Below are 115,343 nucleotides of genomic sequence, written 5' to 3'. Positions count from 1 at the left end.
TGATAGACTTGCGTCTGAACATTCTCACGAGGATCCTTCAGGAGATTCCAATTGATAATATCCTCATTCCCTTTGGTGGGATAAACGTACTTCATAATCCCTTCTGGTGCAATTACTACATTTAAGGCAGACGCTCGCGAGCCTGCATACAACGCTTCTATATAGGATTGCACTTCTTGCTCACTTTGGTCTTTCAAATAGCTAGTGCTAACGTACGCTTCAAGACTTACCATGATATTAAAATTACGATTAATGACGGACTGTAGAGCAACCGCTTTGGCAGACAACTGGGCTGCCTCCGTGCTTTGCAGTTCATTCAGCAGCGATGTTTTGTACGTCGTTAGAACCGATTCGGATGAAGTGAACAGAAGGACAAAGATGAGGGATAAGAAGAAGTACTGCGCTTTGTTCATAGGTCTCTCCTCCCAAATTTGACTTAAAACTGAAATATTATTCGACATCTTTCTCTATTATTCCATCTCCTCTCCCCTACTGGCAATACATTTATTTGCTTATGAGCTTGATTGTAACGCACCCTTCCAATCCCTTCCAAAACGTTTCTATTGAATTGACGTTCCCACACTTTCATCCTTGTTATATAATTAGATATACGACCCTGAACGAATGGAGATAGGAAGATGGACATACATAACATTTCAATGCATCTCATTGACGAGGACACGGACCAACCCCGCTACCAATTCGATGAAGAGGCGCTTCAAGAATTAATGAAAAGCATTGGAGAAATTGGCTTACTCTCTCCGATCAAAGTACGCACAACGGACAACAACCGATATAAGATCATCTATGGAAATCGCAGATATAAAGCTACCAAAATGCTCGGGCATCCAACCATTTCATGCATCGTATCAACGGTTACGGATGAGATGGAAATTTATCTGGAGCAGATTGCTGAAAATCTGACACGCGAGGGCTTCTCCCCTATTGAGGAAGCCGAGGCCTTTCATAAACTAATGCATGACGCGAAATTCAGCTCATCGATTAAGTATCTCTCTGGTAAGCTTGGCAAACCTGAAACCTATATCAAAAACAAGTGTGAACTGCTTAAATTTGGGAACTCCGTTAAGAAGCTTATCGTAGGCGGTACAGAGATTCGTAAAGATAAGCTTACGGAGGATCAATTATTGCCTCTGAAGGATCTGCCCATGGAGCATCGTGATCCTCTAGCCTTAATCATGGCACGGGATGAGATGCCTGTCAGTGATTGTAAGAAAATTGCCAAAATGTTTAAGGATAAGGACATCTCTGACAGAATCAAAGGTCAACTGCTTTATAAATCAGGACCTGAATTAATTGAAACCTGGTCAACTTTCCAGAACAATCGGGCTGAACGGGCGAAACCGATCGCAGCCAAGTCATCTGCAAAAGCTGAGAAGATGAAAGCTGAGGTTCAAGAAGTTCAAGCTGCTGAGGTGCCTGCGCAGGCTAAAGATGTTACCAACGTAAGGCCAACCGTTGAAGCGCAGTTCGCTGTGCCGCAAGCTAGTGTAGCTGATTCCCATTCGATGTTACAGACTAGGCTACAGCAGATACTTCAAACCATGCCAACTGCACCTACTTCTAGCGAGCTTCAGCAGGAGCAAGATGGCATGAACGATCAACAACGAGAACAGTTCTCCCAGGATGTTTCGACGTTAGTGGAGCAGTTGGAGAAGCAACTGGAAGCTTGGAGAACGGTTCAAAGCTTAGCCCTCTCGCGTTAAAATTAACCTACACCGCATGTAATTCCTGTTACTCCTATTGCTGGGGAACTTGGGCTGCATGCGGTGTTTTTTCATAGGCAGGTGATCCGAAAAAGCGATCATTCAAACACTTCATTTTTCACTTCCATACTACCATACAAGTATGGTAGTATGAGTTTAGGCATCATTTTACAAAGGAGCTATCTATGGATCACTTCAAAAAACCGCTGATTAGTTCGACACGAGATGCGGTCTACCACACGCTAAAGGCTCAAATTCTGAGTTTAACCTTGCTGCCAGGTACCACCATTTCCGAGAAAGAAATGTCAGTAAGCTTTGGTGTGAGTCGGACACCTGTTCGGGAAAGTTTCGTGCAACTCGCACAGGAAGGCTTGCTGGATATTTATCCACAACGCGGTACAGTAGTTTCTCGCATTGATCTGGAGCTAGTGGATGAAGCACGCTTCATTCGCGAACATCTGGAAAGCGCCGTCATTCGCTTGGCCTGTCACTCTTTTCCAGAAGAGTCCCTGCGCTTGCTTCAAATGAACTTAGCTTCCCAGCAAGTGTGTATGGATGAACAAGATTACAAGAAAATGTTTGAGCTTGATGAGGCGTTTCACCAGACGATATTTGAAGGTTGTAAGAAAATGAACACTTGGGCTGTCATTGGGCAAATTAATGTGCATTTGAATCGAACCCGTATGCTTCGCTTGGCGACTGATCATCACTGGGAAGAGCTATACGCGCAGCATCGGCAGATTGTAGACGCCATCAAGGAGCGCCAACCCGATCAAGCCGACCAAATCATTCATGCGCATCTTCAAGTTGGCATTGCTGATCAAGTTCTATTAAAAGAGAAGTTTCCTACGTATTTCAAATAAGTTGATGATTTGGGAGGCGAGTGTGGATCTATGAAAATGGTATTTCGTTGGTTTGGAGAAGGCAACGATACGGTTACACTGAAGCAAATTAAACAAATTCCCGGTGTTGAAGGTATCGTTTGGGCACTGCATGATGTTCCTGCTGGTGAAGAATGGCCGATGGAGAAGATTCAGAAGATCAAAGCTGAGGCTGACCGTGCAGGGCTGCATATGCAGGTTGTTGAGAGCGTCAACATTCATGAGGACATTAAACTAGGACTACCGAGCCGCGATGTGTACATCGCGAATTATAAGAAAACGATTGCGACCTTAGCGCAAGTTGGGGTCAAAGTCATTTGCTACAACTTCATGCCTGTCTTCGATTGGGTACGAACGGATTTACATAAAGAACTGGAGGACGGCTCGACAGCTTTATTCTATGAACAAAGTAAAATAGCCAACCTCGACCTTACTGAGCATGTCGGCCGAATTAATGCCAACCGGGATTTCAGCATGCCAGGCTGGGAGCCAGAGCGCCTTGCTCATCTGACAGAACTTTTTGATGCCTATAAGAATGTCAATGAAGAGCAACTCTGGGCTAACCTCAAGTATTTCTTGGATGAGGTCATCCCCGTTGCCGCTGAGCACGGTATCCGCATGGCCATTCACCCGGATGACCCACCTTGGTCTGTCTTTGGCTTGCCTAGATTGATGACGAGCCAAGCGAATATTCGTCGCTTTCTAGCTTTGCATGACAGCCCCTATAACGGGCTTACGATGTGCAGCGGCTCACTCGGTGCGAACCCGAGTAATGATATCGTCTCGATCGTGCATGAATTCGCCGATCGAATCCCTTTTGCCCATCTAAGGAATGTTCGCGTGTATGAGAATGGTGATTTCATCGAGACCTCACATCGCACGCAGGATGGCACGGTGGATATATCAGGCATTGTTCAGGCGCTGCATGCGAACAAGTATGAAGGATTTTGCCGGCCAGATCATGGCCGACATATTTGGGATGAGCGTTGCAGGCCCGGATACGGGCTATACGATCGGGCATTAGGAATTATGTATTTATGGGGACTTTGGGACATGTTGTGTCGCCAAGGTGCTACTTTACAAGAAGGAGCTGTCGCTGCCTATGAGCGGATTAACTAATTTCCCCTCCCTGCAAGGGAAGGTCGTTGTAATAACTGGAGGCGCTGGCGTTCTGTGCCGCGTCATGGCTGTGGAGCTTGCTAGACAAGGCGCGCGCGTGGCTATTCTGAACCGTACGCATGAGAAAGGCTTAGCTGTAGTGCGCGAGATTGAGGCCGCGGGTGGCGAGGCGATTGCCGTTGCCTGCGATGTCACTGTAGCGGAAAGTGTAGAGCAGGCTGCGGTCTCCGTCACGGAACAGTTGGGCACTTGCGATATTCTCATTAATGGCGCGGGAGGCAATCATGCCAGCGCGAATACGACGAATGAGATTTTCACAATGGCGGACATGACGAACCCGGATGTTCAATCCTTCTATGACCTAAGCATCTCTGGATTCCGCAACGTGCTGGATCTTAACTTCGTGGGCACATTAATTCCTACACAAGTGTTTACTAAGCAGATGCATGGCAAAACAGGTGCAACCGTGATCAATATCTCTTCCATGAGCGCGCCTTCGCCAATGACGAAAGTTCCTGCCTACAGCGCAGCCAAAGCCGCAATTGATAACTTTACGAAATGGTTAGCCGTTCATTTGGCGGAAAGCGGCATTCGTGTGAATGCCATTGCACCTGGGTTCTTTTTGACAGAGCAGAATGCCAAATTACTAATGAAAGAGGATGGCAGTCTGACAGACCGCTCTCATAAAATCATTGCCCATACCCCGATGCGCCGATTCGGCAAACCGGAAGATTTATTGGGCACCTTACTGTGGCTTGCCGATTCCGACATGTCCCGCTTCGTTACGGGTACGACCATCCCTGTGGATGGCGGATTCATGGCATATTCAGGCGTTTAATTAAAGTCAGTCTGGCATACGCCGTTCCCCCACATAACGCTCATTGAGCGCTATGTGGGGGAACGGTTGTGTCATCGATGGAGACACCGCTTACACTTCATCTGGGATACAAACGATAATACGTTCAATTTCTGCAGCGATCTCGGCAATCTGGCTCTCATAATTCTCATTCTGAACAATTGTGGATTGAAGTTTCACAGCTCCCGCATGCAGCGCGTCAGCCGATAGACTGCCCGCTACACCGATCAGCGTATGGGCAGCTCGTTTGGCTGCAACCCAATCGCCTTCACGGTGATGAACCCAGAGTTGAGCTGCGAAATCACTGTAATTTTTCTTGAATAGCTGCAGCATGACGAGCAGAATACTCTCTTTCCCCTCCACTCGGGCCAAAGCTCCCTTCCAGTCTATCGCGGCGATGCCTTGATAATATGGAAGCTCTTCTCCGTCAACTGGTACAGGTTCCTTGAAGCCCCGCTCCTTCCTCTTCCCAGGTTCCATCCATTTATCAATGATCCTATACAGCAACTTCACATCCAGCGGTTTGCTTATCACATCATTCATGCCCATCCGAACGTAGGCTTCTTGGTCTTGTTTAACTACATTTGCTGTAAGCCCGATAATCGGTACTTCACGGAATCTTGGATTCAGGCGCAGAAGTCTTGTAGCCTCAACCCCGTCCATGACTGGCATATGGATATCCATGAGAACCAGTGCAAAATCACCGTGTTCCATGGTATTCAGCGCTTGTTGCCCATTCGTTGCTAATGTAACTCTGTAACCCCGTTCCTCAAGCAGCCCCATGGCCACTTGTTGATTAATTTCATTGTCTTCAACGAGTAGAATGTGTCCCCATTCTTCCACTATTTCAGAAGGATTGGGCATCATTCCTTGCTCAGTTACCCGTGACTCATGCTTAGGATGAAACAAATAGTCCAAAGTCTGATACAGCTCTAGTCGACTAACCGGTTTGACAAGCACCGCATCCGGCCTAATCTCCTCGGGGAGTGTACGCAGCTCTTCCTTCCCCAGTGAAGATGTCAGACAAATTAAGCGCGTTCGATCTCTGCGAATTGTAGAGAGGAGCGCATCCCAGGTTTCCAGACCGTACATGTCATCACATTCCATATCCAAGATCAAACAATGAAAGTCATCTTGCCCGTATTCTTGTCTATCTAATCGGCGAAACAGCGTCTCCCAAGAGGGAACCGTCGTTACGATGAGTGCATAAGATTCTAATGTTTCCTGCAAGCTATTTCGCATGAGAGGATGATCTTCAACAACCAACACACGATACGGCTCATTCCCCACGCTTATATCCCACTCATCAGGATCAGCCTGCTCTATGATTTGAAAAGGTAACGCAAATGTGAAACGGCTCCCGCTTCCCATACGACTCTCCGCTTGGAGGACACCGCCCATCAAGGTAATCAAATGTTGGCTGATCGGCAGGCCCAAGCCAGTTCCTCCATACTCACGGCTCGTTGATCCATCTGCCTGAGAGAACGGTTCGAAAATATAAGAAAGGCGATCTGCCGAAATGCCAATTCCCGAGTCTTCGACGCTAAATTGCAGCATGATTTCCTCAGCGGGTGTCTGCGGTCCCAACTCTATATGAAGCATCACATAACCTGCACTTGTAAATTTAATTGCATTGCTGCAGAGGTTAAGTAACACTTGCTTTAACCGAAGGGGATCTCCGAGAAGTCGTCTAGGCAATTCGGCAGGCGTGCTGAAAATTAACTCAATTGGCTGGCTCTTCGAAAGTACACTGCAAATACTGGAAAGTTCCTTCAAGAGCTCGTCCAGATAGAAGCTCGTTCGTTCAACCTCTAATTTACCCGCTTCCACTTTGGAGAAATCCAGCACATCATTAATAATGCCTAACAACGTATGCGAAGATGATGTAATATTCGTCAAATAATCCTTCTGGTGCTCGGAGAGCGGTGTCTTCCCTAACAGTTGAGATAGCCCGATAATCCCATTCAGAGGCGTTCGAATTTCATGACTCATTTTGGCAATAAAATGACTCTTCGCTTGGTTCGCTTGATCGGCTGCATGGCGCATGGAGGCTTCGGTAAAATCGTGAAGGGTACCTACAATCCCTTTCACTTCTCCAGTGGCATGATGATAGGCTGAAAGGGTAACACGATAGTCCCTTCTGGCCCCGTCTCTCGAAGGAATTGCGAGTTCAAACCTCACATTATCTTCATTAGATAGCACTTCTTGAAAGTGCTGCTCCCATATAACCTGCTCGGATGGGGGAATAAAAGCGGTCATTGTAAGACCCAGCATATCCTCAGCTCTGGTTTGTGCCAATTGACTCCCCGCTTGATTCACCGACGTAATTACGCCTTCCGTTGTGAAGCCCACAATGCCCTCTTGCGAGTTCTCGACAAGAATCCGATTCCGTTCTTCACTCTCTTGGATACGACGCTCAGCTAGACTCTGCTCTGTAACATCCGTCACCGAGCCAATGACTTCAACAACTTCTTGGCCATCAAACACAGGCTGTAACGTCGTGAAAATAACTTTCCCATGTACTTCTAACGTGTAAGCGACTTGATTCCCTCTATAGGCCTCTTCATACTTGGTCTGCAAGAATTGTGCAACTTCCTTGGAAGAATACGGAGCTGTCTCAACACTTCTATGGATATAGTCATCTGGTTTAAGCCCAAGCTGATGTAATAATTGCCCCTCAATGACTGTGTACACCAAAGAATTCTGTACTCTTTTTAGTTTAAACGTAAGACCTGGCTGGAAACGAAGAATATCAGAAAGTTCCTGCTGTATGTGCCTTACTTGCCTCTTAAGTTCTTCGGAACGCAAGAAATAGCGAAAAAGTCCTGCCACAAACATGCCCGCCCCTATATGCAAAATTAAATTAGGGATAACAAGCTCCATCGCAGGCAGCCTATAAACAAGCACCATATCAACGAATAATACGCTGACAGGACATAATACGAGCAACATCCATTTCTTCCAATAGTCTTGGATGTAGATATGAACTAGCAAACAACCCGCATAAATAAGGAAGCCTAGTAGCGATACGCGAAACAAAACCGTTGGATCCATCATCGTACGGCCAATAATGATGATAACCGTCGTAATAAAACCAGATACACCACCACCAATGAACGTTGCCATCAGAATTGCAATCGCTTTCAAATCTAGGATGTGCCGTCCATCCACATGAACCCCCGTATAAGCAAGCATAACCCCGAAAAATCCGTGCGCTATGCCTGCTCCGATACGGAATTTCCATTGGGCTGCCTTTTGTAATTTGGGATAGTAAAAAATTTGAATAGATATAAAAACAAATACAGCTACAAGGGAGAAATTGTTTAGCAGGTCTTTCAACATCGTGCTCACCCCATCAAATTACGTTCTCGACCAATTACCTCTAGTATAAATGTGAAATTGTGTAAGGTCTATACGGTTTCATAATCGACTTGTCTAATCGCAGAGAAGACTAAATCGATCATCTCGGCACGAGCATGATGAATAAAGCCTAATGAAGTTTGCTGTAAATTTTCAATGGAAATACATGAAGTCAGCATGATTTTGCTTGCGAATACATACATGGACAGCTCGTAGGCCGAAGTTACATGTTTGATAACCTCGCTAATATTCGTTCTTTTGTACGACTCGGGAAGCTCCATCACATACATCAAACAAAGCGATTCCTGTCTCGTTTGTGTGATTTGAAACATTTCTTTATACGCCGAACCCACATGAGAACGCCATAGAAACCCAAACTTATAATCCGAATCTTCCTCCCATACTTTCTCAAACTGGGCTGTTAACTCGATAAACTGTTGACGATAATAGTGGATTAAATTCATGAATAGCCCTCACAATTCCATTTAGAAATCTTACAATACTTAGATGATACCAACTAAGTGTTGTAAAACTTCTATCTAGAATTTTAGGGAACCATGTTTTTTCTTCATACTTCACTAATGAATCTGGGAGGGATTATCGTTTCTGTAAAGCTACCCACATCGACTTATTGCGGAATTCTTCTTCCGAGCCCAACTCTATACCGAACCAAGCCGGTGGTTCAAACTGCTGCGCAGCTTGCAAATTAGGAAACTCTACTTCAACAACAAGCAGGTCAATTTGTTTGTACTCATCGATTTCATACGTAACCCCATTCGCTTCAAGGGTCGTGCGGATCTTCTCTAATGGAATTAAACCTGTGCGCTCTAGCAGTTGTTGATAGATAGGCTCCGTGATGTTGTATTCGATTTCTTCGCGAACCATCCCATGTCCTGACTTGAACGTATGTGTAAAAGAGGATGCTCCTGAGCTGTCTACTAGCTGGCGCACGCGAATTTCTTGGTCGTCAGAGAAGGCCAGATAGGTTTGGTAGATATATTGCTTGGATACTTGAGTCAGCTCGTTATTGGCTAATTCAGCCTCGGGAAATGCGGGCAATCTATACTTTCTTTCAATTTCGGCACCCATAATTCGGTTAGCCCCTCTCTATTTGTTCAGTGTTCGAAAACGAACGGGTGATATCTCGTTCCATACTCGAAACATTTTACCAAAATGAAACTCATCTGCAAATCCACAAGCGTCCGCAATCGCCTTCATAGGCTCATCAGTTAGTAACAACATCGTCTTCGCCTGCTCATTTCGAACCTGATTTAAATACGCTTTGGGCGAAATGCCCACGTGCTTCATAAACATCTTACGTAATTGCGACACAGAGATATGGTAGGATTTCGCCAGTTCTTCCAACCGAATTGGTTGATCGTAGCAGGTTTCCAACCACAGCTTGGCTTGCTGGAAAGCTATCATATAGGGATCACTAGAGGTATCCGTATCCTTCATAAAATGGATTAATCGTGATAGCACATATTGGAATTCCGATTGTCGTTCATGCGGATCCGTTCCTTTCAATGACCATAAGCGAGTAAACTGTGCTTCTAACCAATCGGACTGCTCTACTGTGTGCGGTTTATAAAAAGGAATCCGCAGTTCCTCCACAGGAACTGGCTTCAGCCAATTGAGATGCTCATAGGGGATATCAAAAGCATCAAAAAGGAGCATCCTAATACATAACGGATTGTCCGTAGATGACGTCATGTTCAGTTTAAACCCGGGCTTCAAATAAAACAAACTCCCGGCTTGTACACGCAGCGGAACTTCATTCATCTCATGGTGAAATTCCCCTTCGCCACTCCGAATCCAATACAGGGAATGAACATCGGTTGTATTTCGAATATCTTTCCAACCCGGTTCGGGTGGCTTCTCATACGAGAGCCGATGATGATAAATACGGTGGTTATTCAATGGTTATGTTCACCAACCCTGTAGCGATTTTGACAAATAGTGATGAGGTTTATCCATTCAAATGGACTCTTCTTCTATGATACGCTTTACGAAACATACATGAAAGGGGCTTAATGCTCGTGATACGTACTTTTCAGCAGCATAAATTACGACCTACTCGAATTTTGGATGGATTATGGGATTTCGTTACGGATCCTGACAATAAAGGTGTTTCTGAGGGATGGGCATCCCATTTCCCTGCCAATTCCAAAAAGTCCGTCGTCCCATCTTGTTGGAACAACGAATTAGGTACTTACGATTATATTGGCGGGGCTTGGTATCGCACGTATTTTGATACGCTACAAGAAGCAAACATTCGACTGGTATTTGAAGGCATTCTTCACCATGCGGATGTGTACGTGGATGGCCAGCATATCGGCTACCATTTTGGCGGGTTTACACAATTCTCGCTGATTCTCCCTCACTTAACTGCGGGCCAACATGAACTCGTCATTCGTGTTGATAATACTGTGGACTGGCAAACTTTACCCACCGATATTGCGGATTGGCACTCCTACGGAGGCATCATTCGTTCCGTCGAACTTCAAGAGCTGCCGGATGTCTACATTGACTCCATGAAAATTGATTATCAATTGAAAGACGATAATGCCGATATTCAGCTGCACATTCAAGTCAGTTCCTTAAGCCAAGAAGACTGTCAGATTGAGGTAAGTGCTGGTACGGAAGGACTTTCTCTTGCGGCTGATCAGGTGATCGTTGCTGCGGGTCAAACGACTAGTCTCACGCTTAATGGGAGTCTAGCTTATATTAAACGCTGGGATGTTGGACAACCTGCACTATATACCTTCACAGTAACAACGGGTGAAGATGATCTTATTGATCGGACAGGCTTCCGTACGGTTGAGGTTCAGGGCAGCGATATTCTGTTGAATGGCAAAAAGCTCTACCTCCAAGGCGTGAATCGCCATGAAGAGCATCCGGAATGGGGATTTGCTTTCCCGCCGAAGCTGATGCTGAAGGATTTGGACATTTTGACCGACATGGGCTGCAACATCGTGCGTGGCTCACACTATCCGCAAAGCCAGTTCTGGATCGACCTGCTTGATGAGCACGGGATGCTGCTCTGGAGCGAGATTCCGATGTGGGGTTGTTTCATGAGTGTAGAAACGTTGGCAAGCCCGATCTTCCGAGAGCGCGGCGTTCACATGCTTGGCGAAATGATTAGCCGCGATTACCATCATCCGTCCATCATTTTCTGGGGAGCGCACAACGAAATCGATACACGTACCCAGGAAGCGCTTGAGCTCACGAAAGCTTTCGTGAGCAAAATCCGCAGCATGGACGCGAGCCGACTCGTCACGTATGCCACGATGCAGCCTACTGAAGATATCGTACTCTCTTACTTTGATGTCATCGGGATCAACAAATATTATGGCTGGTATGAAGGCAGCGTAGATGGATTTAGTACCATGCTGCAGGATTACTTCGTAAATGCGGAGAAGCATGGCGCTGCTGGCAAGCCTGTGATCATGAGTGAGTTCGGCGCAGCAGGGATATTTGGCGATGCAGGCTGGGAACCACGCCTGTTCAGTGAAGACTATCAAGCGGACGTCGTCACGCGCGCTTTGAAAATCTTCCGCGACGACCCTCGGATCGTCGGGACGCTCATCTGGCACTTCGCCGACATCCGCGTCGATGTGCGGAGTGACCGACCTTACTTCCGCGATCGCGCGCGGAGCTTCAATAATAAAGGCTTGCTGAGCGAGTATCGCAAGCCGAAATTGGCCTATCGCTTAGTGAAGGAGATTTATCGCTCGGAACGGTAAGGGAAAGGCTGGGAGAGTTGCAAATCGTCACTTATTTTCGCTGAAAACGGCCCAGCGGAGGTAAATAAGTGCAAAAAGGCAACCTTTTGGACTGGACGTTACCCAGTAAATGGGGAATTGGCGAAAATAGTTGCACTTTCGCACTTATTTCAACTAGCGAGGTTCATTTAGAAGTAAAAGGATGCCATTATGCATCTTTCACAGCCATATCGACGAATCGAACCTTCCCCAAGTCGATTAACTCATAAAAAAGAGGATTCTCAACCACTTCATTGGTGGATGGGGACCCTCTTTTTTTAACTTATTTATGTAAAATATCGTCCTTCAACGTTAACACCTTCGCCAATACTTGATTGATTTCATCTGCTCCTACACCAAAATGAGCTAGCGCATCATGAAGATGCGTCGCAATCGCCTTGAAATGCTCTTCCTGCAGATTCATCCCTGCATGTGCCTTAGCCATGGATGCCCCGGTGTACTGATTCGGTCCCCCTAATGCAAAACTAAAAAATTTCGCCTGATGCTTACGTTGCTTTTCCATATCCGTATTGTTAAAAAACTGATTGACGGTCTCATCCGCCAAAACTAGTTGATAGAAGTAATCCACTACGGCCGTAATGGCATCTTCTCCACCTAACTTTTCGTATAGCGTTGTTCCACTCACCCTGTATCCTCCTCCAACTATATGCATTCAGATTATCGTATCCAACTTGCAGAGAATTTATCAATTGTTCCGATTTCCGCCCTTGTCCCGCACACAGTCAATCTAGCATGCATTCTATATATAGTTACAGATGCTAACTAGAAACGAGGTGATTGGAATGGCTTGTGTAAAAGTAAAAGCTGTTCGTCAACCTGATTTAGTTCTGATCCGTTGGTCTAGAAATCCTCTGATTGCCGGCTCCCCGCGAAGGATTACGGCTGCACGGGTAATTGGCAGTTCACAACCTTGTCGATTCACATTAGTAACAAATGGATTACTTAGCACGGCATTGAGTTGTTTACTGGACGATTTCAGAATCGTTTATCAAAAAAGGACGACTAGTACAAGCGGATATTTGTTGTTGCAACGGTTTCGTGTGCAATCATAAGAAAAAAAGGGACCTAGCCAACGGGGCTGGGTCCAAAGTTTATATTAAAAAAGGGGGGTCTTGTTTATTATAATACCCTTTCTATGTTAGAGGACTGTAACAGAAATATTCCAATTGTGTTACAAATATTGTATTCCAACCGGACAGCCGCATTCGCTATTAGACTCACTTCAGCAGCTTGCGAAGCCCAACCCCCGGTGCCTCCAACGGGAAATACTCTAGCCCCATGTACCCCTCAAAACCGGTCTCATCAATAGCTTTGAAGATTTGATCATAATTCAGTTCACCATTGTCGAGCTCATGTCTACCTGGATTGCCGGCAGCATGAAAATGGCCGATCCATGCGATATTCTCACGAATATTAGCGATTACATGTCCTTCGGTAATTTGTTGATGGTAGATATCGAACAAGACCTTCACATACGGACTGTCTATTTGTTTAATGATATGGAAAGCCTCTTCCGAAGAAGCCAAGAAATATCCTTGATGATTAACGCGTGTATTCAGTGGTTCAATGAGCAGCGTTATGCCCTCTTTTTCCAAAATAGGCACACACGCCTGCAGCCCCTCCATCAGTGATTGTGTCTGTTCTTCTCTTGACACGCCTTCGCGTTCTTGTCCGACTTGGGTAATGAGCTTGGTGCAATTCAAACGCTTCGCAACAGCTATCGATTCGATGAGTCCCTCAAGATAGACACTACGCTGAGATGGATCTACTAGGCTCGCGAACTTCGTGCAAAACGTCGAAATCGAAACCCCTGCTTCAGCTACGGCGTCCGCGACGACGTCAATATCCTTTTGCCACCAGGACCAGAACTCAATTGTATCGTAACCAATCTCTTTCAGTTCATTCACACTTTCCCTAAAATCACGCCCCCTATAGAGCGCATCCATACAAACGGAGAGCTTCATCCCAATCCCTCTTTCCATTCTAATCTTTCTCCATTGTATGGTAAAATGAAGCAAATGCCTATGATAAAATGATCTGCTAGGAGCCCTATATGATACGAACGCTTGCCGTTACAACCGATTATGCTGTTATTCACGATCTTCCTCTTGAGGAATTATCAGACCCAACGATTCGGTGGTACTGGGTTGATTTCTATAATCCTGATGAACAAGAAGCCTCCAACCTGAGGGATCATTTCCACTTTCACCCCCTCACCATCGAGGATTGTTTTCATTTCTTGCAACGACCGAAAATCGATCATTATCACAATGTTCATTTCTTCGTCATGCACGCCCTTAATGCGAAAACGTTGGATGCGGAAGAGGTCGATATGTACCTTGGGAGCAACTATATTGTAACTTTCCATTTGCATCAGTCCAGAGAAATTGAAGATGCTTGGACCCGCGTGTCCCAGCAAGAAAGTTTGCGAAATCAAGGGCAGATCTATGCCGCGTACTTAATTCTAGACAATCTTGTCGATCAGTATTTCCCTAGTGTCTATCAAATTGAGGACCTGCTGGATGATATGGAGAACAAAATGAATGCCGAAAGCATTGATGTGTTGATGACTCAAGTTTTTGAAATTCGTTCCCAGCTGTTGCAATTACGACGTACCATCGTTCCGATGCGTGATCTGCTGTATCGAATCATTAGTTCAGATCGTATTGAACAGGTGCGTGAGCATCTCGTTTTCTTCACGGATATTCATGATCATCTACTCAAGCTCTCTGAAATGGTAGACTCGAACCGTGAGATTACAGCAGATATTCGAGATAGCTTTATCTCGCTCAACGCCAATCGAATGAATAATATTATGAAAACATTGACGGTCATTACGACGATTTTCATGCCTTTGACGTTTATTGCTGGGCTGTATGGGATGAATTTTACTTACATGCCTGAATTAGAATGGCATTGGGGATATTTCGCCATACTCGCGATTATGATTGGGATCGGCATAGGCATGTTCGCCTGGTTCCAGAAGAAGGGCTGGTTTAAATAAGGATGGGCAATGAACCGGTAAGCTTTGCTATCGATGATTATACGAATCATTTTCTGGCTACCTATCCCGTTCACTGTGAATTTCGGACAATCCCGCTCGAGCAGCAACTACTGCATTCTCATAACGGATACGAGATCTATCTGGTTTTGCAGGGAACTGGCACCTATCTCGTAGGTGATCGCATTTACCCACTACACGCGGGCAGCCTTACCATTATTCATCCGAATGTCATTCATCGATCGTACCATGGACATTGCACAGAATTTCATCGTTATGTCTTTTCTATTGATGAGTCATATTTAGAACAATTGCATACCATTTGCAAAATGTCGGACCTTTCGATCACTCGACTGCTTGCTGAGCGTCATCCGGATTCCAACCACTTTTTCCTGAATACCCAGCAGCTTGATCGTGTTCAGACGTTGTTCGCGGAGCTGACTCAGTCCCTCGTGGGGCAAGAAGTGGGCTATGAGCTGGCAGTGCTGAGATCCATTGCCGATCTATTCCTGATCGTAATTGGCCTGCAAGACGAACATACCCTGAAACATACTGGTGATCAGCACCTCATTAGCGATGTGCTTTCTTACTTAATTGGTCATCATCAAGAACCCTTGTTAATTGAAGATCTTGTGTCACGATTCCCAGTCTCGCGGTCGCAGCTTTTCACCTTATTTAAAGAGACCACTGGCACTACCATTAAACAGTTCCTCATCGAGTATCGGTTGAATAAAGCGAAGCGGCTGCTGATGGAGAGCGATCTCGCCATCTCAGAGATTTCATCTACTGTTGGGTTTGGCGACATGTCGCATTTCTTCCACGTGTTCAAAAAGGAAACTGGCTTGACGCCAAAGCAGTACCGGGTTGAAGCTTTTAAACGACTTGTGAAGCCTGACTAACTATACTCCCCTCACCCCTTGCACAAAACGCTCTGCACAGCGCTTATAGTTGCCGCTTCTCCCCCATAATGGGGAGCACATCGATACAGGAACGAATGTTCGTGCAAATGTTTTGTTTTCTAACATAATCCGCCTAGCATAACGTGATCCCTGCTACAATACACTCTTCCCGCCGCTACGTACTCCCAGCTACAATACTGCACTCTTCCAACACCACTACTCGCTCCCCATTACAATACTGCATCTTCCACTACTAATACTCGCACTCGGTACAATACTGCACTCTTCTCCCACCAACGCGCTGCCTCGGCCAAATAACTGGATTTTATGTAGCTAATTTCATCTAAATCCACTAGGATTGGAAAATAACTGGATTTCCTGTAGCTATTTCTGACCAAATGCTCCAGTATCGCCAAAATCGGCTAGATTACCTGCATAAAATCCATCTATTATAGATTTGAACCCGATTTGGAAGAAATTAACTTCATATTTTCCAGTTAAAATTTGTGATCGGCAAAAAGAGGAGCAGAAAAATCCTGCACCTCTTAACCAGCACTACTTATCGTAGGTGTTCCATCAAATTTCGCGGCAGCCCCACCCGATTGTTACGATAGAAATCCAACGTTTTCCCCGGTGCTGTCGGCACCGTAATTGACATCTGCTTCTCACGATCACCTATTGTAGTTGTCACAGAATTTGCCTCCAGCTGAATATTAACCTCCGGAAACGGCCCCTCATCAAGGGTCAACGTGAAGATCCATACAGCTTTCTGGATGGCATGGAAATCAAAAGCCTTCTCCTCACCCGCATAGATGACAAAATCCAAATGAAGCTCATCATCACGACGCTCCACTGCCACCTCAAGTGCGCCGTAATCCGACTCCTCCAGCACAGCTTCTATCCGAAGCGGCGTATCTCCGAGCATCATTGTCAGACATTTACCTTCCTCAGCAGAAGGCAGATCGAGCTCATCGATATCACCGCCAATCAGCAGGCGAATCCGCAAATCCTCCGCTTGGAACTTGCCGTTGATGACATCTAACTCCTGATGCCACGCCCCATTATCTGTCGCCAAATTGAAAGCAAACAGCACCTGCTTATGTGACTGCACACCCGTATAAATCGCGGAACAGAAGTCCTTCCCATCCTTCAGAAATTGCAGCTGTATGAATGCTCTCTTCCCGCCAAGGTCCACGAAGCCTAGCAAGTTGCGGCGTTGATTCCACATGCTGCCGATCGTGTAGCTTCCGAGCGAAAGTTTCTCATTTTGATACGTCGTCGCGTAGTTCTGAAAGCCGGTTTCTGCTGCCATCATCGTTGGCTCAATGAAATACCTTTCTTCATTTGAGCTAAAATAAGCGTGGTACTTCTCAGGGCAACGTATGTCAGACGAGTCTCCCCGAAGCGCATTTCCCAGGAAATGCTTCTCTCGATCCGTCATCAATGTGTAATACGTCCGACTGAATGGACCTCCCCATTCCCCAGTCGCGGGGTGGAAATGCTTCGCGATCATCCCCCAAGCAATGTCTAACAATTGCTCAGCAAGCGTTACGGCAGCACTTGTCGTCGATTCTTGATATATGCTATCCAATTCTTCAATCGCAATTGGCGAATAACAAGGACTGTTATACTCACTAAATGTGCCGATCCCTGACGTAAATGCATGGAATCGCTTCAGACGCTGTTCGCCGTAGCTGCGAATCTCAGGATCGCCCAGCACTTCGCCGCCGACCAGCGTTACAAAAGCGCCCATAAGCGCAATGTTCGTATAATGCGGCCCCACATCTCGCCGGATAATCGCTTGGCAGGCGTGATAAATCGCTTCCCGAATCTGTCCAAGTAATGCCTCAGAAAGAGAATCCCGGTAATTTTTCAAAATAAGCACTAATTTCTTCCCGTGAAAATCTGCCATGTTCCAGTCTGGACGATCCATGGCTTCCAATGATTCTTCGAAAAAGTAAGGCCAAATCCCATACGATTCACTACTTGCATCTTTATCCTGTTGAGCTATGACAACCTCTAGAATCTCTGCGGCTCTTTGCGTAAAGGCTTCTCCACCATAACAAAGCAAATCATACGCATAACAAGTGGAAGGATACAGCGCGTATACATAAGGGTGCGTCTGAGGCTTAAGCGCTGTATGATAGGTCGATGTGAGCGGTGTTCGAATTAATTTGACATCTCCATGATACTGCTTCTCACTTGTTTGAATAGCTCGCAATCGTTCATCTCTGTTCATGATTCATCTTCTCCACCTGACCTACTTTGGCCAAAAGCATCAACACTAAACCTTGTCCATATAATGTTGGATACGTTGGAATATCATCTTGATAAGCCTGAATAGTTGGCATCACAGGCGTCCCGCCAGATACCCCCTTCACAATCCCCTCCTCCGTCATATAAGGGACAATCGCGCGAAATACTAGCTCCACTGCGGCAAATGTTTCATCCTTAGAAGGAATTAATCCCATCTCCATACCTTGCAACAGACCATAAGCAATCCCCGCACTTCCCGACACTTCCCGATAAAAATGGGGTTGATCCATCACCGTGCTCCAGAGTCCGTCCTCTTGTTGATAGGCAAGCAGCCCTGCCATTAAGCGTCCGTATCGTTCCTTAAGCTCTTCCGGAATAGCAACAAGCTGATCAATTTCCTTCACGATCATTGGAATACCTGCAGCGATCCAGGCATTCGCTCTCGTCCAGCGTGCCGCTGACATATGATCACCGGACCCGCAATTCCAACCGTGGAATAGGACATTCGTCTCCTCATCCTGCAACAGACGAAGATGGATTAGCACTTGTTCCAACGCTTCCTCCGCATACACGGTACTGCCCACTAACGACGCTGTGCGTGCTAGGCACAACACCGCCATATAAATCGTATCTGCCCACACCTGCTCAGGGAAAGCCACATTTTCCGTGACTGTATGCTCAAAGGCATTCTCTCGCGTTCGCGGCGTGTCCTTAATCAGCCACTCAGCTATCCGAACGGCTTCGTCTCGGAACCAAGTGTCATTCGTTATTTGATATAAAGCTGGAAAAATGGCATAAGGAGCGATCGCATTGATCACCTTCGTTCCTTTCGCTTTCTCGCAGTTCTGCCCCACCCATTCCTGTAAATAGGCTAATATTTCAGGATTACGAGTGGCTTCGTAGTACTCAAGCATGGCAATTACGCCAACACCAGGCACCCAGTCCCAGTGATGGATGTCCATTCCCCATTCGCCCGAATGATCCTTTATCATTGCTTGCCATATCTGATGTGCGTGATTTGCATATGTCGAATTCATTGTGTGTAGGCAGCTCCTTTTTATAGAAAGATTACCTACAGCGTAGCATCAATTGCACCTATGTTGCTTGGGCTCCCGTCCCAAAAATATGGGGAATCGTCCAGAAAAGCAGATGCGGTTACCACAGAACTTTCCCAGCCGCTCATTAACCGTTATACTATATGGATACAAATGGAAAATGGAGGTATTTGAGGATGGCTTGGTCTGAATTGCATATGGTGCCTAATGAATACAATGATGAAATGAAGAAGATTGATGAATCACTTCTGCAACTGCTAGCAGAGCGCAAATCCCTTTCAAAAGGTAGACGATTTTACCCACAAAAGGAAGTCCTCCAAGAATGGTCAACGCGATTCGGTATTGAGATTCCACAAATTAACTGGCTGCTTAATAGTCTGAATGAGAATTATCCTGTCAGGCCGAATGAACCAGGTGATCTAGAGCATGTCATGCCCATCATGAAGAAAACCATCGTCGGTGACTTTGCATATACATTGACACATGCCATGCAGCACCAACATAGTAGCATTGTCTATTGTGAAATCAAGCTCATTCAACTCGACGGGCATTTTGGCAACTTCCGGCCGCAACTCCAGCTTGATGTCAGAGGAACTGAGCTCTATCGTGTCATGAGAAATGGCGCTAGTGGCGGCGGAGGTCAAACCCAAATCACCTTCCTTATTTCACCGCGTTTACCTGACAACTTAGAGGGCTTGCATTTTGCCCTAATTCCGTATGCCAGCCCTCTTGAGTCTCCGCCTAAAGAGATTATTTTGGATCAGGAAGTTCGATTTGATTGAAATGAGGTAAACTTCACATAAGTAACTGTATACAACCAATTTTCCCCATTGCATGAACGCGCTGATAGCAAAAAAAGCCCATTATTGGGCTTTTTTTATTTCAAACAAAATGAATTCAAAACTACTTTGCTTCTTCTATGTTGCTAATCGCTACAGTTATCGTCAGTGCTGCAAGGTATAGAGCCAGAGGTGAACGTCTGCGCTTTGCGAGTTTTTTACTCAAACTTCATCCCTCCTAGAAATGATCTTTATAAGAAGAATTAACCAAACTAGGGAGGGGTGAATCACATTCATAGCTTTAAATTGTGCCTACCAACGGAGATTGCTGCACAATTTAGCCTTAATGGAAGCTTCTGCTTTCATACCGCTTTTCTTAAACAAATCTTTAATTTTCTTCTGCAAATCGGCTTCTTTGCCCTTCACAGCCGACTTCTTGGGCTTAAGTAAATCTACACGGAAAGGTCCCGCTTCCGCCCTTAGAATAGGTCCATCCGTTCGACACTTCGTATCTAAATCCTGACCTAATTTATAACCAGCCTGTAAGTTTCCAATCCCAGCCGTAAGTTTGGCCATTGCCTCCAAGGAGAGTTCATTCTTGGCAATGTCCTCGAATGGGGAGATCTCAAGCCCAAGCCCTACGCCAAACCCGGTGTCCCCGCAGGCAGATACGCCTTCTTCCGTGACGCATACTTTACCACCGATCCCGACAACAGCATACACAGATGCCCCCACACAGAATTGTCCGCAAGGGTCCCGGAACATGATCGGGTTGTTATTGACATAGGTATACATATTCGTTTGACCGCTTTCGAGAAGTATGGGATCACGTGCTGTCCATCTGCCTGAAAGGGCATCATAGTCACGGAATCCAAAGCGCACAAGTCCCGTATCCCGATCCTCCAAACCTCCGGCATAACCAATTAGCAGTTCAAATGCCGAATCTGAATCGGAAAGCAACACACCATAGCTGTCATAACGTAGTTCCTTCACCACTGCACTGTGCTCATCCATCACCAATTGCGGAGTGCCTACAGCGTCAGTCGCCACGTAGTAGCGCTTCCCGCCACGTTCTATCGCAATCAGCAGCCCCATCTCATTGTAGAAATAGAGTGTTGGCTGTCCATTTGGATCTATGGATGCCGTCATTAATTGCAGGGATTGGGGATTGCCATATACAAATTGTGTCTTGCGTCCCATACTGTCTTCCTTCGCCACTCTACGGCCGAGGCCGTCATACGTGTACGTATACGTGCCATTCGTCATAGCGTTCAGATAAGTAGCGCTCGTCACAGTTGCTTCCAGCAACTCGCCTCGTACACCGTAGGTGAACGCATCCGAGCCCCGTTGTGTAAGAAAACCGTCTACATCGAAGTTGTAGGCAAGTGCTCCCACACGCTCCAACACATCGTGCTCTCCATAAGCACTAACCACTTGTACATCTCCATTTACCTGACTTGTGATCCGATTTTTATTGGCATCATAACTATACGCTTCCGTTACCGTTATGCCTCCCGGGTCTGTTTGAGTCATACCGATCAGCTGTCCATCCAGATCGTAGTCATAATGCGTGTTCTCTCTGCCTTTCGCGGAATCGACGATGATGTCGGTCACGAAACCTCTCTTATCATACGTGTAGCCTGCCTTATATACTTGGATTCCCTTTAATACATAAGTGACACTGTCGATTTTGCCATACCTGTCGTAAGCGACTTGAATGTCCATCTTGCCATCTGCTATCGAGCTGACTGCCTTCAACGGACCTCCACGATTGAATTGGAAAGCGCCAAATTTCGTGAGATTATCTTCGTTGTCGTATTGGAACGGAGTGTTATACACGACGCCGCCGACCGTCATGGCCATATTCGTCATGTTGAAGAAATCATCATAGGCATAACTAAACGAAGCGTTGGTTTTGCCTGTCAGTACCATCGACTTGATGTACTCACCTGTATAATCATAGGCAATCTTTTGTTGTCTCGCACCGTCCGAAGGCATTGCACTTTCAATGGTTTGGGCCAAATCCGACTGACCCACGTAAGTAAACGTTCGCTGGATATCCCCATCGTTGATTCCAACAGGCCGCTTGCCTCCGTTCGATTCTAACACGTGGTCAATGACTCGACCGCTGCCCATCGTCGTATTCACCAGATTACGACCGTTATCATACTGAGGATTGTACCACAGCCCAGAATCTTCAGGACCGAAGCCATCGAACTGACCCAGCTTATTATATTGCTGTTCATACTTTGAACCATCCGGCAACGTGATTCCTGTTAAATTCCCAAGATCATCGTATCCTTTGCGATACACTTTATTGCCTGGCGTTGTGACAGAGACGATCCGCCCTGCAGCGTCATATTCGTAGGCCTTCACGCTACCGAAGGCGTCGGTCTCCTTCTCAATTAAATTTTGTGCATTATAGGTGTAACTAACCCATTTCTCACCTTGTTGGACCCGCTCCATCCGACCTACAGCATCGTAGAAGGACTCAATTGGAAAGAGGTCTGTCCCCGGCCATGCCACTTTAATAATCCTGTCTTTTTCATCCAAATAGGTTTCCGTTTTCGTGCCTTCTGCTGTTGTTTCCGTGAATTTATGATTGGCACCATCATATTGAATCGTGAACACATCACCGTTCAATGTATGCTTGACTGTATACGATACTAACGCGTTGTTAGTATTTGTTACTGCAGATCGTTCTTCCTTAAGTGTAGTTACTTTACCGTCGGGTGACGTGTAAGTCAGTTCCGAAACGAATGGCGTATTTTTGCCAAACCTTGAATCCGTCCCGAACTTCTTACTGATCTTAGTACCGTCCGGTAGTACTGCCATTTCACTCTGCTCATCAATCTTCTCTGTGATCGTTATGGCCCCGTTCGAATCTGTCAACGTATACCGTGTTTTACCGTCCGCCACCACGGTCTCATACGTCGTAGTACGATTGCTTGGATCCGTAAAGATAACACGAGAACCCTTGACGATGATCGATTTGTGCAGTGTCTTGACGCCGCCCTCTGGATTGGTCGCCATCACCAACAGCCCGCTGTCATCGTAGTCGTACTGACTCACGCCTTTCACTGGATCCGTATACTCGGTGAGCAGTCCTCCTTCATATTGCATCCGATAAGTCTCGCCTGCCGGGTTCGTGATGGAACTAAGTTCCCCGTTACTATCAACATCCAAGATCGTTCGTTGCCCACCTGGCGCGACAATCGCTGTTGGCTTCCCTTGCGTATCACGCTCTATGCGTGTCAGATTTCCACTGCGATCCGAGATCGACAGGAGGCGTCCGTCATTATCATAGGAGAATACTTGTAATTTAGCTCCGGACAAAGCACTTTCATTATGCAGAATCTTTCCGGTTGTTAAATCAAAAACATTAACCGACAAGCCATCCTCCTCCGGAATATCTGCTTGCTGGAGCTTAGAACTGTCGACCCTGTAGATGTTGCCATAATCCGTATACATATAACTGCCGTTATAGTCTATCGCAGCTAATGAAAGATAAGCTTTAGACGTTGCTCTAGCATGCTCGAGGCTAACTTCCTCTATAAGGCCATCCTTCACCTTGTATAGCTTTTCTTGTTCCCAGCTGTTTTTCAATGCGGTGAACATCATGTTACCTTCTCCATCCAAGTACATCTTCAGCATATAAAATAACGCCTTATTAGCAGCCAAACCGTGATTAATCTCATAACTACCCGTATACGTATTTGGTGATTTCCCTGCTATCTTGGATATTACGCCATCCGCATTAATTTTTCTTATTCTTGAAGCATACTGCATGTGATTAAAGTTATCATAAATGCGATCATGAATATAAACAGAACCATCCGGTCCTGCCAGGACCGATACCGCTTCGCCAATTGTTTTCTTATTGGCCTTTCCACTGTCTACCCCTTCACCGCTGCCCATGAGCTGAATGCGGCCGTCAGCGCCAATCCGATAGAAGATATTTTGACGAGAAATAGGGTTGTTTCCTGACACATATAAGGTTCCATCGGACGCTGCAGCCATGCTATAGATCGTATATAAATTCGATTCGACCGCTTTATCCCCATCGATCATATCGCTGTTGACAGCATTGCCTGTTCCCGCAAAAACCGACCAATTCGTCTCGTCGGCTTTTTTGAGGTAGATCTGCTTCTTCGTTGGTGAGAACCGATACACATTTCCCAGAGAGTCTGAACTTACCAACATGTAATTTTCGGCCGGAAACTCATCACTCTTTTGAAAACTTCCATCGTGATTTAAACGCGCGACGATTTGAGGATACCAGCCATTCTTAAGGCCTCCGGTTGCTGTAAAATATATGGAATTTCCAGGTCCAGGCGTAATGATTTGACCATCGGGACGGTAGACATCTCCAAGACCAGATAGATCCAACTTATTCAAGCTTGTATGAGACACCGTTTTCTTGTTACGGTCTCCTTCATACATCGTATTCTCTTCAAAACTGAGCATATGATGAGCGTCCAAACTCCACCCAGCGATTCCCACCTGCTCAAACGGATTGTTTGGACTTTCCAAAGAGCCGTACCAGACGCGCGAAATGGGTATTGTTGTTGTCTCTCTCACCCCTCCGATTATGACTCCTGAGCCGCTAAGCCGCCCAAAGCTTTGCTGGAAATCGCTCGAAGATGCATAATATTGAAGGTTGTAGTTATTAGATACGGTAATCTTATAAGGATGTGATCCGATCAGCTTTCGCGCGTAAGCATCTACGCCATCCCACTGGAACGTATGGGTGACATTAGGAGCCGGCTTAAAGGTTTTCCTGAACGATTTACCGCCGATTTCGACGGTGACCGTCATGGAACGCAGCGAACTAGGAACGGATTCTCCGCTGACTGGTATCGTAAGCTTCGACCTACTCTTGTATCCCGGGGTTCTCGTACTGCTATAATTCAGGTTCATTCCTGTGCCTTCAATCGGAATCGCTTGCCCTAAACTTTGATTCTGGCAGCCAATAATGGATCCCGCTTGTTCACAAGGGTCTAACTCCTCATCCTCACTGTTCGGGTCTTTGTCAACAGGAGGCTCTGCATCAGGAGGTGGACCATATGGCCAGTTGCAATCCCAAGGGGTGAAGTGTTCAATTGGCACGCGCCACAAGCTTTGACCAGCTGTGTACATCCCAGCTAATTGCTTTCTTTCCTTCTCCGTAAAGCCAAGGGCTGCTAGCTTATCTGCACTGTCCATCGCTCCATCCCCATCTGAATCGATGGCGGCAATTCCCTCGTCAACACTTAGGATGCGGATGACCTTTCCGTTGTCCGACGCAACCCATCGTCCAGCTTCGCGGTTGTAATAGCCCATGGGAACAGTCTCACCAACTGGGAATTTCAGGTAATTTTCTACATAATAAAATAAGGGTTGATTAAAACGAACCTCGGTCGCTCCAGCTTGCACAGCCTCATCAGCAGACAGTTCAACCGCATGGGTGTAGCCCACAAAATCAGGAAGATCACCTGGCATCGCGTTCATCCCATTCTCCCCGACCGTGTATTCCGTTGCACGAAGGTGGATTTCAGTCAAAGGCATGCTCGATCCATCCGGCAACGTCATAGTGGCAGACGTCCCCTCTGGAAAAATAACCGTAGGCTGTCTAATACCATCTGCATCCGTTACTTGGGATCCTTGGGCCGCTTGAACATGCCCAGCCGTATTCAAGTCAACAACAGTTACCTTCGTGTCGTATTGATTCAGCACCACATCCGGCAGCGTCTCATACCTCCCGGCAATTACGGTTACTTTACGCTGAACAGGCATATATCCTTCTTTGGTTAATTCAATCGTCAGGACACCGCCTCCATTGACCGCCAGATCGAACATCCCGTCGGCACGGCTCCTCGTTACGCCCAACTCATTATGGTCGAGAATGCTAATTAGTACGCCTGCCAATGGCTGGCGGGCTGTATCCATTACCTGGCCACGCACAACAGATACGAGACTAGCTTCTATAGCTCCTTCAGCGACCCCCGTCTGCACCGGTTCACTTCCCGCATATAAAAACTCAACTGTGGAATGGAAGGTTGGCAGCGCGGTCGTCGGTATTTGCGTAGCGACCTCAACAGGATCTGGCGTACCACTCGACTCTTTTGGCGTAAGCGTGATCGGGACGGAACGGTCCGATCGTTGGCCAACTGAATCCATTGCTGTCACGGTGAAGCTATATGCCATGCCATTCGTCAAACCTGTAACGGAAGCTTCCGTCACTTTGCCCAATTGAGGGCCGTTCATCCAGGAGGCGCCGTTGTCTGAGGAATAGTGAACCTCATAACCCGCTAGGTTAGCCTCGCTGTTCGCCAACCATTGTAACGTAACCAGCGTATTGCCAGCCTTCCCTGTTAGGCCTGAAGGTGGGGCAGGCTTCGATCCTACTGGAGGAGCTTGCGGTGTCGCGCTTACTACGTCAGACTTCACAGACTCGTTGCCTGATGTATCCACCGCTGTGATCGCGAATAGATACGTCACCGCGTTCGTGAGTCCGCTCACAGAATACGTTGTCACGCTTCCTCCAGCTACGTTGGCCCTTGAAGTCCAAGTTGCACCATTGTCGGTCGACGCATATACCTTATACCCCATCAGATCGCTCTCGGTATTCGCCGCCCAGCTTAAACTCACCACACTATCGCCAGACGTACTTGTCAAAGTGACAGGAGCGCTCGGCGGAGTCGTATCACGATTCCCATTGTTAGTTCCCGAGCCTGTTCCTCCGCCTCCGCCACCCCCACTGCCTCCTCCTGCGCTAACAGGCCGTGCGCCATCAATGGAAACTTGACCTATCGTTAACGATTGTCCTGCACCTAATGATGTAAACGTCTGGAGGGCGTCATATTTATGACAGCTGCAGTCTGTTAACTGAGATTGCTCCGAATCCAGCAGCGACAAACCAGGAAACGTTGAAGGGCTCGCTCCGTAAATAGCCGCAGTTCCTCCGCCTTCTCCGGCGGTTCGCGACAAGTTCGCATCCTCAACAAGTGTCAACCGATACGTCTTATCTGGCGGCACATTGGCGCGGAACGTACCATCCAAACCCGTGACTGCATAGAACGTTGGGTTCGTCGTGAACGTTAAGAAAGCGCCAACCGCCGGCTTGCCATCCACACCCAGAACAGTTCCTTCGATTTGCGAGGCTGGCTGAGCCGTTAGTGCCAGATCGGTTCGTCCTTTCTCATAGTGGACAGACTGATAACCTGCATATCCTTCTTTCACGACATGTACATCGTAATCTCCATAAGGAATCGAAGCTGCCCAAGCGCCTTGATCATTCGTGCGTCCCCAAGCCTTGTACATCCGCTTCCCTTTCTCGTGGATGAACACATCCGCACCTTGCAATAACGATCCATCCGTTTGGCTGACCTTAATCGTAAGCGGTGCAGCTGCTACATCACCACCTACGCTCGCAAGTTGCTTAGCCCGATGAAGAATAACAGCCACTTCCGCCCTCGTGATATTTCGCTGCCCCTGGAAGGTGTTATCCTCATAGCCCTGCATGACGCTTGCTTCAGCCAAGGCAGCAACCGCTGTTTGGGCCCACACGGGAATCAAACTTTTATCATTAAATGTCAACGATCCGGTCGCTGGCTGTTGCACCACTCGGTTCAGCATCACCGCCGACTCTTGGCGGGTAACTTCAGCTTCTGGTCTGAATTGGCCTGCTTCATTACCTTGAACAATACCTAGACGTGATGCCCGGCGAATCTCCTCCGCAAACCACTCTTGCCCAACGTCTTGGAAAACCGGCGCTTGCACATCCGGCAGTTTCATAGAAGTTGACTGCACGTAACGAAGCAGCATGACGGCGATTTCCGCCCGTGTGACCGTACGTTCCGCTCGAAATGCGCCATCCTCATATCCTTGGATAACACCAAGCTTAGTCATCTCGGTGACCGACTCTTTCGCCCACTCGGATATATGTTCCTCCGGCTTTTGTATACTTAAACCGACATCGCTGGCCATGACACGCTCAACTCTATACGGAGGAAATACCTGAAGGCCTATGGACAAGGTAAGCAGCATGGCACCCAGCTTCTTCGTCAATCGTTTATTCTTCAAACTCATTGTAAACACCACCTCACTAGCATCATTCTTGGCTTATTTCATATAACGAATTGCATTAATAAACAATAGTATGGCTCCAACCACAACGAAAGTGCCCCCCAGGGACGTTGCGATGATGAATCCTGGGTTTTCCGTATAGAGTAATCCGGCGAGTCCGGCCATCATGAGCGGAATACCGCTCATATGCAGCCAATAATGCGTTTCACCTAACAAGGAATTTCCTGCAGCAGGAAACAGTTGATACAGAATACCGCCAATCGCCATGGATACCCAACCCAATAAATTAATGTGCGCATGCACGGGGGAAAACGTGTAAACTTTGGATATCGACATAGCCATGCCCATAACCACGCCAATAACAAAATATAAAGCAGACCAAACTATCATTCTCCTTGCCATATTCATCCACCCTTTTTTGGTTGTTATCTCTTCTCCGACTTACCCCATTTTGATGCCACCGTTCACACTCGTACATGTCCCTGTAAGGAATCGACTTTCCTCACTAGCTAAGAAAGCAATCACACCTGCCACATCATCAGGAACAGCTACCCTCTGGAGCGGTGTCATAGCAGCAAGCTGCTGCTTGACTGATTCAGGCGTAACACTTGAAGCATCCGTTTGGACGAGTCCAGGCGAGACCACATTGGCCGTTATTCCATAAGGCGCATTCTCCAAAGCTACGTATTTGGCAAACGCATTTAATGCTGATTTGGCCGTACCATGTGCCCCCATATAAGGCAACGGTCCATCCGCTGCATCACTTGAAATATAAATAATTCTTCCATATTTTCTAGCCGCCATGCCAGGTACAATTGCTTGCGTTAATGTAAAATTCGCCTTCATCTCATCATTGAGCTTCTGGGCAAACTCCTCCCATAGCATCCCGATCAGCGGTTTCATGACGAAACTCATATGAGCATTGCTAACCAGAATATCAATGTCACCAAGCGTTGATTGAATGCGAGTTACAACCTCTTTCACTTGTTCCGCATCGCGCACATCAGCCCTAGCCAACATGGCTTCCCCGCCAGCGTTGCGAATCTGATCTACGATTGCCTGCGCAGCCGCCTCTTGCTGAATATAATTTACAGCGACCTTAGCCCCCTGCTTAGCTAGCCTTAGAGCTGCAGCCGCTCCGATTCCTCGAGCCCCTCCTGATACGAAAGCTACTTTTCCAATTAAATTCGTCATACATATTTCCTCCTCGTTCACATTGGTTTAACGATCATTAGAATAATTAGTACAATGCCCAAGATAGATGCCGTGTTGTAAAGCTTATTGGCCTTGGAAAGCAGAACTCCCTTGTTTGCAACTGTATCTGGGGCAAGTGATTTACTTTGTTCCTCGCTCAGCCATAGATTCAATTGGTTCATAACAGGTGTCAGCATCCCAACCACAACAACCTGAATAATCACATACAGCACGAGTGAAATCAGTATCCATACATCTGAAAATTTCCACCCTGTCAAGGCGACGAGCGCTAGACCTGTAACAACAGCAAGGGTACCGCCAATTTTGGGAAAATAGTTGAGTAACTGGAAAAGTGCCAGGGATTGTCGAAGCTGCTCATTGTTCTGGCTCTTTCTCAGTAAAATATGACCAAAGTACGTCGGTCCAATGCCAAGAATTGCTGACACGATATGAATTAAAACAAGCCATTTCATGTGTAATCCTCCATTTTTCTTCCTATTCGCTTAACATTTAGAGCTTCTGGTCGGTTGCAAGCCATCCCGCAATTCCCCCTTTCATTCAACCACCTTAGACAATCAGCTCACTTACCAAGTAATTTATCATGGCTATTCTGATTTCTAAATTATACGAACGTATAATATCCGACTTATACCAGGAGAATCGATCCCCAGTAGAACGCAAAAAAACCCTCAGGGAAGTTGATCCTGATGGCCTTATTAACTGGAAAATATACAGCTATTTATGAGTAATTTCCTCATAAACTCGATTTAACTGTAAAACATGTAGTTAATGCTAGCATTTTTATTTAAATTGGTAAAAATGGTTTAAATTAGATGTAAAATTTCCATTTATTCTGCATTTAGTCGGCAAAACTGAAAATTTAACTGTAGAGAATCCAGTTATTCACCGCAAGCACGCTTTGTAGCTCATGTCCGTAACGCAGCAAAAACCACACCTGATGCATGCTCTTCTGAGTCAAAGGGATAGTGCGAATAGGCGGGCAAATATGGCTTTAGCGGCTTTCAGGAGTTTAAAAATTCCTATCCCAAAAAGCCCACGCCGCAAACGGGTGTGAGCTTGATGAATTGCGTATAAATGACTAGAAACGGTCTTCTTTCGTCCGTGTGCTAACAGAGGATTCGGCAGTCAGCTTATTAGCTTATTAACGGATTACTCGCTAGCAGTTTGATCAATTGGGTCCTACCCTTTACAGAGAGCTTGCTGTAGATAGAGCTAACGTGCTTCTTAACTGTAATTTCACTGACATACAGCACCCTGGCAATTTCCAAATTGGTCAGCCCATCGAGAACAAGCGCAACAACCTCCCGTTCCCGCTTCGTCAGCTGCAAATCCTGTCCACTGGATACTACTTGCAGCTCATCCGGGAACCCGCCTCTTTTTAATAAAAATCGTAGAAATGCCTCCAGCTTATCTCCGCGGGTATCCAGCACGAAGGTCGGAGTTGGTGTCTTGTCATCGTAGTTCTGATGGATAATTCCTGGTGCCAATTGAAATCCGAGATTCAAATGCCCTTCATAAAAAAATCCCAGAGGAGGCGGGGACGTAATGAATATACCGCCTGAACACATGTACGAAAACATCAAATACATTGTCTCAATGACCATATCTGAATTTTGCCAATCTCCATAATCAATTGTCCGTATAAACCATCCAGCCTTGTCAGGAGGTTCAACCTCCAGAAGTGTGATATCATCTTGCGACAGGGAGGATAAATAGGGTTTCGCGAACGGATCATCCATCAGAACAGGCAACGTCGACTTTTCTATAGGAACGATTACTGCGAGACCTGCCACTCTTCCATCTGCGGAACGAAGGAGCATGGCCGCTTGTTGATCAAGCTGGACCCACTTGCGTAAATCCAAATGCTTGATTGTAAGCGTCATATCCTCCTTCCCGACGAACTCATCGTAGGACTCATCCGTTTCTGGATCCATACCCGCCAGTGTTAGCGGAGTCGCTTCATCCAGCCTTAACCGCATATAAGCTTCGCCTTCGTGCAGATTAGTTAGCGTTAGTGGCTCCCATGTATATTGACCTCTGGCATAAGATTGAATGAGTGCACGAATGACCGGGATGCCCGTATAGTAAAAAAGCTCGCCTACCTCCCAATCAGTTCTTCGGTAAGGAGCAGAATGACGAATCCGTGCCGCATAATATTGCGCCGCTCGTCCCCTCAGCCGTTCAAAATAAACCGGAGTTCGCTCCTCCAGTTGCTTGCGCATCGCGAGCCGCATTAAGTCGTGGAGCATCCAGCCTCGTTCTGTCTTACGTACAAAAGAAAAGGAAATCAGATTACTGAATGTTTCGTCATCCACTTCTTGGTCCATAATCACCTGCAATACCTCGCGATTAATACGAAGCAGAACGCCAGCCGCCTCTACTACTTTGCGCAGATGGGCGTCAGGTACCTCGCGCAACCACGCCTTGGCTAGGTGATCAAACCATCCTGTATCTTCTGTTGACGTGTGCATCCAATCCACATTGGGATTAACATCCGCCGCTAGTGAAAGCGCTAACGGATGACCGCCTGTTTTAAACCAGATCCGTTCGATTTGTTGAACTTCCTTAATACCACTTTGTTGCAGATATACCGCACTTTCCGCATGAGTTAAATTCCCGAGCGGCATGAAAAGTAAGCGCTCCCGAATAGCGGGGGAAACGACCCATGTCCCCTTCAGCTTATATCGGCCTGCAATCAGCAGCAGCATATTGTCTGGCAGCCATTTAATAAAGTGATCCCGCAGCCAGCCGTCTAGCTCACCCATTTCTTCATAGGTGTCTAACGCCAGAACGATTTTCACTTCCGCCGCTAACTGGTTAAGCTTGGCCAAGCAGGCTTCCATCGGATTCCGGTGCAATATCCGCTCCCCAGGAGACAGCTGCATAAGCAGCTCGCGGCACAACGAATCACCCTTATGATTAAAGTCACGGCTATCCAGGTACAGCATAATAACCCCTGCCCGCTGCGCCTGTCTGCGAAACGAATCAAGAAGAAAACTTTTCCCAACACCTGCCGTGCCGTATACATTCCAGATAGTCTTGCCATCTACGGCACCCTCCGTGATACTCCGACCAAAAAGTTCAAGCTGCTCACTCCGACCACCAATAAACTGATCCTGGCGTTCATCGATCATACTCATTGTTGTTAAGTGAGGGCTTGAAATCGGTGCTTCCTTTTCATTTGCCATGATCACCATTCCCACTTATCGGCATTGAATTCATAACAAATTTTAACACATTTTCTAGGAACGATCCTAGGTTATTTATGTGAGAGAATGAAAAAAGGACCAAAAGGTCCCCTTTATTTAATGCCTGAATGCATGAAACTTTCTACAAACTGACGTTGAAAGACGAAGAAAGCGGAGAGCAGCGGGAGGATAACCAACACAGTAGCCGCCGTTACCGTTCCCCATTGTGCGCCAGTCTCAAACGATTGGGCAAAAATCGCAATTCCGACCGTGAGCGGTCTCGTCTCAATAGAGTTCGTGATGATCAGCGGCCACATGAAATCGTTCCAGTGCGCACTGACGGAGATTAATCCAAACGCGATATAGGTCGATCTAGCTGATGGCAGATATACATGCCAGAGCGTCTGCCACCACCGGCAGCCATCCATCCTCGCAGCTTCATCCAAATCAATGGGAATTTGTTTAAAGGTTTGTCGCAACAAGAATACACTGAACGAAGATGCCCAATAAGGCAGCATGATCGCTAATTTCGTGTCAACCAGGCCCAATTCTTTCATAATCGTGTAATTTGGAAAAATGAGAATGTCAGGCGGTATCATGATTTGGATAAGAAAGAGCATGAACATAACGCCTCGACCTATGAAATGTAATCTAGCAAATGCATAAGCTGCAAGTGTTGCCGTAATCAGTTGTGCAGCTAGCACGCCAAGGACAATGATAACCGTATTCGAATAGTATTGAACAAAAGGTATCGTTTGCCAAGCGGCCATATAATTATGAAAGGTAGGATGCTGAACCGCAAAAGGATTCACTCGGGTAATGACTTCACTGGACGGCGTAAACGAAGTAAAAACAGCCCACACGAGCGGTACAGCAAAAGCAATCGCCAGCAACGCGATGACCAAACGATTCGTGACTTTTACGACCATGATGCTGACTCCTCTCTAGTAATGGATGCGTTTATCCAGGTAGGCATAATTAAAGATAGAAATACTAAGCAAGATAACGAGCAGCACCACGGTCAGGACCGATGCTTTGCCCATATCCCAGAAGCTGAAAGCCGTCTCATAAATATGATATAACAGCACATTACTTGCGTTATTCGGACCACCTTTTGTCATAATGTACAGGTGATCTACCAATTTAAACGAATTCGTCGTGGCAATTACCATTACGAACAGTGTTGTCGGCATTAGGAGAGGGAACGTCAGGTTACGGAAAGTTTGGAGAGGACGTGCTCCCTCCATTTCTGCAGCTTCGTATACTTCTTTCGGTAGATTCTGCAAGCCAGCCAGATAAAAAATCATAAAAAATCCAGCTTCTTTCCAGATCACCATGACCATCATTGAGAAGAGAACCCAATGCGGATCACCTAACCAATGTTGGGTCGGTATGCCGAACACGCCTAAAAACTTATCGAGCAAACCATAACTCGGTGTATAAATAAACAGCCATATATTGGCGATAGCAATCATTGGAATGACCGTCGGATAGAAAAATAGTGCACGCAATAAGCCTGTGCCTCTGAGCTTGTTATTGACCCAAATGGCTACATACATGGCTAGTAAAATACTTACGGGAACCGTGCCGATAGCAATCAGCACATTATTTCTCAACACTTTCAAGAAAATGTCGTCTTGAAAGACATGCATATAGTTATCCAAGCCGACAAACGTCTTGTCGGTGAAGTCGGAGCTGTACAAGCTCCAGTACATCGATTTTATGATGGGATAGAACGTAAATAAGCCCAAGAATAGCAGGGAAGGCAAAAGCAAGGCATAGGCGAATCCATTTTCTCTCCAGTTGATCTTCCTCTTCGTTCGAAGTGACGGTTGCATCAAGGAATTTCCCTCTTTCTCACAAGTGGTGAAAGCCTGAGGAAGGGAAGCGCAGGCCACTAACATGGAGTTTACCTCCGTTAGCCGAACGCTTCCCTGCCTTTGGTACTTCTACTTGCTGCTATTTTTGAAAGCTTTTTAGAATGTCATCCGCTTGCTGTTGGGATTTGTCCAATGCTTCTTTCGGCGTCATCGTTCCTAGCAAGGCTGCTTGGATGTTATCGTTAAATAGCTTCGTCACTTGACCATTCTGGTAAGTTGAGAGCTCGCTGTCCGCATACTTCAATTGATCTCTGGCTACAGCCGCTTGCGGGAAATCTTTGATATAGTTCTTCAGCTTATCTGTCTCATAAGCAGCTTTCGTCGTACCAACATAACCAGTGTCGATAGACCATTGCGCTACTCGATCTGGCTGTGTCAAGAACTGAATGAATTTAACGGATGCTGCTTTGTGGTCATCGGGAATATTTTTGAATACATACAGATTGCCGCCGCCTGTTGGTGAACCATACTTTTTGTTGGCAGGCAAGAATGCTACGCCGAAGTTGAATTTCGCATCGGTTTTGACTTTGGTCAGATTCCCTGTTGTATGATACATCATGGCCGTTTTCCCGCTAATGAAATCGGATGGAACCGTTGCCCACTCGAGTGTACCTTCTGGCATCACTTTATCCTTACGTCCTAAATCCGTGTAAAATTGCAAGGCTTCTTGCACTTCCGGTTTGTTGAAGAACACTTGCTTGCCGTCGGCTGAAACAATATTAGTACCCGTTTGGAGGGATAAAGCTTGCGTCATCCAATACTGATACCCCGTGCTTGGGATTTCAAGACCCCACTGCGATTTGTCACTGGTCGTGAGCTTAGCTGCATATTCCTTCAGTTCCGTCCAATTCGCAGGTGCCTTCTCTGGATCAAGACCTGCCTTTTTAAACAAATCCTTGTTGTAATAGAGCACGATTGTACTGCGTTGGAAAGGCACGCTCCAGACTGTATCCCCTGACTTGGTGTTCCCCATGAACGCTTCATAGAAGCTGCTGAAATACTCTTTGGAGAAACGAGGGGTCAGATCTTCAATCGCCTTCATAGAAATTAAGCTATATAAATCGGTGGAAAGCAGCACGGCAAGGTCTGGTGAATTGCCCCCTTGTACAGCAGTTGCAACCTTGGTCATCGTATCTTGATAGCTGCCGCCATATACAGGTTTTACCGTAATCGTTGGATTTTCTTTGTGGAAATCATCAGCTAGCTGATCAATTAACTTGGTAATAGGTCCCCCTACCGCTACTGGAAAATAAAATTGCAGTTCAACTGGCTTCGTGTTCGCTGTTGCTTCCGTGCTTGCTGTAGGTGCTGCAGCTGTCTTGGTATCCGTACTGCTCTCACCTTTCGCGCAAGCTGTTGCTACCATAGTTACCATTAGTAAAGATACGAGTGCTTTTTTCATTGTTTTTCCTCCTAAAGGTGATGTAATTTAATTTCACTTAACTCATTCAAAATATAATCAGGTGCAATGCCTGTCCTTGCGATGTCGTTCTTAGTGTCAGCACCAGTAAGCACCAGTGCGGTGTACATATCGTTCGAATTTCCGAATTGAATATCCGTGGACAGCCGATCGCCAACCATTAAGCATTGTGATGGCAGAATATTCAGTTGATCGAAGGCTTTCTGCGCATAGTACGCAGACGGCTTGCCAATCACATGAACCGTCTTCTGAAGGCTGGCCGTTTCCAGTGCTTTGACGAGTGACCATGTATCCGGAATCACCCCATCATCAATCGGACAGAAAGGATCGGGATTAGCAGCGATCAGCTTGGCGCCATTTCGCAGGGCATTCACGCCAGCGGTTAGCTTTTCAAAAGTAAACTGTCTATCTAATCCGACAAGCACATGCGTCGCATGCAGCGGATTATCCGTCGTCGCGACTCCATTACGCGCTAATTCTTGCTCCATGGCCACTTCACCGATCATCAGGACAATGGCATCCGGCTCAAGCTCTTGAAAATATTTCCCTGCCACACATAAAGCGGTGAGAACTTCATCTACTTCGCAAGGCACCCCTAGTTCGTTAAGTCGTTGATGCACGCTTTCCTTGGTACGAATCGTCGTATTCGTAACGAACATTAGCGATTTGTCTTGCTCACGCAGCCAGTTCACGGTGCTCAATACACCTGGTAGAAGCTTACTGCCCGAATAGATGGTACCGTCCAAATCGAATAAATAGCCTTTGAATGTATGCAACGCCTTACTGCTTTTCCTTTCGTGTGTTCGCTGCATATGCTGGATATTCATTTTGTCATCGATCCCACGTTCAGGAAATCTAGTTGTATCTGTCACAGTACTGCCTCGCTTTCAATAAAAATAACCCTTATCCAAAAATGCACGAAAACAAGCCAATTCAGAGGATGACAAGCATGCTCCTGCTTATTTTCACATTTTTCTGGACAAGGGTTTTCTCCTGGTCTCGACCCGATGTTTCAGTTGGTGTGAAATTCATAATTTAACTATAGATGATAAATGTAATCGGAGAATTAGCGGAATATAGTTGTTTTGTAAACTTAACGTCTACTCCACATGCTTGGATCTCCAATGGAAATGTAATCTGCACCACTAGCTAGTGCTTCCGCGATTTCATTCTCGTATCGAATAAGCCCTCCGACGATCAACGGTTGCTTGATTGTGCTCTTCAACTCTTTGATCACTCTCGGCATCAAGCCTGGCATGAGCTCAACTTCGTCCGGCTGTGTGCTGTTGATCATCCGAACTGCCGTTTGTAGCGCAGCCGTATCTATAATAAAAATACGCTGTATGCTCTTGATACCAGCTTGTCTAGCTGCCGCAACGGCATTGGACTTTGTCGTAACGATACCGTCCACTTTGAACTTCCCAGCTAAATACCCGACTGCGTGTGCATCCCGGCCAAGGCCGCCAACCATCTCCAGATGGACATACACTTGCTTGCCTGCCTGATGAAGCTGTTCCATGATGGATTCCAAATTGCCAATATGACCCGTCATTAAATTAACTCGCGTTACATCACTTTCAAGTACCTTCGCGAGCTGATCGTCTTTGGTCACTGAAGCTATAATTGGGTACTTCTTCAACATGCTCCCCACCCCCACTTTAACCTTAACAAACATTTGTTTGCTCAGGATTAACATCCCCTTCGCCATTCTTATCTTGAAGGGGATGTTGACCTAGCTCTTAGTTAGAAAAGTGTAGAGCTTGCAGCATGCGGCTTAGCATCACTGCACTTTCTGCACGAGTGCCCGTACTTAGCGGTGCAAAGGTATTGCTATCTCTGCCATTAATAATCTGCAGTGTGGCAGCTGTTCGGATCGCATTCTTGGCCCACTCGGCAATTTGCGATTCATCGCTGAAGGTGACCGTGCCAGTTGGTTTCAATTCCCCTTTATAACCTGCGAATTGAAGTGCTCGGCTAATCATAACCGCCATTTCCTGTCTAGAAATCGGAGCATCTGGTCGGAAAGTGTGATCTTCATAGCCACTTACGAGTCCCGCATCAACCGCAAGGTTAATTGCAGTCGCATACCAATCCGCAGGTTGAACATCCTTAAAGCTTGTAACCATCGCATTGGATGAGGATAAACCAAACGATCTCACCAATAGAGCGGCAAACTCGGCTCGTGTTACTTGTCGATCAGGTGCAAAGCTCGCAGCCCCTACACCTTGTACGATCATTTTATTCGCCATGGATTCCACGGTCTGTTTGGACCAATGATGCTTCAAATCGCTGAACGTCACTGGGTTAGCTAGTAGAAGATACGTACTGTTCGTGCGGCTGTAAATGAGAACATCATTGCCTTGCTTTACGAATGGAACCGGATTATACACGGTATTGCCTTTCGCATCTTGTTCTACCCGAACAGCAGCCATTGCCTTCATGTCCGTTGCGGCATCCAGCTTGATGGATCTAGCAATAAACTGGTTGAAGGTAGATATTTCTTCACCCTTGCCTTCACCTGTTCCTACCGTAAGCGTAAATTCAACAGCCCTTTTAACATCTTTGCCAGTTGCACTAGCATCTGCTGCAGCTTGTGCATTCAAAGAGATTTGAATAGTCAAGTTCAGCTTATCTTGTGTCGTCCCTAGCTTATTTGCCCAAGCTTGCAGATCTACTTCTGGCAGATTCAGCTCGTATGAGCCAAGTTCTGACTGAATGATGGCTGTACGATGGCCTGTATCTGACAACGCTTGAATGGCAGCAGGTGTCAGGATCGCAACCGCTTGATCCTTCTTCTCATTCAATGGTACGTTAACAATTATCTTATTGTCCGCTCCTGATTGTTGGTTGGCCGATTGAATCATTGCTTCCGTCACTGTTAAAGCAGGATTCTTAGTTCCCGTCCCACTATCAACGCTGCCAACTCCTTGCTCACTGTCGTCTGGTACGATTGGCTCACTCGGTGCATTCAGTGTAATTGGCTGAGTATACAAATCATACTTTTGACCGTCATTCATCGTATAGGTGTATCGTAATAATGCATGTCCTACACCTGAACCCTTACCAGTCGCTGTTACCTCATTACCATTTACTTCAAAGGATGTTTGCCCATCCAACATCACAATCTCAGGAGTGATACTTGCCTTATCTCCTTTGTAAGTTGTCACACTAGCTGGAATCGGAATTGTTTCATCCTTTTTAAGCGTGAACCCCAACTTCTCCGTCGTAATCGCCGCAGCCATGTCTGCAGCCCAGTTGGCATAGTCAGTCGTTAAGCCCCAAGCCCCATTAATGAGAAAACGATTAAACGTTGGCCGATCATTGAGTGTCCACGGTGAAATCAAGATGCCACGATGTTTAGCAGCCTCCATGAAACTTTGCGAGATACCACCGTACCCATTATTGAATGTTGCATTCAAAGGCTGGATGGAGCTAAGTACTGTGCGCAGCATGCCTTTCACGTTGTTCCCGCCAGATAAGCTCGATAGAAGGCCGGAAGGCATCGTCGGCATTAAGCTGTTCATACGCGTGATCTGATTGGCAACGAACGACATGTTGTCGATGTCAGCTTCCGCATTTTTCGATTGAACCAACTGAACGAAAGCGTCAATGGCCGCAGGCGTGGACGTCTTAATCTCGTTCATGATCATTTTGCCCCGCTGCTGAACAAGGTCAATCTGTTCTTCCAATGTTGGTATTTTCACATTCGGATAGTCGGTCGGATGTGGCTTATTGGCATTCAGCGCCTTAATTTCGGCCAATGTATAATTCTCAATGTTGCCTGTGCCATTCGTTGTTCCCTTCAAATCACCATCATGATGAATGACGAGATAACCATCTTTAGAAATATATACATCATTCTCAATGAAATCTGCCCCATTATCTAATGCCAGAATATTACTTTCAATCGTATTCTCTGGCGCAGCCGACGGTAATCCGCGATGCCCAATAATGTACGGTTTGCGAATTAGGGTTGCGTTCTTATCGTACACGCTTAAAGCCGTGAAAGCCGCACTTGGTGTGTCCGTCACAATCCCATTAACCCCAGCTGTGATCAGCGTATGCAAGGCAAGATTTTTCCCAGCAGCTGTCGAAGCACTTTCATTTTTCGCCCAGACCATGATCGTTCGCAATTGCAAATAGTTCGTATTGTCTCTTGTAGCAGCAGCCTGTGGAAGCACCGCAATATGCGCAAGGCTTGCATTGGTAATCTGACGAATCTCTAACAGCTGATCTAGGCTCTCAATCGTTTTACTGGTAAAATCCACAATTCCACGTATGATCGGATACGCTTGTCTAGCCTTTTTAACCAAATCGCCATTACCGGATATTACAAATACATCCTCAAGGCTATTCGCTTTCAAATACGGCACCAAGGCATCTACCGTCTGCTCATCCTTCACATAGAAGGCAGCCATCGTTCGCGTACCAAGCGTACTCAGAATAGCATCCAAATCTCCAATCACCGTTTGGTTGCCTGCTTCTGTCACTTTAAGCTCTTGGTTAATATGCAAAATAGCCGTAGCAGGTATGGCCGTACCTGTCAGTTTGGATACATCGCTTGCAGTCGCAATCTCCGTTACAACCGTGGAAGCCATCGCAATTTTCGTCGTAGGCTCCGTTACACTTACATATTTCTGAGTCGCAGATAGCGGCAGCGCATTCTGTTGCAGCGTAATTCGAATGTTGTCTACTCTCATTTTGCTGCCATTTGCTTGTAAACCGATTCTTCCTTTGGTATACAAACCGGCATTGTCCGTATCCACAACAACCTTGTCGTTAATCATCTCCATCACACGATTGTCAAATGCCTTTACCGTATAATGGTACAATTTGCTAGAGTCGATCGCTTCTGTAAAAGCCCCCGTATCCATGACATTCCAAGCATTCGATGCATCTCTTTCAGCAAATTCTATACCGTTTGCCGCTGTAGCGTCTTTTCTAACCGCCATCTGATAATACGGATAATCATTATTCTGAATCCGATACATGAGAGAATGCCATCTGGCATTATCGTTAGCTTGCAAATGTGTCACATCAGCTTCGATTTTATAATTGCCAAATGCCCCTAGGAAATCTGGTAAAAGAACACGCGACGGATTATCTGGTGATGCTGCTGCATCCAATTCAAATCCACCTGTTTTAACAACAGCTTTGCTCGCTGTCGTTCCTTCTTTGCGTGTCCAGCCAGGAGGAAGTGTTCCTTCCGTTAGCTGATCGAAATTTTCTTCATAAAGCACATATTCGCTATCCGCTGCTTCTTTCGCTACAACATACATTGAAATGGTAACGCCGTCTTTTTGAGCAGATAGGCTGTAAACCCCTTTTTGGAGAACACTCAGACTGCCACCGTTCACAACAGCGGAAGGACTGCTAGATGTCCAGGTCAAATCGCTGCCTATCACGGTTCCTGACGTAAAATTACTAAATTCTGCCTTTAAGGTGACACTAGATAAGGGTAGTGGTTGGTTTACTGTAGCCAAGAAATAACCATTATCGTGCTTGAGAGAAGTTACTTTCGCTGGCACCGTACTCGGTGTTACAGTTACTTCTTGCAAGAACTCCGCCCTATCGTAGACCACCCTGATCATAGCTTTTCCCGCCTTGATTGGGTATATGGCATTATTCGAAATTTTGATAATCGACTCATCCGAGGAGTAATATTTGAATGATTTATTGGTCATAGCTTCACTGATACCATCCGAGTAGTACACACTGCCTGTAACACTAATTGGTCCGCTCAACGCTTCCATCGTGGCAGGTACAACGAGATCCAGCCGATCAGCCGTGATTCGCGTTACCTTCAGGTTGTCGAACGAGACCTTGCTTTGATCAACTTGAAGTCCTACCTTGCCACTTTCCATGACGACAGTCGTAGGCAGGGTTGTGTCGGTTACCATGGTATAGCTCGGATCTAACTTTGCCTTCATATATTCCTTGACGTTATTCCCAAAAATCCGTACCTTCATCGTGTAATCGGAATTCATCGTCAACGCTCTCCAAGACCCCGAAATTGGCGTTGGTGAATACCAGCCGCCGTCCGATTTGCGATAGGCAAATTCATAGGTACCATTTTGACGGATAGCCATCTGATTGTAAGGCACTTTCCCCGTCGATGGGACTCTGAACATGAGGGATGCCCATCTTCCTGAATCCAGTACGGATTCGAACCTTACATCTGCTTCAACCGTGTAGTTGTCCCATTGGACCGGAGCGACAATTCGCCCCTGCTTCCCCGAAGCCTTGCCATCAAACGTCATTCGTCCATTGCCGTATGTATCCTGCACGACGGAAAACGATGGGCTTCCCGCGTTCACATCAGAAATCCATCCATAAGGAATCGTGCCCGTCGGATTCGCATCGAAATTTTCTTGCAGTAGCACCGGATTCACCGGATCTGTCACGGGATTGCTATCCATGAGGTTTATCACACCAAAACCTGAGGTATCATTCCAGAATGAGCTCGATTGGTACGCACTCCAGTAACTGTTTCTTTGCTGCGCAGCGTCCGCTCCATAGCGGTCTGTTACCCCAACTTCCAAGCCCAACTTCTTCGTCAGCACAGGATCCATCTTCAACATATCCCATGGTACTGCCGTTTCTAATGACCACCCCGTTGCCGTTTTCTTGATCGCCCGCAAAATCTTATTCGAATCCTTACTGCTTTGACCATTGGTCGCAGCCCCAAAGTGAAACTCAGGAGAAGTCGAATCCGCTCCATACACAAATCCAAGTTGCATATCATCTGTGGCATATGGAGAAGACTGATGCATCGTAGGATCTAGAAAGAAATTAATGTTATCCTGCTCAAACCAATTCCCCGTGCCAGCTGCCATCAGGCTCTCATCATCGGCCTTAACCCCAATGTATAGGTACTTATTGTCCCAGAGCATACCGAACTTACTATCTTTAGACGTTCCATTACCCGTTTGTTTCGTTAAACGTTGGTTAATTGACCAGATGGTCTCATCCAAATCCCCATCGATTACTGGGGCATTAACCGTCTTCCTCACATCGAGCGAATTTCTTGCATCATCCGCGGCGTGTGCCTCTTGGACATTTATTAGACCAAATGGTGCTAAACTAGTGACTAATGTAGCGACTAGAAGACTACTCAAAACCTTTTTATACCGTTTCATAGAATCAACCCTTTCTCGTAAAATGGATGAATGCATCTTTATGTACACATTACTAACAGAAGTAAGCCACTTTCTATCGTCTTGACATCCTCCTATCCCTTTTGGAAAACACAAAAAACCCTTCACGCATACAAATGATCTCGACTAGTTTTCACTAGCCATCATTTGCTGCCATGAAGGGTTTTCTCCGCGTCTCCTACCCTTGCCCTGTTCAGTTGTCCTATTGCTATTCTAGCTATGGAGTGTTATTGAAGTGTTATCCGTGGGATAAGAAATTGTAAAGTATTTTGTGAGGACTGATCATGTAGCACACCTATCATGTAATCAAATTCTCCCATCCATTAATAAGAACTTACCCAATACCAGTTTTTATCAATTCGCTTTACTTCTTTATAATCCCCACCAAAATCCTCATTTTGTGGCTCTTGGTCATAGGAGGAATAAATAAATCCCGAAAAGTTATCAAGAATCCCCCGAAACGTAAAGAAAAACACCTCTTGCCCATTATCCTCAATCAAAATATCTCCTCCACCTTTTGAAAGGTGTTGATACTTTTCCGGCAAGTGAATGATTGAATTGTTATAGGAAACATTGGGAGATATTTTCTCTGATTCAATTAGTTGAAGTACTTCTTGTCTTTCTTCTCTATTAACTGCGAAGTCGAGATTTATCATTAATTGCGTAAATGGGAAAAAGAAATACAAAAGTATGGAAATCATGTGTATTAAGAACGGTTTCCATGACTTTCTTTTTACAAGAAAACCGAGCGAAACAATTAACGTAGTAAGAAAAATACAGAATACGCATAACCAGACAAATGGCATTAAGAAGGGCGTGACGATATCCATTAAACTCCATTGAAATAGACAAGTTAACATTAAAAGAAAACTACTTAGAAGTGATAGAAGTAAAACAATGATTTTCGAATAATTTCTTTTTTCGTCCAATACTATCTCACCTTTTTGATAAAATCGTGCCTTTACTTACTGGCAAGCTTTTCTCGTAGCCTATGTAACCCTTTAGCAAGTTCTTCTCGATTTTTTCTATTCTTTATCCATTCAGGAAGTCTACTTGCTAAGCTCTGATTTCTATTAGGGATTCGTTCTCGCAGTGAGGAAGTAATATAATTATCCAAAAAATCTAGATGTTCTCTGTTATAAGCCCATAGCAGATGACCACAACTGTTAGTTCTTAACCATAAATTTAACCCCATGAAAGTACCACTGCCCCATGAGGCACTAGCTGGATTAGGTAATATTCCACAATTACTGCAAATCAGCTTATATTCATAATTCACACCTATTTTTACACCATTAGAGCATCTATTGCAGTAAGGGCATTCAATAAGAACACCATCTGAACCAAAAAGGAAATCATATAGACTTTCACCTTTGTCTTTAAATCTCGATTCGGTCACAGAAATTAACTCCTTTATTTTAATAAAGAAACAAATTATAACCATTAAATACAATCATTCTGCTATCAGTTTCTTGGTTATTCAAAGGCCATACAATTACTTTCTGCGATCGCTTTAAATAATTTGATATGAAATCTTTTCTTATTAGAAGCAAGTCATCATACTGATCCTCGTATAAATTTAGGCAAACTAGTTCATTCTCAACGTTATTAAATTCAAAAACAGTGTTGCCCATAGACAACTGCAATCCTTGTATTGTCTCTGGGGATAAAATACTAAACTCAATATAATTGCGCATTGCTCCGTCATTTATATCCCATACATACATGACAATCATTTTTTCTTTTAGGAAAGGATGACTGCTATCTTTCCCTCTTTGTTTTTCAAGTAGGTTTCTATATGCTTGTGACCAATAAATTTCCTTTACATATAAGTCTTCAATTGGATGAAAATTCAAATTTATCTCTTGGTTTAGAAAAGACCTCATTTCCTCTAATTCAGTCATTTTCAAAAGGTATGGGTCTGTCGAGCTGTATTTGTTATCGTTCATTTTATATAGAATATGATTCACAGCAATCCAGTCGATGTCGTTTAATTTAATTTCAATTAATGAATTGAAATTATCGAGCAGTTCATGACTAGTTAATAGTCTATCATCTCCAACTATTCTTGTGTCGTATGGGCTGAAGTAATCAATGCTAGGATCTATTTTTCTATGAAAAATGAATTGCCATACTCCCTCGAACTTTATAGTGATATCTTCATTATATCTATCGATAATATAGGGGTTATGGTCTAAATAAATGGACAGAATTTTATTTAGTGCGATCCACTCATACTTCTGTCCGAGACTTTGCGTATGGTCACCTACATCCTTCACACTTAAGTCGAACTCTCCAAATTTGATGTAATTATACCCCATATCAAATATTTCTTTAATCACCATTCTTACGAAGTTAACCCTATATTCCGGTAAAATATAGTCAATAGTATTCGACAGTTCAAAGTGAATATAATCCTCTTTATTAACAGAGATGTTTGTATAACAAGCTTCTAGATTACTTATAATTTTATTTTGACACATATAATGAATATCTATTTCTACACGATTACGGAACGCGTAATATGGATCCAATAGCATTAAATCATCACTCATGGAATCTTTCCTAAGCTTACTAATATCACTTTGGTTTACTTCATAGTAAGTATACCTATTTGTGTAAGGCGGTTTAATATACCTCATATCAATACTCTTACAACGTCCATTAGACAATGCATACTCTATGATTCCTACTAGGTAACTACGAATCATAGCAGAATGAATAACTTCATTTACATCAAAAAACTCTTTGAATACATAATCGGCAAGCTTTTCAACTTCATCCAAACAATTACTATTTAAAACACACCCATATGTAGCACAAAATAACCCTTCTATTATGTATATATCTTTTACAAATCTAAACTTCCTGATGAGATGTAACAAAATATGGATATGATTCTTAAAAAGCTTTACCAATGATTTTATTGAGACATCTCTAACTTGATCATCTGTACTTGCCATAAACCATGTAATATTCATGCCTAACAAATACAATGCCTCTTCGTCAAATCCCAAACTCTCTGTATGATCTTTCCATGCCCACTTCATTATTTGCGTAAAACAATCATTCTTTTTAAAATCCTCACTAACATAAACGGTCCAGAGAGCATTAAAATCATCCAATTGCATATTCATTAAGGATTCATATAAAAAATTTGCATTGTAATAGTGTTTTTTATCAATGGAAAATTTCAAAACTTCATCCCAGAACTTATATAGTTTTCTCGGAGATGAAAAACTTAACACTAATACTTCGTTCAGTATAAAAGAATGGCTTATTCCTGTTATCGCTTCTGGTCTTCTCCACTTGAGACTATTATAGTAGGCCTTCTCCAAATTAACTGAATCATATCTTAATATGTCACGTGGCCAATAGTACATCTCCAATTCGGGAGCTGCTATCTCCGGAAGCTGAACGGCTATTGCTTCAAAAATACCTTGATTAGAGTAATCGTCCATGAGTAAATGATAATACGGATTCATTTCGGAGAAAAAGTTTTTCAAGTTCGTATTGTATTTGTTAATTTCATTTGCTTCAATAATTCTTTTTGCGACAATGAACTCACTAAATAATTCAAAAGTAATATATACGATGTCATCCGTTTTAGAGTTACGCTTGATTGTATTCACGGTTATTACCTGTTCATTTACTAACTCGTCAAAAAAATTCACATTTAGTTTTAAGAATGCCATCTGATTGTTAACTTCTCTAGAAGCGACCTCATAAAGCAAATAGCTATTATTGTATTTTAGTTTAGTATCAATAAAACAGGACAAGGCTAAATTAACTAAATCTCCATGCTTGGGATAGCCTTCTATCCGTAACCTTAAATTATTATTAATCGTTCTGAAGTAGTTATTAAATATACCTTCAATACTATCAGCAGAGTTGTGTTTATCATATGATATGCAATATACCTTTAAAAATAACGGGTTTTTGAATTGATACTTTAGACAGTCATTTAAGGTCAACGGGACTTTATAGTAATTAAAAAACTCTCTAACTGCATGCTCGATATTATCGAACCCATCAAACTCCACTCGCATAACATCATTAATTTCAAAAAAATCTGCAGGAATGACTTCCTTCTCATATGTATCTCTCACGCTCATTACTAGAGCGATGTTACTGTATCTTTTCATACGTTCCACAAAACCACTAATTGAACTTTGCAATATTTTCTTGGAAGTGGCTTCGTTTAGTGCATCAATGAATATAATGACTCGTTCGTTCTGTTCAATCCCATACTCATTGAACACTTCAAAAAAGTCATCCATATCTTCATCAATAGGAATATCTAATTGCTTTTTTATCTGTTGTAGGAATGAGTCCTCGAAATTCACTAATTGGCCCAACAAAAAAATACTAATTTTATTTGTATTTAATCGCCTTAGAGCGTGATTGGTCATGAAATGTGATTTCCCAACTCCCGCACTACCAGTAACAACCACAAAAGGATTTAGAGCAGCTTGAAAAGAGGTATCTTGCAAATATGTATACATCTCTTGAATTTTTTCCAAGAAATAGCTGCTTCTTCTATGAACATTACTTTCATCAATATATCGTTTTAATGAGATAACTACTTCCTCGACTTCACACAAACATTTATTTATCCTATTATTTGAAGAAATCTGCCCCATAATTTGTTGGAGTTTTTTTAAAATATTCGTTATCTCATTATCAGCATGATTATAAAAAAGATTATCTCTTATTAATTCCTCACATTTATCAATCACACTTTTTTTAAATTTATCGTTTAGTTCGATCGCATCAATCAACTCTGAAATCTGCAATTCAACGTTGAGGTTTTCAGAATATCTATTTCCTATATTTCTAATATTTTCTTCCACTCTCCCCCTAAACCATTGCGAACTATACTTATGCTTTTTAAGTACATTTTTATCATTAAATACATCAAGTTTCTGCTCAATTATACCTAACTGCACATTTACACCACTAAATCCCTTAGCTATCGTCGACTCAAGTTCATCAATTTTCAGAACAAGTTCTTGATTCGTATGTTCTTTCAAGTGTTCTTCCGTTTCATTAAGTATTTCTTCCATTAAATCAGTATCTAGACTACGCTCATTAATTTCTGTTTCCGTTGACTTCAAAAAAATCTCTGATAATAATCTATAAAAATATAAATCAACTGATGCATGCTTAGGAATTATTTCACTAAGTAGCTTCATAGCATCTGATTTTAACTTTGTAATAGATGCGTTTGGATTTATATAGTCAAACACCCAATCTATTCGTTTAATGAAGTCTGACATCAATTCATTGTCTGATAATTTCAAATTCAAAACCCTAGAGAGACTTACGATGGATTGATATTCAATTTTTAGTTCATCAATAACCTTTTTCCCTTGCATTTTAGCCGCTGAACTTTTTTTGCTTTCTATTGTGGCAATTTTATTAGTAATATTCTTAAGAAGTGAAGCGCTCACCTCTTCAATATTCGCGCTTAATGTCTTTTGTAGATAAACAACCAATTTAGCGAGTAGTTCCAAATCTTTCTCAGTGACTGGTTGCTTATTTATCCATTCATTAAATAATTCATCTTTTCCCGAAGGTTTTGAATTTGATTCAAAACTAAAATAGCTCTCAGATACATCATGACTAGCAAATAACACAAAAAAATTGTACAAAGTCTTGTGAATATCATCGCTGCCTAGATTAAAAGCAGACGAGTAACACTTAACTTGTGTCCACTTTATGTTTGTTCTTGATTTATTTACTTGTTTAATATCATCCTCAACTTCACAGTAGATAAGGTTCCCAATATTTTCACGGTAATTAGTTAGCCACTGAACTAAAGTCTTTAAATATTGAAACACAAAACCCCTATTAGTTCCGACCGCATCCGTATTTGCCTTAAATATGATTAGCTCCTTCGACATGTCATGTCCCCTTTTATAAAGCTTGTATCTTTACTCCTTTCTTCCAATTATAGTTACTCATAAACTAATCGCCTAGCATTATTTGTCAAAGAATGTTAGATTATCGTTTCCAAAATCATTTCAAACATTCTATTAGTCCCTATTCAAGATATAAGGGTCATTTGCCTAGACATAAAAAAAGGAACCCAGCCAACGGGGCCGGGTTCTAAAAGTTTATATTAAAAAGGGGGTCTTGTTTATTATATTACCAAGTGAACATTATGGAACCATAACAGGAATATTTCATTTCTGTTACAAATTAGAAAACGCTTTATATTCTAATTTGCTGTCTCCAGTCTCCTGTCTACGTTCTCCGCTCCGCCCCTCCCCCACCTCGCCCTCAAATTCCTCCCCAATTCCAGTTGCACGTTTCCCCCAATTGGCATATACTAATTATATACTAATTAGAATAATTCTAAATAAGGAGGAACCCTATGAGCGTCGAGTATGACTATCATCATCTCCACCATGTGAAAGAACAAAGTAAGTCAAGAAAAACCCTGTGGGTCACCCTCATCTTAACGGCATTTTTTACCCTGGTTGAAATTATCGGTGGGGTGCTTTCGAATTCCCTAGCTCTATTATCCGATTCGGCTCATATGATTTCAGATGTCTTTGCGCTTGGCCTGAGCATGGTTGCCATCCAACTTGCTACGCGCCAGCCCAATGCCCGCTTCACTTTTGGATTTCTGCGATTTGAGATTGTCGCTTCCTTTCTCAATGGATTGGCGCTTTGCATCATCGCATTGGGCATTTGCATCGAAGCCATCCAGCGCGTCCTCCACCCCCAACCGATTCAATTGGGACTCATGCTGGGCATTGCCTCGATCGGGTTCGTTGTAAACCTTGTGCTCACGTTGGTTCTTCATAACAGCGTCAAGGAGGAAGACAATCTGAACGTGCAAAGCGCGCTCTGGCACTTTTTCGGAGATTTGCTAAGCTCGGTTGGTGTCATTATTTCGGCGATTGTTATTTATTACTCAGGTCTCCTCTGGTTCGATCCGTTGATTTCAGTTGTGATTGGGGGCATTATTTTTACAGGTGGGGGCAAAATTATTCGAGAATCCTTCATGATCCTGATGGAATCCGTCCCTGAAAAGTTTAATCTAGACGAAATCCGCTCTGTGATCGCGAAGGTTGAAGGCGTAGAAGATGTCCACGAAATGCATCTCTGGGCCGTCTCGACCGACCATTATTCCCTGACAGCGCACGTGTTTATTAGTCCTAATATTCAACCTTTTTGCGTCATACTCGCGATTAATGAGACGCTGAAGTCCAAATATGGCATCGAGCATGCCACGATTCAAATCGAACATGCGGACATTAATCCACACGGCGAGTATGGGAAAGATTTTCTGAGGCAGCAAAAGCAGCTGAAACAACAAAATCAAACAAGCGTCTAAACGACCACTAACGATAACTACCTCCTTTTGCACAGAGAACAGACCCTTCGCGTTGGAAACAAACAAACCGTTAATCACCTCCCTAGGTGACTAACGGTTTATTTCATTCTGCGTAGAGTTACGCACAACCATCTCCATATCAATGAGCAAATCATGCCCATTCCTCTGAGCCAAGTACGCATCCAGCTCCTTCGCGCTTTCCTCGTCGATTTCCTCCCCCATCTGCCGCATCAGAAAGGCCGCCACCAAACGCGTTTGCAGCTCGACTGGCATCTCGAAGCTCGTAATAGAAGGAATGCTCGCCTTCGCAAAATGCTCATTATCCATCCCAATGAACTGTATCTCTTCGGGAACACGGATGCCGCGCGCATGACATTCAGCAATCAACTCCAGCGCCAGCGCATCGTTGAATGTGTAAATACCGATAGGCCGCAACTCACCGCTCACACGCAGTGCCTCGTCCAGTATCCCAGCCACACCCAACTCTCCTGCATCCAAAAGCGCATGCACCACCGTCTCAGCACGGTCACCTAGTCCCGCTAGAAATCCCTCGATGCGCTGCTCGTTCGCGCCCATTCCCTTACGTCTCCCGGCATAGAAAACAGCTCGGCAACCATGCGACAGAAAATACTGAACAGCCTGGCTCGACGCCTTGGCAAAATCCAAATTCACAGCCAGTTTCGTTATCTCATTCGGCCAACCCCAGCCATTAAAAATAACAAGCGGCGTCCCCTCACCCACTAATTGCTGGGTAGAGTGCATGCTGATCGCCAAGCCATGTGAAACTAGTCCGTCTACGCGTCGTTGCAGTAAATGCTCAATATGCCGCGTCTCCACCTCAGGATCCATTCCTGCTGCCGAGAATACAGATAGATGATAACCGTAGCCGTGAAACCTCTGCTCCAGCTTCTCAGCAAATCTGCCATAATACCCGCCAAAATGCGGGAGAATCAATCCTAACTCATTCGAGCGCCGCCGACTTAGATTCGTGGCCATAACGTTACGGCGATAACCTAGTCGCACTACTGCTTCTTCTACTTTACGGATCGTTTCCGGTGACATCGGAACTTTCCTACGGTTTATAACATTCGACACCGTCGCAATGGATACACCAGCCTCAGAGGCAACATCGACGATGGTAGCTTGTTTACTTTTTTTCATCCCATACCCTCATTCTTGAAACGCTTAAACTCATTGTAGCTAGAAGGCGATTGCTCGTCAAATCTCTGTCCTTATGCCGGAAAACTGTTGCTGCTATAGGGTAAAATGAATAACTGGAGAAGACACCGAAATAGCTGGATATTTTCCAGTTATTTCGCCTAACCCATCTATCTCACCAATCCCACCGATTAAACAAGCTGCATCCTTTTGTAAATGCTCCCCAACCATACCGAGCGCAAAAGGCACCACAACAGATTACTCTGCCATGATGCCATGCCTCTGATGCCCCTTCACCTCTCAATCGTCGTGATGCCCAATCAACGAAATGATCTGCTTCTTCAGCTTCACGAAAGCTTCAGAATCCTTCACATCCTCCACATGCCGCAGCCCGCGTGGAATCACAATCTCACTGCGAATCGTGCCAGGATGGGCCTGCATCACATACACTCGCTGCGATAGGAAGATGGCTTCTTCGATGTCGTGCGTGATGAACACAACGGTCGTTTTTTCCTTCTCCCATATACGCAACAGCAGCTCCTGCATGGCGTTCTTGGTTTGCGGATCCAATGCGCCGAATGGTTCATCCATGAGCAGCACATCCGGATTATTCGCCAGTGCTCGCGCGATCGCGACCCGCTGCTTCATCCCGCCCGAAAGCTCCTTCGGCAACGATTTCGCGAACTTATGCAAACCGACTAATTCCATGAAGTGGTCGGATATGGCCCTCTTTTCGAACAGGGGAACACCCTTCAACGTCAATCCGAATTCAATATTCTCTCTCACCGATAGCCATGGGAATAATGTATAGCTCTGGAAGACCATCCCTCTGTCCGCGCCAGGACCTTCAATCTCATGCCCATTGATGCTCAGATCCCCCATCGTCAAAGGCTCTAAGCCAGCAATAATGCGCAGCAAGGAAGATTTCCCGCAGCCGGAAGGCCCGACGAAGCTGACAAACTCGTGCGCATCCACGTGAAAGGACACACGATCTAGGGCTACGAATTGTGACTTTTTGGAACTGTACACCTTCGTAACCTCGGCGGCTTCGATTTTCCGCACACCAGCACCTGCAATTGTCCCCTCAGAAGGCACGTTGCTGTAATCTAGGTTCAATGCTTCCACTCTTAACGCCCTCCTTCCAACCATGGGAAAAACCGTTTATGACAATAAGCAAATGTGCGATCCGTCAATAAGCCCAGCAAACCAATCGCAATAATGCCTACAAATATTTGATCCGTGTTCAAGAACCGCTGCGCCTTCATAATCGAAAATCCTAGACCACTGCTAGCCGCAACCAGTTCGGCTACAACTAGATAAGTCCATGCCCACCCGATGATTAATCGCAATGTGTTCATTAAATCTGGAAGCAGTGCAGGAATCAGCACCTTCTCGATCACTTGCCAGCGTTTCGCACCGAGTGTATACGAGGTTTGCAGTAAATCATTGGACACTGACCGCGTATTGTCTGCAACCATCAACATTAATTGGAAGAAACATCCCAGGAAGATGACAAGGACCTTCGCCCACTCGCCGATCCCCGCCCAGACCATGATTAAGGGAATGAACGCCGTCGCAGGCATATAACGAATAAATTCAGTAGGTGGTACTAGGATAGCTTCAGCAAACCGATACGTACCCGCCAGAATCCCAAGTGGTATCCCGATGAGACAAGCAAGCAAGAATCCACCACCCACTCGAAAAATACTTATCCAAACATTTTGCCAGAACACGGGGTTCTGCAATTGAATCCCAAACTGCCGGAGCACCTGATCCGGTGTGGGTAGGAATGTGCGGTTGACCAAATTACCATAGCTCATCATGCTCCAGAACAGCAACACTACCGCAATGATAAGCACGACACCCGACAAATATGATTTACGGCTAATTTCACCTCGTATGGCAAACATAGTGGACTTGCGTCTTTTTTTTACCAGCGTTTCCATCTGCAGCCCTCCCCTTCAGCCTTTACTTCTTACGTTCTTTCATGACTTCCTCCACAAAATGACCATCTAAGAAGGTTTCCGCTTTGGGAATTGTGCTCAGCATATCTAAGCCTTTCAAGAATTCGGCCGTCTTGCCTGACGTAAACGCGAGCGATTCATAGGAATCCCCTTTGGTGAAGGCTTTGACGTTATCCTCGAGTTGGAAAATCTTCACGCTGTCCACGCCAGCTTTGTATTCATCAATCGGCGTCTCTGCCGCTTTAGCCATAATTTTCAGTGACTCTTCTGGGTTTGCTTTCCAATAATCCAAGGCATCGAACCAAGCGTTAATGATTTTCTTCACATCGTCTGGGCGATTCTTCGTAATTTCTTCTTTAAACACGAGCAAGTCAGGAATCAATCCTGGTGTATCCTTGGATGAGAAGAGCAGTTTCCCTTTCCCCTCTTGGATGGCTTTGCTTAGGAATGGCTCCCAGAGTACGGCTGCATCTAGATTACCCGCAATGAATGCCGGCCCAGCATCGTTAACTGTCATATTCGTATACGTGACATCCTTCTCTGCTAATCCTGCTTTCTCAAGCGCTGTCAGCATCAGAAGATGATCAACCGTTCCAAGCTCCGTTGCCACTTTCTTGCCTTTCAAATCTTTCAAAGAATTAATACTTGGCTTCACGACAACACCATCGCCGCCATTGGAATTATCATTCACAAGCACAGCTTTCAGCTTAATGCCTTTGCTTGCCGGAGCTAATGTATCGCTTAACGTCTGACTGTTCGCATCTACTTTCCCTGAAGCTAACGCAGATAAGGAGTCACTATATACAGGGAACCAGACCAGATCGACATTCACGCCATTTTTCTCAAAAAAGCCCTTCTCCTTCACGAGGTACCACACGAACCAACCCGGCCATGGACTAAGCGCCAACTTGATCGGCTCCTTACTACCTCCTGCTTGCGTACTCGCCTCTTTGCTTCCACACCCGCTGATAACTGTAAAAGTTAATAATACCGCCAACATCAGAAATATTGTCTTTTGTCTCATTCTCCGAACTCCCTCTCTGTCTAAAATGATAAGGAAAAAGCCCGGAATGATATCATATCCTGATATCCTCCCGGGCTTTTATCCCTCCGTGTGCACGATGCGTTAGTCATCGTGTGTCTTCTCTTGGACCTGACCGACAGCCTTCATTCTATCGCGGAACCCTAGAAAACAAGTTTGCTATGCGGTTGTTTCTTCGTTGTCTTACTTTTGTTCTTATCATACTTAGATTAGCTTCATATGTCAATATATATAACACAATTAATTCATTCTTGTTGAAAACCATCTTTTGCGTTATGTTATATGACATAAATTTAGTCCTGATGAGGGGATGCGCGATGTATTTAACTCTTTTCCGCATTCAGATGTCAGATAAACAGCCTGCTCAGCTCGCTGATCTCCAAGCCCTTTTATTCTTGGAGCAAATTCGGCCAAACGAACGTGTCACCATGTTCAAAAAGCCCCTTCGCATAAACTGCGAATGAGGCCTTTGGCTAGTCGAACTAAGGCTGTAACAGCCCCACATGAACTTTAACTACCGCTTTTTTGATTTTCGATGATTGCCCCATGCCAGGTCTATGAATATCGTTAGGGAAAAAGACAGCAAACATGCCTGGTTTGAGATGAAGTAAAATCTCGCCTGCCGATGGATCATATAACGCATAATCATGTTCACTCTCATAGGCTTTAACCGCACGGATTTCTTCCCGATCCGCAAACCAACCGATCGTCTCTTCACCATCGATTAAGTAGTGAATATCAATATACGACTCGTGCTTCTCAGCTAACTGCTCGTCCATCGGCTTAGCATCGAATTCCATAAACGATACGTACATCTGATCACCTTGGATCTCTACTCGACCTTCGGGCGCGTCACCTTTAAGCAGTAGATTAAGTTCCTCTAAAGCTCTTACGATAACTTTATGTTCAAATTTACTTTGTTTTTCCCACAATGACATTGTACCCAAAATCATGGACTATTCCCCCATTGCACATGTGTAATCCTTTATAGCAATTTCACGACCACGGACTCCGCTGTATGTTCCTTGTTCCTAATCGATTCCTCGTAGGATCTTTTGAAATATTCCACATATAAGACATCCAACAAATAGAGCTGCGAAATTTTCGCCGACAAGGAACCCCCTTGCAGAGGTCCTTCATTAGCTCCACATAACAGCGTAAGATCAGAATACGATGTTAATGGCGACTTGACAAAGCGGGTAATCGATATGACGGTAGCCCCGCTTTCCTTCGCCTTTTTGGCCACCTCAATCGTATCCTTGGTTGAGCCCGAATACGAGATGATCACGGCCACATCCCGTTTGGTCATCAACGCCGCCGACATCATCTGAAGATGTGAATCGATCGTGCATTCCGTTTTGTTGGTGATGCGCATGAATTTAATTTTCGCTTCCATAGCTGTCATTAAGGATGAGCCAACACCGAAAAATATGACTTTTTCTGCTCCAAGCAAGTAATTAATAGCTTCATCGATTTTGGAGCTATCAATTAAGTTAAACGTTTCGTTTAAAGCACTTATGTTGGTTGACAGAACCTTGGATGCAACTTGTCCGATGGAATCATTCATCAATACCTTTTCCGTCAGCTGCGGAATTTCATTTTCCACGGTGATACTATGTGCCAGGGCAATTTTGAAATCTTGGTAGCCCTTGTAGCTCAAGGATTTGCAAAACCTGAATATACTAGATTCGCCAACCCCGCAAACATCTGCAAGATCTGTAATTGACATGTAGACAACACTGTCTATGTTCTCCAGAACATAGTCCGCCACTTTTTTTTCGGTCGTTGTTAGGTTGTTATATTTAGAATGAATAGTTGTAAAAATATTGATTGCGCGCACACGATCACCCTCTTAGCCTCAAGATTCAGACATGATGCGCAACAATGATGCGAATGCGCCTCTTTCAGCGTAAGAATAATGAGGCCGCACCCAATAAACCAGCCTTATTTCCCAGAGAAGCCTTAAGAATTTTCACGTCTGCAAAACTATCCATGATCAAATCTTGCGTTTGTGCCTCGACTGCACGAACGAGTTCCTCTTGCTCCATCACACCGCCCCCTACAATAATAGCCGAGGGATTAAAAATATGAATAATTGAAGCTAAGCCAACGGCTACTTCTGCCGCCCAAGCATGCAAGACCTGCTGTAATGGTTCGTTTCCTTCTCTTATTTTACCAAAAAAAACCTTCCCGTCCACACATTCTGGATCTACGTGCCTCGCCATTCGAACTAATGCAGTCGTGGAGGCATAGCTTTCATAATAAGGCTTTCTCTCTCCACCGCGCTTGTCGGGTAAAGGGTGCGTAATGATATGACCGAATTCCGCAGCTACGCCCTTAGCTCCTCGGTAGATCTGGCGATCGATAACGATCGCTCCACCGATACCTGTCCCGAACGTAAGACATAAGAAATCTTGAAACGATTGCGCTGCGCCGAAATAGGCCTCGCCCAAGGCTGCCGCGTTGACATCATTTTCAACTCTAACAGGCTTCTTGAATCGATTTTCAACGATATCTCTGATTTTCATTCCCGTGTAATCTGGAATATTCTCATTTGCATAAACAATATACCCTTCTTCGGAATTAACTTGTCCAGCTGTGCTTATGGCAATCGCATCGTAATCCGCATACACCGCAAGCTGGAGAAGCAATTTCTCTATGACATGAGGGCCACCCTTGAGGCTTTCAGTGGGATATTCCTTATATTGATCGACATTCCCTCGTTCATCGCAAATACCCATCTTGGTATTGGTACCGCCAATATCTGCCGCTAAAATTTTCATAGGCTATTGGATCGCCTTAACGAATCGTTTGGTAATCTCCATCGGTCGTGTGATGATGGATCCTACAACAGCCGAGTAGATACCTAGATCAAATAATCGCTTCAATTCTTCAGGTGTCGAGATGCCACCTTCAGCAATAATGGGAATGGATAATGTCGTCACGAGTTTCTCGGCCAATTCGAAATTTGGCAAAGACTTATCTTTCGTTGCTTCTGTATAACCGCATAATGTTGTACCCACACAGTCAAAACCGAGTTCGACCGCAGTGACCGCCTCTTCATACGTCGAGCAATCCGCCATAAAGAGCTGATTCTTATACTTCTTTTTAATTTGCGGAAATACATCTGAAATCGTGGAGCCATCCGGTCTTATGCGGTCGGTTGCGTCCATTGCTATCATATCTACGCCTTCCTGACAAAGCGCATCGACTTCTTTCATAGTAGGCGTGATGAAAACATCCGATCCATCGTATACTTGCTTGATGATCCCGATAATCGGCAAATCGACACTTTTCTTAATTTCATGAATATCCGCTACGCTGTTTGCTCGAATTCCCGAAGCTCCGCCTAAGTAAGCCGCATAGGACATTCTCCCCATAATAAATGGACTGTGCAACGGTTCTTCAGGTAATGCTTGGCAGGAAACAACCAATTTCCCTTTAATCATTTCCAGAATTGTTTTATTTGTATCCATCCGTTCCCCACTCCACACCTATATTTTTATTCCTTCACTGCGCCAGCCGTCATGCCTTGAGTAAAATAACGTTGGAACAAGACGAATATTAACAGCATTGGAATTGCAGCAACCGTGGCTCCTGCCATCTTATAGGCAAAATTCGGATTAAGGTCCTGCATCAAAGTTGCCGTACCTACCATCAGAGTTTTCATATTTTTCTCTTGTCCAACGACGGACTGCCATAAATAATCGTTCCATACTTGTACAAAGTTTAAAATAAATAGTGCACCAATACCAGGTTTAACAATTGGAAGCATGATTTGCATGAAGGTCTTCCACTCACCAGCTCCGTCAATTCTCGCCGCTTCTCTTAACGCATTTGGCGCTGTATCGAAAAACCCTTTTAACAAAAACACACCAAATGCAGTGGCAACGTTCGGCCAGATCATGCCGTTATAACTGTTCACCATCCCGAATTGCTGCGTGATCCGGAATAGCGGAACGATCATGATTTCTTTCGGAATCATCAGGCTCGCTACAAAAATAATGAAGATGATATTACTGCCTTTGAACCTAATTTTCGAAAAAGCATAAGCGGCCATAGCCCCAACACCGATGACAAGCACCGTGGTGACACCAGAAACGAACACACTATTGAATACCCATCTCAGTGCTGGTTGACTTTGAAATACGTCTACATAGTTAGAGAAAGTAATCGTGGTCGGCCACCAGTCAGGCGGCATTTTCACAACATCCGAACTATTTTTAAGTGAACTTGTAAAGAGCCAATATAAAGGAAACAAGTTAAATATCGCGAAGATGAAAATGATCACATTTGATATGATATCAATCCGCTCCATTTTCTTCTTGCTGTTTGATTTCGACATGCTGAATACCCCCCTTTACTTCTCCTTGACTAAGCTTCTTAATTGAGGCACGGACAACAATAATGTAATCACGAACATGATTACCCCAACAGCTGAAGCCATACCAAGTTGATTATATTTAAATGCGTTATTGTAGAGATAATACATCAGTGTTACGGAAGCATTATTCGGCCCACCACCCGTTAAGAGCTGGATGACTACGAATATTTTCAAAACAGCAATAATGTTAATGATCACAATATAAACCGTTGTGGATTGGACAGAAGGAATCAATATTTTGAAAATGACCTGCGATCTGCTCGCCCCGTCCACTTCCGCCGCTTCAAACAGATCTTTCGATACACCCAGCATCGCGGCGATATAGAGAATGATCGCTTGTCCCACATTTGTTGCGAATGTTACGAATATAATAACCGGCATAACCGTTGTTGTTTTCCCTAATAAATTAACATTACCCAAACCCATTTCCTGAGAGAAATAAGAAATCAACCCATTCGCTGGATTCAGTAAGAAACTCCACACCATACTCATGACAACCATTGAGACCATTACCGGTACATAGTAGCTGCCTCGAATGAATGAAACATACTTGGCATTCTTGTCAAATACAGCGGAAGCTACGAACAGCGCGAAACCGACCGTAAGAATAACGATAAACACGACGAACACAACGGTGTTTATGAGCGCTTTGAAAAATACAGGATCGTTAAACAGCGCCACATAATTATCCAGTCCAACGAACTTTTCTGATTGATAATTGATCCGATACAAGCTAAGTCTTATACCTTCAATAATCGGATATACCAAGAAAACTAAGAAAATCAGCATCTGTGGTGAAATAAACAGGTAACCGGTGATACTATCTTTGAGGGATTGACTGCGTATTCTCATATCGGTTTTCCTTTCTAATTAGCAGCCTTAGGATCACTCGGATCCCAAGGCTATTAATCGGTTATTAATGAGTCATTTACTTCGTTTGATAGATAACTGAGCTCTCTTTATTCGTTTGAATAACCTTGTTGCCTTTGGATTGATAATCCTTCACTGCCTGTTCAGGAGTATTGGCATTTGTGTATAGGGCTTGAAGCTCAGGGTAAAGCACTTCTCTTAATTGACTATAACCTGGAACGTTACCACTGAAGTTAAATAAATACTTAGAGTTTGCGTCGTAAGCAGCAAAGAGCGGGTTCACGTCTTTGAGTTCTTTGGAAACCGAAGTTCTTACTGGGATACCATTCTTCGAAGACTTCACCAATTCAGAATCTGTGGAGAAGAATTTCACAAAATCTTTAGCTACTTCGACTTTCGCTTTGTCTTTATTTTGGAATACGCTCGCGCCAACTACGTACGTAAAGGACAATGGATCTCCGCTTTCGGACGGAATATTAGCTAGGCGTACATCGAACTTCGCGCTCTTGCCGCTAGCCATATCCGCTTTGGTGTTGTTGAACAAGATCGGATTCGTAAAGGAGATCGCTAATTGCTGATTGCGGAACATGCCGTTGGCATCATTGGACGATACCGATTCAGGACCTGGATTCGTATAACCTGCGTCCCTGATTTTCTTCAACCAATTAGCAGCTTTAGCACCGTTCGCATCATCAAGCACGATATTCCCTTTATCGTCAAAGAATTTATTACCGAACATTCTCATATAGGCAAGGTTCCACGTGTCCCCTTGATTATTTACAGCATAAAGTGACATCGGATAAGCATTGGAATACTTATCTTTAGGCAGGTTGTCTTTCAGACCTTTTAGAATTTGCTCATACTCGGCTAATGTCCATGTCTTAATCTCATTAGGTCCGCCAATGAACTTCTCTAGACCGGCTGCTTTGAGCATATCCGCGTTATAGACTAAAGTTCCTGGGTTATGTTGGAACGGATAGAAATAAACATCTTTACCGAAAGTCACCGCATCCCAAAAGTTTTTGGCAATGTCGGTTTTGGATGCATCATCCACAATATCAGTTAACGGCACTAAAGCACCGCGATGAACATAATCGCCCATGGCAAAAACGCTTTCAAAAAATACATCTGGCGCCGTTCCACTGCTTAAGTTGACATTCAGTAATTGGTCGCGTTGATCGCCTGCAATCACTTCTACTTTGATTTTGGCATCATACTTTTTGTATTGCGCAGAGAACTTCTCAGCCGCAGCTTTCAAGAAGCTGTCGTAGTCAGCGCCTGCCTCTGTAGAATCTAGAACACCTTTCCACTGTGGTGTCAGCCAAACTTTAAGCTCTACCTTTTTCCCAGCAGCTTCTCCGGCATTGCTAGTACTAGTGGCTTCTTTATTACCGCTTGTACATCCCGCAACAATTGAAGTCAACATCGTCAGAGCCAAAACAGCTATTGGAAAGCGTTTAATTTTCATCATTAATCTACCCCTTATCTATTCTAGTTGTGACCTGACTCCATATGAATTTCGCCATCTCTCGGTGACCATCCGCATCTAGATGCATATAGTCAATCTCATTCATGGCAACTTCATTCTTGGAATCTGCATAATGAATGCCCGTCCCTCTAAGCAATCTCTCCAAGTGTCCCGCCAGCTCCAACGATTTCTCGCTGCAATGGCTTCCCATCGCTTCGCCTATTGGCGTATCGATGTACTTCTCCCCTATGGGAGGTGGAGCAATCACTAGAACTTCTGGTGTCTGACCGCCAATTCCTGACTCAATCCCTTTAGCTTTTTTCGCCAGTCTGACAATCCCTTGCGCAATATTATAAGAAGTAAGACCGAAGCGTTCTTTCGTGTCGTTAGTCCCTAGCATGATCACTACCCAATCCAAAGGAGAATGCGACATCAGACATGGATAGAGATACGGTAAACCCGACAACCCTTCGAACAACGGATCTTCACAAACACTTGTCCTACCGCTGAGCCCCTCTGCTATAACCGTGTACGAACTCCCTAGATGTGAAGCGAGATGGCTCGTCCATCTCAACTCCTCATCGAATCTTGCACCCGTTTCTGCATTGTAGCCCCATGTGTTGGAGTCTCCAAAACATACGATGGTTTTTTTCATCATTTGCAGAACTCTTGAACCGCTTCATCAATCATCGTCACAATGCTATCTATGCGTCCTAAATCTTCAGTGCTGATACCTTCTAGCGGCCCTCTAACGCCGCCAATGTTCACGCCTCTGCGATTCAGAACTTCTTTGATAACGGCATACATGGATCCATTCTGTGAGCATAGCGCGATAATGATGTCATTAATACAGCTTTGGATGCGTTTCGCTTCTTCAAACTTGCCTTGAAGGAAGAATTCATTTGCTTGTAAGAATAATTCCGGCATCGCCGCGTACGTACCGCCGATTCCACCATCAGCCCCCATAATTCTTCCAGCCACATACTGTTCGTCAGGGCCATTGAATACAACAACATTGTCTCCGCCGACTCTTTTGAATCGTTCGATATCCATCGTTGGCATGGAGGAGTTTTTCACACCGATTACTTTCGGGTTAGCAAGAAGCTTCTCGAATAGCGCCGTAGTTAATGTATAACCTGTCGTTTGAGGAATGTTATATATAATAAATTCCAGTGGAGTTGCTTCGATAATTTCATTCCAATATTTATAAACAGAACTATCTGGCAATTTGAAATAAATAGGCGGGATCGCAGATAGGGCATCATACCCCAACTCTGCTGCATGTTTCGCAAGTGTAATGCTGTCTCTTGTAGAAGGTGCCCCTACATGGGCAATCAACGTCATTTTGCCTTTCAAACGGTTAGCCACATAACTAAGCACCGCTTTGCGTTCGTCAAGGTTTTGGTAAATACATTCACCGGAACTTCCTCCGACGTAGACCCCATTCACTTTTTTCTCATGCAAATAATCACATAATGCGTTGGTTCGGGCTTCTGAGATATCACCTTGATCGTCATAGCATGCATAAAATGCTGGTATGATGCCATGGAATTTTTCTAATCTCAATGAATTCCCCTCCTCGTGTTTATAATGTTTGGCAAGATCAACATTAACATATAAATTTCATTCTGTAAATTAATTTCACCAAATTTTAATTATTAGAAAATATTTTCACCAAAGACTTCCTCCTCTGGATTTGCTAGGTTACGCATCGAATTTGTCATATTTCTCACCTGCAAGTAGTATTTCCCTATTTACTTTCCCAAAACCAAAAAAAAGGCCCAGCACCAGAGGTGCTAGGCCTTTCTATCAGTCAGCGTAACTTATACGCCTAACCATTTCTTGAACAAATGCTTCGTTGTATCCATGTTCAATGCTGCGATTGATGTCGTAAGCGGAATACCCTTCGGACAGGAGCGTACGCAGTTCTGCGAGTTGCCGCAGCCTTCGATACCACCGTCTGTCATCAGCGTATCCAAACGCTCGTCTTTATTCATTTCACCTGTTGGGTGAGCATTGAATAGACGAACTTGAGACAACGCGGATGGTCCGATAAAGGAGTTCTTGTCGTTGACGTTCGGACAAGCTTCCAAACAAACACCGCATGTCATACATTTGGACAGCTCATACGCCCATTGACGCTTCGACTCAGCCATACGCGGTCCAGGACCAAGATCGTAGGTGCCGTCGATTGGAACCCATGCTTTAACCTTCTTCAACGCATTGAACATGCGTCCACGGTCGATAACAAGGTCACGCATAACAGGGAACGTGCTCATTGGCGCTACACGAATCGGCTGCTCCAGCTTATCTACAAGCGCGGAACAAGCTTGGCGCGGCTTCCCGTTGATCACCATCGAACAAGCGCCACAAACTTCCTCCAGACAGTTGGATTCCCAACATACGGGTGTTGTTTTTTCGCCATTCGCATTCTTCGGGTTACGCTGAACTTCCATCAAACCGCTGATTACGTTCATGTTCGCACGGTAAGGAATTTCAAACTCCTCTGTATACGGTTTGGAATCCGGACTCTCTTGACGAGTCACGATAAACTTCACGGTTTTCGTTGCGCTTAGTGTCTCTGCCATGATCAGGATCCCTCCTTTTTCTTCTCCGTAGAGTAGTCACGTTTACGAGGTTTAATCAACGATACATCAATTTCATCGTAGGAAATTTTAGGACCATCAGGCGTCCAATCCGCGATTGTCGTTTTCATGAAGTTGTCATCATCACGCTCAGGGAATTCCGGCTTGTAATGTGCACCACGACTCTCATCACGCATCAAGGCACCAACCGTCATCGCCTCAGCAAGTTCAAACATATTCCAAAGTTGACGTGTAAACGCAACACCCTGGTTGTTCCAACGAGCTGTATCTGTGATGTTAATGTTGTTGTAACGCTCTTTCAAATCTTTGATCTTGCCAATTGTTTCATTCAAACGATCGTTGTAACGAACAACCGTCATGTTCGCATTCATCATGTCGCCAAGCTCTTTATGAAGTACGTACGCATTCTCTGTACCGTTGTTCATTTTGAGCAAGCTCTCATAACGATCTTGATGGCGCTTCTTCTCACGATCATAAATGATCGAGGACGTATCATCTGCATGCTTGGATAAGCCGCGGATATACTCAACCGCTTTAGGACCAGAAACCATGCCGTCATAGATGGCGGATACGAGGGAGTTCGCACCCAAACGGTTTGCACCGTGATGCTGATACTCACACTCACCTGCTGCGAATAGGCCAGGAATGTTCGTCATCATGTTATAGTCAACCCACATGCCGCCCATGGAATAATGAACCGCAGGGAAAATCTTCATTGGAATTTTACGCGGATCGTCGCCCATGAACTTCTCGTAAATTTCCATAATACCGCCAAGCTTAATATCAAGCTCTTTCGGGTCTTTATGAGAAAGATCCAAGTAAACCATGTTCTCGCCGTTAATCCCGAGCTTCTGATCAATACACACGGAGAAAATCTCACGCGTTGCAATATCACGAGGCACAAGGTTACCGTAGGCTGGATATTTTTCTTCAAGGAAATACCAAGGCTTACCGTCTTTGTACGTCCAAATACGTCCGCCCTCACCACGTGCTGATTCGGACATCAAGCGCAGCTTGTCGTCTCCCGGAATCGCCGTTGGATGAATTTGAATCATTTCACCATTCGCATATTTAACACCTTGTTGGTAAACCGCACTTGCTGCTGTCCCCGTGTTAATAACGGAATTCGTTGTTTTCCCGAAAATGATACCAGGACCGCCTGTTGCCAAGATAACCGCATCAGATGGGAATGTTTGAATTTCCATGCTGCGCAAATCTTGTGCTGCGATACCACGGCATACGCCTTCGTCGTCAATAACAGAACCCAGGAATTCCCAGTGTTCGAATTTCGTTACAAGACCCGCTGTTTCCCAGCGACGAACTTGCTCATCCAACGCATACAGGAGTTGTTGGCCTGTCGTTGCCCCAGCAAATGCTGTACGGTGATATTTGGTACCACCGAAACGACGGAAATCAAGCAAACCTTCTGGTGTACGGTTAAACATAACGCCCATACGGTCCATCAAGTGAATAATGCCTGGCGCTGCGTCGCATAATGCTTTAACAGGAGGTTGATTCGCTAAGAAATCTCCCCCGTATACTGTATCGTCAAAGTGCTCCCACGTGGAGTCACCTTCACCCTTCGTATTCACCGCACCGTTAATGCCGCCTTGCGCACATACGGAGTGGGAACGTTTCACAGGAACTAAGGAGAACAATTGTACATGTACCCCAGCCTCTGCTGCTTTAATTGTCGCCATGAGTCCCGCAAGGCCTCCGCCGACGACGATGATTTTTGAATTAGCCACTTCTGTTCACCCTCCCTTATTTCCCCGTATGCGCTTCTACTGGAACTGAAAATTCGGTACCTGTAAACGCAGTTAATGACATAATAAACATCACTGTCATTAGAACGAACAAGCCCATTGTAATAATAGTCGAAAAGCGTTGCGCACGCGGCCCAATTGTAATACCCCAGCTTACTAAGAATGACCACAAGCCATTGCAGAAATGGAACGTTGCCGAAACAATACCTACCAGATACAGAATAAAAATAACAGGATTCGTCGCAATATCATGCATCGTATTGCCAAGAGCTTCATGCGCTACATTGCCTAGGGCAACTTGAACGCGAGTCTCGAATAAATGCCAGGCGATGAACAGAAATGTAAGTACCCCTGTCACACGTTGCAACATAAACATCGTGTTACGGAAATATCCGTAACTGGATACGTTATTACGTGACTGGTACGCTACATAAAGTCCATAAACGGCATGGTAAAGAAGCGGAAGCCAGATTCCCACGATTTCCAATAACAGTCTTAGCGGCAAATCGTTCAACCAATTAATTTGATCCAGGAAGGCTTCAGGTCCTTTGGTAGCTTCATAGTTAGTGAGCAAATGCTCAATAAGGAAGAAGCCCACCGGAATGACACCTAGTAACGAGTGGATCTTTCGAAAGTAATACGAATTACTCATAATGTAACCAATTCCCCCCTCAACAAAATTCAATCCCTGCTACAATCAGACAAGTTTTGACAAAACAAGCCACATACCATTGTACTCTCGCCGCAAACGAGCGTCAACCCATAATCATCCACGCCTATTGTGCCAATTCAGTCAATGATTATACACAAAGGTCCACGAAATATAGCTAATTTGTGACATGTACATCGTACCTCTTTCATGCTTATAATGGAAGTGCCGATTTTTTATATCTACTTATAACTATTTCACATATAGAAGGCAGGTATACTTATGGAGTTATTAGATGTCTTCGCCATCGTAGTCGAACAAGTAAGCCTGAATAAAGCGTCACAATTGTTAAACATTTCACAGCCTGCCCTATCGCGCAAAATTATGAAGCTGGAAGATGAGCTTGGCGTGGAGCTTTTTATCCGGAAGGGGAAAAGACTGGAGTTAACGAAAGCGGGGCAGATTTGTTATGACCATGCGTTAGAGAAGCGCCATCTAGAGCGGAAGTTCAAGCAAGCACTTCATAGTTACAAAGCCGCGGGCAGCTTGTCTTCACTTACTATAGGTGCTTCTCTGACAACACTCCAATCTACACTCCCTGATCTCATCACTGATTATTTGCAAGACTATCCACTTACAGATATCAAGCTTCTTACCGGCAAGACGCATGAGATTGTATCCTTGGTCAAAGACAACAAAGTGGATATCGGCATCGTTGCCTCACAAATCAATGCAACAAGTCTCCACTGTGAGCCTTTGTTCGACGACCATCTCAGCCTGGTGCTCCCGGCTGGACATCCCTTGATCGATCGAACAGAGATTACGATGCAGGATTTGAATGAGTTGCCCATGATCCTCTTCTCCAAAGGTACTTGGTATCGTATTCTGATGGACGAGCTGTTCAACAGGTTCACGATATTCCCCAATGTTCAGATGGAGATCGATTCCTTCGAAGCGATCATACGACTCGTCTCAACATGTAAGACGGCAACTTTATTGCCTAAATCCTATTTACGCCAAGATTTAATTCAGAATAATGAACTAATTCTAAGAGAACTCCAAGAATTGGAACAAACCAAACGAACAACCTCGCTCATCTACTCCGATCATTCGGCAGATAATGCGGAGTCTATGAAATTCGTCTCTCAGGCCATTGCCTATTTTGCCAAGAACCGCTAACCCGCCCACACACTTACATGGGCACAAATTTATAGCCAACACCCCAAACGGTCCGAATCCATTTCGGTTCTTTGGGGTTGTCTTCGATCTTCTTACGAAGGTTAGCGATATGTACATCAATTGCCCTATCGGTGACGAATGAGTCAAATCCGCGCACAGTTTGCAACAAGTCTTCCCGACTGTACACACGGCCTGGGTTGTTAACAAAGCATTTCATAATCTCGAATTCGGAATAGGTTGTCTCAACGGTCTCACCATGCACACTCATGGAACGAGTGTTCGTATTAAGTGTTATCTTGTCCTGCTTATCCATCACAGCCGCAAAAGCAGTTGATTTAGCGGGTTTTACTTCTTCCTTTTCCTCGTCCTGTTGACTCGGCTGCGTTATAGGCAACTGATTCATAGATGGAAATCTCTGCGCGCGACGAATAAGTGCATGGGCTCTTGCAATCAATTCATGCATGCTGAATGGCTTGCACATGAAATCATCTGCGCCCGCCCCTAGGGCGTTAACCCGCTCAACGATTTTGTTTTTCATCGAAACAATCATGATCGGTACACTGGAGGTCTCACGAACTTGACGACAAATCGCTAGCCCGTCCATGTCGGGCAGCACCCAATCGAGCAGAATCAGATCAGGTTGAAATTGCGGTATTGCTGCAATCCCGCTAGTCCCATTCTCCTCTCGGATGACCTGGAAACCCTCTTCCTTCAAATACATCGTGACCATGTCACCAATCATCGCATCATCTTCGATCATGAGTACCTTATACATGCGTTGTCCACCTTCATAAGAAATTCCCTTGCTGCAGGACATGGTATGTGTGCGGATCAGCCGATAACTTGACTTTCAAAATCGTTAATTTGGTTGTTCGTTCCAATGATAACCATAATGTCATTTTCATTCACAACATCACCTGCTTGCGGCGCAATGATAACTCCTGACTGCTTATTGATGGCCACGACACTGCAGCCAAACTTCGCTCGCGGATCCAACTGTTGAATAGTAAACCCACACAACCGCTTCGGCACTGAAAGTTCAACGATCGTGTAGTCTTTGGAAATTTCAATATAATCTAACAAATTAGGGGTGACCAATTGATGCGCTACCCGAATGCCCATGTCCCGCTCCGGATAAACAACGCGATCTACGCCTAATTTCGTCAATACTTTTCCATGAAGCTCGGATAATGCTTTAGCAACAACTTGGGTTACGCCCAAATCTTTCATCACGATGGCTGTCAAAATACTGGATTGAATATCATTACCAATGGCGATGACGGCACAATCAAAATTACGAATACCTAACGATTTCAGTACATCTTCATCCGTTGCGTCCGCGACAACTGAATGTGTTAGTTCATCACTCATGTCATTCACGACTTCTTCGTCCAAATCAATCCCCAAAACTTCATGACCAAGTTTCATAAGTTCCCTTGAAAGGCTTGACCCGAATCTTCCCAAACCTACCACAACGTATTGCTTCTTCTTCATCTTGTTCTACACCTATCCAATCGTAATTTTCCCCTCAGGGTATCTAAATAATTCTTTTTCTTGCTTAGGCTGCAGGGCATAGGCTAGTGTAATTGTACCAAGTCGTCCAGCAAACATCGTGATACAAATAAGCACTTTCCCAAACGTTGTTAATTCTGGTGTCAATCCCATCGAAAGGCCTACTGTTCCAAATGCGGATGTGACTTCAAACAAAATTTTGATAAAAGATGAATCTTGCGTTGTGGATAAAATCATTGTAACGATAATGACTAAGAATAAAGCCATCATGGATAACGTAATTGCTTTGAGAATACGATCCTTCGCTAAGCGATAGCGATAAATGACGATATCTTCTTTTCCACGAACCATGGTGATGATTGCGCTAATCAGAATGGTAAATGTTGTTGTCTTGATCCCACCACCAGTTGAACCTGGAGAAGCTCCGATAAACATAAGAATGATTATCAGAAATTGGGAAGCTTGACGAAGCGCACCAATGTCCACGGTATTGGCTCCTGCCGTTCGAGCTGTTACAGATTGAAAAAAGGATCCTAATACTTTTGCGCCAATATCTAATGAACCTAAGGTTCTGATATTTGTAAATTCGAATATAAAAATACCAACTGCACCTACTAACAAGAGTAAACCACTCATGCTCAGAACGACCTTTGAATGCAAAGAAAGCTTTCTCTTATTACGAAATTCCATTAGATCGGAGATGACAATAAATCCAATTCCTCCAAGAATAATCAGCATCATTGCAACAAAATTAACAACAAAATCACCGACATATCCGGTTAGCGAAACAAAAGGTGCATCCACGGTACCGAACAAATCAAAGCCCGCATTGTTGAACATGGAGACAGCATGCCAGATGCCGCAATAGAGACCTCTAGTAAAGCCAAAATCGAAAGAAAACCGAATTGTAAAGATAACAGCAGCAACAGCTTCAATGGACAAAGAATAGATAATAACTTTACGGATCAAACGGACAATGCCTTCCATACTGCCTTGGTTGAAAGCTTCTTGTAAGACTAGCCTTTCTTTTAAAGTGATTTTTTTACGAAAAGCAAAAGCAACTAATGTCGCCATTGTCATAAATCCTAGCCCGCCAACTTGAATCAAAGATACAATAACGATCTGCCCAAACATCGTATAAGCACTTCCGGTATCCACAACAACAAGCCCTGTAACACAAGTCGCAGAGACTGCCGTAAAAAAGGCATCAATAAAAGGTATTGAATGTCCTGTCGCCGATGAGAGTGGCAACGTTAATAGTCCCGCTCCTATGAAAATGATCACAGCGAAACCCAAAACTAGTATCTGAGGAGGTGTTAGCTGCCAAATATTCAGTTTTTTATTCATCGTGCCTCCTGGAATTGTAAGAAAATAAGCTAACTACCATTTGGCCATACGGATAGAGTTCCCCGTACATTTGTATAAATCCCACCAAGTAGTAATTCAAAGGTATTATATAATTGTTTCTGAATGTTTACCAGTAAATTGGCTTTCTTTTTAAACTATGATAACGTAAAGAAATGATTATGAATCGCGAATTCAGAAGGGAATTAACTATGCATAGGCTGAAATTTAATCGTCTCCTGCTCCTCCTAGCTTGTATTGGATTGTTCCTATATCTAGGCGTTTCGATGTTGTACGGACTGCGCGATGAGGAACCTGCGGCAGCAGACATGCCCTCGATCACCAAGCAGCAGGCAGCCGATAGTGCGGCAACTTTCATTCGTCAGCGTTATGAGCTGCACAATCCACAAACCTATGTCGTCTATCAGTCCAAAAAGGAACGAAGCGGCTACTTTCAAAAAGAACACTTATTAGAAGCTTATACGAAACAATATGGCGAACGTTTCCCCCTTGATTATTATCAAGTTAGTGTCAAAGACGCCACTTCCAAACGTCAATTTGAAGTCGATGTCAATTACACGAATGCAACCATCATCGGCTGGCATGAGAACCTTGCCATGACATCAACGAAGCCATCTTCGCCAATGAGCAAAACCAAAGCAGACACATTAGCCAAATTGGAGCTTCGTCAGATGGGCTTTGATCCGGAGGACTTCAGCCAACTCGACCAGATACAGAATGATTCTCAAGCAGCGCCAATGACGCTTCAATTCGAGAAACGAACGCAACCCATCGGTGAAGCGAAACTGAATGTTCGCGTCAATTTCGATCAAACGAATCTAACCGGTTTCAACGTGAGCTTCGGGCTGCCTGACTCTCACTTAGCATGGCTTAACCAACAAGATGATTCCGCTTCACGCATGACCTGGATTTCCATGGGATTCACTCTCTTGATGACGCTTGCTGCGATCGTCTTTGCCATTATATATAGGAAACTAATTAAATTCAGCAGAGGCTTGCTATTAACTACCCTTTTCTTCCTCATTTATATCATGAACAATGTAAATATGTATCCAGCGTTCCGCGTTATGGGCGGGGATACGAACAGCGAAGAGGCCGTATGGTTCACCATTATATTTATGAGTGCTGTCACTGTCTTACTTGGGATATCGCTCTATCTTTCATTGGTGGCAGGCATTGGGCTTTGGAACTCCATCGGCCAGAATAAATGGACGGCTTGGAAAGAAGACAAGTTCGGTCAAGACGTGTATGAAGGCATGGGGCGAGGCTACTTGCTCGCACTCTTCATCCTTGGCATTCAGCAGGTATTATTCTATACAGGCGAAGTGAAATTCGATGTCTGGTCGGTCAATGACCCTTCCGATTCTGTTCTCAATATGCTCGAGCCTCGATTATTCCCGCTTATGGCGTGGGTTGCGGCGATTTCGGAGGAGGCTACCTTCCGATTCTTGGGCATCATACTTTTCAAAAAATTGTTCCGCAACAATTTCATTGCCATCTTACTCCCGAGTGTGATCTGGGCAGCTAGTCATACGCAATATCCGATTTATCCCGTGTACACACGATTGATCGAGGTTACCATCATCGGTATCATTCTCGGATATGTATTCCTGAAATACGGGCTCATCACAGCGATTTTCGCCCATGCGTGTATGGATAGTATTCTAATGGGATTGTCCCTCTTCTCCTTAGGCCATGTCAGCGATATACTCGCTGGTATTCTGTACCTTCTACTTCCTGGATTGGCTGGACTTGGGATCGCTTGGCTGCATGGAAAAAGGCGAAAGCCCCCTATTCCTGGGGAGCCGCCGCCTCGCCTTGAAGTGCTTTGATAATTTCACTCGCTAATTTCTCACCAATACCTAGAGGCTTGAAGTCCGTGACTTCGGCCTCTTTGATTTTGCGCACGGAGCCAAAATGCTTCAGCAGCGCTTTGCGGCGCTTCTCCCCGATGCCTGGAATGGCATCGAGTTGGGAGACAACCATCGACTTAGCCCGCGTTTCCCGGTGAAACGTGATGGCGAAGCGATGGACTTCGTCTTGGATCCGCTGCAGCAAATAAAACTCCTGACTGTCCCGCGGCAGCGGAACAATTTCGGCAGGATCACCGATCATCAGCTGGGCTGTCTTATGCTTGGCATCCTTCACGAGTCCGCAAATCGGAATATATAAGCCAAGTTCATTCTCCAGAACGTCAATCGCCGCGGAAATTTGCCCTTTCCCCCCATCGACAACAATCAAATCAGGCATGGTGAGACCATCCTTCAGAACTCGCTCATAGCGACGTCTGACGACTTCCCGCATCGTTTCATAATCATCCGGTCCAACGACCGTCTTCACTTTATATTTGCGGTATTCCTTGCGATCCGGTTTCCCATCCACGAAGACAACCATAGCCGATACCGGATTCGTCCCTTGGATGTTGGAGTTATCGAATGCCTCAATACGGCGAATCGTGCCAATGCCAAGCCACTCACCTAGGTTCTCGACAGCCTTCGTTGTACGACGCTCGTCGCGTTCGACCAACTTGAACTTCTCATCCAGAGCATTCACCGCGTTGTCTCTAGCCATATCGACCATTTGCTTCTTCAGCCCGCGCTGCGGCATGTGCACCTTCACCTTGAGCCAACCTTCCAAGGCTTCGCGGATCTCTTTCTCATCACCCTCGGTACGTCTCACACCATCTGCGAGCGCTTCTTGCTGAACTTCCTGCTCCGGCATCGTAGGCAAGAAAATCTCCTTCGGCAATGCCGGATTATCGCTGTACACCTGCGTGACATACGTCATGAAATCGTTGTACTCATCGCCGTAGTAAGGGAAAAGCGACACGTGCCGCTCGATGAGCTTGCCTTGGCGCATGTACTGGATATGTACGGCCATCCAGCCCTTGTCGACGGCATAGCCGAAGACATCGCGGTCCAGCGCGTCGGCCGTCGTGATCTTCTGCTTCTCCATGAGCGCATCGATGCTCATGATATGATCGCGCAGCTCCTTCGCGCGCTCGAAGTTCAGTTCTTCCGCTGCCGCAAGCATCTTGGTCGTCAGCTCTTCTTTAATGACGTCGTGTCCTCCGCTGAGGAAACGACTGATCTCTTGCACCATCCGCTCGTTCGTTTCCGCGGATACTTCCAGTGCGCAGGGCGCAAGACATTGCCCCATATGATAGTATAGGCATACTTTATCGGGCATGGTCTTGCACTTGCGCAGCGGATACAACCGGTCCAGCAGCTTCTTCGTCTGCTGCGCCGCGAAAGCATTCGGATAAGGGCCGAAATACTTCCCCTTATCCTTGTACACCCGCCGCGTGACTTCTAGACGCGGCTGCTCTTCATGTGTAATTTTGATATAGGGAAATGTCTTATCATCCTTGAGAAGCACGTTATACCGAGGATGATGCTGCTTAATCAAATTACACTCGAGGATGAGCGCCTCCATATTGGAGGAGGTAATAATATATTCAAAGTCGCGAATTTCGCTGACCAGCTTCTGCGTCTTAGCGCTGTGACTCCCCGTGAAATAGGAGCGCACGCGATTCTTCAATACTTTGGCTTTACCTACATAAATAATGGTACCTTGGTGGTTCTTCATAATATAACAACCCGGCTTGTCAGGAAGTAGGGATAGCTTGTGCCTAATCGTTTCCAGGCTCTGTTCGCGAACGTTGGCGTCTTCTTGCTCCAAATCAGTCATAACTCCAATCTCCTTTCAGAAAAAATCAGCACATGAGAAAAAGCTCTTTCTCAGCATAGCAGAAAAAGAGCTCTTTCTCACGAACAATTGTTTCTAGTTTGTTAACGAGTACTTCTTATTGATGACGGGAAACAACGTTTTTCAACGCGTCCTTGGATTGGAAACCAACCACTTTATCAACCGGTTGACCATCTTTGAAAACGATCAACGTAGGGATACTCATAACGCCAAAGCGAGCAGCGGATTCTGGGTTGTCATCCACGTTTACTTTTGCGATTTTCAAAGATTCAACTTCTTTATCTAGCTCTTCCAATACAGGAGCGATCATTTTGCAAGGTCCGCACCAAGGTGCCCAGAAGTCCACAAGTACTGTACCTTCTCCTTCAACTTCTGTTTTAAAACTGTTGTCAGAAACATTCACGATTGCCATGATAGTTCCTCCTTCTAAGAATGAATTTGATTTATAAGGTGAAAAGTAAGATTAAGTTGTCACTTAACTTGCTTCGCATCACGTCAACATACAAAGTATACCACACTCATAGGCCTTTTCAACCAAGCCATAAGTTAGCAAACAGGGTATCCTTTGGTCTATATGGAGGGTAATCCAACAGGCAGCCCCTGGCGTCTCTGTTCCTCAATATAGGAAATACGATCCTTGAGATTCGCCTGGAGAAGTTGCAGCATCTCCATCTGTTTCTCAATTTCTTGCAGCTTCTCGGTATACAGCGGCAGCAAATCATCACACTGTGATTCTTGATTCTTCATCACACAGTTCAGGAAGCTTTCGATCTGCTCGGTCGTAAAGCCGAGGCTTAAGTAGAACTGGATGGTCTTCACGCGTTCAACAACCATCTGATTGTAAACCCGATAGCCATTCTCTTCGCGTTGTGTAGCGATCAGCCCTTTGGCTTCGTAGTAGCGCAAGGACCGAATACTTGCTCCGGTAAGCTTGGATAACTCACTAATCCGCATGGACTTCACTTCTTTCTGATTCCCACATACTTGGAGGGGATGTCTTTATTGTAAACCATAACACTAATGTCAGAGTCAAGAAGTATTTTACCCATTCCGCTCTTAATTAGTATTGTTTGCATAATTGTCACTAGGATTAGCTTTACAACTTTCGACGAATTTGGGTATACTAGGCTTACAAATACGAATGTCGGACGTTAGGGGGTAACCACATGAGCAATCAACACCCTGAGCATCACGTGTACGAAGAACCGCGTAATGATTTCATGGATGTAGGCATAGGTTTCGGCGTATTCTTTGGCGCATTGTTCGTCATTGCAGTCATTGCTACCGTCATCCAAGTGATGAAATAAGTAATAGTCATTACAGTTAAGCCGCTTTGCACCTCGTTGTGAAGCGGCTTTTTTCCTGCAATTTTCTAAGTATATATATGTCTAAAGGGGAATCTTATCCATGATTAACGTACAGCCAGAACGTCAGAAACTCATTACCTATATCGGCTTAACGAATGAGGATTTACAACTGTTGAAAAGTAAAGAAGCCTCCTTCAAACTCATCGTAGATCAACTAGTTGAAGATTTGTACGCAGACATCATTACTTGGCCTGAGCTCAAGGCACTGATTGAGAAACACAGCACACTCGAACGGCTGAAAGAAACGCAGCGTTGGTACTTCATGTCCATGACCTCTGGCGTAATTGACGAAGAGTTTATCTCCAAACGTCTCTATATCGGCAATGTTCATTCCCGTATCGGTCTTACAACATCTTGGTATCTCGGCACTTACCTCAAATATACAGACTTAGCCACAGCTCATTTCAAACACATCCTGCCAGATGATTGGGCACAAGTCATTTATTCGCTAAGTAAGTTGTTCAATTTGGACTCACAGCTTGTCCTTGAAGCTTATGAGCATGACGAGAAGCAGAAGATACAAATACTCGCTGACGAGCAACGTCACATGCTGACTACGATCTCCAGCGCCGTTCAAGAACTTGCCTCTATGATGGTTGAACTTGGGGGCAGCTCTCAAACCGTTGCGGACACCGCGATTCAAACGGCAGAATCACAAGATCTCTCCAATTCCCGAATCGATGAATTGAACAATGAGATTAAAGATATTTCCAAAATGGGCTCCGTCATGAAAGAAATCTCCGAACAGACTCACCTTCTGGGATTGAATGCAGCCATTGAGGCTGCTCATTCCGGTGAATATGGACGAGGATTTGAGGTCGTTGCGAACGAAGTGCGCAAGCTAGCTTCCAATTCAAGACAAGCCCTTGATCAAATTCAAGATAAGCTCAAACTCATCACACAAAAGCTGGAATTAGTAAGAAAAGGCTCTGAGGAAACGACTCACTATGCTCGGACACAAGCTGCAAGCGCGCAAGAACTGACCTCGTTCGTACAAATGATCGAGAAAGTTACCGCAGAGCTTGAAAAATTAAAAAAATAAATACGAAAACATTTAAATAATGGATTGAAAAGGAGTTAAGCGGCTTGTAGCTGCTTACTCCTTTGTTTTAATCCGAAATAACCCAACTATTCTCACCGTCCGCATAAACAATCTTCAATTAATCCGAATTCCCTCAACTAAATCTCCCCAAACGACCACCACCCTCGAAAAGCAGGAATTTAGTTCGGCTGAGTCAGACTATTCACACTTTTTCGCATGAAATCCCCGATTTAGTTCGGAAATTTCAAACTAAAGCCACTACAGGCGACTCCTACCTTATACCTCGCCAAAAAGAGAAAAGACCATCTCAAGAAGTCTACGTAGACCTTTGAGACAGCCTCTTTTTTTATGCATTATTGTCCACGTTTGTTCGTACCCGTTACCTCAACCACATCAACGAATGGTCGTATCCGGTCCATAATTCGTTGTCCCTTATACTCCTCATCACCATCTTTGTTCGTGAAGCTGAAATGCTTCTCCAAACCCGATAACGCATAATTGGACGTAAAGAACGTTGGTTTCCGATTCATTCGATGATTCACAATAGCACCGATCACATGATCTCTCAGCCAAGGGTTTAAGTTCTCTGCCCCGATATCGTCGAATACGAGCAAATCCGTTTCCTTGAGCAGGTCAATCGTCTCCTTGAGCTTATAGGGCTCTTGGAACATCCCCTTCAAATCCTCGGCAAAATCAGGCATGTAGACGATAGCCCCCGTCATCCCGACTTTCGCCAACTGATGAAGCATATAGCCCATCAAGAACGTTTTCCCCGTACCGAACGATCCAGATAAGTATAAGCCTCGCGTCTGAAGACCTTCTTCGATGGTTAAGTTCACATAGTCGTTGATTTGCATAACGGCTTTCGCACGATCCAGATCCGTCTCCAAAATATCTCCAAAAGAGAAGCTTCGCGAGATCATCCGCGGGTCCACATGAAACGTTCGAATCCGGCTGGAGATAGCGTCCTGCTGCCCTTTGGCAATAAACTTCTTGCATGCCACTTTCTCTTCATGGATAAAAGCCGCATGGCCTTCCACCGATTGCGCCGAAATGATCGTATAGTGGCCCGTCATATCGTTCGGACATTTGTCCAAGCCAGGACAATTGGAGCAATTTTTATATTCGGAAACATGCTGATACAGCTTATTCATATTTATTTTAATCGCATAGTCATCCACAAAAGGGTACTTCTGACGAAATTTAGCAATCAATGGATCGGCAAGAACGCTTTGGATTTTCTGTTCAGCCTTTCTTCTCCATTCGGTATCCGGCATTGATTTGAGTATATGTGATAAGGAATCCATCATATTCGGCACCTCCTAACAGTTCCATCATGCCATCCGAAGATCAGCCTTACTAATTTTTCCGGTTAAATCGTTCATCCAACTTCTGCGCCATCCGTCTAGCCGCCTCTAGCTCCTCTGCAGACAGCCTAGTAGACGCTGTAGTCCCTGTATCGGGCAATACGATAGGAATATGCGGCTTCTGCGTCTTGCCCTGACGTCCACGCGTAGCAGAGCCTCCGCCTGCTTTGGCAGACTCCACCTTAGAGGCTGCCCTCTGCTTGTAATTGATTTTCTCACGTACATATTCAACAGCTTGCTCATACGTCGTAATTTGCTTCCCTAGCATGTCAGAGGCTACAGCCTCAATCGAGGATTTGGCCCAAGAGCGACGATCAATATGCAAGAAATGAATCAGTACATTTATAATTTCTTCTTTTAATTTATAATTCAGATCGATTTTCTCAAAAATATTAAGTACGCCATCAGGTATCGAACCTTGTGTGAAAAACATTTTCAACACAGCCGTGTATGGCTCATTTCGCATGATGTAATTGTACTGATGATCCGTACATTCGCCGCGCAGTTGCTGAGGTACTTCCAAATAGTAAGCCATCTCCACGGACTGCTCTTCCGAAGCTTGGACTTCATCGTCAGATTTCGATATCGTACGCTCCCGTTCCTCATCCCGCTTCTTGCTCTGTCTATAGAACAGATTCGCATTATATTGCATGAGATCCATGACAAGCTCACCTTCTTCTGTGAACACGCCATCCTCATCGAGCAAGCGACATGTTTCTTGCAGGGAGAGATTGTACTTCTTTGCCACAATATTAATAGCTATCATATGCTCCGGCTTATGCTTCAGCGCTTCGACGAACACGCGATTACTCGCGCCGCGCGGGAACCTCATGATGATATCCGCATACTTGAAGCCTTTGGTCGTCACGTCCATCCGTGCGTCCCCTTGCTTGCTTGCAGAGGCCTCATAGAGCGCTTGTTCCAGCTCGTAATCCACAACCTGTGTATTCAGGCGGAATAACTCATAAAAAGGAACCGACAAGTTCTCCTCGACCGCCTCACGACACTCCTCTGGTTCAGGTGAAAGCAGATCTTCACGCAGCGAAAGCAGCATGAACTTCCCAACCTTATCGCGCAGCAGCAGCGTTAAATGCTGATTCCGGAAAAACTCATTCGGCCCTAAAGGCGCGAATAATGTATAGACGAACACATAATCTTCTTCCTCTGGCACGAACTTGCGCATCGTCTGTAGAAGTCCGATCGCCTCAAGCTTGGAGGATTGTTCAATAATGTACTTGCGACCACGCTCATTCTGTTCCAGATCCAACAGAAGAAACAACTTGCGTTGCTGCTCCATCGGCGAGAAGCCTACTTTCTCTGCACTCATCTGCTGATAGAGCGCTTGATAGAAACTAATCGCCAAGCCGCCTATCATCGGCTGATACATCATCGCTAACATTTTATAATCTAAACTGCTCAAAGAAAACTCACGGTTCACACAAAACCGGTGATTCTCGGTGAAATGCAGCATATTCGTCATTCTCATCCCGTTACAGCCACCATCCTGCCTCAGCTCGACTGAGAGATCGCTCACGACGAGCTATCCGTTTATCTCAGTCTCTCTCTATTAGTCTACCACAAAAATCGACAATCTTGGTATCTACAAGAGAAAAGATAATTTTACCTTTCGGGCAAGAAAAAGATTCCATCGCAATGTTCGCTAGCAATGGAATCTTACAAAAAATCAGTTAGTTCTGCGAATATATCGGGTGTTCCCCATCATTTGGATGGCCGTCTATGTTCCCATACCGCTCAGGATGAAGCTTCTGTGCGATAGTCAGATCAAGCTTCCAGCGTTCATCCTGTTCCTTCTCTTGGAGGCTGTCTACCCACAAATGAATGATGTCGTTCATACGTGCAGCGCTTTGAATCGGTACAGGATGCTTCGCATCCCGGATGAAAAAGAGAGAACTATTCGGCAGCCCTTTATGAAGAATCTGAGCATAAGAATGGAAGACAACGTCCTTCTCCCCATAGATCAATAATACAGGCTGTTTAATCTTCGGAAGACTGCTCGTGCAACTGTAACGCAAGGACTGTTCGAAATAGGATTTCACGTTCTCCGCCATATCCTGCTTAGCATGTTCTTTTAGCTCCTGGTAGGTTGTCTTCGTATCGGCATTGCCATACGTAATCGCCTTTATCAGAAAATTCATAATACGATTAGGATTCGCCAGTTGAACGGCAAGCCAAATCCTAATTCGATTATACGTATCTGTCAATTCTGACATGCCACTGACGATAACCCCTCCCACAAATCGGTGGGAATCCGTTAGCAGTGCCTCCAGCGCAACTGTTCCTCCAGTTGAATATCCACAAAGAAAGGCTTCCTCGATCCCTAAGAAATCAAGAAGCCCTATAATGTCTTGTGAAATAAGTTGGTAACCGAGCGGCTGCTTCGAACTCGCACTTCCTCCATGCCCTCTAATGTCAAAGGTAATCACTCGGAAATGGTCGCCTAGTTGTTCCTTCTGATATCTGAACGCTTCTAGTGTCAGCAGCGGGGGATGAATAAAGACAATAGGTATGCCCCGCTCTGGCCCCGTCATCTCATAATGCAAGGATGTTCCATTCACATTCGCCCAAGGCACCGATCATATCTCCTCCGTAAGTGAAGTTTAATTAACTTCTCTTAGCGTGACCCAATTGCCCCGGTACTATTAGACCACTTTTAGAACATTTTGAAACCGCGAATACGTAGTGCCTTGATGGCAGATCCGCTCAATATCGCGCCTACTAAACCGCCGATTGCTGGAATCACGTCAACAATAGTGAAGCTCTCGTCACTCGACATGAAGGAAGAGTCCCCCATATAGCCATAAATGACAACGCCAATCACCAATGCAATGAACGCATACAGTGGAAACCACGTGGTCTTCATTAGCATATTTAGAATAAAACCGATCCCAAAGAATAACACCATCATTAAGACAGTGGCGATAACCATTTGCAGCACGATAGTTCCCCCTTAAATATGTAGAAGCACTTCCTAACTTTGGCCTCTATAGCTCTTATTATTGTAATCTACGGAAAGGTGCCAGTAAAGTGTACACAAATTGAACAATTAATTGGATATTTCTTATACTTAACCCCTTCATTCATTTGCCCTTTCACCATGAATTGGATACAATGTAGGGGATATTAGCTCTTGAATGGAGGAAAAACAATGAGTGAAGCCGTACAAACGCTGGAAGGCTGGTATGCGCTCCATGATTTCCGTCTGATGGATTGGAATGCATGGCATGCTGCAACCCCACAAGAACGCAAGCATGCAGCGGACGAGCTGCAATCCTTCTTGTCCCAGTGGCAACAAGTTGAGAATGATAAACTAGGCAGCACTGCCGTATATAGCATCGTTGGCCAGAAGGCTGATTTTGTTTTCATGCAGCTGCGTGAAACATTGGAAGAGCTTAACGAGCTTGAAACTGCTTTTAACAAATCAAGCTTTGCTGCTTTTACTATACCCGTATACTCCTATGTCTCTATCGTAGAATTGAGCAGTTACTTGGCGAAGCCAGGCGTCGATCCTGCGCTAGATCCTGAACTTCAAGCACGCTTGAAGCCAATTCTTCCTAAATCCAAGCACATTTGCTTCTACCCGATGAATAAGCGTCGTGAAGGCAATGACAACTGGTACATGGTTCCTGCGGAAGATCGCAAGACGATGATGCGCAGCCACGGTATGATCGGTCGTACATACGCTGGTAAAGTCAAACAAATTATCACAGGATCTGTTGGATTAGATGATTGGGAATGGGGCGTTACGCTATTCTCCGATGATCCGCTTCATTTCAAAAAGCTCGTGTACGAAATGCGCTTCGATGAAGTTAGTGCGCGCTTTGGCGAGTTCGGTGATTTCTACGTTGGTAACGTTATGCTTCCCGAGAAATTCGCGTCATTTATCCAAATATAAAATTACGAAAGAGCAATGGACTACGGTCCTATGCTCTTTTTTTTTGCAACTTCCACGATGAAAAAGAAGCACTGCTCAATGAAGAGCAATGCTTCTATGGGTTAGTTAATCTTCATCCTCGTCGTCACGCAGCGCAGCTGCTAGTTCGGCTTCCAGCTGTGCTTTACGAGCTAGATACGCTTCCGTATCACGGTCACGCTGACGACTCTTTTCCTTCAGACGTTCAATCGCAGGAAGAATGAGAATATCAATTTCCTTTTGAACAACTGCGACATGATCGTAACGTTTCTCGGTCTCTAAGAAGTGACCGACTTCGATCAACGCATTGTAACGATCCAGTTCATCCCGGGTAAGAAGTCCTCTTACTTGGACACTACAGTGTCGCATGGCAATCCCCCTGCTGACGTTCCTTGACTAGAAACGACCTTTACGTATAACTAGTGGAATTCCGCCAATAATGTATAGGTATCTCATATCAACCACTTTTTTCATCATAGCTGCGACATTCCCTTTCAATTTACGGGAACCTACGATACCGATTGCTTGACCTTTACCAAGGGAAGCCACAGTACCTTTATTCGAGTATTTGAAAGTTTTCATTTGCGAACCACGGATTGACGCGATCAAGTTGTGTGCAACAGCTTCACCTTGCTGCATGGCAATTTGTGCGGTTGGTGGGTATGGTCTGCCTTCATCGTTCATAACTATAGAACAGTCACCTACAACATAGATGTTATCAAATCCTGGTGCATGAAGATGCTCATTTACCTTGATTCTGCCGCGCATCGTTTCGAAGCCAGCTTCGTCTAGCATATGGTTACCGCGGATACCGCCAGTCCATACAACGGTTGCTGCTTTGATGAACTCATCGCCAGCGATAAGAACGCCTTCTGGTGTACACTCTTTAATTGCAGTACCAATTTTGAAAGTAATACCTTTGTCTGTCAGAACTTTCATTGCATACTCAACAAGCTCAGGATCGAAACCTGGCAATGCTGTTGGCGCAGCTTCAATATTATAAATCTTCACAAGGGAAGGATCCACATCGAACTCTTTGCATAGTAATGGAATACGATCAGCAAGCTCACCAATGAACTCAATACCCGTAAATCCAGCGCCACCGATAACGAATGTCAGGTAATCTTTGCGATCCGGTTCACGCTTAAACTTCGCGAATTGGTATTCAATGTGCTCACGAATAAAGCGAACACTGTTAATACTGCGAATATTCAGAGCGTTTTCTTTCAGACCAGGAATTCCGAAAGTTTCCGCTTCACCACCAAGTCCGATTACTAGGTAGTCATAGGAAAGGGTTCCGTCTTCCAAAATAACCTTTTTCTCATGTGGACGAATTTGGGTAACTGTCGATTTCACGAAATCAACTTTAAATTCATCAATTAATTTTAGAATGTTCACGCGTGCATTTTCAGGATTATCCGTCCCTGCAGCAGGCATGTGAAGATGTGTAGTAATGTAGTGATAGTCATGCTTGTTAACAAGCGTAACGTCAGCTTCGTTGTAGTTCAATTCCTTCTGCAACCGAATTGCAGCAAGGATCCCGCCGTAACCGGCTCCTAATATAACGATTCTTGGTATTCTACTCATGTCTCTCTCACTTCCATATCCATATTTTGTCCCATGGTCTCTCTATCTTGTGAAAAATTACACAAACAGCTTCAAAAGTAGTATGAGCTACTAGTTTGCACGCTTTCGAAGTGAATTATGATGAAACAGGTGGAAATTCGTCACAACATGGTAAACCGATTCTCATGATATGATATAATTTTCATTAGTAAATATCAAGTGTCATTTTGAACAAAAAATCTTGTATTATAGGCGTTTTAGCCCCTCTCATCCATGTAAGCATTTACTTTTATATCTATAGGTAATTTATGTGAGATAATCCAACTTTTTTATTTCCTTCATTAATAGTGACATTTAGAATGATAATGATTATCGCTTAATCTGATTACTTACACATATTGGACCAAATCGGAGGTTCTCATATGAAAGTGACTGAAACAAAGCAAGAGATCGTGGATATTATTGTAATCGGCGGTGGCCCAGCTGGCATGTTCGCATCCTTCTATGGGGGAATGCGTCAGGCATCTGTGAAACTTATTGAAAGCATGCCCCAACTCGGAGGTCAACTCGCAGCCCTATACCCAGAGAAATATATTTATGACGTTGCCGGATTCCCCAAAGTTACAGCCCAAGAGCTCGTAGATAATCTGTCTACTCAAATGAAACACTTCCCCATCCACATTTGCTTAGAAGAAAAGGTCCATGGGGTTGTTAAGAGGGCAGAACGTCTATTCGAAATTACAACAGACAAAGGTGTTCATCTAAGCCATGCCGTCATTATTGCAGGTGGAGTAGGGGCATTTGAGCCGCGCCGTCTTGAATTACCGGAAGCCGCCCAATTCGAGAAGAAAAATTTACATTACTTTGTAAGTGATTTGCTTGCCTTCGCGGGTCAAAAAGTTATCATCAGCGGCGGCGGGGATTCCGCAGTTGACTGGGCGTTGATGCTTGAGCCGATAGCTGAGCAAGTGACCTTGATTCATCGCAGAGATAAATTCCGTGCGCATGAGCACAGCGTTGCAAAATTAATGAATTCGAAGGTTAACATTGTTACGCAAACCGAAATCACTAAGCTTCACGGAACAGATCGCATCAAGCAAATTACACTTAAAAACATTAAATCAGGCGAAGAAAACATCCACGATGTCGATGCAGTGATTATTAATTTCGGCTTCGTTTCCTCTCTTGGGCCGATTTCTGAATGGGGTCTTGCTATCGAAAGCGGCTCCATCGTAGTAGATTCCCGAATGGAAACGAATATCCCAGGCATCTTCGCTGCTGGCGACATTACGACCTACCCTGGCAAATTGAAATTGATTGCCGTTGGCTTCGGTGAAGCACCTACAGCCATTAACAATGCCAAAGTCTACATTGATCCAAGTGCTAAGCTTTCACCCGGACACAGCTCGAGCTTGAAGTTGTAATGATTAACAATGAAAAGGGGTATTCTAACCTAATCTACGGATTAGGAGGAATACCCCTTTGTCATCTATATGTCCAGTTTGTAATGGGATGCAAGAATTGCAAACCAACTGTCCTGTGTGCTCGCAGCGTATGTGTGACCATGGTAAGCTGAGTGACTTGTTCGGTCCTTATTCGCCTTACGAGATGAACAACATGTCCTTAACCAACCAGGAAGGCGATGAGCAAGAACTCTGCCTTCACCTCTTGAATTGCCCCGACTGCCATTCTAACTATACCCTGCCAATACGTGTTGAGTGAATGTTTAATTAAGTGGTGCCTCGTCCTTAACAATCACAGATAACTTTAACTTGCGTCGCTGAATTTCCGCGAGCAATAGTTCAAGAAAATCGGATTCTAATCTTAAATCTAGTGCCTTGTAATAAGAGTCGATCAATGTCTCATCGCTAATTTGTCTCACTGAAATCACCCATATTCTATAAGTTAAACTAATAGTATCACGGGGTTTTTGATAGAACAAGCGTTCCGTTATCCACAGATAAGTGTGCATATCCTGTGGGTAAATTGTTAATATGTACCATAAAGGCAGACAAAGTATAGGGGGATAATGTGCATAAACTTATACACATCCAAAACTTGTCAAAACCTGATAAAAAAAAATGATCACTAATTTAGGCATTTTTAACATTCATTTAACATAACCTTCATCTTATTCACAAAATTGAAAAGAAATTTTAATCATCCCTTAATATTCATCGCATACAATATTAGTAGAAAGACAAACCCAAAGGAGATAAACGACTATGATCGTATACGATATCGTGTTAAATGGTGAAATTAAAGAAACCATTAAACCTCGTAAGAACCGTTTGAAAGAAATTTATGCCTACATGCAAGAGCAAACGAAGTTGATGCAAGCGAAATACGGTGAAAACGTAAGAATTAAAGGCCGAATGGTTTACTAACCTCATTAATGCCCCTTTCGGCCCCCATGATTTCTTTCACATCCACAATTAGATAAAGCCCTTGCGATGCAACACTGTCAATAAGCGGTAGAAATCATAACTCCCTTTCTCAGGAGTATCAATTAATCCGGCCTTAACAGCTGCATCCACAGCTGACTTCGCCCATGTCGGTACGACCGTCAAAGCGGCCTGTTCTTCGAGCGAGCGAACTCTACTTGTTAATTCTGAAATCTGCGCTTGTAACTGTTCTAACATCCGAATGGCCTCCTCATCGAAGAAAGTTAATCCTTCCATCGCTATAATCGAATTCAATTTACTTGTATAGGCAGGGTCAGTGGCATACCCGCTCTTCTGTAAGGCAGCAGTTTGAGATTGGGGTGTGCTTGCTGACCGAACTGCCGAATAACGTGCAGCTTGAAACAACAAATCTTGATCACGAAATCCATCCTCAGTCGAGTTATATGCACGGAAATCCCCTGGTACATTCGTCACATATTCCCCATTTATGAATTCCCATGTATTTACGGATACACGATCTCCCCGCCAATACGGTGTTTGTACGCCACTCCCAACTTTATAACCAACCAAGTTATGCCATGCGTTTATTTTACCCCCAGTTTCTAGTAAAGCCTGTGCAATCCGAACAGATGGGAAAATTGGCGAACCTTCTAAACGAAGCTTCAAAGCAATCGGCGCAACGAGATCGATGAAATCTTTTCTAGTTGCCATTTGGCTCCCTCCTTTCAAACAACGTCTAGTACTATCTTTATAGTATATTCCACAAATTGGTATTAAGAGACGACTCCTAACTAGCTAATTAATGCGATTTGCAACTTTACTTTTCCCTTACGTTAATGTTTATTTAAGTGGAGAGAAAGGGTGAAGACATGCAAATTAAAGATGTTGCACGCAAATTAAAAATTTCGCCGAGGGCCATACGCTTTTATGAGGATAAAGGACTCATTTCACCGTCCAAGCAAGAAACGAATTCATATAGAACGTTTACAGAAGAAGAAATATGGCGGCTGCAAACGATTATATCTCTGCGGGAATCAGGTATGTCCGTTGCCGATATTCAAAAAGCACTTCAAGAAACGGATGCAGATAACAAAGCGCAGCTTCAATACTATTTGGAAATACAGCGATCTGTTGTTTATGCGCAGTGGCTGGAATTCAAGCACATTATCGAAACGACAGATACAATGATTAACCTACTGAAACAGAACAACTCGGTTCCGATTGATGATATTTTCACACTTGCTGAGGGTTCTAAGCGACTTCGAGAAATCCGCAAGAATTGGAAGGATACATGGAATTTTGATCAACAAGCCTTGACGCACGACGAACGGGTTTTACATAATGATGACGAGTATAAAGGATATGAGGAAATTCTTGATCTTACATGGCAATGGGTCAAGCCGAGGGTCGGAGAAAAAGGGCTGGATCTGGGCACAGGCACAGGTAATTTAGCCCATCGATTTCTACAAAATGGCATTCACATGGCTGGCGTTGACCAATCCAAAGAAATGATGAAGCAATGCCAAAGCAAACATCCGCAAATGGACATCAAACTCGGGAATTTCCTGGCGATTCCTTATATGGATAACCAATTCGATTTTATCGTTACCTCATTTGCTTTTCACCATATTTCTAACGAACAGCAGCCTCTTGCACTTGATGAAATGCGCCGCGTTCTCAAGTCTCACGGTAGAATTTGCATAGCCGATATCATGTTCGAAACGGAATCAGCCCAAGAACAATACATGAATGACTTACTAGCGAGCGGGCGAACAGATCTGCTTACGACCATGCAAGAAAAGCATTATGCCATCTGTCCTGTCCTCTTATCGTGGTTTGAAGAAAATGGGTATATCACCAAGCATGCGAAAATCAACGATTTGCTCTATATCGTATACGCGGTTCCAATTAAACCCTTGTAAATGAACACTTGACCTTCTCCTTACGGTACACATTACGATAATAATGTCTAACATCACCTTAAGGAGGCAATCATCCCATGCCCAATCATGCACACATTTACGCCAATCAAGCAGACATGTACGAACGACTCGTTTCCAAACAACCCAGTTTATACGAGACCATTCAAGCCATCGTTCCGGTTGCAGGTCTAGATATCCTAGACATGGGGGCAGGGGCAGGTAGATTAACCCGTGTTCTCGCTCCTCATGCAAAATCCATAGTAGCTTTAGATGCATCCGAGTCCATGCTGAGAATTACCGCTGATCATCTGGGTCAGGCAGATCTACACAATTGGAGAACACAAGTTGCTGACCATAGGCAATTACCTGCCGAAGATCAGAGTGTAGATCTAATCGTATCCGGATGGAGTATATGCTATCTCGCGAACTCGGATGACGATCATTGGGAAGCCAACCTTCATCAAATTATAGGCGAAATCAAGAGAGTTCTGCGCCCCGGCGGTACGATCATCATCATCGAGAACTTCGGAACAGGCTCGGAAACGCCTAATCCTCCGCACTTCTTGATGAATTATTATAAACTGCTCGAATCTGAGTTTGGATTTTCTCACACATGGATACGGACCGATTATACGTTTGAGAGCGTAGATGAGGCTGAGATGCTTACGCGGTTTTTCTTTGGCGATGAAGTTGCAGACAAGGTTGTTCAGGAGCAATTGATTGTGTTGCCTGAGTGTGCGGGGATTTGGTGGCTGCAGGTGTAAGGTGTCGTTGGGATTGTTTTGAGTAGGATATGTAGAGGCATAAAAAAACCTTCTGAACTAGTGTTGAATTCACACAAATTCAGAAGGTTTAATAGTTATTCCTTAAGCCTCAACCTTATCATCGCAAGGCTCAGGTGTTCCTTCATAATCCGCCGGCTTGAAGGATGATCCACAACCACACGATGCTACCGCATTCGGGTTATTAATCGTAAAACCGCCGCCCATGCCTTTGTCTTCGAAATCGATTTGGACGCCGTATAAATACTTAGCGCTCTCTTCATCCACAACTACTTTCACGCCGTGTATGACAAACTCTTTATCGTCAGACTTTTGATCATCGTCGAAGCCCATTCCATACGAAAAGCCGCTACAACCACCAGCTTTGACGCCAAGGCGTAAGAATAGTTTCGGTGATTCTTCAGATGCCAAAAGTTCTTTAATCTTATCACTAGCTGATTCACTTATGTTAATCATATTGGAAATCCCTCCTTGGTTTCTCCCTATTCAGTAAGGAAAAATGGCATTGGTAAACGAAGTGCTTACTATTTAAGTATACTCCTATTCCATCCGATGCTCAAGGGCAGCATTCACTGTTTAGCACGTCTCGTGGCATAGTACTGCAAGAGCAGCTGATCCAGATCTCGACTGCATTTCTGCACATCAGGATGAAGGAATCCATGCGAGGTACCTAAACTAACCATTTGGCCTCGAAGTTGTTCAATTTCCATATGAAGTCGTTCCTGCGGTTCGGTCACGAATAATGGTAGCACGATTATTATCACCTTTAGCCCTTACGTAATCACATTGCAATAGTATACAGGAATTTGTTAATATTGGGAATAACATTTCGCCAATTTCATCGAAAAAAAATAGGTCTTGGATAAGATTGTCGATTTATCTTCAACGTTCGGATGTTGCCCCTCCCAAGTAGGAGGTTTATAATAAGATGGATGGATAGCTTGTATCGATATAATCTGGTTGTGAATTCCTTAACCGAACGGGTTGACAGGTACGCGAGCAACTCACACCACCTAACGCACCTAGTTCTAACGGCTGGCTGCGTCGTTTCATTATGCGGTTTATTTTATTTTCTTAGGAGGCATGGAGCATGAGTATTACAACAGTAGACCCGATCAAACGGATGGCTGAGATTGCTGACAAGGTTGAGAACGGCGAACGGCTGAGCATGGAAGATGGACTGTTTTTATATGAATCCGACGACCTCTTAACCATTGGTCAATTAGCGAATAAAGTGAATACACGGTTGAATGGGAATAAGGTTTATTTTGTACAAAATATGAGCTTATATTTCACGAATGTGTGTGAGGAACATTGTTCCTTTTGTCATTTCCGCCGCGACGAAGGTCAAGAAGGTGCTTATACCTTAACGCCGGATCAGATGCTGGATTATATTGCCGAGAATTTCAACCCTGAAATTAAAGAATTCCATATTAGTCAGGGTCATAACCCTCACCTGCCTTTCGAGTATTATGTAGATTGTATTCGTCGATTGAAGCAAGCTTACCCGGATGTCACAATTAAAGCTCATACCGCGGCAGAGATCGAATTCTTCTCACGCATTAGCGGCCTTAGCTATCGGGATGTGCTCAAAGCGTTAATGGAGGCTGGACTTTCCACGCTGCCTGGCGGCGGTGCCGAAATTCTTACAGAACGTTACCGTTCGAAAATGAAGGTCGAAAAAGCTTCCACGGAAGAGTGGCTGGACGTTCACCGTCAAGCTCACCTTCTAGGGATGAAGACGCACGCGACCATGCTATACGGTTCAATCGAGACGAAAGAAGAACGGATTCGCCATATGATGCTGCTGCGCGAGTTGCAAGATGAAACAGGCGGTTTCCTAGTCTTCATTCCGAACTCCGTCCAACCAGCAAGTAAAAATGCAAGTCTTAAACGTTTCGTTCCTGCTTGGGATGAACTCAAAACAATGGCGATTAGCCGGTTAATGTTAGACAATTTCCCGCACATTAAAGCATACTTCATTAATATTGGAACGAAGCTTACACAACTTTCTTTTACATTCGGTGCTTCAGATGCACACGGAACGATCGTGAAAGAGAAAATCTCACATGCAGCTGGCGCTCTTTCACCAGAAGGTTTAACGCGGGATGAGATTGTATGGCTCATTCAAGGTGCAGGACGCGTCGCGGTAGAGCGAGACACCTTTTATAATGAAATCAAAGTGTATGAGAGATAATAGATAATAGATCATCGTTCAGAAGGGATATTGGTTCGCTATGAAAAAGTTTGTCATTCTAGGAGGAGGCTATGGCGGTCTCACCATAGCTTTAAATTTGCTCGAAAAGGATTTACCAGACGAAACCGAACTCGTTATGATTGATCGCAGCCCATTCCAAGGCCTCAAGACGGAGTATTACGCCTTAGCTTCCGGGACCATTGCTGAAACGCACATTCGTGTATCGTATCCAGATGATCCGCGCCTTCAGCTTGTTTATGGCGAAGTATCGGATGTTAATCTTGAGACGAAACAAATCAACTTCCACGACAAAGAACCCATCTCCTACGACTGGCTAGTCATTGGACTGGGTTGTGTGGACAGTTATCATGGGATTACAGGTGCGCAGGAGTTTTCATCCAGTATCCAAACCCTAGCTCAAACGCGTGCAACGTACCAGAAAATAAATAACATCAATCCCTACGGGCAAGTTTCCATCATCGGTGGAGGACTTAGCGGTGTAGAGATGGCTTCCGAGCTGCGCGAGAGCCGCCCTGACTTGAATATTCGTTTAATCGATCGTGGTCCAAGTCTGCTCTCTGCTTTCCCTACGAATCTGCAGCAGTACGTGCGCGAATGGATGATCGAACATCATATCGAGTTGCGTACGCAAGTATCGCTTGTTCGATTGGATGGCGGCGACTTGTATAACCAAGATGAAATTATCCGAACGGATGCAACAATTTGGACAGCGGGTATACAACCAACCCCAATCGTCGAAGCTTTAGATGTACCCAAAGATCGTCAAGGACGTATTATATTAAATGAATTCCATCAAATCCCGAACTTCGAGGACGTTTTCGTCGTAGGTGATTGTGCATCGCTGCCGTTCTCACCAAGTGCCCAAGCCGCGCAAGCGCAAGGCAAGCAAATTGCTGAAGTGATTCAAGCGATTTGGAAAGGTGAGGCACCTAAGCTCGGCAAAATCAAACTGCGTGGAACACTCGGTTCGCTTGGCAAGAAGAGCGGCTTCGGCATCATGGGAAAACGTACGCTAATGACTGGGAAAATTGCTCGTATGTTGAAGAGCGGCGTGCTTTGGAAATCCAAACGCCACTTCGGCTAATCGTTCGATCGGCTTATTCACTAAGCAAATCATACATGGCCTCAATCTCTTTGATTTTATCTAAAATGAGAACATAGAGGCTCTCGGCGCTCTCGGCGGAAATGATTTCTCCGTTGACTAACGCATAGGGCTCCATGTAGCATTGGCCACAGTTGCCTAGGCAGCCGTACTCCATGACATCCCATTCCGGATTAAGCTCAAGGTCCTTCATTACTTTATCTGTTCCTGTGTGCATATTGCTGGCACAAAATTCTATAATTGGTCGCATATAAAAATTTCACCCCGTGCTGATAGTTTCAAGCCCTAAACCATTTTCATTTAAAGCGTATTGTACTATAATAGTTAAAGAAAGGAGATGAATCAAATGACAGAAAAAACCAAAGAAGCGATTTACGATGAAGTTCTTGAGGTTTTAGATAAACTTCGTCCTTTCCTACAACGCGATGGCGGTGACGTTGATCTAGTTGATGTGGAAGACGGAATCGTAAAACTTAAACTTATGGGTGCCTGCGGCAGCTGCCCAAGCTCAACAATCACTTTGAAGGCGGGTATCGAGCGCGCATTGGTTGAAGAGGTAGAAGGCATAACAGAAGTCGTACAGGTATTCTAATTACGACTATATCATAAAGAAAGAGCTTACCTCTATGGTAAGCTCTTTTTGCCATCTTGCATTGGCTATTCGGACTTACGTTGTTTAAGTACAGGAATCGGCTGAATAGGATCCAGCGCACCCGAGATATCCATAATGTTCCCTGTGATGAAATCCGAGTTAGGCGAACAGAGGAAATCAATAACACGCGCGACATCTTCACCTGTTCCCGGTCTGCCGACAGGCGTTTCGCCATCCACTTCTAAGCGTGCCTCTTCCATGGTGCGCTCTTTGTTCTTACCGCGAATGTCACCTGGGCATATCATATTCACCGTGATCCCATGTGCGGCTTCTTCTTCGGCTAATGTTTTGGTGAAGGAAACTAACCCTACCTTGGCAGCCGCATAAGCAGCTCTGTGCGTCCATCCTCTTGCTTCTGCCGCTTTGCCAAAGCCAAAATGGATGATGCGCCCCCATCTTCCCTCTCTCATCATAGGCAGCACAAGGTGATCCAACTCCATGACGCCGATCAGATTTCCACGCATTAAATAATCAATTTCGTCCATGTTGTAATCAGCGAAGAACCGCCGTTCACGAACAAAAGGTCCTGCATTATTGACAAGTATATCTATCGGCCCCAACTGCGAGACCGTTTCTTCAACCATGCGAATGATGTCCTCACGCTTGGCTACATCCCCTTGCACGGCGATACTGCGAATGCCCATGTCCGTCAATTGCTGAACGAGTTCTAGGGCTTCCTTCTCGCTTGTTACATAATTCACAGCAACCTGACAGCCCTTCTTGGCTAGAGTCAATGCCGTCATTTTGCCCAAACCCTTGGCACTGCCTGTAACAAGCACTGTTCGACCTCTTAATGGCATGGTCCCCTACCCCTTTGTCACATATGCCGTAATATAAGTAAATGCTATTGTTAAGGTTCGGCATACCATGTCAAATCCCTGCTGCAAATCAGATAAATTCAGCTTCACATCCTCTATGTGAACGCGTTCGCCAAGCATCGGCTCTTTCTGCATCAGATCGTCTAACATCTCAGCATTAATATAATGCATTTCCATATTACGCAGATTACGTAGTCGTTCTAATGGCACTTTATAGGTTATTTTGAGGGTATAAAGTTGCAATTCTAACGAGCCATGGAGGTGCTTATCATGCATATGACGGAGTACGGTAAAATACGAAAATCGTGATTTCACGGTTTCGGTCTTCAAAGCAAAGAGGTCATTCATAAAGGTTCCTAGTTTATCCAAAACTGAAAACAGACGGATGAACGCATTTTTGTAGAAATAGACGAAGCGTTGATAATCATCTGTTTCTTGCGGGGTCATTTCTTCCAAGAATCCTTTAACAATCCGCTCGCCATATCGCTCACTACAATATTTGCTCTGTTCCAGCTCATCTAAGGCATCGATAAAACCTTTGCTCCATATCGCTTGCCGATGAAAGATCGAATGCGTCGTGGAGAGCTGACTCTGTTCCGTTTGGATCTGTTTCATATAGCCTCTCACTGCATCAAAAGCTTCTAGCAAGAGTCCGCTGTCGATACGTTCCGGCTCATTAAATAACACACGAAGCATACGTTCACCCCCTTTTTATCTACAATAATAAGAGATTTAGAATTGGCCTGTTACTTGGTAAACGTCGTGGCCGATGGTGTAGGAGCTCGTTTGATGCTTGCCGCCCGATCACGCTGCACGAAGAACATCGCGGCTAACACACCAACGCCTCCAATATACTGACTTAATGAGATCGATTCACCTAGAAAAATAAAACCACCAAGTGCAGCTGTAACAGGAAGTAGATAACCATAAGCTGATGCTTTGAAAGAACCTAGCTTGGCTAGACTCCAATTGTGTAATGAGAAACCTACGGCTGTAGCCAGCAATGAGGTATAAATTAAGCTAATCCAACCCGTCTGAGAGATCGCGGCGAAGTATGCTCCATCCGCACGCGTGAGCACGAAGGGTAATAGAGCTAAGGCGCCAGCTGTCATTTCAAGTGAAATCAGTATCGGAAGCGGATACTTCACAACTAAGCGGTTCATCCCGATGAGATAAATAGCTCCCATGAAGCTGCGCATCAGCAGCAGAATATCACCGCGAAACGTATCACTACCCAAGTGAAAGCCTTCCGCACCCCCAGAGACAATGAGGATGACACTGCCGAGCGCTAAGGGAATTCCGACTAGGATCCGCCATGTTAGCTTCACCTGCCTGGTTAAGATAGCGATAATCACTGTAATGACAGGCATAAAACCTCGCCCAAGCACGGCACCGTTCGCCGCGTTGGAAAACTGTAAGGCATATTGCAGCAAGGCTTCCATTCCTACGGCATTGAGAATCCCTAATCCACAGATGAGCAGCAGATCACGACTACCAATCTGGAAACGAAGCGACCGAGAACGATAATAAAAGTAAGTATAGACCCACAGAATCGGAATCATACTCGCAAAGCGCAGTCCATTAAAGACGAGACTGTCCCATTCTCTTCCGCCGATTTTGAGAGAAGCCATATTCATGCCCCAAAGCAAGTAGACAAGCACAAAGCCTAAATGCGGATAGATGGCTCGTAAACGTCCCGAGCTGCTCATCGCGCGAAGTATTCCTTCCATCTGCGATCAACGAGTTCTACGATATCTTCCCGCGGAAACAGCTCATCTGGATAGCCAGGCTTCATCCGAGCATCAATGACAATCGGTACTTCATAAGCAATATGATGACGGTTGACACTGGACTGGGCGTACATATCACTTGCCGGGTTGAAACGTGTGAACACGGTCCATAGGAATTTGGTTTGGTCATTGGCGATGTCGCTTGCATCATCGACAAGGATGACGAGCGGCCACTGTGTTAAGCGGCTGGCTGCATTCGCAAGCAGACGCTGTGGCAGTTCTGGCTCCGCTGCATAGGAGGCGCCAGAGACGAGCAGACAACCGCCGCAATGCACAGCGATGTCATGGATCTCGGGCAGTTCGCCCCCTGTGTATGCCCTTGGCAACTCGCGTACAGGGTCACCTGTGCCGAGCAGTACAGCTTTGGAGCCATGGTTGAGCTGGCCACCGGTATAATCCAAGGTATCATGCGATGTTTTATTGAATATAAAGAGATCCCGAGCAGGATCGAAGCGTTCTAAGACGGTTTCTAACAGTTGTGAGAAGTTCGCTAGTGTCGTCGGACGGTCCGTGACGATCAAGAACTTCGTGAGGGATAACTGGCCCTCACCGAGGATCCGGAATGCCGTGCCGAGCGCCTCACGGCTGTAGCTTTCGCGGACGACAGCGGCTGCGAGCGGGTGGAACCCGGTCTCGGCATACGTCCACAAGTCTTTCACCCCTGGCATCGCCATCGGGAACGCTGGCTCCAGCAGTCTTTGCAAGAATTCGCCAAGGAAGTAATCCTCTTGGCGGGGCTTGCCGACGATCGTCGCCGGATAGATCGCGTCTTTGCGATGCCATACATGATTCACGTTGAAAACGGGGAAATCATGGATGAGCGAGTAATACCCGAAGTGGTCGCCGAACGGCCCTTCGGGGCGTCTGAGATGCGGCGGCACGGAGCCGCATATCGCGAACTCCGCCTCGGCTACGAGGCGGTGCCCCCCATGGGGATTCTCCACCATGGGCAGCTTCTGCCCGAGGATGAGCGAAGCGAGCATCAGCTCGGGCAGGTGTTCGGGCACCGGCGCAATCGCCGAGGCGATTAGCGCGGGCGGGCCGCCCAGGAACACGGTGACGGGCAGCGCCTGGTTCCGCTTCTCGGCTTCGTGGTAGTGGAAGCCGCCGCCCTTGTGGATTTGCCAGTGCATGCCGGTCGTGAAGTCATCATACACCTGCATGCGATACATGCCCAAGTTATGATGACCGCCGTCAGGATGCTCGGTGTACACAAGCGGCAGCGTGACGAACGGGCCGCCGTCCTCTTGCCAGCTCGTCAGGACAGGTAGTCCTGCGAGCGGGTTGTCCTTCTTCAAGCCGCCGAGAATCGGCGCTTGATTCTGCTGAATATTCTTCGTTCCGACTTTCATCAGATCGAGGATAAGACCTCTTTCCCCCCAGAGCGCTTTCGGTGTTGGGGGCATTAACGTGCTTGTCGCATTAATAACCGCTTTCATGAATTGCTCCGGCTTCGGACCGAAAGCTAGATCTACTCTTCTTGTTGTGCCGAAGAGGTTCGTCACGACAGGGAATGCACTGCCTTGTACATTCGTGAACAGTAAAGCTGGGCCTTGCTCGTCGATAACGCGACGATGAATTTCGGCAAGCTCAAGATTCGGATCCACGGGCGCCGAGATTTCAATTAATTCATTTTCACGTCGCAACATCTCTATAAACGCTCGAAGATTCGTTGGAACCATGGGAACTTCCACCTTTATTTATGTAATAGTTACTCATTCTTTCGAGATGAAAAAGGAAATGGCCTTCCGTTAGAAGGCCTTGTTGTGCCCGTGCCGCAGGATGCTGCTAGGCTTTGCGATCATATAGCGTAAGAACACACAAATAACATAAGAATCCAAACATACAAGCCACGATAACGGCATGAATCATCCCTGTGAATAAATAGGCGACTTCATTCCCCATTGACCAAGTGACGACCGCACCGCTAATCACCTGTAGCGAAACGGTAATTAGGGCCCACTTGCTTCCGAACCACAGCTTGTCTGTCTTCTGATAATGGCGTCGTGCTTGCAGATATAGAAATAAAATGCAAACAAAGAGCAGCAACGCGGCAATCCGATGTGTAAATACGATTCCTGTTGCACCGTTCAGTTCTGGAATGACCTCGCCATTGCATAACGGCCAACCCGAGCATCCCCCTGAAGAAACGGTATGACGCACGAACGCTCCTAAATAAACGACGATGTAGCTATAAATAGCGGTAAACCAGACGATGACTTTAAAGCTAGTAGGAATCTGCGTGGTGCGTACAAATTGTCCCCACGGGGTGAACACGAGTGCAAGCAGCAGGGAGAAAGCAAAGGCGAGCAAGGATAATCCGAAATGAAGTGCCAGGACTAGGGAGGATTGCGGCCAAACAACGGCCAACGCACCCATTGCTGCTTGAATCAGGGTCATGATCACTGTTGCTGTGATGAAGAATTTGGCATCCTTACGCTTCACATAGCGGAAAACCAAGTAAAACGTAGCAACAAGTATCATAGTAACAATACCCACAACTAAGCGATGACTATACTCGATAAACGAAGAAATGGTGTGTGCTGGAATGAATTTACCGTGACATAACGGCCATTCATCTCCACAGCCACGACCTGCGTCAGCCTTGGTGACTAACGCCCCCATAGCAAGAATAAGAAACATGCCGATGGCTGATAAATTAGCTAATCTTGGGATCCATTTTTGCATGATTGCACCTACTTTTATGTCATATCTACTAAGGATCATGTCGAATACTGTAGTTCCGCTTTCAATTATAGCTGTAATATGTAGGCATTTCCATTCGCAATTGTTACAAAGCTCTGAAACCACCACAATTGTTACAAAGCTCTGAAACCGCAGGGAATCGATTTGTCGGTTTGTCGGCTTTTTCCCTTGCAGCACCCAACACTTGGAAATAACAGTATAGTGTGTGTAGTATGGGGGCATTTATTCGGGATACGAAAAAAGGCATTCCAACCGTAATTGCTATTTAGTCCGATTTCTCCGAATTAAACCGAGGATAACTTATGAATAGTGACCATTAGTCCGATTTTACCGAACTATTTACCTAATTTCTTTGCAAGAAGGTTGTTAGCCGCGATTTAGATCAGTTATTTCGGACTAATGAAGCTGTAATGCGGGGGACCGTCCAAATAGTTAGGTTATTTCAGATTAAAACCGAATAGGCACCAGTCGAGTTGAAGCATGATGGCTGAACGTTATTACATCGCAATTGGCTTGATAGGTGCGATATCACCATAAAAAAACACCGCGGTCGGCAATGATCCGACTACGGTGTCCACGTATGTATACTCCATCTAGAGTTCTTCTGCTGCCAGCTTACTCCATCTGAAAGTACTTCACGCCTTACGTCTTCTTATGGAGCTAAGGCATTCGAAACTTCAATTGCACGGTCAAGAAATTGCTCAATCTCCTCACGGGTCTTACGCAGCTTGCTGACGAAACGAACGACCTCTTGGCCGTTACGGAAGGCAATGAAACTCGGGATGCCTAAGATGTTCAATTGTTCACACAAATCCGGAAATTCATCACGATCTAGTTCGATGAATGTGAGCCGGCCTTCATATGCTTGTTCTACGGCAGGCATGAAAGGGTCAATATAATGGCAATCCTTACACCATGTTGTTTTGAAAATGGCTATGGTCACGCCGGGTTGCAAAATTTGTTCCTGAAATTGTTGCTCAGTCGATACTTTACGCATGGGGCACCTCTTCACTTCTGGCATTTACTCTCTTATAGCATGTGAGAAAATCAGTGTCAAGTAATCGATAACGCCACCGCTGATACGATAAATTTATATAGATAAGCTTGACTAATTTTATGTATACTATTAATAGTATATTTTTGATTGTCAAATAAAGGAGATTACATATGGCCATTTCAATACATCTTAAAAACGATTATACGCCTGGAAGATTAGCGATTCCAACCGTCGGTGGAACGAATGATCATCATAAATCAACCGACAAACACAAGCGGAATGAACATGGGGACAATATCTCGATTAGTCCACTAGCACATAACTTGTTCAGTAAAAATGGTTGGAAGCAACCCATACTTGAACGTTTAATGGAACATAAACAGAATATTATGGATCGACGGAGTGAATACATATCTAACGGCCTAGAAAAAGGAATTAGTCCGGATGAAATGAAAACCGAGCTTAAGCAAATTGACAACCAAATCCAAGATATTACTAAACAAATACAACAATTGCAGCAAGAAGATTTTCGAAAAGCAACTGGTTTAGGTGAAAAGGAACTCAAAGAAAATGAAGGCGCCGGTGACAAAACCATTAAAGGTACCCATTCATCAAACACCCAACCTTCTTCTGTGCAACTTACACCTAACATAATGAAGGCACTAATTTCTACCAATAATGAGATTAAACAAGTCAAAAGCATTAAAATGGCTCAATTAACACTTGAAAGCGAATCATTAAATTGGGCAAGCAACCCCGAACGCTCCGAACAGCTAAAAAATAGAGCTGCTCAATTGGAAGGTAAAATGATTAACACATCCCATGATGCAGTGAGTAATCTGAAACAAGCTGCTGAACAAGAGAACGAAGATACTCAGCAGTTACCATTAATCGATGATAGCCACATGGCTAAGCCAGCCGCTGTGAATCCTATTGAATCGAATATAATCTAAGCTATTTTCTGAAATAGTTGCAACATAAAGTAAATAACCGTATCTCTTGTCGGAAAACGGTTATTTACTTTATGTTTGCGTTCCGCCAGTTATTAAGGCCCCGCTTCTTGGAGTATCAAATCACCCATTTACAACGGCTGCCTAGTTGTGTTAATCTTATTTCTATAGTTTTCGAAATATATTGAAAAAGGCGGTGAGAACCCATGGTCGAGGACAACGAGGAAGTCAAACAAGCAGTGAAAGTCTACAAAGCACTCGGAGAGCCGACCCGGATTAAAATAGCGATGCTTCTTACGGAAGAGATGAATTTATGTTGCTCCGACATCAGTAGCAAGCTCGAGTCCGTTGCCGGTTCCACGCTGTCGCATCACTTGAAACAGCTAACGGAATGCGGGCTGCTCACGCTGCGCAAAGACGGAACCTACATTTATTACAGCGTCAATAAAGATGTCGCGCGAAAATACGCTCCGTATCTACTGGGGTAGCTTTTTTTTACCTATATTTCGATATATTTAGAAATATAAAAATACCAAATAGAGAGAACAACGGATAAGGAGTTGAAACGTTTGTCTTACAATTTGAAAATATATATGCTTGCTCTAGTCAGCTTTCTCGTCGGTACGTCCGAATTTATCATTGCCGGAATTCTGGATAAAGTATCTGACGATATCGGCGTCTCGGTCGCAGCAGCAGGCCAGTTGATCACCGTGTTCTCCCTTGCATACGGGTTTGGGACACCTTTCCTGATGGCGGCCGCCGCCAAAGTCGACCGCAAAAAGCTGATGTTATACGCGCTCTCGGTATTTATCATCGGCAATGTCGCAGCCTACTTGTTCTCTGGCTTCGGCGCCCTCATCGTTTCTCGAGTTATCGTGGCACTCAGCAGCGGCGTATTCGTTGTCACGGCGCTCACGGTCGCTTCGAAACTCGCACCTGTGGAGAAACAGGGCAGTGCCATTGCCACGCTCGTCATGGGCTTCAGTACGGCACTGATCGTCGGCGTACCGCTTGGCCGGCTAGTCGCTTCCGCCTATGACTGGAAGCTGGTTTTCGGTGGCATTGGACTGCTTGGATTACTGGCGTTGCTGCTCATCGCCTCCACGATTCCAAAGACAGACGGCGAGCAGCCGGTACCGCTGCGCGACCAACTGAAACTGCTCAAGAATCCGAAAATCGTCGTCGCGCTCAGCATTACGTTCTTCTGGCTAGGCGGCTATTCCATCACCTACACGTATATTTCCCCCTTCCTGCTCGATATTACGGGCATGAGCGAGAAATTCGTTAGCATCGCTCTACTTGCGTTTGGCATTGCCAGTCTGATCGGCTCCAAGCTTGGCGGGTTCGGCACCGACCGTTGGGGATACAAGCGCACACTGGTGACCGGCATGCTGTTCCACGCAGCCTGGCTGGTCGTGATTTCGTTCGCCGCCCATTCGCCGGGTCTGATGTTCCCTCTGCTCATGCTCTGGTCCTTCTCCGCCTGGTCTTCCGGTCCGACGCAGCAGTACCATCTCATCTCGCTTGCGCCTGAAGCGACCAGCATCATGCTTAGCCTGAACAGCTCCGTCGTCCAGCTAGCTATGGCTGCCGGTGCGGGCATCGGCGGCGTCGTCGTGGAAGCTTCATCGCTGACTGCCGTCACTTGGATCGGCGCCGCCGGCGTCGCCATCGCCGCGCTCATGTCGGCGGCGGCCTTCGGTTACTTCCGCATCGGCGCGGCTTCCCGAGCAGCACACAAGGAAGCTCGCACAGGGAAGATCTCCTCATAAGCATGTCTCTTTCACACAACTGGGCAGCGCCTAACGTGCCATACCCAAGCAAAACGAAAAGAAGCCTGCAGTTCCCGCTTTGGCAAGCAGGCTGTTGGCTTCTTTTCGCTAACATGCTTCAGTCATCATGACCTCGCCGTAGATTCGCGCTTCTCTTCTTCAACTAAGACTTCTTATTATTTCTTTGATAACGACATTTTCAAAAGAACCATTGCTGTCGTAGCTGTGTCTGTGAAAGTCAGCGCTGCACCTTCTCCATGCGGCTTCAACGTATGCATCAGCATAACCGCATCTTTGGGAATCGTGATCGTGACCGCATCTCCTCCGAATCTAACCTCACCTGTTGTGCCTACTGGAAGCGTTAATTTACCATCTGTAGAGGTAACCGTGTTGTTTATTGGAGGTGTTTGTCAAGACGACCCGAATCCGTTGACTCCGGTTGAGCGCGGTTTCCATTGATCGCATACGTATTTATCGTACTGCCATCCCCGTTGTTACCATTTACGTTACGTTCAAAGACCGTTACCGTCATGTCGTGATTAAACTACAGTTCATCGTTAGTTTAAATGACAGGTGCTATTTGAAAACTTTAAAATATTCGCTTTGGAATGATAGTGTAAGAAGTGAATCCCAGTATTGTTGGTATGAAACCAGACTTTATTATTTGAAGGTAACTGAAGGAAACTTTCAATGAGTTTTGTATTAGTTCCTCCATGAGAAACAATGGCAATTCTTTTATATTGCCTGCTATTTTCTTTTATGTGAGAAAAGATTTGTTGAACTCGCTCATAGAATTGCAAGTCGCTTTCATCGACTTTTTGCTCACATAACTTATCATGATATTTCACTTCACAATCAACGAAATTCGCTAAAATATCCGCCGTCTGCTTTGCGCGTTGAAGTGTACTTGACCAAATTAACTCTGGTGGAAATTCTTTCAAAACACGTTGAGACATCTTTTTACTTTGCTCAATTCCTAAGTTTGTTAATGGTTCAAGTGCATTTACTGTCTCATTCTCTGATTCTCCATGTCGAATTACCAATATCTCCATAAGTTTCACCTTTCTGGTGATTTATTCCATCTCATTTTAGCAAATAAATACTATCATGATGAAAAAGCTGTTTCCTCTTGTACTTTAGCCAGTTGGGTAAATCAACTCTGAATGTGCTCGTCACATCGACCGTGACTTCTACTTCATTATACTGGTAACGTCCACGGTTTACAGATCCTTCATCGTTTTTATAGAGACCTTCATTGAGCTAACATTCTGCGTGAGTTAATGACCTGACCTGCACTTTTGAAACGATAACTTGAAGGCGAAATTCTCTGATTCTCATGCTTCAAAATGATACTCCATATCCCCATCCATTGCCGCTGGCGTATCGGCAGTCTTCCGAAAGTCATGTGCGTGCAGAAGTTGAAAATCTCCAAAATCCACTTGTTTATAGAACTCGTAACAAGGGAACCCATCATGACTTCCCTTCACCTGCACGGTACCATCTTTATGCGCATTAATCTCCAGAGAGTAGTCTACAGTCGGTGCATCAGACCGAAGCGGATTGCTTACGCTCGCTCGCATTGTTAATGATACCGTATCCCCGCTCCACACTTCGTTTTCAATTCGAATCCCGTCTGTAGAAGCTTTTCCTTGTTTGTATTCTACTAAGCCGTCAGGGGCTGTCATTTTGAGGACAGTGACACCTGTATCGGAGAAAGAGTTAATTCGTTGCTTTACGAAGTCAATAACGACCTCCTGCTCTACACGGCAACGCCCTGTGTTTACTGCATACGGAGTGAATTCCCTTGCATCCCCCTGATATTCATAAATCATGCCTGAAGAATCTTGAGTTGGTGGTAGATAAAGCATACCGCCGATGAACACACTACCTCTAATTTTGATTAATTCTACCATAAATAGTAACCCCTTACTCCCCTTACTAACATACAATATTTTAAAAATATATTTATAATATTCGTTGGAAATTAATACTCTCCTTTTTTTGTAACTATACTGCCAGTTACTTCAAAGAGGCCGCCGATTAATGCCGGAGCCTCGTTGGTTTCTTATTGAAGCTTTTCATCGCACAAAAACCTTTTCCAAAACTTTCATTAAAGTCAGTTTTTGTACAGCTAGTTACGTAGCAACCTCATGTTGAATGACTTTACTATATTCTAAAAAGTCTAACCGTTCCACTTGATACAAATCATAGATCTGCTGCTCATTATTTATCGATTTATATATTTGATGGTTTATAGTATTTGCTAATTTGGCGTACGATAGTTTTTCTACCGCCTTCTTCGATCGAATATTTTGTTTTCGGACTTTCAAAAATACCGTTTCGATATTACTTTCAAGGAATAGTTCAGTAAAAAAGGATTCCTTCGCTCGTTGGTTATAACCTTTTCCGAAATAGCGAGTTCCAATCCATGTGGCTAAGAAGCCTGTTTTATTAACAATATCATAGAGATCAATGGTACCAATGGGATGACCCATCTCGTTAAGAATGGTTCTAGAAATACAGGTCTCCTGTTCCTCTTCAGCAATCAACTGTTTGGTTATGAATAAATATTGTTCATAAAATTGGCATTTGTGACGAACGTAAGGAAAAACTGCAGGGTCCGTCATTAAGTTATACAGTGAATGACATTCGTGCAAATCACGTTTTTTTAACATTAACTCTACCACCTAGTCCTTATATATCGCTATATCAAACAACTTAAGTATATAAAAGGACTTCGGAGATTTTATTAATTCTATATGGTCATTTTGTAAAATTCATCGTAGAAACTTCATTCCAACACTTTGGTGAACTCAAAAAGAGTAGAGCTTAATGCATGCCCTTTTGAAAGGGTGAAGTGAAGTACCCAATGAGGTGCTTTATCATATATTACTAGTATTTTCTTCCAATACTTAGCATGATACAATCAAGTGAATAGTCCTATCAGGAAGGGGCGTATTAATGCAAACACACCAACAACCGGGCAAGGTTGCCCAGCAGACAACGACGACCGGCACCGCCGAATCGTTGAATATGGTTGAAAATGTAACGGCACAAGGCTTGTCTGGTGCAGCTCTTCAGCGTGCAACGAAGCTCCCGCAGGCTATGAGCCCGGCGCAGATGATGCATCTGCAGCGTACGATCGGCAACCGCTCGGTTGGCGAGCTGTTCAAGCAGCAGTCCGCGGCTAACCCCCCTGCGAGAGCCGTGGAAAAACCTGCGGAGCTGACAGCAGCCGCAGGTACGATTCAAGCCGCTTCGCCATCCCAAAGCGATATTCAGCGTAAGGTGTATATCAAGCGGGCGCTAATTGGCGGCTACAGGAACAAGACCAAAACCGGCCGCGGCAACGAAGGCGCAGGCGAGCGAAACGTAGATAATATGATCGTGGACGGGAAATCACGCTATTTCAACAGTAAGGATGAAATGTCTCAGTACGCGGCGAAGACGACAGAGAAAATCGGATATGTCGAGAAGACGAATACGTGGATTCGCATTCCGGATGAGCTGACGGTAATCGGGGAAATCCATACGGAAACTACGTTGGAAGATGTTGTGAAAGCTGTGGGGACGGATAAGTTCATGCACGAAGCCTACACCGAACGTCCGGCTGAAGCTGCCGATAATCCTGAGCTGGAAGCGGCTATAGCGAAGCGAGAGGTTGAGCGCAATGCCAAGTTCGGTGGCATCAGCACGGGTCCGGGGGCTAAATCGCACTATGCGGAAAGTTTTTATCCGAAAGTCATTCGAGGCTTGCAAGGGATTAATGTGATTTACGATTATCGGGTCATGGCGTCGGAGGCAGAGAAGAGATTGTTCGGCATGGCGATTCGATTTGCGGCAGGTGCAGATGAAGAATCCGTACTCTATCAGACCTATGCGGCTCAGGAAGATCTGTGGCAGCGAACCGCTGCCAGCCTTGAAGGCGATGACCAATCGGCGGAGCCTTTAACGGAGGCCATGAAAGCTGCAAAGAGCAAGGATCTGTTTACTACGTTCGTTCGTGAAGTAACGGCTTACGCCACTACGAAGCTTCAAGAGGAGCAGGCACAGGCATCGGCTGTGGATAAGAAGGCTTTTGCCGACAATTGGCATGTGGCCAAGTCGGATTATGGTGCAGCGGATACCGAGATTATGAAAGCGGAGAAAGCCCGTGATTTCTCGATGTTCCAGCATATTAAGAAAGCGAAGAGCGAGGGGTATCTGTTGTACGGACTTGGCGATTTGCATCTTAAGCGGCTTAAGGAGCTGCTCACTGCCGAGGGCATCAAGTCGGTGAACATGAACAAGTTCATGGATGATCAGAAGACGACTCATCCGCAAACGTGAGGTGGTCTTCAAGGCTGCATCGTAATAAAATGGCTCAATCATGTCGTTTTCGGTTCACCGCGCTGTCTTTAACGGCAAGTTTTCCGATCATCCTTTTGTTTGCCTTGATGGCGGAAGAAAGAGAGGCGAACCGCCAACCTATTGGCCGTTGTCCGTTCGTCCTCCCTTTCCCAGAACCATCTACCGCAATATTCAATTAAACCCGCCGTTTACGCGAATCGTCTGTCCCGTTATCCAACGGGCCTTGTCACTGACGAGCAACTCGAGCGCATTCGCGATGTCCTCCGGTTCGCCAAGCCGTCCGAATGCGTTCATTCGACGGAACGAATCGACCAACTCCGGCGATTTGCCGTTCAGGAACAAATCGGTTGCCACTTGCCCGGGCGCGATGCAATTGATGACGATGTCCTTGGGACCAAATTCCTTGGCCAATTGACGTGTCAACTGCTCAACCGCCCCTTTCGTTGCGGCATATACGCTGTACGTTGGGAGCATGGTGCCCGAGACGGACGTTGAGAAGTTAATGATGGTTCCGCCTTGCGCCATATACTTCATCGCTTGTTGGCAAGCAAAATAAGTCCCTTTCACGTTGAGCGCGAAATGCCGATCGAAATTCTCCTCCGACACGTCCGCGATCGCATGGTTTTCCATGAAGCCAGCATTATTGACCAGGATGTCCACACGCCCGAATCGCTCTAGTGTTTCAAAGAACAATGCTTCAACTTCGTTCACCTTGCTCACGTCGGCTTGGATGGCCACCGCCTGACCGCCAAATTGCTCAATCGTTCCTACAACCTCATCCGCTTTGCCCCGGCTCGAGGAATAATTGACCCCCACCTTTGCTCCGGATCGTGCTAATTGGATGGCCACTTGCCGACCAATGCCACGCGATGCCCCAGTGACGATCGCGACTTTTCCATTCAAGCTCATTTCCTTTCCTCTCCTTTATCATGTAGTGGATCTAACGATCATTCACCAGACCTTGCAAATTCATTATAGTAAGTAATCGTATCGCCCTGTTAGACCATTCCTGTTCAATCCTTGCCTAATTCTCTTTCGTCTCGTTTGAATAATTGCAATAACTGCAGCAGCTCTAATAAATAAACTTATAAAATGATTACGAGAGCACTCGAATAATATGAAGAAAGAACATGCTGACAAAACTAAAGATAAAAATGGACCAAATGCATGAATAAAACATTTATAGTATTTGCCTAATTTCTCGATAAAATAGACATTATTATAAATAAATAATCCATTAAATCTCCAAGCACTAATATATTTTCAATAACACCCTTCCAGACAAGCCATAATCTTTCCCCCGTTAAATATTATTTCATAATTGTTCCAATTCCACTTACAAAATTCCTCTATATTCTCTATACAAGTCGAAATCAGGAGTAAGCCCAAAAATTTTAAAACGCTACTGACATACTGTTGTCAGTAGCGTTTTTTTATAATCGGAGTAAGTAACCATAAAGGAGTGGGAGATAAATGTGAAGCATTTTGGCACAAAATTATATGTTACGGTTTAATATCATTTATTATAGGAAGGATGGTATCTCATGAATTTTGCTTCTGTACGCATCATTACCGACGACGTGGATCGTCTCGTCAAGTTCTATGAGAAAGTCATGGGTGTTTCGGCGGAACGCCTCGCGCCCGTCTTTGCCGAACTCGTTGTGCCATCGTGCACCCTTGCGATCGGCCACTCCCAGACGGTGCAACTGTTCGGCGCTGGTTCCGCAGTGGCGGCCAACAATCACTCTGTCATCATCGAGTTCCGTGTCCACGATGTCGATGCCGAGTACGAGCGCTTGAAGCCGTTTGTCGACGAGTGGGTAAAGGAACCAACCACGATGCCTTGGGGGAACCGTGCTGTGCTGTTTCGGGATCCCGACGGCAACCTGGTTAACCTATTCGCGCCAGTGACCGAGGAAGCAATCAAACGGTACAGCGGTAGGCGTTGACGGACAGTTGAAGTGACTGAGGCGAATTTCGTAATTAGTAATTTTACTGACCACTTTATAGTAAGAGACCATAGCAAAGTGCTATGGTCTCTTCATTTTATCTAGGTTCTTCATTATTTATTGAGATTCCGAAACCCCCGCTGATGCTGGCAGCCTATTTGTAATTGTGCTATCCTTCTTGCGTTAGGTTAAGAGAAATGCTTTTTTAGAGTGGCTAACTTTGCAAACCTTCTATACGTAGCTTGATCGCTCCAGGAGGTTATCTAACCAAAATAAAGCTCTTCCCCATTTTCAATTAGAGTTGTGACTTCTCTAATGATTATTAAACTAGGTGGTGGATTCAAAGCATCATCCTACGACATATCTGAAGTAGAAAGTAAAAATTAAATGAATTAATGAATGGAGGCATAAAATGAAAAAATGGAAGCGTATTATTACAATAATTGCTCTCTCTACAAGTGTAATTGTCGGATCTACTGTAGGAGTAATTTATAACGATTCAAAAAATACACATAGTGATAACAGTGAAAGTGTAATTCCCATTACCTTGAGCTTAGAAGAAGAGTTGTGGAACGTTGATTTAGTAGTTAAAGGAACAGTTGTAAGTCAAGAGGACTCTTATTCAAAAGATGCAGGAGTGCCATCAAAGCGAAGTTTTAATATAGACATAACACCATCAACTATTAAAGTAGATAAGGTATTGTATGGAAGTACTGATTCATCTACGATTACTTATCTGCAACATGGATTATCAACAGACAAAGAGGCAAGTAAAAGGTTTGTGAAACAAGGTGAAGAAGTTGTTTTAATTTTATCTAAAACAGAAGATGGTAAATATTGGTCTTATAATTTTGGCGATGGTCAATGGACAATTAAGGATGGTAAAGTTATTTCTGATGCTACTTCAAATAGATTATTGAAGTATAAGAATTATCCATCAGATATGTTTGTTAATGAAATCGCAGAGATAGCTAAAAATAAAAGGAAAAATAAAGAGTATCAGCAATAACTTATCCACAGTGCACCCGATTCTACAATATGTATAGACTGGTAGGAAAATAGCTGCTTCTCCTTACAATAGCTGCTGGTACAAGTTTCCCAGCTTATCTGAAACAGGAATGTTCAGCTCTTTCCGGTACAATTCAGCTATTCGCTCATAATGCTTACGAATAGACCGTTTATCATTCATCTGGGCATAAATTTGCAGCATCAGAGCATGCGCTTCTTCGTCAAGCTCATTACGGTCTATTAGTTTTCTTGCGATTACAATCGCCTGAGCGCTCTGTCTGCTGGCCAATAGCCAGTGGATCAGTCGCTTAGCAAACTGACTGTACATTTCTGCAAGCCGTGCCTGTTCTGCTGCCGCCCATATGTAAAGCTTATTGTCGAACAAATCACCGGCATATGTCGCTTCCCACTCGAGCGCCGCTTTAATATTGGAGGAATCAATGTATTCCAAACCGGTCACATAACTCTCAAACGCAACAAAATCAACGTCAAATTGTTCAAACTTAAGCCGATATTGCTCATTCGCATAGACGATTTCGGCTTTCAGCCCCTGCTGCTGCAGAACGCTTCGCAGCTGATACATCGCTGTATTTAAATAGTCTTTGGCACTCTTTAACGTACGATCCGGAAACAGGTCTTCAATGATCCGGCTCTGTGACACATTTCGTTCCCGGTGAACGAGTAAATAGGCGAGCAGTTCCAGACTTTTTCTAGTTCTCCATTTCACACTTCCCGTTGTTTCGCTGCTAACATCCAGCCCCCCTAGGCCATAAACCTTCAATTTATAACCGTTCCCCGCTATCGCTGCAGGGAGCGGCTCGATCAAACGATGAGCCGCTCTTCGCGATTCTGCTCTGGCAATCGTCTGCCCCAGCCGCTTCGCGGACACAGGCTTAACCATATAATCAAGCGGATAGGCATCAAACGACTCGTAGGCGTAATCGCTATGCGACGTCACGAATACAATTTCCAATTTGCTCTGGACCGCACGCATACGCCGAGCCAGTTCAAGTCCGCTGTCGCCAGCAATTCTAATATCTACAAATGCAATATCAACTTCCTCCCGCTTAACCAGCTCGAGCGCATCTTCAGCATTTTGGAATTGTCCGGCGATTTCGATTCCATCTATTTTTCCCAGCAAACGTCTCATTACCTTCAGCATCGCTTGCTCATCATCTACAATTAGCACTCTCATCGCTTCATCCCATCCATCAGTGAAAAATAAAAGGTGCTTCCTTCGCCTAGCTTGCTTTCCACCCATATATCTCCGCCACTCATTCGTACGAACTGCCGACTTACATGCAGACCCAAACCTGTCCCTCGCTCTCCATCTGTACCTATGGAGGAGTCAAAACGCGAATCATCGAACAAATCCTTCACCTGCTCCTCGCTCATGCCAACGCCATGGTCCCGAATTGCGATAATGATTCGACCGTAGGAGGCCTCTGCCGTAACATGAATCAATCCGCCACGATTCGAAAACTTGATCGCATTGGACAACAAATTACGGAAAACCATCATAATTGCTTCACGATCTGCATATATCCGGGTACCGTCCTCCACATCAATATGTAAATTTACAAACTTAGCCTCGCTTCTGATCATCAGCATTCGATAAGCTTCCCAGATTAAATCCGGCAAATCCTGTGATTCCGGGTGCAGGACAACGCCTTCCTTCTGACCACGAAACCATCCCAATATATTTAAGACAAGCACATACGTGTTCCTGATCTGTCCACTCAACATTCCAATCGTTTCATAGTGCTCATCACTGAACGCATCCTTATCTTCCTCCAGCAATTCAATCAGATTAATCTGAACAGCAAGCGGATCACGAATATCATGAGAAACAACTGTGAATAGCTGGTCCTTCATTCGATTAAGCTGCGCCAATTGTTCCAGCCGTTGCTGCTTCTCAGTAATATCGAACAGGATGGAGACCGTTCCCAGCTTCCTGTCTCGTTCGTTCCCAAGTGTATATACCTTTACCATGAGCACCTTTGTTTCATCCTCGTAGTTCCCGTTAATTTCAAAGCTGCCCTCCTCCATACGCTGGCAAGCTTCGAGCCATTGCGGCCATTCCCTCAGCAATTCCCCTACGTTCCGGCCAGCAACGATAATATGTCCCTGATGCTCAAACAGTGGATTCAGATACGCATTGCTTTCGATAACCTTCCCTCTATCATTCACAATAAGGATGCCCTCCTGCATCGTCTCCACAATCACATTTCTCGCCATCGGTACAATCGAAAATAGCTTGTTTCTAAAAATAACCCATAGCATTAATAATCCGAATATCCCACAGAATACTGTGATAGGAAGCAACCAGCTTGATAATTTCGGGTTCGCTAGTTTAACCATTTCCATGATGAGAGTCATACAGCCAAAAACAATGACCCAGACCCACGGCTTACGCATCTCAATCCTCACATTGCGAACATAAAGGACTAAGAAGAACACGCAAATCCCCAGAATCATATAACAAAATAGGTTGAAGCCGATAGAAAATGGAGATTTTGTCAGCTCCAATTGCCCATCAACGAGCATGATGGATCTATTAATGAAACCTGTATACGGATCGGTCCAGATTAGCAGATTCCAACCGACAGGAATGCTAAAAATCAACATTTTCCTGCGCAGCGTCAGCCCTTCATCTTTCCCAAACAAATCAAGGACGCAAAGCACCATAAAGGGGACGATAAACGTAAGCGCCGTTTGCTCCATATGACGAAAAAAAAGCTTGGTAGACAAACTCTCGCTGTTTAGCTCAATAATGACACTCACCGCATAAACGACACGGCATGCCATCGTCCATGCAAAGTAACGAACGCCTCTTTCCTCTCTGTACAAAAGCGCATAGGCGAGCAGCATGCACATCATGACCACGGAGACAACCATAGCCAAATCCGTAGTTATTTCCTTCATCTCTATAATTCTCCTTCAACTATATCCATACGAATATCACTAGTTTACCATAAATCGACATAAGTTTAGGACTGCTGCTTCATAAGTAGGATTCTGTTTTGATGTAGTTTCCCCCCATCTTGAGATTAGTCAGTTGTATCGACAACCAGAGTTATATTCGTTCAGTAGTTGTTCATTGCGATACATTAGAATTAGAACAAGAGGAGATCAGGAATGTTATCTCTAGTAATCATACTTCAAAGGGGGCGGCATCCTTGGCTTGAGTTCTACAATTAGGCGGCTACTTTATGGAGAATTCATTTATTTTGCTCGTCAGTTAAAGGAGAAGAACATGAAAAAATCGACTTTCTTGGCTAAAAAAACACTTATTCTGTTGTTAACGTTTATATTCGTTGCCGGCCCTTTATTTATAGCAGATCAGGCTCATGCCGCCAGCACGAGGTTCACTTCCATTTCATCACAGCAGAATAGCTCCCTTGCACTTGATAGCAACCAGGAAATCTGGGCATGGGGAACTAACGATTCAGGACAATTTGGTAATGGAACCACCAATGCCTCTTCTACCCCAATCAAAGTTGAAGTATTGGACGGCGGTACGCCTGTTAAGTTTTTGCAAGTTAGCAGGGGATGGACTCATTCCCTTGCACTTGATATAAACGGACAGCTGTGGTCAACCGGCAGAGATGGATCAGGGGAATTGGGCAATGGAACGCTCGGGGATAGTCTCTCTTGGAATAAATTAACGATCATGGATGGTGCTGCAATTGCCAGTTTTACCAAAATAGCAGCCCTACGCTATACTTCGTATGCTTTGGACAGGAACGGCGCAATATGGAGCTGGGGATCACGCACAGATACAGCAGATCCCCAAGTGCCGGTGAAAAAAAGTATTACGAACAATGCTGTTCCTGTTATCTTCAAAGAACTTGCAGCGGATAATTCATCAGTGCTCGCAATTGATTCATTTGATCACTTATGGAATATATTCTTAGCAGGTGTTACAGAAGAAAAGCTTAACCCAATGGATGGAGGAGTTGAAGCTGAATTTCAATCATTAGCCGTCGGGTATGGTGCTGGAGTTGGTTCTATTCATCAAAATCTCGCACTAGACAAAAATGGGGATATCTGGACATGGGGTGGCGATGATACAGGGCAGCTTGGAGATGGGCCGACCATTACACCTGAACGGTGGATACCTGAGAAGCTTACGGTTATGGATTCGGGTAATCGAGTAAGGTTCTCTCAGGTTTCTGCAGGGGCGAAGCAGGTTCTAGCGTTGGATGAATCCGGAAATATGTGGGCGTGGGGTAATAATAACACTGGACAGTTAGGAAATAATTCCACTACTAATTTATCAGTTCCTACAAAAGTCACGCTACTAGACGACAACGGTAATCCCTTTCATCTCTCATCAGTAGAGGCGGGATATGGACAATCATTTGGTCTGGACTCCAATGGGCAAATATGGGCCTGGGGGTACCAACTGCAATCTGTACCAACCAAATTAAAGTTTGCACCTTCTGTTTTATTATCACCATCTAAATCATCCTTGGCATATGGAGAATCAGTTACATTGACAGCTTCCGTTACAGGAGATTTGGCTGTTCCTTCAGGAAGCGTGAGCTTTAAGGACGGCAGCACTTCGTTAAGCAGCGTACCGCTTTCGGCTGGAACGGCACAACTGCTCGTTCCTTCGTTGAGTGCTGGATCTCATCAACTGACCGCAAGCTTCGAGGGAAATGTTGAGTACGTAGATCAAACCTCAAATCAAATAACTGTAACGGTGGCGGCTAACCCTACTAAAGCCATTACTGCTTTCAGCTTCGCGAGTCCATCAGCTACGGGCACCGTCAACGAAACGAACAAAACCATTGCGGTTACCGTTCCGCATGGTACCAACGTAACGGCGCTTGTGCCGACCATCGCCCACTCGGGAGCCAGTATTTCTCCCGCTAGCGGTACGGCACAGAACTTTACGAATCCGGTAACGTACACCGTGACCGCGGCGGACGGCTCGACGCAGGTGTACACCGTTACTGTAACGGTGGCGGCTAACCCGGCTAAAGCGATTACGGCTTTCAGCTTCGCTAGTCCATCAGCTACGGGCACCGTCAACGAAACGAACAAAACCGTTGCCGTTACCGTTCCGTATGGTACCAACGTAACGGCGCTTGTGCCGACCATCGCCCACTCGGGAGCCAGTATTTCTCCCGCTAGCGGTACGGCACAGAACTTTACGAATCCGGTGACGTACACCGTGACTGCTGCGAACGGCTCGACGCAGGTGTACACCGTCACTGTAACGGTGGCGGCTAACCCAGCTAAAGCCATTACTGCTTTCAGCTTCGCGAGTCCATCAGCTACGGGCACCGTCAACGAAACGAACAAAACCGTTGCCGTTACCGTTCCGTATGGTACCAACGTAACGGCGCTTGTGCCGACCATCGCCCACTCGGGAGCAAGTATTTCTCCCGCTAGCGGCGCGGCGCAGAACTTTACAAGTCCGGTGACGTACACCGTGACCGCGGCGGACGGATCGACGCAGGCTTACACCGTTACTGTAACGGTGGCGGCTAACCCAGCTAAAGCCATTACTGCTTTCAGCTTCGCGAGTCCATCAGCTACGGGCACCGTCAACGAAACGAACAAAACCGTTGCCGTTACCGTTCCGTATGGTACCAACGTAACGGCGCTTGTGCCGACCATCGCCCACTCGGGAGCAAGTATTTCTCCCGCTAGCGGCGCGGCGCAGAACTTTACAAGTCCGGTGACGTACACCGTGACCGCGGCGGACGGATCGACGCAGGCTTACACCGTTACTGTAACGGTGGCGGCTAACCCAGCTAAAGCCATTACTGCTTTCAGCTTCGCGAGTCCATCAGCTACGGGCACCGTCAACGAAACGAACAAAACCGTTGCCGTTACCGTTCCGTATGGTACCAACGTAACGGCGCTTGTGCCGACCATCGCCCACTCGGGAGCAAGTATTTCTCCCGCTAGCGGCGCGGCGCAGAACTTTACAAGTCCGGTGACGTACACCGTGACCGCGGCGGACGGATCGACGCAGGCTTACACCGTTACTGTAACGGTGGCGGCTAACCCAGCTAAAGCCATTACTGCTTTCAGCTTCGCGAGTCCATCAGCTACGGGCACCGTCAACGAAACGAACAAAACCGTTGCCGTTACCGTTCCGCATGGTACCAACGTAACGGCGCTTGTGCCGACCATCGCCCACTCGGGAGCCAGTATTTCTCCCGCTAGCGGCGCGGCGCAGAACTTTACGAATCCGGTGACGTACACCGTGACTGCTGCGAACGGCACGACTCAGGTGTACACCGTTACCGTAACGGTGGCGGCTAACCCGGCTAAAGCCATTACTGCTTTTAGCTTTGCTAGTCCATCAGCTACAGGTACCGTTAGCGAAACGAACAAAACCATTGCCGTTACCGTTCCGCATGGTACCAACGTTACGGCGCTTGTGCCGACCATCGCCCACTCGGGAGCCAGTATTTCTCCCACTAGCGGTACGGCGCAGAACTTTACGAATCCGGTGACGTACACCGTGACCGCGGCGGACGGATCGACGCAGGTGTACACCGTTACTGTAACGGTGGCGGCTAACCCGGCTAAAGCGATTACTGCTTTTAGCTTTGCGAGCCCCGCAGCTACGGGCACCGTCAACGAAACGAACAAAACCATTGCCGTTACCGTTCCGCATGGTACCAATGTGACGGTACTTGAGCCGACGATCACCCATTCGGGAGCTAGCATCTCGCCTGTTAGCGGTACTGCGCAGAACTTTACGAATCCGGTGACGTACACCGTGACTGCTGCGAACGGCTCGACGCAGGTGTACACCGTTACCGTAACGGTGGCGGCTAGCCCGGCTAAAGCCATTACTGCTTTCAGCTTCGCTAATCCATCAGCTACAGGTACCGTCAACGAGTCGAACAAAACCATTGCCGTTACTGTTCCGCATGGCACCAACGTAACGGCGCTTGTGCCGACCATCGCCCACTCGGGAGCCAGTATTTCTCCCACTAGCGGTACGGCGCAGAACTTT

General features: G+C 45.1%; 98 protein-coding genes and 1 riboswitch (1 of these 99 running past the window's edge). Of the genes, 29 read left to right on the top strand and 69 right to left on the bottom strand.

Annotated elements, in window-relative coordinates; all coding sequences use genetic code 11:
* Nucleotides 1-413: the 5' end (the start) of a bifunctional diguanylate cyclase/phosphodiesterase gene (locus A8708_RS14450; RefSeq protein ID WP_068664530.1), read on the bottom strand. It extends 1,903 nt beyond the left edge of the window; the window shows 413 of its 2,316 coding nt (coding positions 1-413); the start codon lies at nt 411-413; its stop codon lies off the left edge, out of view.
* 225 nt (nt 414-638) lie between these two features.
* On the opposite strand from A8708_RS14450, the gene A8708_RS14445 reads away from it, so the two are divergent.
* The 4 genes from A8708_RS14445 to A8708_RS14430 all read left to right on the top strand — a co-directional run bounded on the left by A8708_RS14445 (nt 639) and on the right by A8708_RS14430 (nt 4,562).
* On the top strand, nt 639-1,724 hold the full coding sequence (locus A8708_RS14445) for a ParB/RepB/Spo0J family partition protein (protein WP_068664528.1): 1,086 nt from the start codon (nt 639-641) through the stop codon (nt 1,722-1,724).
* Between the two features lie 185 nt (nt 1,725-1,909).
* The gene (locus A8708_RS14440) at nt 1,910-2,587 is read left to right on the top strand and encodes a GntR family transcriptional regulator (protein ID WP_068664526.1); all 678 of its coding nucleotides are present in this window, start codon (nt 1,910-1,912) and stop codon (nt 2,585-2,587) included.
* Between the two features lie 30 nt (nt 2,588-2,617).
* Nucleotides 2,618-3,724, top strand: a complete 1,107-nt coding sequence (uxuA, locus tag A8708_RS14435) for a mannonate dehydratase (RefSeq protein ID WP_068664524.1) — start codon at nt 2,618-2,620, stop codon at nt 3,722-3,724.
* Entirely contained in the window at nt 3,708-4,562 is an 855-nt protein-coding gene (locus tag A8708_RS14430) for an SDR family oxidoreductase (RefSeq protein ID WP_068664522.1), read from the top strand. The genes uxuA and A8708_RS14430 overlap by 17 nt, the downstream gene beginning before the upstream one ends.
* 90 nt (nt 4,563-4,652) lie before the next feature.
* Here A8708_RS14430 and A8708_RS14425 read toward each other — a convergent pair whose 3' ends face one another.
* From A8708_RS14425 to A8708_RS14410, 4 genes are all read right to left on the bottom strand, one after another.
* A complete protein-coding gene (locus tag A8708_RS14425; RefSeq protein WP_068664520.1) occupies nt 4,653-7,922 on the bottom strand; it encodes a response regulator in 3,270 nt (1,089 codons plus the stop codon).
* Nucleotides 7,923-7,990: 68 nt separating this feature from the next.
* On the bottom strand, nt 7,991-8,404 hold the full coding sequence (locus A8708_RS14420) for a hypothetical protein (RefSeq protein ID WP_068664518.1): 414 nt from the start codon (nt 8,402-8,404) through the stop codon (nt 7,991-7,993).
* Nucleotides 8,405-8,537: 133 nt separating this feature from the next.
* Complete coding sequence (locus A8708_RS14415; RefSeq protein ID WP_068664516.1) at nt 8,538-9,029, bottom strand: CYTH domain-containing protein; 492 nt, start codon at nt 9,027-9,029, stop codon at nt 8,538-8,540.
* Between the two features lie 18 nt (nt 9,030-9,047).
* Entirely contained in the window at nt 9,048-9,860 is an 813-nt protein-coding gene (locus A8708_RS14410; protein ID WP_068664514.1) for a helix-turn-helix transcriptional regulator, read from the bottom strand.
* Between the two features lie 119 nt (nt 9,861-9,979).
* Between A8708_RS14410 and A8708_RS14405 the strand changes: the two genes are divergently transcribed.
* A complete protein-coding gene (locus tag A8708_RS14405; protein ID WP_068664579.1) occupies nt 9,980-11,686 on the top strand; it encodes a glycoside hydrolase family 2 protein in 1,707 nt (568 codons plus the stop codon).
* A gap of 301 nt (nt 11,687-11,987) precedes the next feature.
* On the opposite strand, the gene A8708_RS14400 is transcribed toward A8708_RS14405, so the two are convergent.
* Complete coding sequence (locus tag A8708_RS14400; protein WP_082927504.1) at nt 11,988-12,377, bottom strand: group I truncated hemoglobin; 390 nt, start codon at nt 12,375-12,377, stop codon at nt 11,988-11,990.
* Between the two features lie 130 nt (nt 12,378-12,507).
* On the opposite strand from A8708_RS14400, the gene A8708_RS34860 reads away from it, so the two are divergent.
* Complete coding sequence (locus tag A8708_RS34860) at nt 12,508-12,777, top strand: hypothetical protein (RefSeq protein ID WP_082927503.1); 270 nt, start codon at nt 12,508-12,510, stop codon at nt 12,775-12,777.
* Between the two features lie 165 nt (nt 12,778-12,942).
* Here A8708_RS34860 and A8708_RS14395 read toward each other — a convergent pair whose 3' ends face one another.
* A complete protein-coding gene (locus tag A8708_RS14395) occupies nt 12,943-13,707 on the bottom strand; it encodes a hydroxypyruvate isomerase family protein (RefSeq protein WP_068664510.1) in 765 nt (254 codons plus the stop codon).
* 71 nt (nt 13,708-13,778) lie between these two features.
* Between A8708_RS14395 and corA the strand changes: the two genes are divergently transcribed.
* Nucleotides 13,779-14,729 carry a magnesium/cobalt transporter CorA gene (gene corA, locus A8708_RS14390; RefSeq protein ID WP_068664508.1) on the top strand — a complete coding sequence of 317 codons (951 nt, stop codon included), beginning with the start codon at nt 13,779-13,781 and terminating at the stop codon, nt 14,727-14,729.
* A 2-nt stretch (nt 14,730-14,731) separates the two neighbouring features.
* On the top strand, nt 14,732-15,625 hold the full coding sequence (locus A8708_RS14385) for a helix-turn-helix transcriptional regulator (RefSeq protein ID WP_068664506.1): 894 nt from the start codon (nt 14,732-14,734) through the stop codon (nt 15,623-15,625).
* A 559-nt stretch (nt 15,626-16,184) separates the two neighbouring features.
* Here the strand turns inward: A8708_RS14385 and A8708_RS14380 are convergent.
* Nucleotides 16,185-17,864 (bottom strand): hypothetical protein, encoded by a 1,680-nt coding sequence (locus A8708_RS14380; RefSeq protein WP_068664504.1) that lies wholly within the window; start codon nt 17,862-17,864, stop codon nt 16,185-16,187.
* Entirely contained in the window at nt 17,851-18,918 is a 1,068-nt protein-coding gene (locus A8708_RS14375) for a glycoside hydrolase family 88/105 protein (RefSeq protein ID WP_068664502.1), read from the bottom strand. Before A8708_RS14375 ends, A8708_RS14380 begins: the two co-directional genes overlap by 14 nt.
* A 194-nt stretch (nt 18,919-19,112) precedes the next feature.
* Between A8708_RS14375 and A8708_RS14370 the strand changes: the two genes are divergently transcribed.
* A complete protein-coding gene (locus tag A8708_RS14370) occupies nt 19,113-19,718 on the top strand; it encodes a hypothetical protein (RefSeq protein ID WP_068664500.1) in 606 nt (201 codons plus the stop codon).
* Between the two features lie 309 nt (nt 19,719-20,027).
* On the opposite strand, the gene A8708_RS14365 is transcribed toward A8708_RS14370, so the two are convergent.
* The 14 genes from A8708_RS14365 to A8708_RS14300 all read right to left on the bottom strand — a co-directional run bounded on the left by A8708_RS14365 (nt 20,028) and on the right by A8708_RS14300 (nt 48,548).
* Nucleotides 20,028-27,785, bottom strand: coding sequence for an S-layer homology domain-containing protein (locus tag A8708_RS14365; RefSeq protein ID WP_068664498.1), 7,758 nt, complete (start codon nt 27,783-27,785; stop codon nt 20,028-20,030).
* Nucleotides 27,786-27,818: 33 nt separating this feature from the next.
* Nucleotides 27,819-28,184, bottom strand: coding sequence for a heme-copper oxidase family protein (locus A8708_RS14360; protein WP_068664496.1), 366 nt, complete (start codon nt 28,182-28,184; stop codon nt 27,819-27,821).
* A 39-nt stretch (nt 28,185-28,223) separates the two neighbouring features.
* Nucleotides 28,224-28,976: an SDR family oxidoreductase gene (locus A8708_RS14355; protein ID WP_068664494.1), complete on the bottom strand. Its 753-nt coding sequence runs from the start codon at nt 28,974-28,976 to the stop codon at nt 28,224-28,226.
* A gap of 17 nt (nt 28,977-28,993) precedes the next feature.
* Nucleotides 28,994-29,449 carry a DUF2269 family protein gene (locus A8708_RS14350; protein WP_068664492.1) on the bottom strand — a complete coding sequence of 152 codons (456 nt, stop codon included), beginning with the start codon at nt 29,447-29,449 and terminating at the stop codon, nt 28,994-28,996.
* A gap of 681 nt (nt 29,450-30,130) precedes the next feature.
* Nucleotides 30,131-32,137 carry a LuxR C-terminal-related transcriptional regulator gene (locus A8708_RS36825; protein WP_068664577.1) on the bottom strand — a complete coding sequence of 669 codons (2,007 nt, stop codon included), beginning with the start codon at nt 32,135-32,137 and terminating at the stop codon, nt 30,131-30,133.
* A gap of 161 nt (nt 32,138-32,298) precedes the next feature.
* Nucleotides 32,299-33,114, bottom strand: coding sequence for a carbohydrate ABC transporter permease (locus A8708_RS14340; protein WP_068664491.1), 816 nt, complete (start codon nt 33,112-33,114; stop codon nt 32,299-32,301).
* Between the two features lie 15 nt (nt 33,115-33,129).
* Nucleotides 33,130-34,023 (bottom strand): carbohydrate ABC transporter permease, encoded by an 894-nt coding sequence (locus A8708_RS14335; RefSeq protein WP_068664576.1) that lies wholly within the window; start codon nt 34,021-34,023, stop codon nt 33,130-33,132.
* Between the two features lie 121 nt (nt 34,024-34,144).
* Entirely contained in the window at nt 34,145-35,467 is a 1,323-nt protein-coding gene (locus A8708_RS14330; protein WP_068664489.1) for an ABC transporter substrate-binding protein, read from the bottom strand.
* Between the two features lie 11 nt (nt 35,468-35,478).
* Nucleotides 35,479-36,357, bottom strand: a complete 879-nt coding sequence (locus A8708_RS14325; protein WP_239696686.1) for an HAD-IIA family hydrolase — start codon at nt 36,355-36,357, stop codon at nt 35,479-35,481.
* Between the two features lie 221 nt (nt 36,358-36,578).
* Entirely contained in the window at nt 36,579-37,127 is a 549-nt protein-coding gene (locus A8708_RS14320) for a glycerol-3-phosphate responsive antiterminator (RefSeq protein WP_068664487.1), read from the bottom strand.
* Nucleotides 37,128-37,224: 97 nt separating this feature from the next.
* Nucleotides 37,225-42,624: a glycerophosphodiester phosphodiesterase family protein gene (locus A8708_RS14315; protein ID WP_068664485.1), complete on the bottom strand. Its 5,400-nt coding sequence runs from the start codon at nt 42,622-42,624 to the stop codon at nt 37,225-37,227.
* 341 nt (nt 42,625-42,965) lie between these two features.
* The gene (locus A8708_RS14310) at nt 42,966-43,343 is read right to left on the bottom strand and encodes a hypothetical protein (protein ID WP_239696684.1); all 378 of its coding nucleotides are present in this window, start codon (nt 43,341-43,343) and stop codon (nt 42,966-42,968) included.
* Between the two features lie 260 nt (nt 43,344-43,603).
* Nucleotides 43,604-44,041: a hypothetical protein gene (locus tag A8708_RS14305; RefSeq protein WP_068664481.1), complete on the bottom strand. Its 438-nt coding sequence runs from the start codon at nt 44,039-44,041 to the stop codon at nt 43,604-43,606.
* Between the two features lie 19 nt (nt 44,042-44,060).
* Nucleotides 44,061-48,548 (bottom strand): NACHT domain-containing protein, encoded by a 4,488-nt coding sequence (locus A8708_RS14300; protein ID WP_068664479.1) that lies wholly within the window; start codon nt 48,546-48,548, stop codon nt 44,061-44,063.
* 473 nt (nt 48,549-49,021) lie between these two features.
* Between A8708_RS14300 and A8708_RS14295 the strand changes: the two genes are divergently transcribed.
* Nucleotides 49,022-49,990 carry a cation diffusion facilitator family transporter gene (locus A8708_RS14295; protein WP_068664477.1) on the top strand — a complete coding sequence of 323 codons (969 nt, stop codon included), beginning with the start codon at nt 49,022-49,024 and terminating at the stop codon, nt 49,988-49,990.
* Between the two features lie 90 nt (nt 49,991-50,080).
* Here A8708_RS14295 and A8708_RS14290 read toward each other — a convergent pair whose 3' ends face one another.
* The 16 genes from A8708_RS14290 to A8708_RS14215 all read right to left on the bottom strand — a co-directional run bounded on the left by A8708_RS14290 (nt 50,081) and on the right by A8708_RS14215 (nt 65,903).
* Nucleotides 50,081-51,151: a LacI family DNA-binding transcriptional regulator gene (locus A8708_RS14290; protein ID WP_068664475.1), complete on the bottom strand. Its 1,071-nt coding sequence runs from the start codon at nt 51,149-51,151 to the stop codon at nt 50,081-50,083.
* 297 nt (nt 51,152-51,448) lie between these two features.
* Nucleotides 51,449-52,273 carry an ABC transporter ATP-binding protein gene (locus A8708_RS14285; RefSeq protein WP_420848556.1) on the bottom strand — a complete coding sequence of 275 codons (825 nt, stop codon included), beginning with the start codon at nt 52,271-52,273 and terminating at the stop codon, nt 51,449-51,451.
* A 2-nt stretch (nt 52,274-52,275) separates the two neighbouring features.
* Complete coding sequence (locus A8708_RS14280) at nt 52,276-53,094, bottom strand: ABC transporter permease (RefSeq protein ID WP_068664468.1); 819 nt, start codon at nt 53,092-53,094, stop codon at nt 52,276-52,278.
* A gap of 22 nt (nt 53,095-53,116) precedes the next feature.
* Nucleotides 53,117-54,136, bottom strand: coding sequence for an ABC transporter substrate-binding protein (locus A8708_RS14275; RefSeq protein WP_068664467.1), 1,020 nt, complete (start codon nt 54,134-54,136; stop codon nt 53,117-53,119).
* Nucleotides 54,137-54,201: 65 nt separating this feature from the next.
* Nucleotides 54,202-54,312, bottom strand: a riboswitch (guanidine-I (ykkC/yxkD leader).
* A gap of 324 nt (nt 54,313-54,636) precedes the next feature.
* The gene (locus tag A8708_RS14270; protein ID WP_068664465.1) at nt 54,637-55,107 is read right to left on the bottom strand and encodes a NanQ anomerase/TabA/YiaL family protein; all 471 of its coding nucleotides are present in this window, start codon (nt 55,105-55,107) and stop codon (nt 54,637-54,639) included.
* A 32-nt stretch (nt 55,108-55,139) separates the two neighbouring features.
* Nucleotides 55,140-55,994, bottom strand: coding sequence for a MurR/RpiR family transcriptional regulator (locus tag A8708_RS14265; protein ID WP_068664463.1), 855 nt, complete (start codon nt 55,992-55,994; stop codon nt 55,140-55,142).
* 64 nt (nt 55,995-56,058) lie between these two features.
* Nucleotides 56,059-56,937: an ROK family protein gene (locus A8708_RS14260; protein WP_068664461.1), complete on the bottom strand. Its 879-nt coding sequence runs from the start codon at nt 56,935-56,937 to the stop codon at nt 56,059-56,061.
* Between the two features lie 3 nt (nt 56,938-56,940).
* Nucleotides 56,941-57,630, bottom strand: coding sequence for an N-acetylmannosamine-6-phosphate 2-epimerase (locus tag A8708_RS14255; RefSeq protein ID WP_068664459.1), 690 nt, complete (start codon nt 57,628-57,630; stop codon nt 56,941-56,943).
* 26 nt (nt 57,631-57,656) lie between these two features.
* Entirely contained in the window at nt 57,657-58,499 is an 843-nt protein-coding gene (locus A8708_RS14250; protein ID WP_068664458.1) for a carbohydrate ABC transporter permease, read from the bottom strand.
* 15 nt (nt 58,500-58,514) lie between these two features.
* Entirely contained in the window at nt 58,515-59,390 is an 876-nt protein-coding gene (locus tag A8708_RS14245; RefSeq protein ID WP_068664456.1) for a carbohydrate ABC transporter permease, read from the bottom strand.
* Between the two features lie 76 nt (nt 59,391-59,466).
* Nucleotides 59,467-60,876: an ABC transporter substrate-binding protein gene (locus tag A8708_RS14240; RefSeq protein ID WP_068664570.1), complete on the bottom strand. Its 1,410-nt coding sequence runs from the start codon at nt 60,874-60,876 to the stop codon at nt 59,467-59,469.
* A gap of 7 nt (nt 60,877-60,883) precedes the next feature.
* Nucleotides 60,884-61,531, bottom strand: a complete 648-nt coding sequence (locus A8708_RS14235; RefSeq protein WP_082927509.1) for a GDSL-type esterase/lipase family protein — start codon at nt 61,529-61,531, stop codon at nt 60,884-60,886.
* On the bottom strand, nt 61,531-62,442 hold the full coding sequence (locus A8708_RS14230; RefSeq protein ID WP_068664452.1) for a dihydrodipicolinate synthase family protein: 912 nt from the start codon (nt 62,440-62,442) through the stop codon (nt 61,531-61,533). Before A8708_RS14230 ends, A8708_RS14235 begins: the two co-directional genes overlap by 1 nt.
* 257 nt (nt 62,443-62,699) lie before the next feature.
* Nucleotides 62,700-63,464, bottom strand: coding sequence for a succinate dehydrogenase iron-sulfur subunit (gene sdhB / locus A8708_RS14225; protein WP_068664450.1), 765 nt, complete (start codon nt 63,462-63,464; stop codon nt 62,700-62,702).
* 2 nt (nt 63,465-63,466) lie between these two features.
* Entirely contained in the window at nt 63,467-65,230 is a 1,764-nt protein-coding gene (gene sdhA / locus A8708_RS14220; RefSeq protein ID WP_068664448.1) for a succinate dehydrogenase flavoprotein subunit, read from the bottom strand.
* A gap of 16 nt (nt 65,231-65,246) precedes the next feature.
* Nucleotides 65,247-65,903 (bottom strand): succinate dehydrogenase cytochrome b558 subunit, encoded by a 657-nt coding sequence (locus A8708_RS14215; RefSeq protein ID WP_157264774.1) that lies wholly within the window; start codon nt 65,901-65,903, stop codon nt 65,247-65,249.
* Between the two features lie 276 nt (nt 65,904-66,179).
* Here A8708_RS14215 and A8708_RS14210 point away from each other — a divergent pair, with 276 nt between their 5' ends.
* A complete protein-coding gene (locus A8708_RS14210; RefSeq protein ID WP_068664444.1) occupies nt 66,180-67,076 on the top strand; it encodes a LysR family transcriptional regulator in 897 nt (298 codons plus the stop codon).
* Nucleotides 67,077-67,089: 13 nt separating this feature from the next.
* Here the strand turns inward: A8708_RS14210 and A8708_RS14205 are convergent, their stop codons facing one another.
* From A8708_RS14205 to A8708_RS14195, 3 genes are read right to left on the bottom strand one after another with little or no spacing between them, the layout of a single operon-like run.
* Nucleotides 67,090-67,851 carry a response regulator transcription factor gene (locus A8708_RS14205; RefSeq protein ID WP_068664442.1) on the bottom strand — a complete coding sequence of 254 codons (762 nt, stop codon included), beginning with the start codon at nt 67,849-67,851 and terminating at the stop codon, nt 67,090-67,092.
* A gap of 56 nt (nt 67,852-67,907) precedes the next feature.
* Nucleotides 67,908-68,570: a potassium channel family protein gene (locus tag A8708_RS14200; protein ID WP_068664440.1), complete on the bottom strand. Its 663-nt coding sequence runs from the start codon at nt 68,568-68,570 to the stop codon at nt 67,908-67,910.
* 12 nt (nt 68,571-68,582) lie between these two features.
* Nucleotides 68,583-69,935, bottom strand: coding sequence for a TrkH family potassium uptake protein (locus tag A8708_RS14195; protein WP_068664438.1), 1,353 nt, complete (start codon nt 69,933-69,935; stop codon nt 68,583-68,585).
* A gap of 209 nt (nt 69,936-70,144) precedes the next feature.
* On the opposite strand from A8708_RS14195, the gene A8708_RS14190 reads away from it, so the two are divergent.
* Nucleotides 70,145-71,785 carry a CPBP family intramembrane glutamic endopeptidase gene (locus A8708_RS14190; RefSeq protein ID WP_068664436.1) on the top strand — a complete coding sequence of 547 codons (1,641 nt, stop codon included), beginning with the start codon at nt 70,145-70,147 and terminating at the stop codon, nt 71,783-71,785.
* On the opposite strand, the gene uvrC is transcribed toward A8708_RS14190, so the two are convergent.
* The 3 genes from uvrC to A8708_RS14175 form a co-directional block, all read right to left on the bottom strand.
* Nucleotides 71,745-73,643, bottom strand: a complete 1,899-nt coding sequence (uvrC, locus tag A8708_RS14185) for an excinuclease ABC subunit UvrC (RefSeq protein WP_068664434.1) — start codon at nt 73,641-73,643, stop codon at nt 71,745-71,747. The two genes, A8708_RS14190 and uvrC, sit on opposite strands and share 41 nt — an antisense overlap.
* Before the next feature lie 115 nt (nt 73,644-73,758).
* Nucleotides 73,759-74,073 carry a thioredoxin gene (trxA, locus tag A8708_RS14180; RefSeq protein WP_057313094.1) on the bottom strand — a complete coding sequence of 105 codons (315 nt, stop codon included), beginning with the start codon at nt 74,071-74,073 and terminating at the stop codon, nt 73,759-73,761.
* A 158-nt stretch (nt 74,074-74,231) separates the two neighbouring features.
* Nucleotides 74,232-74,615 (bottom strand): MerR family transcriptional regulator, encoded by a 384-nt coding sequence (locus A8708_RS14175; RefSeq protein ID WP_056613610.1) that lies wholly within the window; start codon nt 74,613-74,615, stop codon nt 74,232-74,234.
* A 212-nt stretch (nt 74,616-74,827) separates the two neighbouring features.
* Here A8708_RS14175 and A8708_RS34850 point away from each other — a divergent pair, with 212 nt between their 5' ends.
* Nucleotides 74,828-74,968 (top strand): YqzM family protein, encoded by a 141-nt coding sequence (locus A8708_RS34850; RefSeq protein WP_082595384.1) that lies wholly within the window; start codon nt 74,828-74,830, stop codon nt 74,966-74,968.
* A gap of 100 nt (nt 74,969-75,068) precedes the next feature.
* Nucleotides 75,069-76,070 carry a globin-coupled sensor protein gene (locus A8708_RS14170; protein WP_068664432.1) on the top strand — a complete coding sequence of 334 codons (1,002 nt, stop codon included), beginning with the start codon at nt 75,069-75,071 and terminating at the stop codon, nt 76,068-76,070.
* A 353-nt stretch (nt 76,071-76,423) separates the two neighbouring features.
* Here the strand turns inward: A8708_RS14170 and dnaI are convergent, their stop codons facing one another.
* The 4 genes from dnaI to A8708_RS14150 form a co-directional block, all read right to left on the bottom strand.
* Nucleotides 76,424-77,377, bottom strand: coding sequence for a primosomal protein DnaI (dnaI, locus tag A8708_RS14165; RefSeq protein WP_068664568.1), 954 nt, complete (start codon nt 77,375-77,377; stop codon nt 76,424-76,426).
* 52 nt (nt 77,378-77,429) lie between these two features.
* Complete coding sequence (locus tag A8708_RS14160) at nt 77,430-78,923, bottom strand: replication initiation and membrane attachment family protein (RefSeq protein WP_068664430.1); 1,494 nt, start codon at nt 78,921-78,923, stop codon at nt 77,430-77,432.
* Between the two features lie 202 nt (nt 78,924-79,125).
* A complete protein-coding gene (locus tag A8708_RS14155) occupies nt 79,126-80,028 on the bottom strand; it encodes an alpha/beta fold hydrolase (RefSeq protein ID WP_068664428.1) in 903 nt (300 codons plus the stop codon).
* An 80-nt stretch (nt 80,029-80,108) separates the two neighbouring features.
* On the bottom strand, nt 80,109-80,393 hold the full coding sequence (locus A8708_RS14150; protein WP_068664426.1) for a YuiB family protein: 285 nt from the start codon (nt 80,391-80,393) through the stop codon (nt 80,109-80,111).
* 210 nt (nt 80,394-80,603) lie between these two features.
* On the opposite strand from A8708_RS14150, the gene hemQ reads away from it, so the two are divergent.
* Complete coding sequence (hemQ, locus tag A8708_RS14145; protein ID WP_068664424.1) at nt 80,604-81,350, top strand: hydrogen peroxide-dependent heme synthase; 747 nt, start codon at nt 80,604-80,606, stop codon at nt 81,348-81,350.
* Between the two features lie 105 nt (nt 81,351-81,455).
* Here hemQ and A8708_RS14140 read toward each other — a convergent pair whose 3' ends face one another.
* Both A8708_RS14140 and A8708_RS14135 read right to left on the bottom strand, forming a co-directional pair.
* Complete coding sequence (locus tag A8708_RS14140) at nt 81,456-81,737, bottom strand: hypothetical protein (RefSeq protein WP_068664422.1); 282 nt, start codon at nt 81,735-81,737, stop codon at nt 81,456-81,458.
* 27 nt (nt 81,738-81,764) lie between these two features.
* Nucleotides 81,765-82,955: an NAD(P)/FAD-dependent oxidoreductase gene (locus A8708_RS14135; protein WP_056613596.1), complete on the bottom strand. Its 1,191-nt coding sequence runs from the start codon at nt 82,953-82,955 to the stop codon at nt 81,765-81,767.
* A gap of 401 nt (nt 82,956-83,356) precedes the next feature.
* Here A8708_RS14135 and A8708_RS14130 point away from each other — a divergent pair, with 401 nt between their 5' ends.
* Nucleotides 83,357-84,358 (top strand): NAD(P)/FAD-dependent oxidoreductase, encoded by a 1,002-nt coding sequence (locus A8708_RS14130; protein WP_068664418.1) that lies wholly within the window; start codon nt 83,357-83,359, stop codon nt 84,356-84,358.
* A 302-nt stretch (nt 84,359-84,660) separates the two neighbouring features.
* Here A8708_RS14130 and sda read toward each other — a convergent pair whose 3' ends face one another.
* A complete protein-coding gene (sda, locus tag A8708_RS37085; protein ID WP_420848555.1) occupies nt 84,661-84,906 on the bottom strand; it encodes a sporulation histidine kinase inhibitor Sda in 246 nt (81 codons plus the stop codon).
* Between the two features lie 253 nt (nt 84,907-85,159).
* Here sda and A8708_RS14125 point away from each other — a divergent pair, with 253 nt between their 5' ends.
* Nucleotides 85,160-85,321, top strand: a complete 162-nt coding sequence (locus tag A8708_RS14125) for a mechanosensitive ion channel protein MscL (protein ID WP_068664416.1) — start codon at nt 85,160-85,162, stop codon at nt 85,319-85,321.
* A 48-nt stretch (nt 85,322-85,369) separates the two neighbouring features.
* Here A8708_RS14125 and A8708_RS14120 read toward each other — a convergent pair whose 3' ends face one another.
* Nucleotides 85,370-86,050 carry a glycoside hydrolase family 73 protein gene (locus A8708_RS14120; protein ID WP_068664414.1) on the bottom strand — a complete coding sequence of 227 codons (681 nt, stop codon included), beginning with the start codon at nt 86,048-86,050 and terminating at the stop codon, nt 85,370-85,372.
* 158 nt (nt 86,051-86,208) lie between these two features.
* Here A8708_RS14120 and A8708_RS14115 point away from each other — a divergent pair, with 158 nt between their 5' ends.
* On the top strand, nt 86,209-87,261 hold the full coding sequence (locus A8708_RS14115) for a MerR family transcriptional regulator (RefSeq protein WP_068664412.1): 1,053 nt from the start codon (nt 86,209-86,211) through the stop codon (nt 87,259-87,261).
* A gap of 77 nt (nt 87,262-87,338) precedes the next feature.
* The gene (locus tag A8708_RS14110) at nt 87,339-88,025 is read left to right on the top strand and encodes a class I SAM-dependent methyltransferase (protein ID WP_068664410.1); all 687 of its coding nucleotides are present in this window, start codon (nt 87,339-87,341) and stop codon (nt 88,023-88,025) included.
* A gap of 102 nt (nt 88,026-88,127) precedes the next feature.
* Here A8708_RS14110 and A8708_RS14105 read toward each other — a convergent pair whose 3' ends face one another.
* Both A8708_RS14105 and A8708_RS14100 read right to left on the bottom strand, forming a co-directional pair.
* On the bottom strand, nt 88,128-88,499 hold the full coding sequence (locus A8708_RS14105; protein WP_068664408.1) for a HesB/IscA family protein: 372 nt from the start codon (nt 88,497-88,499) through the stop codon (nt 88,128-88,130).
* A gap of 113 nt (nt 88,500-88,612) precedes the next feature.
* The gene (locus tag A8708_RS14100) at nt 88,613-88,795 is read right to left on the bottom strand and encodes an aspartyl-phosphate phosphatase Spo0E family protein (protein ID WP_239696680.1); all 183 of its coding nucleotides are present in this window, start codon (nt 88,793-88,795) and stop codon (nt 88,613-88,615) included.
* 338 nt (nt 88,796-89,133) lie between these two features.
* Between A8708_RS14100 and mqnE the strand changes: the two genes are divergently transcribed.
* Entirely contained in the window at nt 89,134-90,240 is a 1,107-nt protein-coding gene (gene mqnE, locus A8708_RS14095) for an aminofutalosine synthase MqnE (RefSeq protein WP_068664406.1), read from the top strand.
* A 40-nt stretch (nt 90,241-90,280) separates the two neighbouring features.
* Nucleotides 90,281-91,345: an NAD(P)/FAD-dependent oxidoreductase gene (locus A8708_RS14090; protein ID WP_068664404.1), complete on the top strand. Its 1,065-nt coding sequence runs from the start codon at nt 90,281-90,283 to the stop codon at nt 91,343-91,345.
* 13 nt (nt 91,346-91,358) lie between these two features.
* Here the strand turns inward: A8708_RS14090 and A8708_RS14085 are convergent, their stop codons facing one another.
* Nucleotides 91,359-91,613: a YuzB family protein gene (locus A8708_RS14085; protein ID WP_068664402.1), complete on the bottom strand. Its 255-nt coding sequence runs from the start codon at nt 91,611-91,613 to the stop codon at nt 91,359-91,361.
* A gap of 96 nt (nt 91,614-91,709) precedes the next feature.
* On the opposite strand from A8708_RS14085, the gene A8708_RS14080 reads away from it, so the two are divergent.
* On the top strand, nt 91,710-91,955 hold the full coding sequence (locus tag A8708_RS14080; protein ID WP_028558591.1) for a NifU family protein: 246 nt from the start codon (nt 91,710-91,712) through the stop codon (nt 91,953-91,955).
* A 65-nt stretch (nt 91,956-92,020) separates the two neighbouring features.
* Here the strand turns inward: A8708_RS14080 and A8708_RS14075 are convergent, their stop codons facing one another.
* The 6 genes from A8708_RS14075 to A8708_RS14050 all read right to left on the bottom strand — a co-directional run bounded on the left by A8708_RS14075 (nt 92,021) and on the right by A8708_RS14050 (nt 98,326).
* Entirely contained in the window at nt 92,021-92,815 is a 795-nt protein-coding gene (locus A8708_RS14075; protein ID WP_068664400.1) for an SDR family oxidoreductase, read from the bottom strand.
* Between the two features lie 6 nt (nt 92,816-92,821).
* Nucleotides 92,822-93,529, bottom strand: coding sequence for a Cthe_2314 family HEPN domain-containing protein (locus A8708_RS14070; protein WP_068664399.1), 708 nt, complete (start codon nt 93,527-93,529; stop codon nt 92,822-92,824).
* Between the two features lie 50 nt (nt 93,530-93,579).
* Entirely contained in the window at nt 93,580-94,563 is a 984-nt protein-coding gene (locus A8708_RS14065; RefSeq protein ID WP_239696679.1) for a DMT family transporter, read from the bottom strand.
* Nucleotides 94,539-96,305: a UbiD family decarboxylase gene (locus A8708_RS14060; protein WP_068664396.1), complete on the bottom strand. Its 1,767-nt coding sequence runs from the start codon at nt 96,303-96,305 to the stop codon at nt 94,539-94,541. The genes A8708_RS14065 and A8708_RS14060 overlap by 25 nt, the downstream gene beginning before the upstream one ends.
* A gap of 106 nt (nt 96,306-96,411) precedes the next feature.
* Nucleotides 96,412-97,311, bottom strand: coding sequence for a COX15/CtaA family protein (locus tag A8708_RS14055; protein WP_068664393.1), 900 nt, complete (start codon nt 97,309-97,311; stop codon nt 96,412-96,414).
* Between the two features lie 670 nt (nt 97,312-97,981).
* Nucleotides 97,982-98,326 (bottom strand): thioredoxin family protein, encoded by a 345-nt coding sequence (locus A8708_RS14050; protein ID WP_068664391.1) that lies wholly within the window; start codon nt 98,324-98,326, stop codon nt 97,982-97,984.
* A gap of 170 nt (nt 98,327-98,496) precedes the next feature.
* On the opposite strand from A8708_RS14050, the gene A8708_RS14045 reads away from it, so the two are divergent.
* From A8708_RS14045 to A8708_RS14035, 3 genes are all read left to right on the top strand, one after another.
* Entirely contained in the window at nt 98,497-99,279 is a 783-nt protein-coding gene (locus A8708_RS14045) for a hypothetical protein (protein WP_068664389.1), read from the top strand.
* Nucleotides 99,280-99,482: 203 nt separating this feature from the next.
* Entirely contained in the window at nt 99,483-99,764 is a 282-nt protein-coding gene (locus A8708_RS14040; protein ID WP_068664387.1) for an ArsR/SmtB family transcription factor, read from the top strand.
* A gap of 81 nt (nt 99,765-99,845) precedes the next feature.
* Nucleotides 99,846-101,048, top strand: a complete 1,203-nt coding sequence (locus A8708_RS14035; protein ID WP_068664385.1) for an MFS transporter — start codon at nt 99,846-99,848, stop codon at nt 101,046-101,048.
* 394 nt (nt 101,049-101,442) lie between these two features.
* Here the strand turns inward: A8708_RS14035 and A8708_RS35455 are convergent, their stop codons facing one another.
* From A8708_RS35455 to A8708_RS14020, 4 genes are all read right to left on the bottom strand, one after another.
* Nucleotides 101,443-101,580, bottom strand: coding sequence for a hypothetical protein (locus A8708_RS35455; protein ID WP_157264768.1), 138 nt, complete (start codon nt 101,578-101,580; stop codon nt 101,443-101,445).
* A 25-nt stretch (nt 101,581-101,605) separates the two neighbouring features.
* Nucleotides 101,606-102,100, bottom strand: a complete 495-nt coding sequence (locus A8708_RS14030) for a histidine phosphatase family protein (RefSeq protein ID WP_068664383.1) — start codon at nt 102,098-102,100, stop codon at nt 101,606-101,608.
* Between the two features lie 282 nt (nt 102,101-102,382).
* Nucleotides 102,383-102,961, bottom strand: a complete 579-nt coding sequence (locus tag A8708_RS14025) for a DUF3238 domain-containing protein (RefSeq protein WP_068664381.1) — start codon at nt 102,959-102,961, stop codon at nt 102,383-102,385.
* 222 nt (nt 102,962-103,183) lie between these two features.
* Complete coding sequence (locus A8708_RS14020) at nt 103,184-103,723, bottom strand: GNAT family N-acetyltransferase (RefSeq protein WP_068664379.1); 540 nt, start codon at nt 103,721-103,723, stop codon at nt 103,184-103,186.
* Nucleotides 103,724-104,009: 286 nt separating this feature from the next.
* Here A8708_RS14020 and A8708_RS14015 point away from each other — a divergent pair, with 286 nt between their 5' ends.
* Complete coding sequence (locus A8708_RS14015; RefSeq protein ID WP_068664377.1) at nt 104,010-105,377, top strand: hypothetical protein; 1,368 nt, start codon at nt 104,010-104,012, stop codon at nt 105,375-105,377.
* 192 nt (nt 105,378-105,569) lie between these two features.
* On the opposite strand, the gene A8708_RS14010 is transcribed toward A8708_RS14015, so the two are convergent.
* Complete coding sequence (locus tag A8708_RS14010) at nt 105,570-106,307, bottom strand: SDR family oxidoreductase (RefSeq protein ID WP_068664375.1); 738 nt, start codon at nt 106,305-106,307, stop codon at nt 105,570-105,572.
* 635 nt (nt 106,308-106,942) lie between these two features.
* On the opposite strand from A8708_RS14010, the gene A8708_RS14005 reads away from it, so the two are divergent.
* Entirely contained in the window at nt 106,943-107,347 is a 405-nt protein-coding gene (locus tag A8708_RS14005; RefSeq protein WP_068664373.1) for a VOC family protein, read from the top strand.
* Between the two features lie 412 nt (nt 107,348-107,759).
* Nucleotides 107,760-108,356 carry a hypothetical protein gene (locus A8708_RS14000; protein ID WP_068664372.1) on the top strand — a complete coding sequence of 199 codons (597 nt, stop codon included), beginning with the start codon at nt 107,760-107,762 and terminating at the stop codon, nt 108,354-108,356.
* A 63-nt stretch (nt 108,357-108,419) separates the two neighbouring features.
* On the opposite strand, the gene A8708_RS13995 is transcribed toward A8708_RS14000, so the two are convergent.
* Nucleotides 108,420-109,550, bottom strand: coding sequence for a response regulator (locus tag A8708_RS13995; RefSeq protein WP_068664370.1), 1,131 nt, complete (start codon nt 109,548-109,550; stop codon nt 108,420-108,422).
* The gene (locus A8708_RS13990; protein ID WP_068664368.1) at nt 109,547-111,280 is read right to left on the bottom strand and encodes a sensor histidine kinase; all 1,734 of its coding nucleotides are present in this window, start codon (nt 111,278-111,280) and stop codon (nt 109,547-109,549) included. Before A8708_RS13990 ends, A8708_RS13995 begins: the two co-directional genes overlap by 4 nt.
* Nucleotides 111,281-111,611: 331 nt before the next feature.
* Here A8708_RS13990 and A8708_RS13985 point away from each other — a divergent pair.
* Nucleotides 111,612-115,343, top strand: a 3,732-nt coding sequence (locus tag A8708_RS13985) for a DUF5018 domain-containing protein (RefSeq protein WP_068664366.1), incomplete at its 3' end; no start/stop codon positions are given.

The organism is Paenibacillus oryzisoli, from assembly GCF_001653565.1.
GTDB classification, from domain to species: Bacteria; Bacillota; Bacilli; order Paenibacillales; family NBRC-103111; genus Paenibacillus_E; species Paenibacillus_E oryzisoli.
This window is presented reverse-complemented; position numbering and strand designations above follow the sequence as displayed.

What these genes read in the sequence shown, in the direction of transcription:
- A8708_RS14445 (WP_068664528.1), top strand. Translation starts at nt 639, where the DNA reads ATGGACATACATAACATTTCAATGCATCTCATTGACGAGGACACGGAC.
- A8708_RS14440 (WP_068664526.1), top strand. Translation starts at nt 1,910, where the DNA reads ATGGATCACTTCAAAAAACCGCTGATTAGTTCGACACGAGATGCGGTC.
- uxuA (WP_068664524.1), top strand. Translation starts at nt 2,618, where the DNA reads ATGAAAATGGTATTTCGTTGGTTTGGAGAAGGCAACGATACGGTTACA.
- A8708_RS14430 (WP_068664522.1), top strand. Translation starts at nt 3,708, where the DNA reads ATGAGCGGATTAACTAATTTCCCCTCCCTGCAAGGGAAGGTCGTTGTA.
- A8708_RS14425 (WP_068664520.1), bottom strand. Translation starts at nt 7,922, where the DNA reads ATGTTGAAAGACCTGCTAAACAATTTCTCCCTTGTAGCTGTATTTGTT.
- A8708_RS14420 (WP_068664518.1), bottom strand. Translation starts at nt 8,404, where the DNA reads ATGAATTTAATCCACTATTATCGTCAACAGTTTATCGAGTTAACAGCC.
- A8708_RS14415 (WP_068664516.1), bottom strand. Translation starts at nt 9,029, where the DNA reads ATGGGTGCCGAAATTGAAAGAAAGTATAGATTGCCCGCATTTCCCGAG.
- A8708_RS14400 (WP_082927504.1), bottom strand. Translation starts at nt 12,377, where the DNA reads ATGCATATAGTTGGAGGAGGATACAGGGTGAGTGGAACAACGCTATAC.
- A8708_RS34860 (WP_082927503.1), top strand. Translation starts at nt 12,508, where the DNA reads ATGGCTTGTGTAAAAGTAAAAGCTGTTCGTCAACCTGATTTAGTTCTG.
- A8708_RS14395 (WP_068664510.1), bottom strand. Translation starts at nt 13,707, where the DNA reads ATGGAAAGAGGGATTGGGATGAAGCTCTCCGTTTGTATGGATGCGCTC.
- corA (WP_068664508.1), top strand. Translation starts at nt 13,779, where the DNA reads ATGATACGAACGCTTGCCGTTACAACCGATTATGCTGTTATTCACGAT.
- A8708_RS14385 (WP_068664506.1), top strand. Translation starts at nt 14,732, where the DNA reads ATGGGCAATGAACCGGTAAGCTTTGCTATCGATGATTATACGAATCAT.
- A8708_RS14380 (WP_068664504.1), bottom strand. Translation starts at nt 17,864, where the DNA reads ATGAACAGAGATGAACGATTGCGAGCTATTCAAACAAGTGAGAAGCAG.
- A8708_RS14375 (WP_068664502.1), bottom strand. Translation starts at nt 18,918, where the DNA reads ATGAATTCGACATATGCAAATCACGCACATCAGATATGGCAAGCAATG.
- A8708_RS14370 (WP_068664500.1), top strand. Translation starts at nt 19,113, where the DNA reads ATGGCTTGGTCTGAATTGCATATGGTGCCTAATGAATACAATGATGAA.
- A8708_RS14365 (WP_068664498.1), bottom strand. Translation starts at nt 27,785, where the DNA reads ATGAGTTTGAAGAATAAACGATTGACGAAGAAGCTGGGTGCCATGCTG.
- A8708_RS14360 (WP_068664496.1), bottom strand. Translation starts at nt 28,184, where the DNA reads ATGGCAAGGAGAATGATAGTTTGGTCTGCTTTATATTTTGTTATTGGC.
- A8708_RS14355 (WP_068664494.1), bottom strand. Translation starts at nt 28,976, where the DNA reads ATGACGAATTTAATTGGAAAAGTAGCTTTCGTATCAGGAGGGGCTCGA.
- A8708_RS14350 (WP_068664492.1), bottom strand. Translation starts at nt 29,449, where the DNA reads ATGAAATGGCTTGTTTTAATTCATATCGTGTCAGCAATTCTTGGCATT.
- A8708_RS36825 (WP_068664577.1), bottom strand. Translation starts at nt 32,137, where the DNA reads ATGAGTATGATCGATGAACGCCAGGATCAGTTTATTGGTGGTCGGAGT.
- A8708_RS14340 (WP_068664491.1), bottom strand. Translation starts at nt 33,114, where the DNA reads ATGGTCGTAAAAGTCACGAATCGTTTGGTCATCGCGTTGCTGGCGATT.
- A8708_RS14335 (WP_068664576.1), bottom strand. Translation starts at nt 34,023, where the DNA reads ATGCAACCGTCACTTCGAACGAAGAGGAAGATCAACTGGAGAGAAAAT.
- A8708_RS14330 (WP_068664489.1), bottom strand. Translation starts at nt 35,467, where the DNA reads ATGAAAAAAGCACTCGTATCTTTACTAATGGTAACTATGGTAGCAACA.
- A8708_RS14320 (WP_068664487.1), bottom strand. Translation starts at nt 37,127, where the DNA reads ATGTTGAAGAAGTACCCAATTATAGCTTCAGTGACCAAAGACGATCAG.
- A8708_RS14315 (WP_068664485.1), bottom strand. Translation starts at nt 42,624, where the DNA reads ATGAAACGGTATAAAAAGGTTTTGAGTAGTCTTCTAGTCGCTACATTA.
- A8708_RS14310 (WP_239696684.1), bottom strand. Translation starts at nt 43,343, where the DNA reads ATGATTTCCATACTTTTGTATTTCTTTTTCCCATTTACGCAATTAATG.
- A8708_RS14300 (WP_068664479.1), bottom strand. Translation starts at nt 48,548, where the DNA reads ATGTCGAAGGAGCTAATCATATTTAAGGCAAATACGGATGCGGTCGGA.
- A8708_RS14295 (WP_068664477.1), top strand. Translation starts at nt 49,022, where the DNA reads ATGAGCGTCGAGTATGACTATCATCATCTCCACCATGTGAAAGAACAA.
- A8708_RS14290 (WP_068664475.1), bottom strand. Translation starts at nt 51,151, where the DNA reads ATGAAAAAAAGTAAACAAGCTACCATCGTCGATGTTGCCTCTGAGGCT.
- A8708_RS14280 (WP_068664468.1), bottom strand. Translation starts at nt 53,094, where the DNA reads ATGGAAACGCTGGTAAAAAAAAGACGCAAGTCCACTATGTTTGCCATA.
- A8708_RS14275 (WP_068664467.1), bottom strand. Translation starts at nt 54,136, where the DNA reads ATGAGACAAAAGACAATATTTCTGATGTTGGCGGTATTATTAACTTTT.
- A8708_RS14270 (WP_068664465.1), bottom strand. Translation starts at nt 55,107, where the DNA reads ATGATTTTGGGTACAATGTCATTGTGGGAAAAACAAAGTAAATTTGAA.
- A8708_RS14260 (WP_068664461.1), bottom strand. Translation starts at nt 56,937, where the DNA reads ATGAAAATTTTAGCGGCAGATATTGGCGGTACCAATACCAAGATGGGT.
- A8708_RS14255 (WP_068664459.1), bottom strand. Translation starts at nt 57,630, where the DNA reads ATGGATACAAATAAAACAATTCTGGAAATGATTAAAGGGAAATTGGTT.
- A8708_RS14250 (WP_068664458.1), bottom strand. Translation starts at nt 58,499, where the DNA reads ATGTCGAAATCAAACAGCAAGAAGAAAATGGAGCGGATTGATATCATA.
- A8708_RS14245 (WP_068664456.1), bottom strand. Translation starts at nt 59,390, where the DNA reads ATGAGAATACGCAGTCAATCCCTCAAAGATAGTATCACCGGTTACCTG.
- A8708_RS14240 (WP_068664570.1), bottom strand. Translation starts at nt 60,876, where the DNA reads ATGAAAATTAAACGCTTTCCAATAGCTGTTTTGGCTCTGACGATGTTG.
- A8708_RS14235 (WP_082927509.1), bottom strand. Translation starts at nt 61,531, where the DNA reads ATGAAAAAAACCATCGTATGTTTTGGAGACTCCAACACATGGGGCTAC.
- sdhB (WP_068664450.1), bottom strand. Translation starts at nt 63,464, where the DNA reads ATGGCAGAGACACTAAGCGCAACGAAAACCGTGAAGTTTATCGTGACT.
- A8708_RS14210 (WP_068664444.1), top strand. Translation starts at nt 66,180, where the DNA reads ATGGAGTTATTAGATGTCTTCGCCATCGTAGTCGAACAAGTAAGCCTG.
- A8708_RS14205 (WP_068664442.1), bottom strand. Translation starts at nt 67,851, where the DNA reads ATGTATAAGGTACTCATGATCGAAGATGATGCGATGATTGGTGACATG.
- A8708_RS14200 (WP_068664440.1), bottom strand. Translation starts at nt 68,570, where the DNA reads ATGAAGAAGAAGCAATACGTTGTGGTAGGTTTGGGAAGATTCGGGTCA.
- A8708_RS14195 (WP_068664438.1), bottom strand. Translation starts at nt 69,935, where the DNA reads ATGAATAAAAAACTGAATATTTGGCAGCTAACACCTCCTCAGATACTA.
- A8708_RS14190 (WP_068664436.1), top strand. Translation starts at nt 70,145, where the DNA reads ATGCATAGGCTGAAATTTAATCGTCTCCTGCTCCTCCTAGCTTGTATT.
- uvrC (WP_068664434.1), bottom strand. Translation starts at nt 73,643, where the DNA reads ATGACTGATTTGGAGCAAGAAGACGCCAACGTTCGCGAACAGAGCCTG.
- trxA (WP_057313094.1), bottom strand. Translation starts at nt 74,073, where the DNA reads ATGGCAATCGTGAATGTTTCTGACAACAGTTTTAAAACAGAAGTTGAA.
- A8708_RS14175 (WP_056613610.1), bottom strand. Translation starts at nt 74,615, where the DNA reads ATGCGGATTAGTGAGTTATCCAAGCTTACCGGAGCAAGTATTCGGTCC.
- A8708_RS34850 (WP_082595384.1), top strand. Translation starts at nt 74,828, where the DNA reads ATGAGCAATCAACACCCTGAGCATCACGTGTACGAAGAACCGCGTAAT.
- A8708_RS14170 (WP_068664432.1), top strand. Translation starts at nt 75,069, where the DNA reads ATGATTAACGTACAGCCAGAACGTCAGAAACTCATTACCTATATCGGC.
- dnaI (WP_068664568.1), bottom strand. Translation starts at nt 77,377, where the DNA reads ATGGATTCCTTATCACATATACTCAAATCAATGCCGGATACCGAATGG.
- A8708_RS14160 (WP_068664430.1), bottom strand. Translation starts at nt 78,923, where the DNA reads ATGAGAATGACGAATATGCTGCATTTCACCGAGAATCACCGGTTTTGT.
- hemQ (WP_068664424.1), top strand. Translation starts at nt 80,604, where the DNA reads ATGAGTGAAGCCGTACAAACGCTGGAAGGCTGGTATGCGCTCCATGAT.
- A8708_RS14140 (WP_068664422.1), bottom strand. Translation starts at nt 81,737, where the DNA reads ATGCGACACTGTAGTGTCCAAGTAAGAGGACTTCTTACCCGGGATGAA.
- A8708_RS14135 (WP_056613596.1), bottom strand. Translation starts at nt 82,955, where the DNA reads ATGAGTAGAATACCAAGAATCGTTATATTAGGAGCCGGTTACGGCGGG.
- A8708_RS14130 (WP_068664418.1), top strand. Translation starts at nt 83,357, where the DNA reads ATGAAAGTGACTGAAACAAAGCAAGAGATCGTGGATATTATTGTAATC.
- sda (WP_420848555.1), bottom strand. Translation starts at nt 84,906, where the DNA reads ATGCACACTTATCTGTGGATAACGGAACGCTTGTTCTATCAAAAACCC.
- A8708_RS14125 (WP_068664416.1), top strand. Translation starts at nt 85,160, where the DNA reads ATGATCGTATACGATATCGTGTTAAATGGTGAAATTAAAGAAACCATT.
- A8708_RS14120 (WP_068664414.1), bottom strand. Translation starts at nt 86,050, where the DNA reads ATGGCAACTAGAAAAGATTTCATCGATCTCGTTGCGCCGATTGCTTTG.
- A8708_RS14115 (WP_068664412.1), top strand. Translation starts at nt 86,209, where the DNA reads ATGCAAATTAAAGATGTTGCACGCAAATTAAAAATTTCGCCGAGGGCC.
- A8708_RS14110 (WP_068664410.1), top strand. Translation starts at nt 87,339, where the DNA reads ATGCCCAATCATGCACACATTTACGCCAATCAAGCAGACATGTACGAA.
- A8708_RS14105 (WP_068664408.1), bottom strand. Translation starts at nt 88,499, where the DNA reads ATGATTAACATAAGTGAATCAGCTAGTGATAAGATTAAAGAACTTTTG.
- mqnE (WP_068664406.1), top strand. Translation starts at nt 89,134, where the DNA reads ATGAGTATTACAACAGTAGACCCGATCAAACGGATGGCTGAGATTGCT.
- A8708_RS14090 (WP_068664404.1), top strand. Translation starts at nt 90,281, where the DNA reads ATGAAAAAGTTTGTCATTCTAGGAGGAGGCTATGGCGGTCTCACCATA.
- A8708_RS14085 (WP_068664402.1), bottom strand. Translation starts at nt 91,613, where the DNA reads ATGCGACCAATTATAGAATTTTGTGCCAGCAATATGCACACAGGAACA.
- A8708_RS14080 (WP_028558591.1), top strand. Translation starts at nt 91,710, where the DNA reads ATGACAGAAAAAACCAAAGAAGCGATTTACGATGAAGTTCTTGAGGTT.
- A8708_RS14075 (WP_068664400.1), bottom strand. Translation starts at nt 92,815, where the DNA reads ATGCCATTAAGAGGTCGAACAGTGCTTGTTACAGGCAGTGCCAAGGGT.
- A8708_RS14070 (WP_068664399.1), bottom strand. Translation starts at nt 93,529, where the DNA reads ATGCTTCGTGTGTTATTTAATGAGCCGGAACGTATCGACAGCGGACTC.
- A8708_RS14065 (WP_239696679.1), bottom strand. Translation starts at nt 94,563, where the DNA reads ATGGAAGGAATACTTCGCGCGATGAGCAGCTCGGGACGTTTACGAGCC.
- A8708_RS14060 (WP_068664396.1), bottom strand. Translation starts at nt 96,305, where the DNA reads ATGGTTCCAACGAATCTTCGAGCGTTTATAGAGATGTTGCGACGTGAA.
- A8708_RS14055 (WP_068664393.1), bottom strand. Translation starts at nt 97,311, where the DNA reads ATGCAAAAATGGATCCCAAGATTAGCTAATTTATCAGCCATCGGCATG.
- A8708_RS14050 (WP_068664391.1), bottom strand. Translation starts at nt 98,326, where the DNA reads ATGCGTAAAGTATCGACTGAGCAACAATTTCAGGAACAAATTTTGCAA.
- A8708_RS14045 (WP_068664389.1), top strand. Translation starts at nt 98,497, where the DNA reads ATGGCCATTTCAATACATCTTAAAAACGATTATACGCCTGGAAGATTA.
- A8708_RS14040 (WP_068664387.1), top strand. Translation starts at nt 99,483, where the DNA reads ATGGTCGAGGACAACGAGGAAGTCAAACAAGCAGTGAAAGTCTACAAA.
- A8708_RS35455 (WP_157264768.1), bottom strand. Translation starts at nt 101,580, where the DNA reads ATGACGGTAACGGTCTTTGAACGTAACGTAAATGGTAACAACGGGGAT.
- A8708_RS14030 (WP_068664383.1), bottom strand. Translation starts at nt 102,100, where the DNA reads ATGGAGATATTGGTAATTCGACATGGAGAATCAGAGAATGAGACAGTA.
- A8708_RS14025 (WP_068664381.1), bottom strand. Translation starts at nt 102,961, where the DNA reads ATGGTAGAATTAATCAAAATTAGAGGTAGTGTGTTCATCGGCGGTATG.
- A8708_RS14020 (WP_068664379.1), bottom strand. Translation starts at nt 103,723, where the DNA reads ATGTTAAAAAAACGTGATTTGCACGAATGTCATTCACTGTATAACTTA.
- A8708_RS14015 (WP_068664377.1), top strand. Translation starts at nt 104,010, where the DNA reads ATGCAAACACACCAACAACCGGGCAAGGTTGCCCAGCAGACAACGACG.
- A8708_RS14010 (WP_068664375.1), bottom strand. Translation starts at nt 106,307, where the DNA reads ATGAGCTTGAATGGAAAAGTCGCGATCGTCACTGGGGCATCGCGTGGC.
- A8708_RS14005 (WP_068664373.1), top strand. Translation starts at nt 106,943, where the DNA reads ATGAATTTTGCTTCTGTACGCATCATTACCGACGACGTGGATCGTCTC.
- A8708_RS14000 (WP_068664372.1), top strand. Translation starts at nt 107,760, where the DNA reads ATGAAAAAATGGAAGCGTATTATTACAATAATTGCTCTCTCTACAAGT.
- A8708_RS13995 (WP_068664370.1), bottom strand. Translation starts at nt 109,550, where the DNA reads ATGAGAGTGCTAATTGTAGATGATGAGCAAGCGATGCTGAAGGTAATG.
- A8708_RS13990 (WP_068664368.1), bottom strand. Translation starts at nt 111,280, where the DNA reads ATGAAGGAAATAACTACGGATTTGGCTATGGTTGTCTCCGTGGTCATG.